Origin of the sequence: Micromonospora sp. MP36 (assembly GCF_008119785.1) — a bacterium.
Taxonomy (GTDB): Bacteria; Actinomycetota; Actinomycetes; order Mycobacteriales; family Micromonosporaceae; genus Micromonospora.
Genome location: NZ_VSFA01000004.1, coordinates 169015 through 263658, shown reverse-complemented (window position 1 = coordinate 263658; position 94644 = coordinate 169015). Strand labels below are relative to the sequence as shown.

Annotated in this window: 76 protein-coding genes and 1 pseudogene (1 of these 77 only partly in view); 46 read left to right on the top strand and 31 right to left on the bottom strand. The window is 72.8% G+C overall.

Annotation, left to right across the window (positions count from 1 at the left end; translation table 11 throughout):
* Positions 1–780, bottom strand: a 780-nt coding sequence (locus FXF52_RS07615; protein ID WP_148794791.1) for an RNA-guided endonuclease TnpB family protein, incomplete at its 3' end; no start/stop codon positions are given.
* 99 nt (positions 781–879) lie between these two features.
* Between FXF52_RS07615 and FXF52_RS07610 the strand changes: the two genes are divergently transcribed.
* On the top strand, positions 880–1359 hold the full coding sequence (locus tag FXF52_RS07610) for an SRPBCC family protein (RefSeq protein WP_148794789.1): 480 nt from the start codon (positions 880–882) through the stop codon (positions 1357–1359).
* 195 nt (positions 1360–1554) lie between these two features.
* Here FXF52_RS07610 and prfH read toward each other — a convergent pair whose 3' ends face one another.
* Positions 1555–2208, bottom strand: a complete 654-nt coding sequence (gene prfH / locus FXF52_RS07605) for a peptide chain release factor H (RefSeq protein ID WP_148794787.1) — start codon at positions 2206–2208, stop codon at positions 1555–1557.
* Positions 2205–3392 carry an RNA ligase RtcB family protein gene (locus FXF52_RS07600; protein ID WP_148794785.1) on the bottom strand — a complete coding sequence of 396 codons (1188 nt, stop codon included), beginning with the start codon at positions 3390–3392 and terminating at the stop codon, positions 2205–2207. The genes prfH and FXF52_RS07600 overlap by 4 nt, the downstream gene beginning before the upstream one ends.
* 197 nt (positions 3393–3589) lie before the next feature.
* Between FXF52_RS07600 and FXF52_RS07595 the strand changes: the two genes are divergently transcribed.
* From FXF52_RS07595 to FXF52_RS07585, 3 genes are all read left to right on the top strand, one after another.
* Positions 3590–4138 carry a DUF4240 domain-containing protein gene (locus tag FXF52_RS07595; protein WP_148794783.1) on the top strand — a complete coding sequence of 183 codons (549 nt, stop codon included), beginning with the start codon at positions 3590–3592 and terminating at the stop codon, positions 4136–4138.
* Positions 4139–4189: 51 nt separating this feature from the next.
* On the top strand, positions 4190–5158 hold the full coding sequence (locus FXF52_RS07590; protein ID WP_148794781.1) for a DUF4034 domain-containing protein: 969 nt from the start codon (positions 4190–4192) through the stop codon (positions 5156–5158).
* Positions 5159–5344: 186 nt separating this feature from the next.
* On the top strand, positions 5345–6406 hold the full coding sequence (locus FXF52_RS07585; RefSeq protein ID WP_187413370.1) for an aromatic acid exporter family protein: 1062 nt from the start codon (positions 5345–5347) through the stop codon (positions 6404–6406).
* Between the two features lie 57 nt (positions 6407–6463).
* Here the strand turns inward: FXF52_RS07585 and FXF52_RS07580 are convergent, their stop codons facing one another.
* Complete coding sequence (locus FXF52_RS07580; protein ID WP_148794828.1) at positions 6464–8095, bottom strand: dolichyl-phosphate-mannose--protein mannosyltransferase; 1632 nt, start codon at positions 8093–8095, stop codon at positions 6464–6466.
* Between the two features lie 173 nt (positions 8096–8268).
* On the opposite strand from FXF52_RS07580, the gene FXF52_RS07575 reads away from it, so the two are divergent.
* Positions 8269–8673, top strand: coding sequence for a Fur family transcriptional regulator (locus FXF52_RS07575; RefSeq protein ID WP_305069344.1), 405 nt, complete (start codon positions 8269–8271; stop codon positions 8671–8673).
* Between the two features lie 32 nt (positions 8674–8705).
* Positions 8706–10937 carry a catalase/peroxidase HPI gene (gene katG, locus FXF52_RS07570; RefSeq protein ID WP_148794775.1) on the top strand — a complete coding sequence of 744 codons (2232 nt, stop codon included), beginning with the start codon at positions 8706–8708 and terminating at the stop codon, positions 10935–10937.
* Between the two features lie 142 nt (positions 10938–11079).
* Here the strand turns inward: katG and FXF52_RS07565 are convergent, their stop codons facing one another.
* Positions 11080–12483, bottom strand: coding sequence for a sorbosone dehydrogenase family protein (locus tag FXF52_RS07565; RefSeq protein WP_187413369.1), 1404 nt, complete (start codon positions 12481–12483; stop codon positions 11080–11082).
* A 663-nt stretch (positions 12484–13146) separates the two neighbouring features.
* Between FXF52_RS07565 and FXF52_RS07560 the strand changes: the two genes are divergently transcribed.
* The 3 genes from FXF52_RS07560 (at position 13147) to FXF52_RS07550 (ending at position 15585) form a co-directional block, all read left to right on the top strand.
* Positions 13147–13719 (top strand): IS607 family transposase, encoded by a 573-nt coding sequence (locus tag FXF52_RS07560; protein ID WP_148794771.1) that lies wholly within the window; start codon positions 13147–13149, stop codon positions 13717–13719.
* Entirely contained in the window at positions 13716–15167 is a 1452-nt protein-coding gene (gene tnpB, locus FXF52_RS07555; protein ID WP_148794769.1) for an IS607 family element RNA-guided endonuclease TnpB, read from the top strand. Before FXF52_RS07560 ends, tnpB (FXF52_RS07555) begins: the two co-directional genes overlap by 4 nt.
* An 88-nt stretch (positions 15168–15255) precedes the next feature.
* Entirely contained in the window at positions 15256–15585 is a 330-nt protein-coding gene (locus FXF52_RS07550) for a nucleoside triphosphate pyrophosphohydrolase family protein (RefSeq protein ID WP_148794767.1), read from the top strand.
* 61 nt (positions 15586–15646) lie between these two features.
* Here FXF52_RS07550 and FXF52_RS07545 read toward each other — a convergent pair whose 3' ends face one another.
* From FXF52_RS07545 to FXF52_RS07520, 6 genes are all read right to left on the bottom strand, one after another.
* The gene (locus tag FXF52_RS07545) at positions 15647–16858 is read right to left on the bottom strand and encodes a sugar phosphate isomerase/epimerase (RefSeq protein WP_148794765.1); all 1212 of its coding nucleotides are present in this window, start codon (positions 16856–16858) and stop codon (positions 15647–15649) included.
* Positions 16859–16989: 131 nt separating this feature from the next.
* Positions 16990–20445, bottom strand: a complete 3456-nt coding sequence (locus FXF52_RS07540; RefSeq protein ID WP_148794763.1) for a ThuA domain-containing protein — start codon at positions 20443–20445, stop codon at positions 16990–16992.
* A gap of 532 nt (positions 20446–20977) precedes the next feature.
* Positions 20978–21925: a sugar phosphate isomerase/epimerase gene (locus tag FXF52_RS07535; protein ID WP_148794761.1), complete on the bottom strand. Its 948-nt coding sequence runs from the start codon at positions 21923–21925 to the stop codon at positions 20978–20980.
* 19 nt (positions 21926–21944) lie between these two features.
* Positions 21945–24056, bottom strand: coding sequence for a PQQ-dependent sugar dehydrogenase (locus FXF52_RS07530; protein ID WP_148794759.1), 2112 nt, complete (start codon positions 24054–24056; stop codon positions 21945–21947).
* 323 nt (positions 24057–24379) lie between these two features.
* Positions 24380–25699 (bottom strand): cytochrome P450, encoded by a 1320-nt coding sequence (locus FXF52_RS07525; RefSeq protein ID WP_148794757.1) that lies wholly within the window; start codon positions 25697–25699, stop codon positions 24380–24382.
* Complete coding sequence (locus tag FXF52_RS07520) at positions 25696–26481, bottom strand: alpha/beta fold hydrolase (RefSeq protein ID WP_148794755.1); 786 nt, start codon at positions 26479–26481, stop codon at positions 25696–25698. Before FXF52_RS07520 ends, FXF52_RS07525 begins: the two co-directional genes overlap by 4 nt.
* Before the next feature lie 259 nt (positions 26482–26740).
* Between FXF52_RS07520 and ggt the strand changes: the two genes are divergently transcribed.
* Complete coding sequence (gene ggt, locus FXF52_RS07515) at positions 26741–28543, top strand: gamma-glutamyltransferase (RefSeq protein ID WP_148794753.1); 1803 nt, start codon at positions 26741–26743, stop codon at positions 28541–28543.
* Positions 28544–28662: 119 nt separating this feature from the next.
* On the opposite strand, the gene FXF52_RS42915 is transcribed toward ggt, so the two are convergent.
* Positions 28663–28812, bottom strand: coding sequence for a hypothetical protein (locus FXF52_RS42915; protein WP_255471793.1), 150 nt, complete (start codon positions 28810–28812; stop codon positions 28663–28665).
* Positions 28813–28841: 29 nt separating this feature from the next.
* On the opposite strand from FXF52_RS42915, the gene FXF52_RS07505 reads away from it, so the two are divergent.
* Both FXF52_RS07505 and tnpB (FXF52_RS07500) read left to right on the top strand, forming a co-directional pair.
* Positions 28842–29414 carry an IS607 family transposase gene (locus FXF52_RS07505; RefSeq protein ID WP_148794751.1) on the top strand — a complete coding sequence of 191 codons (573 nt, stop codon included), beginning with the start codon at positions 28842–28844 and terminating at the stop codon, positions 29412–29414.
* Positions 29411–30862: an IS607 family element RNA-guided endonuclease TnpB gene (tnpB, locus tag FXF52_RS07500; RefSeq protein ID WP_148794750.1), complete on the top strand. Its 1452-nt coding sequence runs from the start codon at positions 29411–29413 to the stop codon at positions 30860–30862. The genes FXF52_RS07505 and tnpB (FXF52_RS07500) overlap by 4 nt, the downstream gene beginning before the upstream one ends.
* 49 nt (positions 30863–30911) lie before the next feature.
* Here the strand turns inward: tnpB (FXF52_RS07500) and FXF52_RS07495 are convergent, their stop codons facing one another.
* Entirely contained in the window at positions 30912–31127 is a 216-nt protein-coding gene (locus FXF52_RS07495) for a contact-dependent growth inhibition system immunity protein (protein ID WP_255471792.1), read from the bottom strand.
* Between the two features lie 124 nt (positions 31128–31251).
* On the opposite strand from FXF52_RS07495, the gene FXF52_RS07490 reads away from it, so the two are divergent.
* Positions 31252–32895: a glycoside hydrolase family 10 protein gene (locus FXF52_RS07490; protein WP_148794748.1), complete on the top strand. Its 1644-nt coding sequence runs from the start codon at positions 31252–31254 to the stop codon at positions 32893–32895.
* A 16-nt stretch (positions 32896–32911) separates the two neighbouring features.
* Here FXF52_RS07490 and FXF52_RS07485 read toward each other — a convergent pair whose 3' ends face one another.
* Positions 32912–34543 (bottom strand): hypothetical protein, encoded by a 1632-nt coding sequence (locus FXF52_RS07485; protein WP_148794746.1) that lies wholly within the window; start codon positions 34541–34543, stop codon positions 32912–32914.
* Positions 34544–34822: 279 nt separating this feature from the next.
* Here FXF52_RS07485 and FXF52_RS44000 point away from each other — a divergent pair.
* From FXF52_RS44000 to FXF52_RS07465, 3 genes and pseudogenes are all read left to right on the top strand, one after another.
* Positions 34823–35269, top strand: a pseudogene (locus FXF52_RS44000) (exo-alpha-sialidase); the annotation flags it as partial.
* 55 nt (positions 35270–35324) lie between these two features.
* A complete protein-coding gene (locus FXF52_RS42420; RefSeq protein WP_222870440.1) occupies positions 35325–36101 on the top strand; it encodes an exo-alpha-sialidase in 777 nt (258 codons plus the stop codon).
* 740 nt (positions 36102–36841) lie between these two features.
* Entirely contained in the window at positions 36842–37978 is a 1137-nt protein-coding gene (locus FXF52_RS07465; protein WP_148794741.1) for an RNA-guided endonuclease TnpB family protein, read from the top strand.
* 120 nt (positions 37979–38098) lie between these two features.
* Here FXF52_RS07465 and FXF52_RS07460 read toward each other — a convergent pair whose 3' ends face one another.
* Positions 38099–38911 (bottom strand): ABC transporter permease, encoded by an 813-nt coding sequence (locus FXF52_RS07460; protein ID WP_255471791.1) that lies wholly within the window; start codon positions 38909–38911, stop codon positions 38099–38101.
* Positions 38904–39755 carry an ABC-2 family transporter protein gene (locus FXF52_RS07455; RefSeq protein WP_148794739.1) on the bottom strand — a complete coding sequence of 284 codons (852 nt, stop codon included), beginning with the start codon at positions 39753–39755 and terminating at the stop codon, positions 38904–38906. Before FXF52_RS07455 ends, FXF52_RS07460 begins: the two co-directional genes overlap by 8 nt.
* A 161-nt stretch (positions 39756–39916) precedes the next feature.
* Between FXF52_RS07455 and FXF52_RS42910 the strand changes: the two genes are divergently transcribed.
* Both FXF52_RS42910 and FXF52_RS07445 read left to right on the top strand, forming a co-directional pair.
* Positions 39917–44647 (top strand): WG repeat-containing protein, encoded by a 4731-nt coding sequence (locus tag FXF52_RS42910; protein WP_255471789.1) that lies wholly within the window; start codon positions 39917–39919, stop codon positions 44645–44647.
* Between the two features lie 130 nt (positions 44648–44777).
* Complete coding sequence (locus FXF52_RS07445) at positions 44778–45776, top strand: aldo/keto reductase family protein (RefSeq protein WP_148794737.1); 999 nt, start codon at positions 44778–44780, stop codon at positions 45774–45776.
* Between the two features lie 103 nt (positions 45777–45879).
* On the opposite strand, the gene FXF52_RS07440 is transcribed toward FXF52_RS07445, so the two are convergent.
* Both FXF52_RS07440 and FXF52_RS07435 read right to left on the bottom strand, forming a co-directional pair.
* Positions 45880–46677 (bottom strand): site-2 protease family protein, encoded by a 798-nt coding sequence (locus FXF52_RS07440; RefSeq protein WP_148794735.1) that lies wholly within the window; start codon positions 46675–46677, stop codon positions 45880–45882.
* Positions 46674–46874 carry a hypothetical protein gene (locus FXF52_RS07435; protein ID WP_148794733.1) on the bottom strand — a complete coding sequence of 67 codons (201 nt, stop codon included), beginning with the start codon at positions 46872–46874 and terminating at the stop codon, positions 46674–46676. Before FXF52_RS07435 ends, FXF52_RS07440 begins: the two co-directional genes overlap by 4 nt.
* Before the next feature lie 147 nt (positions 46875–47021).
* On the opposite strand from FXF52_RS07435, the gene FXF52_RS42905 reads away from it, so the two are divergent.
* The 4 genes from FXF52_RS42905 (at position 47022) to FXF52_RS07415 (ending at position 53366) form a co-directional block, all read left to right on the top strand.
* On the top strand, positions 47022–49196 hold the full coding sequence (locus tag FXF52_RS42905; protein ID WP_255471788.1) for a serine/threonine-protein kinase: 2175 nt from the start codon (positions 47022–47024) through the stop codon (positions 49194–49196).
* An 83-nt stretch (positions 49197–49279) separates the two neighbouring features.
* Positions 49280–51247, top strand: a complete 1968-nt coding sequence (locus FXF52_RS07425; RefSeq protein ID WP_148794731.1) for a bifunctional adenosylcobinamide kinase/adenosylcobinamide-phosphate guanylyltransferase — start codon at positions 49280–49282, stop codon at positions 51245–51247.
* On the top strand, positions 51237–52010 hold the full coding sequence (locus FXF52_RS07420) for an adenosylcobinamide-GDP ribazoletransferase (RefSeq protein WP_148794729.1): 774 nt from the start codon (positions 51237–51239) through the stop codon (positions 52008–52010). Before FXF52_RS07425 ends, FXF52_RS07420 begins: the two co-directional genes overlap by 11 nt.
* A 63-nt stretch (positions 52011–52073) precedes the next feature.
* Positions 52074–53366, top strand: coding sequence for a DUF2314 domain-containing protein (locus FXF52_RS07415; RefSeq protein ID WP_148794727.1), 1293 nt, complete (start codon positions 52074–52076; stop codon positions 53364–53366).
* A gap of 143 nt (positions 53367–53509) precedes the next feature.
* Here FXF52_RS07415 and gcvT read toward each other — a convergent pair whose 3' ends face one another.
* Entirely contained in the window at positions 53510–54640 is a 1131-nt protein-coding gene (gene gcvT, locus FXF52_RS07410) for a glycine cleavage system aminomethyltransferase GcvT (RefSeq protein WP_148794725.1), read from the bottom strand.
* A 162-nt stretch (positions 54641–54802) separates the two neighbouring features.
* On the opposite strand from gcvT, the gene FXF52_RS07405 reads away from it, so the two are divergent.
* Positions 54803–56371: a leucyl aminopeptidase gene (locus tag FXF52_RS07405; RefSeq protein WP_148794723.1), complete on the top strand. Its 1569-nt coding sequence runs from the start codon at positions 54803–54805 to the stop codon at positions 56369–56371.
* 61 nt (positions 56372–56432) lie between these two features.
* On the opposite strand, the gene FXF52_RS07400 is transcribed toward FXF52_RS07405, so the two are convergent.
* Positions 56433–56762 (bottom strand): hypothetical protein, encoded by a 330-nt coding sequence (locus FXF52_RS07400; protein ID WP_148794721.1) that lies wholly within the window; start codon positions 56760–56762, stop codon positions 56433–56435.
* A 178-nt stretch (positions 56763–56940) separates the two neighbouring features.
* On the opposite strand from FXF52_RS07400, the gene lpdA reads away from it, so the two are divergent.
* From lpdA to FXF52_RS07355, 9 genes are all read left to right on the top strand, one after another.
* Positions 56941–58332 carry a dihydrolipoyl dehydrogenase gene (lpdA, locus tag FXF52_RS07395; RefSeq protein WP_148794719.1) on the top strand — a complete coding sequence of 464 codons (1392 nt, stop codon included), beginning with the start codon at positions 56941–56943 and terminating at the stop codon, positions 58330–58332.
* A gap of 67 nt (positions 58333–58399) precedes the next feature.
* Positions 58400–60211: a 2-oxoglutarate dehydrogenase, E2 component, dihydrolipoamide succinyltransferase gene (gene sucB, locus FXF52_RS07390; protein ID WP_148794717.1), complete on the top strand. Its 1812-nt coding sequence runs from the start codon at positions 58400–58402 to the stop codon at positions 60209–60211.
* Positions 60212–60337: 126 nt separating this feature from the next.
* Positions 60338–61669 (top strand): low temperature requirement protein A, encoded by a 1332-nt coding sequence (locus FXF52_RS07385; RefSeq protein WP_148794715.1) that lies wholly within the window; start codon positions 60338–60340, stop codon positions 61667–61669.
* A 109-nt stretch (positions 61670–61778) separates the two neighbouring features.
* On the top strand, positions 61779–62270 hold the full coding sequence (locus FXF52_RS07380; RefSeq protein ID WP_255471787.1) for a hemerythrin domain-containing protein: 492 nt from the start codon (positions 61779–61781) through the stop codon (positions 62268–62270).
* A 172-nt stretch (positions 62271–62442) separates the two neighbouring features.
* Positions 62443–63363, top strand: a complete 921-nt coding sequence (locus FXF52_RS07375) for an LLM class flavin-dependent oxidoreductase (RefSeq protein WP_148794713.1) — start codon at positions 62443–62445, stop codon at positions 63361–63363.
* A gap of 32 nt (positions 63364–63395) precedes the next feature.
* On the top strand, positions 63396–63587 hold the full coding sequence (locus FXF52_RS07370) for a hypothetical protein (RefSeq protein ID WP_148794711.1): 192 nt from the start codon (positions 63396–63398) through the stop codon (positions 63585–63587).
* Positions 63588–63879: 292 nt separating this feature from the next.
* The gene (locus FXF52_RS07365; RefSeq protein WP_148794709.1) at positions 63880–64656 is read left to right on the top strand and encodes an aminoglycoside adenylyltransferase domain-containing protein; all 777 of its coding nucleotides are present in this window, start codon (positions 63880–63882) and stop codon (positions 64654–64656) included.
* 92 nt (positions 64657–64748) lie between these two features.
* The gene (locus tag FXF52_RS07360) at positions 64749–65285 is read left to right on the top strand and encodes a VOC family protein (RefSeq protein ID WP_148794707.1); all 537 of its coding nucleotides are present in this window, start codon (positions 64749–64751) and stop codon (positions 65283–65285) included.
* Complete coding sequence (locus FXF52_RS07355; RefSeq protein ID WP_148794705.1) at positions 65278–66081, top strand: MerR family transcriptional regulator; 804 nt, start codon at positions 65278–65280, stop codon at positions 66079–66081. The genes FXF52_RS07360 and FXF52_RS07355 overlap by 8 nt, the downstream gene beginning before the upstream one ends.
* A gap of 71 nt (positions 66082–66152) precedes the next feature.
* Here the strand turns inward: FXF52_RS07355 and FXF52_RS07350 are convergent, their stop codons facing one another.
* Positions 66153–66392, bottom strand: coding sequence for a winged helix-turn-helix domain-containing protein (locus FXF52_RS07350; RefSeq protein ID WP_148794702.1), 240 nt, complete (start codon positions 66390–66392; stop codon positions 66153–66155).
* Between the two features lie 335 nt (positions 66393–66727).
* On the opposite strand from FXF52_RS07350, the gene FXF52_RS42900 reads away from it, so the two are divergent.
* The 5 genes from FXF52_RS42900 to FXF52_RS07330 all read left to right on the top strand — a co-directional run bounded on the left by FXF52_RS42900 (position 66728) and on the right by FXF52_RS07330 (position 69469).
* Positions 66728–66859 carry a hypothetical protein gene (locus tag FXF52_RS42900; RefSeq protein WP_255471786.1) on the top strand — a complete coding sequence of 44 codons (132 nt, stop codon included), beginning with the start codon at positions 66728–66730 and terminating at the stop codon, positions 66857–66859.
* A gap of 2 nt (positions 66860–66861) precedes the next feature.
* Positions 66862–67122 carry a hypothetical protein gene (locus FXF52_RS07345; protein WP_148794700.1) on the top strand — a complete coding sequence of 87 codons (261 nt, stop codon included), beginning with the start codon at positions 66862–66864 and terminating at the stop codon, positions 67120–67122.
* Positions 67123–67231: 109 nt separating this feature from the next.
* Positions 67232–67393, top strand: a complete 162-nt coding sequence (locus FXF52_RS42895; protein ID WP_255471785.1) for a hypothetical protein — start codon at positions 67232–67234, stop codon at positions 67391–67393.
* Between the two features lie 97 nt (positions 67394–67490).
* Positions 67491–68492: an aldo/keto reductase gene (locus FXF52_RS07335; protein WP_148794697.1), complete on the top strand. Its 1002-nt coding sequence runs from the start codon at positions 67491–67493 to the stop codon at positions 68490–68492.
* 77 nt (positions 68493–68569) lie between these two features.
* A complete protein-coding gene (locus tag FXF52_RS07330) occupies positions 68570–69469 on the top strand; it encodes a TIGR01777 family oxidoreductase (protein WP_148794695.1) in 900 nt (299 codons plus the stop codon).
* Positions 69470–69506: 37 nt separating this feature from the next.
* On the opposite strand, the gene FXF52_RS07325 is transcribed toward FXF52_RS07330, so the two are convergent.
* Positions 69507–70706, bottom strand: coding sequence for a PHB depolymerase family esterase (locus tag FXF52_RS07325; protein WP_148794693.1), 1200 nt, complete (start codon positions 70704–70706; stop codon positions 69507–69509).
* A 195-nt stretch (positions 70707–70901) separates the two neighbouring features.
* On the opposite strand from FXF52_RS07325, the gene FXF52_RS07320 reads away from it, so the two are divergent.
* From FXF52_RS07320 to nadE, 4 genes are read left to right on the top strand one after another with little or no spacing between them, the layout of a single operon-like run.
* Entirely contained in the window at positions 70902–72719 is a 1818-nt protein-coding gene (locus FXF52_RS07320) for a DUF2079 domain-containing protein (protein WP_148794692.1), read from the top strand.
* Between the two features lie 52 nt (positions 72720–72771).
* On the top strand, positions 72772–73419 hold the full coding sequence (lipB, locus tag FXF52_RS07315; protein ID WP_148794690.1) for a lipoyl(octanoyl) transferase LipB: 648 nt from the start codon (positions 72772–72774) through the stop codon (positions 73417–73419).
* 4 nt (positions 73420–73423) lie between these two features.
* Positions 73424–73816, top strand: a complete 393-nt coding sequence (locus tag FXF52_RS07310; RefSeq protein ID WP_148794688.1) for a VOC family protein — start codon at positions 73424–73426, stop codon at positions 73814–73816.
* A gap of 48 nt (positions 73817–73864) precedes the next feature.
* A complete protein-coding gene (gene nadE / locus FXF52_RS07305) occupies positions 73865–74740 on the top strand; it encodes an ammonia-dependent NAD(+) synthetase (RefSeq protein ID WP_305069342.1) in 876 nt (291 codons plus the stop codon).
* Here nadE and FXF52_RS07300 read toward each other — a convergent pair.
* Positions 74721–75737: an FUSC family protein gene (locus tag FXF52_RS07300; RefSeq protein WP_148794686.1), complete on the bottom strand. Its 1017-nt coding sequence runs from the start codon at positions 75735–75737 to the stop codon at positions 74721–74723. The genes nadE and FXF52_RS07300 overlap by 20 nt on opposite strands.
* Positions 75738–75827: 90 nt before the next feature.
* Complete coding sequence (gene aspS / locus FXF52_RS07295) at positions 75828–77114, bottom strand: aspartate--tRNA(Asn) ligase (RefSeq protein ID WP_148794684.1); 1287 nt, start codon at positions 77112–77114, stop codon at positions 75828–75830.
* Positions 77115–77468: 354 nt separating this feature from the next.
* On the opposite strand from aspS, the gene lipA reads away from it, so the two are divergent.
* Entirely contained in the window at positions 77469–78515 is a 1047-nt protein-coding gene (lipA, locus tag FXF52_RS07290; RefSeq protein WP_187413367.1) for a lipoyl synthase, read from the top strand.
* A gap of 124 nt (positions 78516–78639) precedes the next feature.
* Complete coding sequence (locus FXF52_RS42890; protein ID WP_255471784.1) at positions 78640–80619, top strand: DUF423 domain-containing protein; 1980 nt, start codon at positions 78640–78642, stop codon at positions 80617–80619.
* A 56-nt stretch (positions 80620–80675) separates the two neighbouring features.
* Here FXF52_RS42890 and FXF52_RS07275 read toward each other — a convergent pair whose 3' ends face one another.
* The 3 genes from FXF52_RS07275 to FXF52_RS41530 form a co-directional block, all read right to left on the bottom strand.
* A complete protein-coding gene (locus FXF52_RS07275; RefSeq protein WP_148794680.1) occupies positions 80676–81446 on the bottom strand; it encodes a hypothetical protein in 771 nt (256 codons plus the stop codon).
* Between the two features lie 109 nt (positions 81447–81555).
* Positions 81556–84537 carry a helix-turn-helix transcriptional regulator gene (locus tag FXF52_RS07270; protein WP_148794819.1) on the bottom strand — a complete coding sequence of 994 codons (2982 nt, stop codon included), beginning with the start codon at positions 84535–84537 and terminating at the stop codon, positions 81556–81558.
* Between the two features lie 239 nt (positions 84538–84776).
* Positions 84777–84947, bottom strand: coding sequence for a hypothetical protein (locus FXF52_RS41530; protein WP_187413366.1), 171 nt, complete (start codon positions 84945–84947; stop codon positions 84777–84779).
* A gap of 212 nt (positions 84948–85159) precedes the next feature.
* Between FXF52_RS41530 and FXF52_RS07265 the strand changes: the two genes are divergently transcribed.
* On the top strand, positions 85160–85849 hold the full coding sequence (locus FXF52_RS07265) for a DUF4191 domain-containing protein (RefSeq protein WP_148794678.1): 690 nt from the start codon (positions 85160–85162) through the stop codon (positions 85847–85849).
* Positions 85850–85915: 66 nt separating this feature from the next.
* Here FXF52_RS07265 and FXF52_RS07260 read toward each other — a convergent pair whose 3' ends face one another.
* Positions 85916–86314: an RDD family protein gene (locus FXF52_RS07260; RefSeq protein WP_187413365.1), complete on the bottom strand. Its 399-nt coding sequence runs from the start codon at positions 86312–86314 to the stop codon at positions 85916–85918.
* Between the two features lie 301 nt (positions 86315–86615).
* Here FXF52_RS07260 and glnA point away from each other — a divergent pair, with 301 nt between their 5' ends.
* On the top strand, positions 86616–88040 hold the full coding sequence (gene glnA, locus FXF52_RS07255) for a type I glutamate--ammonia ligase (protein WP_148794674.1): 1425 nt from the start codon (positions 86616–86618) through the stop codon (positions 88038–88040).
* 72 nt (positions 88041–88112) lie between these two features.
* Here glnA and mptB (FXF52_RS07250) read toward each other — a convergent pair whose 3' ends face one another.
* The gene (gene mptB, locus FXF52_RS07250) at positions 88113–89618 is read right to left on the bottom strand and encodes a polyprenol phosphomannose-dependent alpha 1,6 mannosyltransferase MptB (RefSeq protein ID WP_148794672.1); all 1506 of its coding nucleotides are present in this window, start codon (positions 89616–89618) and stop codon (positions 88113–88115) included.
* Positions 89619–89715: 97 nt separating this feature from the next.
* Positions 89716–91134, bottom strand: a complete 1419-nt coding sequence (gene mptB / locus FXF52_RS07245) for a polyprenol phosphomannose-dependent alpha 1,6 mannosyltransferase MptB (RefSeq protein ID WP_187413373.1) — start codon at positions 91132–91134, stop codon at positions 89716–89718.
* Positions 91135–91179: 45 nt separating this feature from the next.
* Here mptB (FXF52_RS07245) and FXF52_RS07240 point away from each other — a divergent pair, with 45 nt between their 5' ends.
* A complete protein-coding gene (locus tag FXF52_RS07240) occupies positions 91180–92760 on the top strand; it encodes a hypothetical protein (RefSeq protein WP_148794668.1) in 1581 nt (526 codons plus the stop codon).
* 271 nt (positions 92761–93031) lie between these two features.
* Here the strand turns inward: FXF52_RS07240 and FXF52_RS07235 are convergent, their stop codons facing one another.
* On the bottom strand, positions 93032–94644 hold the 3' portion of the coding sequence (locus FXF52_RS07235; RefSeq protein WP_148794666.1) for a bifunctional [glutamine synthetase] adenylyltransferase/[glutamine synthetase]-adenylyl-L-tyrosine phosphorylase. 1420 nt of this gene lie beyond the right edge of the window; only the last 1613 of its 3033 coding nucleotides appear in the window; its start codon lies beyond the right edge, outside the window; the stop codon is at positions 93032–93034.

The following is a 94644-nucleotide window of genomic DNA, read 5'->3' as shown; positions in this document are numbered from 1 at the left end:
CCGCCGGTCGGCGATCCGGGCATGGATCCGGGCCACCTTCAGCCGGGCCTTCGCCCGGTTCGCGGAACCGTCCTGTTTGCGGGCCAGGTTCCGCTGCGCCTTGGCCAGCTTCCGCCGGTCGGCCTGCCCGAACCGCGGGTTGGCCACCTTGCCCTGCTCATCGCTCACCCCGAGCATCGGACGCGACAGGGTGAGCAGACTGGTGATACCCGCATCCACCCCAACCACGGCCGCAACCGGCGGCAGCGGCTTCACCGCCGGGTCCTCCACCAGCAGGGACACGAACCAGCGGCCCGCAGCATCCCGAGACACCGTGACCGTCGACGGCTCCGCCCCCTCGGGCAGGGGCCGCGACCACACGATGTCCAGCGGGGTGGTCATCTTGGCCAACGTGAGCCGGCCGTCACGCCAACGGAACGCGGAGCGGGTGTACTCCGCCGACGCCCTGGATTTGCGCTTGGACTTGAACCTCGGGTGCCGGGCCCGCTTGTCCCAGAACGCCACGAACCCGGCCTGCAGATGCCGCAACGTCTGCTGCAAGGGCACCGAACTGACCTCGTTCAGGAACGCCAGCTCATCGGTGCGTTTCCACTCGGTCAGCCACGCCGACGACTGAACGTAGGTGGTGCGCTGCCGGTCGACCGCCCACGCGCGGGTCCGGGCTTCCAATGCCCGGTTGTAGACCAGACGCACGCACCCGAAGGTGCGGTTCAGCTGCTCTGCCTGTTCAGGAGTCGGGTAGAAGCGGTACTTGTACGCCCGCTTCACCACCTCACCCACACCTCACATTTTACCGTCCATGTACGACACTCATCCCAAGGGAAGGGGGCGGCGTTTCCTCCCGGCCCTGAACGGCCGGGTTTCCACGCCGCAAATCCGATGACCGTTCACATCACCAATCCCGAACTCGACCTCGTGCTGGAGCGCGCCGTCGACGTCGCGCCCGAGCTGGTCTGGAAGGCCTGGACCACGCCCGAACTGATCGTGCAGTGGTTCGCCCCCAGGCCCAGGACCACGGTGTCCTGCGAGCTCGATCTGCAGCCCGGCGGCAGGTTCAACACGGTCATGTGCTCGCCGGAGGGCGACGAGTATCCGAGCACCGGCTGCGTCCTGGTGGTCGAGGAGGGGTCGAGGTTCGTCTTCACCTCGGGTCTGGGCCCCGGGTTCCGCCCACAGTTGGTCGACGGCTTCGCGTTCACCGCCGTGATCAGCATCGAGCCCGACGGCGACGGCACGAGGTACACGGCGACCGCGATGCACGCCGACGCCTCGTCGACGAAGTCGCACGCGGACATGGGCTTCCACGAGGGCTGGGACGCGGCGCTGGACCAGTTGGTCGAGGTCGCGAAGTCGCTCTGACACCGCCGCGGTGGTGACCGGGCCAACTCGCCGTGGTCGGGCCGGACGCGGTGTGGCGCGCAGGCGCGGCCCGGGCGCGGGCCTTCCGCGCCGGGCCGCGTCCGGTCAGCCTGACCACGGTGTACGCCGATGCCGCTGCCGGACGATGGTCGCCGTGAACCGCTGCCGCGGTAGGCGTTGCCGGGTGGACCGGCATCATCGTCGCTGGCGCGTCCGGTGTGGTGGCGCTGTGGCCGTTGGTTCCGGGCGCTCAACCCGGGTGGGATTGCCGCGGATGAGTTCGTCGTGGATGCGCCACTGGTCGGTGGTGGCGGCGCGCCGGGCTGCCTCGTTGCCGTGCTCGATGCGCTGTCGTAGCAGTTGAATGGCGATGCGGCGGTTGAGGCTGAACTGTCGTTCGGTGTCGACCACGACGACGATGCCGGAGGGGCGGTGGGTCGCCCGTACCGCCGTGCTGGCCTTGTTCCGGTGCTGGCCGCCGGGGCCGCTGGTGCGGCAGGCGACGATCTCGACGTCCGTCTCGGTGAAGGTCGTGGCGGGGGTGTCGACCTGGCACGGTCGGGCGGTCACGTACCAGTTCTTCCGCCCGGTGCTCGCCGGGTAAGGGCTGGGGGCCTGCCAGCACAGGGTTCCGGTCCATGAGGCGGCGAAGGCCTCGGCGTCGGCGCCGAGGATGTGCACCATGACCGATCGATAGGTGTCGGGCCGATCACCGGGCACGGTCTGCACCCGGTGGATGGTCACCTCGTGCCGGTTGGCGTCAGCTTCCAGCCGGGAGAGCAGCCGAGCCAATGCCCAGGCGCACTCCTGCGGGCCGCGCCCGGCGGACAGGAGCAGGTGGACGCTCATGACCGGCCTCGCCTGCGGCGGTTGTCGCGGCGGTCCGGTCGGGCGGTGGATCCGATGTCGGGTGTCTTGTAGGTGACTAGGGGGATCGTGGTGGCGACGGGGGTGGCCAGGTTGTGGTCGACGAGGTCGCTGATCACCTGCTCGATGCGTTTGTAGGCCGTGGGTGCCTCCTCGAAGAGCAGTTGACGGTCGCCGCACACCACCAGCGAGCCGACCGGGGTGCGGCGCAGTTCCTCGACGGTGTGCTTGGCCCGGCCGCGGCGCAGGGCGTCGGCGCGGGACATCTTGCGGCCCGCGCCGTGGGCCACCGAGTGGTTGGCCTCCGGGCCGGCGTGGGCGGCCACGAGGTAGGACGGGGTGCCGCGCGTGCCGGCGATGAGCACGTCGCGGCCGTCGCCCGGGGCCGCGCCTTTGCGGTGCAGGTACCCGCCGTCGCGTATCTCGACCAGGTTGTGGCACTGGTCGACGATCGGCTCGGTGGGCTCGGCGCCCAGGGCGTGGGCGACCCGGGCGGCCAGCAGCCGCCGGTTGAGCGAACCCCAGCGTACGGCCTGGTCGTGCCTGGACAGGTAGGCGGCGGGGTTAGGGGCGGGGCCCGCGCCGTGGACCTCGGTGTGCGCCCGCAGGATCCGCTCGCCGAGCCCTCGGGAGCCGCTGTGGACCACGAGGACGAGGTCGCCGGCGTCGAGTCCGAGACGGCTCGCGTGGTCGGTGTCGAAGACGGTGCCGATCCGTGCCAGCTCGACGAAGTGGTTACCCCGACCGACGGTGCCGAGGCCGTCGACGTGGCCGGCCGGAATATCACCGTCCACGACGGTCCACGCGGGGTTGTCGGCATCCTGCTGCGGGTCCAGCGGGCGGTCGAGGTCGGGGAACCGGGCGGCGAGTTTCTCGGGTACGGGGCGTTTGAGCTTGATGGGGAACACGGCGATGCCGCACCCGATGTCGGAGCCCACCAGGAAGGGGTACAACACGGTCGACGCCATGGCGGCGCCGATGGGGGCGCCCTTGCCGGGATGCAGGTCGGGCATGGCGGCGACGTGGATCATGCCGTCGAGGGCGGCCACCTGGTGGCACTGCGCGATGGCATCGGACTCGATCCAGCTGGTGGGGGACGCGAACACGGTGAGGGTGGCCGGGGTGGACTGCGGCGCAACCTCCGGCCGGGAGGGGTGCTGAGACAAAGACGCTCGCTTCTCGCGGGAAGGTGTGGGCGGACGGCAGGACGGCACGGGTCGGTGCCGTGGAACCGGGGAGCAACGGGGCTGTCCGTCAGAACGTCATGGGACACACCATCCCGGACCCCGCCGGGCGCGGCAAGCGACTTTCGGTCGTGCGACGGGGCCGGTTGCATGTCGGTGGGCTCGGTTAACCTCCGCCGGTGACCGACACCGATCTCGCGGCTCTGCCGCGGTTGCCGACGCCCGAGGAAGAGAGCCGTTTCTGGGCGCTCGTGGAGGAGGCGTGGGCCCGGCTCGGTCCGGAGCCGGCGGTGCTGCGCCGCGCGCTGCTCGACCGGGATCCGGAGGACGACGAGCAGGACGAGCTGTACGCGATCGACCGGTGGCTCGACCCCTTCCTCGGGACCTTACGTGAGTTGTGCGCCGAGCTGTCGGGCCCGGAGCTGGTCGACCTCGACCGGGTCGTCGAGCGGAAGCTGTACGACATCGACCGCGCCGACATCCAGGAGGTCACGGACGGCTCCGACGACGGCTTCCTGTACGCCCGCGGTTTCATCGTGGCGATGGGCCGCGAGTTCTACGAGGCGGTCCGGGCGAATCCGGCGATGGCCGTGCTCGACGCCGACTGCGAGGGACTCTGCTACCTCTTCGCCCACCGCTACGAGGAGTGCTTCGGCGCGTGGCCCGAGACCCGTTCCGGCATCTCGCGGGAGTCGGTCAGCAATCCGGACGGGTGGCCCGAGGACTGACCATCCGGACGTCTAGGATCTGCGCCAAGATCACGGGGAAGGGGACCGGGCATGTGGCCATTCCGGCGCAGGGCGAAGCAGGCTGCCACCACGCTGTCGATCGACCCGGCCATGGGCGATCCGACGGCCGCCGCGCTGCGGGCGGCGTTGCAGCAGCGGGACTGGCACACCGCTCGGGATCTGCTCAGTCCGATCACCGACCCGGACGACCACGCGTACTACCTGGGGGTCACGGGAGACGTGTCCGGCGTGCAGGACTGGATCGGCGAGTGGATCGAGGCCGAGCCACGTTCGACCCTGCCGCTGCTGGTCCGCGGCGTGCACGCCGTCTACTGGGCGTGGGAGGCGCGGGGTGGCGCCCGGGCGTCGCAGACCAGGCAGGAGCAGTTCCGGGAGTTCCGGAAGCGGCTCACGCTCGCCGAGAACTGCCTCGACGAGGTGGCCGACCGGGACCCGGACGACACCACTGCCCGCACGTTCCTGGTCACGTCGGCCCGCGGCCGGCAGGTCGACCGGGACGAGGCACAACGACGCTTCGACGCGGTGACCGAACGGCATCCGTGGCACCGGATCGCCCACGAGCACATGCTGCAGTACCGGTGCCGGAAGTGGTTCGGCAGCCACGAGGAGATGTTCGAGTTCGCCCGGGGCGCGGCGGCGAACGCGCCCGCGGGCTCCACGCTGGGGCAGCTCGTCCCGGCCGCGCACCTGGAGATGTGGCTCGATCTTCCGGTGGGCGAGGATGCCGAGTACATCGGTGCGGCGGAGGTGGTGGCTGAGCTCAACGCCGCAGCCGATCATTCGGTACGGCATCCCGACTATCAGCGTCGACCGGGTTGGCCGGTGGTGCACAACCTGTTCGCGATGAGCTTCGCCATGGCCGGTGACTTCCCCTCGGCCGTCGAGCAGTTCGAGGTCATCGGTGACCTCGTGACGGAGTGGCCGTGGCAGTACCACTCGAGCGATGCGGTCGGCTCCTTCGTCGCGGCCCGGCAGCGGGTGCGCGGCGAGCACGGCTGAGCAGGCGGGCACAGGCAACTCGCCTTACTCTGCGTCGATACCGGGGCTCGACGTTATTTCCGGGCGGGGTGGGTAGGCCGTCGCATGGTTTCTCAGGGTGCCCGGGGGCCGGGCCGTCCGGCGCGGCGCCCTGCCCGTGTGTGGTCGCTGCACGCCGTACGGCAGTTCCTCGCCACCCGGCAGTTGGTGCCCATCGCGGTGATCTCCGTTCAAGCTGGGCTCGCCACGGCGGCTGCGTGGATCATCGCCACGGATTACCTTGGCCGCAACGCGCCGGTCTTCGCGCCCGCGGCCGCTCTGGCGACCATCGCCTCCGCAACCGGACAACGCACCAGACAGACCGTGGAACTGCTCATCGGGGTAGGGCTGGGCATCACGGTTTCCGACGCTGTGCTGTATCTCATCGGGAGCGGCGCGTGGCAGATCGCCATAGTCGTCTTCAGTTCCGTCGCGCTCGCCCTGTTGGTCGCTGGCCGCAGCGGGGCGCTGGTCAGTCAGGCCGGTGCCACCGCCACACTGTTCGCCACTCTCTCCGGGAATCAACGCAGTCTCGAGTTGCCCCGCATCATCGATGCCGCCGTGGGCGCGTCGGTCGGCTTCCTCGCCGTGGCGCTGCTCCTGCCCCTGGACCCGTTGCGTGGGGTCGAGCACGCCGCCAAGCCATTCTTCACCAACCTCGCCGCAGCCATTCACACCACCGCTCAGGCGCTGGCGGCCGGCGACCGGGATCTGGCCGTGCGAACGCTGGGCAGCTTCGACGGGGTCGCCGCCGACACCACCCGCCTTGACGAAGCTTTGCGGGCCGCCGGAGAAGTGGTGAGCATCGCGCCGTGGTGGCGCCACCGGCGCAGCCGCTACCAGCAGTACCGGGCGGCCGTCGACCAACTCCATGCCTTCGCCACCAACGTCCGGGTGATGGCCCGCCGGGTCGCCACGCTGCTCGAATATCACGAACCGGTCCCACCCTCGTTGCCGCAAGCCGTCCAGACCCTCGGCGACGCCCTTACGGACCTGCACCGCGAACGCGCCACCGCCAGGGCATCCGGCCGGACCCGGCAGACCGCTCTCGAAGCCGCACGGCTGGCCGGACAAGCCGAGAGGCACCAGGCAGCCCATGAGTTCGGGGAGACCGTCGTGCTGCAGATCCGCAGCGCCGCCAGCGACCTGCTTCGCGCCACCGGCGCCAGCCCCCAGGAGGCCAACCGTCTGGTCCGCGACGCAGCCACCGGTGAGCAGAACGGCCGGTAGGCTGCGGGCAACGGGTATCCGCGGGGCGTACCCGGCGCTGCCCGAGGCAAACCGGGTCTAGATCCAGCGGTTACCCAACCAGATTCGGGCAGCCCAGTCGGTGTATGGCAGAACTCTGCCGACGTAGATCGGGTAGAAGTACGCGAAGCAGGCCGCGACCAGTAGCACGTACGCTCCGGCGACGATCGCGCCGATCAGCCGTCGGTCCTGCCCGGACGGGGTGCCGTCGGCCGCAGCCGACGGGAGCGGGCGCGGGGTCATGATCATGCCGAGGACGTGGACGACGGCGAGGACCAGGAAGGGCTCTGCGGGGAGGGCGTAGAAGTAGAACATCGTCCGGTGGTCGGCGACGGCGAAGTAGAACCACGGCAGCAGGCCGGCGAGGACGCCGAGCCAGATGGCGCCGGCGCGCCAGTCCCGCCGCGCGATCCCGAACCAGGTCAGCGCGCCCAGCGCCGGGAGGAACGACCACCACAGCAGCGGCGTCCCCAACAGCAGGACCTCCCTGGCGGGGGCCGAGCCGGAGCATGGTGTGGGACACCACCAGTCGAACGCGACCGGGCGCCCGAGCAGCAGCCACTGCCACGGCCAGGACTGGTACGCATGCTTCTTCTCCAGCGTGGTGTGGAACTGCAGCGCCTCCACGTGGTAGTGCCAGAGGTTCTGCAGGGCGCCGACGACCGGCAACTCGGTGCCGCCGGTGTCGCGCAGCCAGTGCCGGAAGTGTCCCCCGTCGGTGAGCAACCACCCTGACCAGCTCGCGAGGTAGACCAGGAGGAGAAGCGCGCCGCCGAGTGCCACCCAGCCGACCTCTCTGACCAGAGCGTCCCGCCACGGTCGCGGTACGCCGGCGGAGCGGCGTGCCTGGATCGCCCAGTGGAGCATCAGCGCCGTGAAGACGAGCACGTACCAGATGCCGCTCCACTTGACCGCGCACGCGCAGCCGAGCAGGACGAAGGTGGCCAGGCGCCACCACGGCACCGTGAACGGCAGGCGGCCGGCCGGGCCTGGCGCGGCGGGGTCGAGGCCGGCTTCGAGTGCCGTCAGCCAGCGGCGCCGGTGGGCGTCGCGGTCGAGCAGCAGCGTGCCGAACGCGGCGAGGATGAAGAACATCAGGAAGATGTCGAGCAGCGCCACCCGGGACAGCACCAGGTGCATGCCGTCCAGCGCCATCAGCAGCCCCGCCGCGCAGCCCAGCACGGTGGACCGGAACATCCGCCGCGCCACGCGTACGAGGATCAGCACCGACAGGGTGCCGACGACGGCGGCCGAGATCCGCCAACCCGTCTCGTTGTAGCCGAACACCAGTTCGCCGAGCCCGATCATCCACTTACCGAGTGGCGGGTGGACGACGTACGCGGCGCTGTTGGTCTTCTCGTTCCACTCGAAGCCGCGTAGCAGCAGGTGGTGCGCCTCGGTGGCGTAGTAGAGCTCGTCGAAGATCTTGCCCTTTGGACTGTCCAGGTTGACCAGGCGCAGCACACCGGCGATGACGACGATCAGCGTGGTCGCCCACCACGAGGAGCGGTCGCCGCCCGCGTCGAACGGCGCGAGCCGACGCCGGACGGATTCCGGGACCTCGCGGCGGAGGTCACCGGGAGAACCGGTGCGGTTCGGCGCGCCGGTGGCGGCCCGTTCGGCCTCAGCCCGGAGCGCGGCAGAGATCCGGTACGTGTCAGCCGCCGCCATCATCGGGCAGATCGTAGGCCAACGAGTCCAACTGTCGCAGCAGCTCATCGGGGCGTGGGGCGACGGTGGGTGATCGGTCTTGGGCGCGGAGTGATGTTCCGCGTATATTCTTGACTCATTCCAGAAAACGGGCCAGACTGCGTGACGTGGTCACCAGCCTGGACTTCCAGCAGATGCTGCGCGGGGCCGCGTTGCGCGTGACCCGTCCCCGGGTGGCCGTGCTGAACGCGGTGCACGCGCACCCGCACGCCGACACGGACTCGATCATCGGCGCCGTGCGCCAGGATCTCCCCGGAGTGTCCCGCCAGGCCGTGTACGACGTGCTGCACGCGCTCACCGCCGTGAGGCTGGTGCGGCGCATCGAGCCCCCCGGCTCCGTGGCGCGCTACGAGTCGCGGGTCGGGGACAACCACCACCACGTCGTCTGCCGGTCGTGCGGTGTCATCGCCGACGTCGACTGCGCCGTCGGCGAGGCACCGTGCCTGACCGCGTCCGACGACAGCGGCTTCGTGATCGACGAGGCCGAGGTCGTCTACCGGGGCCTGTGCCCCGACTGTTCCACCGCCGGCAAGTCCTGATTCCCTTGATCCGCCACGACGGAAGGAAACCGATGTCCGAGAACCACGACGCCGTCGTCCACGACGCGGAGGCGGGCAGCGAGTCCCGCTGCCCGGTCGCGCACGGACGCGCCCCCCACCCGACCCAGGGCGGCGGCAACCGCGGCTGGTGGCCCAACCGGCTCAACCTGAAGATCCTCGCCAAGAACCCCGCCGTGGCCAACCCCCTCGGTGCGCAGTTCAACTACGCCGAGGCGTTCAAGTCCCTCGACCTCGCCGCCGTGAAGCGCGACATCGCGGAGGTCCTGACGACCTCGCAGGACTGGTGGCCGGCCGACTTCGGCCACTACGGCCCGTTCATGATCCGGATGGCGTGGCACAGCGCGGGCACCTACCGCATCAGCGACGGCCGCGGCGGCGCCGGTGCCGGGCAGCAGCGCTTCGCGCCGCTCAACAGCTGGCCGGACAACGGGAACCTCGACAAGGCTCGCCGCCTGCTGTGGCCGGTGAAGAAGAAGTACGGCCAGAGCCTGTCCTGGGCCGACCTGATGATCCTCGCCGGCAACGTGGCCCTGGAGTCGATGGGCTTCAAGACCTTCGGCTTCGCCGGTGGCCGCGAGGACGTCTGGGAGCCCGACGAGGACGTCTACTGGGGTCCGGAGACCACCTGGCTCGGTGACCAGCGCTACACCGGCGACCGGGACCTGGAGAACCCGCTCGCCGCGGTCCAGATGGGCCTCATCTACGTCAACCCGGAGGGCCCGAACGGCAACCCGGACCCGATCGCCGCGGCCCGCGACATCCGGGAGACGTGCCGCCGGATGGCGATGAACGACGAGGAAACGGTCGCCCTGATCGCCGGCGGTCACACCTTCGGCAAGACCCACGGTGCGGGCCCCGCCGACCACGTCGGCCCCGAGCCCGAGGGCGCCCCGCTGGAGGAGCAGGGCCTGGGCTGGAAGAACAGCTTCGGCACCGGCAAGGGCGCCGACACCATCACCAGCGGGATCGAGGTCACCTGGACCTACCACCCGACCCGGTGGGACAACGAGTTCTTCCACATCCTCTTCGCGTACGAGTGGGAACTGATGCAGTCGCCGGCCGGCGCGCACCAGTGGCGGCCCAAGAACGGCGCGGGCGCCGACATGGTGCCCGAGGCGCACGATCCGTCGAAGCGCCGCGAACCGCGGATGCTCACGAGCGACCTCGCGCTGCGGTTCGACCCGGTCTACGAGCAGATCTCGCGGCGCTTCCTGGCGAACCCGGCCGAGTTCGCGGACGCCTTCGCCCGGGCCTGGTTCAAGCTGACCCACCGCGACATGGGGCCGGTCGCGCGCTACCTCGGCCCGGAGGTCCCGACCGAGACGCTGCTGTGGCAGGACCCGCTGCCGCCGGTGACCCACGAGCTCGTCGACGCGGAGGACGTGGCCACCCTCAAGGGCCAGATCCTCGCCTCCGGCCTGACGGTCTCCCAGCTGGTCTCCACCGCGTGGGCGTCGGCGTCGACGTTCCGCGGCAGCGACAAGCGCGGCGGCGCCAACGGGGCGCGTATCCGCCTCGAGCCGCAGAACGGCTGGGAGGTCAACAACCCCGACGAGCTGGCGACGGTGCTGCACACCCTGGAGAAGATCCAGGAGGCGTTCAACACCGCCCAGACCGCCGGCAAGCAGATCTCCCTGGCCGACCTGATCGTGCTGGCCGGTGGGGTCGGCGTCGAGCAGGCCGCCCGGAACGCCGGCTACGCCGTCGAGGTTCCCTTCACGGCGGGGCGTACGGACGCGTCGCAGGAGCAGACCGACGTGGAGTCGTTCGCCGCGCTGGAGCCGACCGTGGACGGGTTCCGCAACTACCTCGGCAAGGGGCACCGCCTGCCGGCGGAGTTCCTGCTGGTCGACAAGGCGAACCTGCTGACCCTGAGCGCGCCTGAGATGACGGTCCTCGTCGGCGGTCTGCGCGTCCTGGGGGCGAACCACCAGCAGTCGCCGCTGGGTGTCTTCACCACGACCCCGGGGTCGCTGACGAACGATTTCTTCGTCAACCTGCTCGACCTGGGCACGGCGTGGCAGCCGACGTCCGAGGACGCGAACACCTTCGAGGGCCGTGACCTCGCCACGGGCCAGGTCAAGTGGACGGGCAGCCGGGTCGACCTCGTCTTCGGTTCGAACTCGGAGCTGCGTGCGCTCGCCGAGGTGTACGCGGGTGACGACGCGCGGGAGAAGTTCGTGCACGACTTCGTCGCCGCGTGGGTCAAGGTGATGAACCTCGACCGGTTCGACCTCGCCTGATCCGCACGTCCAGGCCGGTCCTGATGGGGCCGGCCTGGACGTCCAGGCGCCGCTCAGCGATGGCCGCGCGCAGTCGCTACGCGAGGGTGACCCGCTCGTCCGGTACGGCGGACAGGCGGGTCACCCCGTCGGGCTGATGTCGTCAGCGGCGGTGGATCGTGTAGACCGCGCCGTTGGTCAGCGAAAGGACGGACAGGTTGCCGTCCGGGCTGGTTTCGATGTCCGTGACAACGCCGAAGTCCCGGCCGATCAGGAGGCTTTCGCTTTCCGTGATCTCGTGTTTGGCGAGGTTGTCCGCGACCCGGTCGTCCAGGCGAGGGTCGTCGACGGCGATCTTCTGGCGGTTGCCGGTCAGGTTGAAGTGGAAGAGGTAGCCGCCGTTGAGGGCGCCCGTCGCGGCGCCCATGAACAGGTCGCCCTGGAACTGTGGCCCGAGCGCCCGGCTGTTGAGGAAGCCCATTCCGCCGGGGGCGACCTCCCACCTCCAGCTGAACTCGGGATCGCGGTAATGCGCCCCGGGCAGCATGAACAGCCTGTCGAGCGCCTCCTGTGGGCTGTCGGCGATGTTGCTCGGCGGCCAGCGTAGTTGCTGGAGGTTCTGCCCGCCGAACGTCGTCTCGATCTGTTTGAACTGGTCGACCCGCTGCACCGGCCCGGCGAGCTGGACCCAGCCGCCGTTCATGCCGGGCTCGAGCCGGTTGATCTCGCTGAAGCTGTCGTCACCGTTCTCCTGCATCCACACATTCCCGGTGGCGGGGTCGACCGCCATGCCGAATCCGTTGCGATGGCCGTACGAGAAGATCTTCTGTACGGTGGCGCCGACCTCGCCGCCCATGGCCGCGCCGGCACCGAAGAAGGGGTTGTCGGTCGGCGTGGTGCCGTCGTCATTGAGGCGCAGGACGACGCCGCTGAGGTGGGCGTTGTCCGGTGTCGGTCCGCCGAACTGGTCGTCCGGCACGGTCGGGCCCGGGCAGACGGCGGTGGGGCCGCAGGTGAGGTTCTGCAGTTGGCCACGCCGACCGAGGTCACCGGTGAAGGTGTACAGCTTCCCGTCGCGACCAAAGCTGATCACCCCGCCGTTGTGGTTGGCGCGTGCGGGCTGGCCGGCGTCCTCTTGACGGGCGCGGATGCGGATCAGGTTGCGGTCGAAGGTGAGTGTGCTGCCGTTCCACACGAACCGGTCGACCCGGTTGCCGAGCAGGGGAGTTTCGCTGAGGACGCTGGTGTCCGTGCCGGTCGTGCTCTCCGTCCAGTACAGGTAGACCCCGGGATTCGCCGGGAAGCCCGGGTGCAGGGCAATTCCGAGCAGGCCTCGCTCGGAGCCGGAATTGACGGCGAGGTCCAGTGGCGTGCCGGCGATGGCCCCGTTGACGACGCGCTGGACCCGCCCGGTCGTCTTCTCGAGCACGAACATGTCGTCGTCGCCGATGAATGCCAGCCCGGTGGGGCTGACCAACCCCGTGGCCGCCGTCCGCACCGCCAGCTTCGGGTCGAGCATCGTCGGGCCGCCCGGCTCGGCGTTCGCCGGGGCACCGACCGCGGTCATGGACAGTCCCGACGCGGCCAGGGCCAGCACCGCGGTGATCGCTCGCGTTCGGTGGCGGGCGCGCGTCGGTGACACACCGCAGCCAGGTGATCCGTTCGGTCCTTGCCGGGTCTCGCGGCGTGGGACGACGGTGCGGCGAGGTCGTACGTGCATGCCTGGTTCCCTTCTTCGGCCGAGTGGTGAAGCGTGTGCCGCGGACGGCGCCGGCGGTCGCGAAGCCCGACTGCCGCCGCGTGGTGCCGTTCGGTGCGCTGGCCCCCTCTGTCCAACGTCGGTGCAGGCGGGCCGTTATGTCGGACGAAACCGCTGGTGACGACCGTCCTTCGCGACCGCTGGTTCTGACAGGGCCCGAGGTCACACCGCTCACCGGCAGGCCGCCGGCGGAGCCGTGCCAGGACGTCGGGTCCCATCGGTAGGCACGCGTCCCGGGTGCCCCCGGTTCACTCTCGATCGAACAATTTCGACGGAGGTGGGTAGGGCGGTCAATGTGATGCGACCTGATGCGACGCGGCGGGCCAGGCAGATGATCGCGGCGTGGTGCTTCCTGCTGGCGGCTTTCTCGCAGGTCGTGGTAAGACCCGGCTGGTCGGGTGGGAGGGGGCTTACGGCTGTTCACTGTTTTATGGTTAAACATGGTCGTGTGTGGTCGTCTATTATGACGGTGTGAAGCTTTCGGAGTGGGCTCGGCGGCAGGGGGTGAGCTATCAGACCGCGTGGCGGTGGGTGAGGGACGGGAAGATGCCTGTCCCGGTCCGCCAGGCGCCTTCCGGGACGTGGATCGTGACGGAGCCCGTGAGCGTCGAGGGTCGCGTGGTCGCGTACTGCCGTGTCTCCTCGGCCGACGAGAAGGACGATCTGGATCGTCAGGCGATACGGGTTGTGGAAGGCGCCAACGCGCGGGGCCTCGCGGTGGGTGAGGTTGTCAAGGAGATCGGCTCTGGGCTCGACGGCGAGCGGCGCGAGCTGGATCGGATCCTGGCTGACCCGAGCGTTGCGGTGATCGTGGTCGAGCATCGGGGTCGGCTTGCCGGGTTCGGTGTCGAACAGTTGGAATCCGCGTTGTCCGCGACTGGGCGGCGTGTGGTTGTCCTGAGCTCGCAGGAGACCACCGGCGACCTGGTTCGGGACGTCACCGAGGTGCTGACCTCGTTGTGTGCCCGGCTGTACGGGCAGCGGGTGGCGAAGAACCGTGCGGCCCGGGCGGTGGCGGTGGCGACCGGTGAGGACGCCGGGTGAAGAAGTTCCAGCCGCGGCCGGGTTTCGTGGTGCAGGCCTACCGGTTCGCGCTTGATCCGGGCGCGGTGCAGGAGAAGGCGCTTCGGTCGCACTGCGGTGCGGCGCGGGCCGCCTACAACTGGGCCGTCGGCTGGGTTGTGGCGTCGTGGTGGCAACGGAAGGCGGAGGAGTCGTACGGCATCGCCGAAGAGGAACTGACGCCGTGGCGGCCGTGGTCGCTGCCGACGCTGCGGAAGGTGTTCAACGAGGTCAAGAAGACCGACCCACGTTTTGCTGGTTGGTGGGAGGAGAACTCCAAGGAGGCGTACAGCACGGGTCTGGCGAACGCGGCGGCGGCGTTCGACAACTACGCCAAGTCCAAGCAGGGCAAGCGTAAAGGCAAGCGCGTGGGCATGCCCCGGCGGAAGTCCAAGCACACCGCGCGGCTCGCCTGCCGGTTCACCACCGGCACGATCCGTGTCGAGGCGGACCGCCGCCACGTGACCCTGCCCCGGCTCGGCACGATCCGCACCCACGAATCCACCCGCAAGCTGCAACGCCGTATCGCGAACGGTAGCGCCCGCGTCCTGTCGGCCACCGTCAGGTTCGAGCGGGGCCGGTGGTTCTGCTCGTTGCAGGTCGAGGTCAGCAAGAACGCGCGTACCGCCGCCCGGCCCGGCGTTGTGGTAGGCGTGGATCTCGGCGTCAAGTGCCTCGCCGTGATGGCTGACTCGGCGGGTGAGGTCCGGTACGTGCCGAACCCGGCGCACTACGACGGCGCGCTCAAGCACCTCAAGCGGCTCTCTCGCCGGGTCTCCCGCCGTCAGGGTCCGGACCGGCGCGCCGGGCGCAAGCCGTCCAGGCGGTGGGCGATCGCCAACGCCGAACGTAACCGCGTGCACCACCGGGTGGCGAATCTGCGGCAGGACGGCCTGCACCAACTCACCACCGCCATCACCGCCGAGTACGCCACCGTCGTGGTCGAAGACCTCAACGTGGCCGGCATGCTCCGTAACCGCCGCCTGGCCCGCAAGATCGCCGACGCCGGGTTCGCTGAGGTCCGCCGCCAGATCACCTATAAGACCGGCTGGGTCGGCGGCGAAACCGTCGTCGCCAACCGCTGGTACCCGTCGTCCAAAACCTGCTCGAACTGCCGCGTGGTGAAAGCCAAACTGCCGCTGCACGTCCGAGTGTTCACCTGCGACGCCTGCGGCCTGGTCATCGACCGGGACGAGAACGCAGCCCGCAACCTCGCCGCCCTCGCGGCGGCCGTAACAACTGGTACCGGAGTGGCCGGAGACCAGGACGCGCAAGCGTCGAACCCGCGTGGAGCCGACCGCAAGACCCGCGCCACCACCCGCAGCCGCAAGGCCACGGGTGGGCGGGCAGGTGGCGCAATCCTGCCGCACCAGCGGCAGGAGGAAACGCGAGACCGTCATCAGGACCCCGAAGCTCTCACGCTTCGGTGACACCGTCACGGACCTTCCGAGTGGAAACACCCGGAATACTGATTCTCGACTAGAAGATCAGCAACGGTTCGCACCATACTGGTCCGCCATGGACCTGGACGAGTATCAGCGCGGCGCCCTCCGTACTGCCGCTCCCCGTGACAAGCCGAACGAGCTGCTCCATCTGGTGCTCGGGCTGGTCGGCGAATCGGGGGAGATCGCCGAGAAGTTCAAGAAGTGGGTCCGAGACCTCGACAGCGACGAGTCGCGGATCGACCGGGCCGACATCGCCAAGGAACTCGGTGACGTGCTCTGGTATGTGGCGGTGCTCGCTGACTACCTCGATCTGTCGCTGGACGACATCGCGGCGGCCAACCTGGCCAAGCTGGCCAGCCGCCAGGACCGGGGCGTGCTGAGTGGCAGCGGCGACAACCGCTGAGTCGTGACCGGACGGACGGCGTCGCCGGCCCGCGGGTCTCGCGGGCCGGCGAGGTCGTCCGTCAGTAGCGGAGCGCGCGGAGGTTGGCGTAGCTGTCGCAGGCGGACGAGACGCCGTCGGGGCGCGGGCTGTCGTTCTCGGTGAGGTAGTAGTCGACGCCGGCCATCTCGCTGTAGGCGAAGATGCGGGCGAAGTCGATGGTGCCCTCACCCACGTCGGCGAACGACCCGTTGGCGGCCATGTCCTTGACGTGGAACAGGGAGAACCGGCCCGGGTACTGCTTGATCAGGTCCACCGGATCGGCGCCGACGCTGGACGCCCAGTACAGGTCCAGCTCCATCGCCACCAGGTTCGGGTCGGTCTCGCGGACCAGCACGTCGTAGCCGCGTACGCCACCGTCCTGAGCGGTGAACTCGAACCCGTGGTTGTGGTAGGCGACCGTGATGCCGGCCTGCTTGAGCGTGGCGCCGACGGTGTTGAGGGTGGCCGCGACCTCGGCGTAGTCGTCGAGGTCCCAGGAGGCCGAGCCTGAGATCCGGACGTACCTGGCGCCGAAGGTCCGGGCGTTGGCGATGACGGCGTCGAGGTTGTTCCGGAGGTCGCCGAGGCCGATCCCGATGGATGGAGCCGAGAGCCCGGCGTCGGCCACCAGGGGCGCCAGTGCTGTGGCCGTCTTGCCGTAGAAGTTGTTCACCGCACCCGAGGGTTCCGCGTTGCGGTAGCCGCAGGCGGCGAGCGCGGCCAGGGTGGCTTCGGGCGCGGTCGGCATGGTGGCCCGCACCGTGTAGAGGACGAGGCCGATCCGGTCGTCGGGCACCGCGCGGGTCCCCGAGGCCGGCTGTGACGTGCCGATCTCGGAGTCGGCCGCCGCCCGTACGATGTTGCTGCTCTCCTCGGGCGTGAGGATGTCGGCCTGCCGGAGTGCGTTGGCGAGCCCGCTGACCGTACTGACGAAGCGGCCGTGGTTGGCGAACGGCGCGGCGGCCCAGACGGCGTCCATGATCGTGCATCCGTCGCCGAGGTCGCGGTTGGGTACGCCCGAGTCGGCGCGGTCCCGGCCGAAGAAGACCGTGGACGAGGTGGTGTAACCCCAGGGGCAGCGGTCCGTGGTGGTCTGTTCGGTGACTGGCGCGCTCGGGCCGTCGGTCGCTGTTTCGGCGGCCGCTGCCGGAGCCGGTGTGAACGGCAGGATGGCCGCGGCCAGCGATGCGGCGAGCAGGTGACGCACTCTTCTCGATCGGTGGTGGGGCGGGCGGGTGGAGCTGGCGTGCATGTCGTCTCCCAGATGGCTGAGGAATTCGGAATGGTCGGGTGGGTACGGCCAACGGGCCCGTGCGACAGAGGGCGGGTGGGCCGGTTCGGTGGTGGCGGGGTGCCGTCCCACCCCGCCACCGCTCCGGACGCTCAGCGCACCGTCACGACCACGCTCGAGGACATGGTCGCCCCGAGGCTGTCGGTGACGGTCAGCCGTGCGGTGTACGTGCCCTTGCGGGCGTAGGTGTGGCTGGTGGACGCGCCGTGCGCGACGGCGGCGTTGTCGCCGAAGTCCCACGCGTAGTCCGTGATGCTGCGCCCGGCCGCTGGCGAGGCTGTCCCGGTGAATGCCACCGCCAGTGGTGCGGTGCCGGTGGTGGGTGTCGCCGAGGCCGACACCGTGGCGTCGGTCTGTTCACGCACCCCGGCGCCGTTGAAGCGCAGCCAGTCCAGCGCCATCAGGTCGGGGGTGCCGCCCGTCTGGTTCGGGTTGACGAAGACCAGATAGAGCGTGCACGTCCGGCCCGGATCGGTCAGCTCGACGGTGGGTGAGACGAGGTTGTCCCAGCCGCCGGTGCCGGCGATGGTGGCCCGGCCGAGGAGCTCGCCGGTGGGAGAGTCGGCTCTGACTTCGATGTCGCCGCCGCTGCTGCCCGAGGCGACGCCGAGGGTGACCGAGTCGACGTTGCGGAGGTTGACCGGGCTGAACCTGATCCAGTCTCCGTTGTCGATGTCACCGATGCGCTTGCCGGCGCTCGCGGTCGCCCGGTCGATCACCTGGATGCCGCTCTGGCCGTCGAAGTGCTCGGCCTCCTTGCTCTTGGTCTGCAGCTCCACCCGGGTCGAGCCGACCAGTGCCGGTGCTCCGGCCGCCCCGCCGTCGGTGTATTGCGCGGTGAGCACGGTGTAGAGGTTCTGTCCCGGGCCGTGCCCGTCGCCGCCGTTGCTCTCGGTGACCGCGACGCCGGTGCATCCGACGTAGTTGTCCAGCGGGTGCGTGTGTGAGTCGTGGCCGAGCTGGGTCTGCACGACCACCTTGGCGCAGTCGATGCTGTTCTCCTCCGGGTCGGTGACCGTCACCGTGTACGGGATGCGGTCACCGAAGTCGAAGAAGGCCCCGTCGGGGACGCTGAGGGTCACCGTCGGGCGCGTGTTGCCGGCCGTGATCTCCTGTACGGCGACGGCGGTCTGCCCGTTGGTGGCGGTGACGGTGAGCCGGGCCGTGAAGCGCCCCGGCGTGCTGTAGGTGTGGCTGGGGTTGGCGGCGGTGGAGTCGACGCTGCCGTTGCCGTCGAAGTCCCAGGCGTACTGGACGGCGGTGCCGTCCGGCCCGCTGGTGCCGGCGCTGGAGAAGGCGACGGTCAGCGGCGCGGGTCCGCTGTCCTTGTCGACGGTCAGCTTGGCCACGGGGGGCCGGCTGTTGGCGACGTAGTCGATGCGGTAGATGCCCGCGCCCTCGTTGCTGCCGCCCCGGCCGCTGCCGCTGCCGGCGCCGAAGTCGATGACGTAGAGCGAGCCGTCCGGCCCGAACTCCGCCTCGAACGGCTGGATCCACGACATGTTGCCGAAGATCCCGTTGATGGACTGCAGGTCACCGACGTTGGTGGGGCCGAAGCGGGGATCGTTGAAGGTCTGGGCGGTGGAGTGGATCGACAGTGTCTTGAACCACCTGCGGGTCAGCTCGTAGACGATCCACTTGCCGTCGAAGTACTGGGGGAACTTGGTCAGCCGCTTGTTGGATGGGTCGTAGTCGTAGACCGGTCCGCTCATCGGGCCGCCGCCGCCCGTGCCGAGTTCGGGGAACTGCGGGGAGGCCGAGTAGGCGTACCAGACCAGGGCCGGCTTGGCCGCTGGGAGGTTGGTCAGGCCGGTGTTGTTGGGGGAGTCGTTGACCGGCGCGGCGCAGTCGAACTTCGGCCCGGAGGTGGAGGTGGCGAAGTCGTAGTCGTTGAACGGGGTGTTGTTGCCGATGCAGTAGGGCCAGCCGTAGTTGCCGGCGCTGGTGATCCGGTTGAACTCGACGGTCCCTTCGGGCCCGCGGTTCGGGTTGGCGGACCGGGCGTCGGGGCCGTAGTCGGCCACGAGCAGCGCGTTGGTCTTCGAGTCCACGGTGATGCGGAACGGGTTGCGCATGCCCATCGCGTAGATCTCGGGCTTGGTCCTGGCCGTGCCCGGGGCGAAGAGGTTGCCGTCCGGGATGGCGTACCCGCCGTTGGACAGGGGCTTGATCCGCAGGATCTTGCCGCGCAGGTCGTTGGTGTTGCCGGCGGTGCCCTGCGCGTCGTAGGCGCGGCGGCCGGCCCGCTCGTCGATGGGGTTGAAGCCGCTGGACTCGAACGGGTCGGTGTTGTCGCCGATGGCGGCGTACAGGTTGCCCTGCTTGTCCATCGTCAGCGAGCCGCCCATGTGCGAGTTGGCGCGCGCCTCACCGCGCCAGGTGGGGATCGTGAGCAGCCGCTTCTCCGAGTCGAGGCTGACGCTGTTGCCGTCGACGGTGAACCGGGACAGGTTCAGCTGCTTCTCCACCCGGTCGGACCAGAGCAGGTAGATCCAGTTGTTGTTCGTGCCGAAGTGCCGGTCCAGGGTCATGCCGAGCAGGCCGTCGGACTGACTGGTCTGCTCGGGCGTGTAGGCGAAGTCCAGGAGGGTGGTGACCGCGAGGCTGTCCTGGTTGACGACCTTCAGCGCGCCGGTGCGCTCGATGTAGAAGACGCGGCGGTCCGGTGCCACCGCCAGTTCGAACGGGTCGGAGAGGTCCTGGTTGACTAGGGGGATCCGCTCGAAGTTGTCGGTCCTGGTGGCGCCGCAGTCACCGGGGGCGGCGCCCGCCGCCCATTTGATGCCGCCGAGGAGGTGCTGGAGGAAGGCCGGCTCCTGGAACGACGAGGAGCTGTGCCCGCCGGCGGTGAACCAGGACCGACCGCCGTCGTAGTTCTGGCACCACGAGTAGGCGTGGTCGACGCCCTCGTCCAGCCCGGGGATGCCGTCGCGCACCTTGATCTGGGCGAGGGTGTGGACCTTGCCGGTGGGGTTGGTCCGCCAGTTGTACCACTCCTCGCTGCGCTCCCACAGCTCCGGGAGGTTCTTGGTGGACGGGTGGGCGTGGTCGAGGACCTTGATCCGGCCGGGGAAGGTGCCGCCGGTGCCGGAGAAGTCCGGGTGGTGGTCGAAGATGGCCCCCACCAGTCCCTCGTACCAGGTCCAGTCCCGCTCGCTCGCCGAGGCGGCGTGCAGGCCGACCCAACCGCCACCGTCGCGGATGAACTTCTGCAGCGCGGCCCGCTGGTCGGCGTTGAGCAGGTCGCCGGAGGCCGGGGTGGAGTTGGTGTTGTTGAACACGAGGGCGTCGAAGCGGGCGAGGTTGGCGTCGGTGAACGCGGCCGCGTCGGTGGTCGCCTCGACGGCGAAGCCGTGCTGGTCGCCGAGTTGTTGGATTGCGGCGACGCCGGCGGGGATGGAGTCGTGATAGAAGTTCGTGACCTTGGAGAAGACCAGTACCCGGAAATCGGTGCCGGTGCGGGATTCGGCGGCGGTCGCCGCCGTGCTCGGCAACACGAGTGCGACGGCCGCGAGCAGGGCGAAAAGTAGCGTGCGTTGGCGTCTCATACACGCGCTCCTCAACGGGGGACGGTGGTAGGAAAGCGCTTTCACATTTGCTTGCACCTTACGAGATCTATTTCGATGGGTCAATATTTCGACGGGACCCGTATTTTCGGGTGACGGCGTCTCGCCGAGAATCCAGGCTGCGGCGGCGCCAGCTGCGGCTGCTCGCTCCGAGGGCGGCTACTCAGCGCCACGACCTGCGCCGCCGCCCTGGTGGGCGGGCGCGGTCAGCTGACGCGGGGGCGGCGGATGCCGAGGGGACGGCGGGATGCTGGCGATACCCCCGACCATTTCGGCGGGGCCGCCCAACGGCGTGGAAAATATGCGATCGCCGGGGCCGTCGAGTTCCTTTTGCACAGTTGAATGCCCCCTCCGTCGAGGGAGCTGGCCGGGCCGATTATCTGCTCCGGTCGGCCACCTGAGTGGCCGCAATATCGTAGTAGGTGAACACCAGGGCCGGCAGTTCGGCAGCGCGGCAGAATGGCTGCTCCGCCCGCCGGCCCTGGTGTCCGTCAAGACTCCTTTCCGGGGTTCGTCAGAACCGAACGTTGCGCAGGTATCGGTAGCCGACCTCGGCCGTCCGCTGGGGCGTCACATCGGGGGTGTCGTTCTCGACGATGTACTCCTGCACCGAGTGAGCCCGGAAGATCCGGGCGAAATCGATCATCCCGGTGCCCAGGTCGGCCATGTCGCCGTCGGACGCGTGCCGGTCCTTGACGTGGTACTGCAGGACCCGCTGCGGCGCGGAGCGAATGACGTCCAGGGTGAAGCCCTCGGGGTCGGCCACGCCGTCGCCGGAGTTGATGCCGCCGGTGACGGCCCAGTAGATGTCGACCTCCAGGTGCACGAGCTTGGGGTCCAGCTCCGCGGTCAGCACGTCCCAGGGGCGCTTGCCACCACCGAGGTCGATGGTGAACTCGTGGGCGTGGTTGTGGTATCCGTAGCGCAGGCCGGCCTCGGCTGCCGCCGCGGCCTCGACATTCATCTGTTCCGCCCAGCGCTTCCAGTCGTCCGCGCGCTCGGAGTACAGGTACGGCACCACCAGGTAGGACTGGCCCAGCGTGACCGCGTTCTGGATCTTCTGGGCCAGGCCGGCGGCGTTGTCGCTGATCCCGTCGTGGCTGGAGCTGGCCTTGATGCCGATGCTGTCCAGGAACCGGCGCAGCTCGGCAGCGGTACGCCCGAAGTAGCCGAGGGCCAGCTCCACCTTCGGGTAGCCGATCCGGGCGAGGTGGGTGAGGGTCGCGTCGTAGCCCGGCGCGCCCCACAGCGCGTCGCGTACCGTCCACAGCTGGATGCTGATCAGGCCCGGTGGCACCTGCGACCGTCCGGTGGGGCGGGTGGTCGCCGCCGCAGCCGTCGCACCGATCCCCGTCGACGCCAACCCGACACCGGCGAGCGCCGCCAGCGACCCGCGCAGCAGGCTCCGCCGGTCCATGACGGACCGCCGCAGCGCGGCCTGCCCGTCGTATCCGTAACACATGGTGACTCCTTCAATGGGGTTACTTCGAGGGAACCAGGACGACCTCGTCCGATCCGGTCAGGGCGGGCAGCCCGCTGTCACCCGGGTCGGTGTAGGACGCCACGAACACGGCGGTCAGGTTGTCCTTCTCCGGGTCGTGGCCGGACGGCACCGTCGTCTGGATCGAGCCGGTGCAGCCGTTGGCGGTGGTCTGCGGGTGGCCGTGCGAGTCGTGGCCGAGGATGTACGTGACGCTGACCCGGGCGCAGTCCACCGGCTGATCGTCGGTCACCCGTACCTCGAACTGCACGGTGTCGCCGAACGTGAACGGCTGGCCCGCGACGGGCTTGACCAGCTCCACCACGGGTTCGGCGTTGCCGACCACGACCCGGACCGACGCGGCGGCCGAGAGCCCGCCGGGGTCGCTCACCTTGAGTGTGGCGTGGTAGAGGCCGTTCTTCTGGTACGTGAACGTCGGGTTCGCCACCCGCGAGTCGACCTTGCCGTCGTTGTCGAAGTCCCACGCGTACGACAGCCGGTCGCCGTCGTAGTCCGTGGTGCCCTCGCTGGAGAACGTGACCGTCAGCGGCGCGAGCCCGTTGGTGGGCGTGGCCGATGCCTGAGGCACCGGGGTGTGGTTGCCCTTCCAGCCGATGTAGTCGATCCGGGCCAGCTGCGCGTCCGGGTTCTCGCTGAAGAAACCGTCGCCGTACTCGAGCACGTAGAGCGCGCCGTCGGGACCGAACTCCAGGTCCATCGGGTTGTCGAAGGTGAACGAGGGCAGCACCGGCTCGATGCCGGTGAGGTCACGGCTGGCGTTCAGCCGGAAGCCCTTCACGTAGTCCCGCGTCCACTCGTGGAACAGCGGAACGCCGTCGTAGTAGGCAGGCCACGCCACCGGGGCGCGGCCCCGCGTGGTCGGGAAGGAGAAGTGGTACGCCGGCCCGGCCATCGGCCCGATGCCGCCGGTGCCCAGCTCCGGGAACTGCGCAGAGGCGCCGTAGCCGTACCAGACGTCCGGCTGCTGCACCGGCGGCAGGTCGCGCAGGCCGGTGTTGTGCGGCGACTCGTTGATCGGCGCGGAGCAGTTGAACGGTTGCCCGGACCGGCCGGTGGCGAAGTCGTAGTCCACGTACGGCAGCTGCGCGGTGGCGCAGTAGGGCCAGCCGTAGTTTGCGGCCTTGCGGACGGCGGCCCACTTGCCGTGCCCGGCCGGCCCGCGCAGCGGATCCGCTTCCCCCGCGTCGGGGGAGTAGTCGGCGACGTAGAGCTCGTCGGCCTGGCGGTCGAACTCGATCCGGAAGGGGTTGCGCAGGCCCATCAGGTAGATCTCGGGCCGGGTCTTAGGCGTGCCCGCCGGGAAGAGGTTCCCGTCGGGGATGGTGTATCCCCCGCCGTCACGCGGCTTGATGCGCAGGATCTTGCCGCGCAGGTCGTTGGTGTTGGCGGAGCTGCGCTGCGCGTCGTACGCCGGGTTGCGGCCGGCGCGCTCGTCGATGGGGGTGTAGCCGCCGGACTCGAACGGGTTGGTGTCGTCACCGGTGGACAGGTACAGGTTGCCCTTGGCGTCGAAGACGATGTCCCCGCCGACGTGGCAGCAGATGCCCCGGTCGACCGGTACGTCGAGGATCTGCTGCTCGGTGGACAGGTCCAGGGTGTCCTTGACCAACCGGAACCGGGAGAGCCGGATCGCGCCCTTGAACGGCGCGAAGTCCGCGGCCGTGCCCCAGGCCGGCGCGTCGCCCTCGTTGACGTTCGGGGTCGACGGGTCGTCAACCGGGGTGTTCATCGGCGGCGAGTAGTAGAGGTAGACCCAGTTGTTGCCGGCCTTGCCGAAGTTCGGATCGATCGCGACGTTCTGCAGGCCCTCCTCGTCGTGCCGGTAGACATCCAGCGTCGCGGCGAGGGTGTTGCGGCCCGAGGTGGGGTCGTGCAGCCAGACCTCGCCCGCTCGGGTCACGTGCAGCACCCGGCTGTCGGGCAGCACGGCGAGGTCCATCGGCTCGCCCGGGTGGTCGTTGAGGGTCACCTTCTGGAAGCTCGACTCGGGGGGCGCGCCCGTGGTGCCGGGCTCGGCCATCGAGACGGCTGGTGTGGTGACGAGGGCGGTTGCCGTCAGGCCCGCTACGGCGAGCGCGAGTCGTCTCTTCATCTGCCTCTCCTTCGGGTGAGGACTGGTCGGGGCAGGTCGGGGACGTACTGTTGTTCGTTCTCAGGGGACGGATCCGGGCGGTTGGGCAACGCTGCGCCGCCGGGCACGGCGTCGACCAGCGCTGCCCGCGGCGTACGCGGCCAGCTGCGCGGCCGGTCGGTTTACATCGACGAAACACGTGGTCGCGCGGCCGACGCTACAAAACTAATGTCGATATGTCCATAGCTTTCACCTGCCAGGCGTTGACTTTTGTCACGTCCGGACGAAAGTTGGTGTGGCTGTTGGGTTTTCCCGGCGAGCGGGGAGGTCGGGCGGGAGCCCGATCAGCGGCGCCGCCAGTGGATCGGCAGGCGCTTGACGCCGCGCTGGAAGTTCGAGCGCAGATAGGCGGGCGGGCCCGCGTACGTGATGCTGGCGGTGCGGGCCAGGAGGGCCTCGAACAGGGTGCGCAGCTGGCACCGGGCCAGGTGCGCGCCGAGACAGAAGTGCGGTCCGTGGCCGAAGACGAGGTGCGGGTTGGGGTGGCGGGTGAGGTCGAGCCGGTCGGCGTCGGCGAAGACGTGTTCGTCGCGGTTGGCCGACGCGAAGGAGACCACCACCTTGTCCCCGGCCCGCACCGGCACCCCGCCGACGGCGGTGTCCGTCGTGGCGGTGCGCCGGAACACCATCACCGGCGTCCACCAGCGCAGCAGTTCGTCGACGGCGGTGTCGAACAGAGCGGGGTCCTGGCGTAGCCGCTCCAGCTCCGCCGGGTGCTCCAGCAGGGCGATCATCGCGCCCGGCAGCCCGTTGCGGATCGTCTCGTTGCCGGCCACGGCGAACAGCCAGAACATGTTCTCGAACTCGTCCACCGAGAGCCGGTCGTCGCCCTGCTGCGCCAGCAGGATGGACATGACGTCCGGTCCCGGGTCGCGGCGCTTCGCCTCGGCCAGCAGGTGCGCGTACGCGTAGAGGTCGGCCATGCCGGCTCGGGTCCGTGGATCCGGCATCCGGCCGTCGGCGTCCGGGGCCGGTCGGTGCCGCAGCGCCTCGCGGGCCGCGGCGGTGCCGGCCCGCGGGTCGAACGCGGCCGACACCGCGTAGTCCGGATCCTGGAACCCGATCACCCGGTTCGACCAGTCGTACAGCAGCCAGCGGTCGGGCTCCGGCACCCCGAGCACGTCCGCGAGCGTGAGCAGCGGCAGGTCGGCGGCGAGATCACGGGCGAAGTCGCAGGTACCCTCGTCCGCGTCGCCCAGCACGCGCTCGACGAGCGCCGCCGCGTTCGCGCGGATCGACGCCTCCAGCGCGGCAACCGCCCGCGGGGTGAACGAGCGGGCGACCGGGCGGCGCAGCCGGCCGTGCTCCGGCGGGTCCATGTTGAGCATCATCCGCCGCACGTACCCGAGATCCTCCGGCTTGGCCGGGTCACGGATCTGGGTGGCGCCGAGCCAGGACGAGAAGAGCCGTGGCTGCTTGAGCACGTCCTGCACGTCGGCGTGCCGGAGCACCAGCCAGAAGCCCGGCCCGCCGGGCAGCCCGAGCAGCGGCGGCTCCTCGACCCACACCACCGGGCTGGCCGCGCGCAGCTCGGCGAGCAGGTCGTACGGGACGCCGTCGAGGTAGGTGCGGGGGTCGACCAGGGGCGCCGGATCGACGCTCACTGCCCGAGGAACTCCTCGAGCACCGTGGCCAACCGGACCGGCGTCTCGTACATGGCGTAGTGCCCGGCGTTCGCGAGCACCTCGAGGCGGGCGTTGGGGTAGTGGCGCAGCCAGGTCTCGCGCATCGTGTCGGCGCCCAGCGCCGGGTCGTGCTCGCCGACGACGGCGAGCGCCGGCACCGGGTTGCCCTTCACCTCGTCGGTGAAGTCGGTACGTGCCCAGGCGGTCAGGTATGCGCCGAACGCCTCCGGGTTGGAGTGATCGAGGGAGAACCGGACCAGCTCGTCCAGCCAGCGGCCGGACAGCCGGTTGCCGGTGGTGAGGTCGATGATGGCGCGCCGGTTGGCCGGGTTGGCGGCCGCACCGTCGAACAGCGCCCAGCCCCGCAGGTCGAAGGGCACCCCGCCGGCCGGGACCGGGCTGATGCCGACGAGGCGTTCCACCCGCCCGGGGGCGTCGGCGAGCACTCGCTGGGCAGCACTGCCGCCCATGGAGTGCCCGACCACGGAGAACGTGTCCCAGCTGAGGGAGTCGGCGAGGGCGAGGGCGTCGCGGGAGATCTCGGCGATCGTGTGCTCGCCCGCGACCGCCCTGCGCGCCCCGTACCCGCGGTAGTCCAGGAACGCCCAGGTGAAGCGTTCGGTGTCGATCAACTCCGGCAGCCAGCCCCAGCCCCGCGCGGACCCGAACCACCCGTGCAGGGCCAGCACCTTGCGGGGGCCGTGACCGAGGCTGATCGGACCAGCGTCGGAGTCACCGGTGCTGCTGTGGCTGATCGTCATGACGGCGACCCCTTCCGCGGTCGCAACGCCGCGACCGAGGTGAACGACCGGAGAGCCAGCAAGGCGGACGCTGGCGATGTGAAGCGACCGTAACCTGCGCGTGGACCGAACGGAAGAGCCGCCGACCGCCGGTCGGGCGGCACGGCTGCCGGGGGTGCGGCGGCCGAGCCGGAATTCGAAAAGTCGACATGTTCGGGTTGCCTACCGCCGGCCAGGAGAGTAGGCAGGAGGTCCACACACGCCGATCGCGGGAGCGCACGTGAGACCTCGGGCCATCCTCACCACGACCATCGCGCTGGGCACGCTGGTGGCCGGGACCGCAGTTCCCGCGCAGGCGAAGCCGGCCGACCCGCCCAAGGAGCCGGTGGCCGTCGGTTACGGCGGCGCCGTGTCCACGGTGGACGCCACGGCCACGGCCGTCGGGTTGGACGTGCTGCGGCGCGGGGGCAACGCGGTCGACGCGGCGGTCGCCGCCGCGGCGACCCTCGGCGTCACCGAACCGTTCTCGGCCGGCATCGGCGGCGGTGGCTTCTTCGTCTACTACGACGCGAAGCGGGGCCGGGTGCACACCATCGACGGCCGCGAGGCGGCGCCGGCGTCGATGACCGAGACCAGCTTCGTCAACCCGGCCACCGGGCAGCCGTACCGGTTCGACGAGGCCCGGATCAGCGGGCTGTCGGCCGGCGTGCCGGGCACGCTGCTCACCTGGCAGGACGCGCTGGACCGCTGGGGCACCCGGTCACTGGCGCAGATGCTCAAGCCCGCCGAGCGGGTCGCCGAGGACGGCTTCACCGTCGACGAGACCTTCGCCAGCCAGATCGCCGGGAACCAGGCCGCGTTCGGGCAGTTCAGCTCGACCAGCGCGCTGTACCTGCCCGGCGGCCAGCCGCCGGCGGTCGGCAGCACCTTCCGCAACCCGGACCTCGCCGAGACGTACCGGCTGATCGCCAAGCAGGGCACCGACGTGCTCTACCGGGGCGAGGTCGGCCGCGACGTGGTTGCCACCGTCCAGCACCCGCCGGTGGCGGCGCAGCCGGTCGGCTCGTGGCCGTACCCGATCCGCCCGGCCGGGATGACCTCCGCCGACCTCGCCGCCTACCGCACCCGCTTCCCCGAGCCCACCCGCTCGGACTACCGCGGCCTTGAGGTGTACGGCATGTCCGCCCCGTCGAGCGGCGGCACCGCGGTGGGGGAGGCGCTCAACATCCTCGAGCAGTTCGACCTGCGGTCGATGACCCCGGCGCAGGCGATGCACCACTACCTGGAGGCCAGCGCGCTGGCGTTCGCCGACCGCAACCGGTACGTCGGTGACCACACCCAGCCGAACGTGCTTCGCGAACTGCTCAGCGACGGGTTCGCCAAGGAACGGGCCTGCCAGATCGCCCCGTCGGCGGCGCTGCCCAAGCCGGTCGCACCCGGCGTCCCCGACGGCGCCTACGGCGGCTGCTCGGCGGCGGCGGTCGCCGACACCCGCGACGACCGCAAGAGCACCACCAACCTGACGGTGGCCGACCGGTGGGGCAACGTGGTGGAGTACACGCTGACCATCGAGGCGACCGGCGGCAACGGCATGGTCGTACCCGGTCGGGGATTCCTGCTCAACAACGAGCTCACCGACTTCAACTTCGCGCCGACCCAGGGCACCGCGCCCGACCCGAACCTGCCGGCGCCGGGCAAGCGCCCGCGCAGTTCCATGTCGCCCACCATCGTGCTGGCCGACGGGCGGCCGTTCCTGGCGGTCGGCACGCCCGGCGGCGCGACGATCATCACCACGGTCCTGCAGATGCTGGTCAACCGGATCGACCTGGGCATGACCCTGCCGGAGGCGCTGGCGGCACCACGGGCATCACAGCGCAACGGCGCCAGCACCCAGGCCGAGCCGGCCTTCATCACCGCGTACGCCGGCGGCCTGCCCCCGGGTCACGCCTTCTCACCCACCGAGGAGATCGGCGCCGCGACCGGTATCGAGTTCCTGAACGACGGCCGGATGGTCGCCGCGGCCGAGCCGGTCCGCCGGGGCGGTGGCGCGGCAGCGGTGGTCGGCCGCTGGGCGCGCCCCTGACGGGTACGGACCGGACCGGCTGTCAACGACCGAGAAACCGCAGGATCGCGTCGCGAAGCAGTCGGTCCGGGTCGCGCCGCCGAAGGTCAGGATCGGCGTACGGGGGTTTGGCGACGAACTCAGCCAGGACCGTTGCCAGTCGTTCCCGTTCCGCGCGTAGCTTCGACCATGCCGTCCGGTAGCCGCAGCACGTTGGCGAGCAGGTCGCCCGGGTAGTAGTCGCTCTCGGCCAGGGGCTGACGGCTGTTCGCCATTTTATAGTCAGACATGGTCATGTCTCGTCGCCTATCATGGCCGTGTGAAGCTTTCGGAGTGGGCTCGCCAGCAGGGGGTGAGCTATCAGACCGCCTGGCGATGGGTGAAGGACGGCAAGATGCCCGTCCCCGTCCGCCAGGCGCCCTCCGGAACGTGGATCGTGACCGAGCCCGCGAGCGCCGAAGGTCGCGTCGTCGCGTACTGCCGTGTCTCCTCGGCCGAACAGAAGGATGACCTGGACCGTCAGGCCATACGGGTTGTGGAAGGCGCCAACGCGCAGGGCCTCGCCGTTGGTGAGGTCGTCAAGGAGATCGGTTCCGGGCTCAATGGCAAGCGGCGCAAGCTGCACCGGGTCCTGGCTGACCCGACCGCTGCAGTGATCGTGGTCGAGCACCGGGGTCGGCTTGCCGGGTTCGGTGTCGAACAGTTGGAATCCGCGTTGTCCGCGACTGGGCGGCGTGTGGTTGTCCTGAGCTCACAGGAGACCACCGGCGACCTGGTTCGGGACGTCACCGAGGTGCTGACCTCGTTGTGTGCCCGGCTGTACGGGCAGCGGGTGGCGAAGAACCGTGCGGCCCGGGCGGTGGCGGTGGCGACCGGTGAGGACGCCGGGTGAAGAAGTTCCAGCCGCGGCCGGGTTTCGTGGTGCAGGCCTACCGGTTCGCGCTTGATCCGGGCGCGGTGCAGGAGAAGGCGCTTCGGTCGCACTGCGGTGCGGCGCGGGCCGCCTACAACTGGGCCGTCGGCTGGGTTGTGGCGTCGTGGTGGCAACGGAAGGCGGAGGAGTCGTACGGCATCGCCGAAGAGGAACTGACGCCGTGGCGGCCGTGGTCGCTGCCGACGCTGCGGAAGGTGTTCAACGAGGTCAAGAAGACCGACCCACGTTTTGCTGGTTGGTGGGAGGAGAACTCCAAGGAGGCGTACAGCACGGGTCTGGCGAACGCGGCGGCGGCGTTCGACAACTACGCCAAGTCCAAGCAGGGCAAGCGTAAAGGCAAGCGCGTGGGCATGCCCCGGCGGAAGTCCAAGCACACCGCGCGGCTCGCCTGCCGGTTCACCACCGGCACGATCCGTGTCGAGGCGGACCGCCGCCACGTGACCCTGCCCCGGCTCGGCACGATCCGCACCCACGAATCCACCCGCAAGCTGCAACGCCGTATCGCGAACGGTAGCGCCCGCGTCCTGTCGGCCACCGTCAGGTTCGAGCGGGGCCGGTGGTTCTGCTCGTTGCAGGTCGAGGTCAGCAAGAACGCGCGTACCGCCGCCCGGCCCGGCGTTGTGGTAGGCGTGGATCTCGGCGTCAAGTGCCTCGCCGTGATGGCTGACTCGGCGGGTGAGGTCCGGTACGTGCCGAACCCGGCGCACTACGACGGCGCGCTCAAGCACCTCAAGCGGCTCTCTCGCCGGGTCTCCCGCCGTCAGGGTCCGGACCGGCGCGCCGGGCGCAAGCCGTCCAGGCGGTGGGCGATCGCCAACGCCGAACGTAACCGCGTGCACCACCGGGTGGCGAATCTGCGGCAGGACGGCCTGCACCAACTCACCACCGCCATCACCGCCGAGTACGCCACCGTCGTGGTCGAAGACCTCAACGTGGCCGGCATGCTCCGTAACCGCCGCCTGGCCCGCAAGATCGCCGACGCCGGGTTCGCTGAGGTCCGCCGCCAGATCACCTATAAGACCGGCTGGGCCGGCGGCGAAACCGTCGTCGCCAACCGCTGGTACCCGTCGTCCAAAACCTGCTCGAACTGCCGCGTGGTGAAAGCCAAACTGCCGCTGCACGTCCGAGTCTTCACCTGCGACGCCTGCGGCCTGGTCATCGACCGGGACGAGAACGCAGCCCGCAACCTCGCCGCCCTCGCGGCGGCCGTAACAACTGGTACCGGAGTGGCCGGAGACCAGGACGCGCAAGCGTCGAACCCGCGTCGAGCCGACCGCAAGACCCGCGCCACCACCCGCAGCCGCAAGGCCACGGGTGAGCGGGCAGGTGGCGCAACCCTGCCGCACCAACGGCAGAAGGAAACGCGAGACCGTCATCAGGACACCCAAGCTCTCACGCTTCGGTGACACCGTCACGGACCTTCCGAGTGGAAACACCCGGAATACTGATACTCGACTAGAAGATCAGCAACGGATCGCGGAGCAGGACCTGCACCGCGATGGGCAGCAGAGCCGGCACGCCGATCTCCTGGCCGAGCATGATGCGCAGATCTTCGACCGTGAACCCGGCCAGCGGCTTGCGTTGTAGTTCCCAGCAACGCCTGACGAGGAACGAGGCGTCCGGACCGGGATCCGGCCACACATCGAACTCAAGCTGCTCGATGGTGGTCACGGCGGTCAGGTTAGTCAACCGGGGTGGCGCCGTAGCGGCAGGCGTCGGCGGGCTCGCCTTAGCTGGTCGTTAAGTAACGGCCCATTCGGTTCATCCGGCGGGCGGCGCCGGGCAGACTGGATCAATGCCCGCCGCCGGTCCGCTCACTCCCACGTCCCGCCGCCGTCGTACCCGCGCGCTCGTCGCCGTGGTCGCCGCGCTCGCCGTGGTGCTTGCGGTGGGCGCCTGGTCGCTGCGGGATCGGGTTGGCGGGGCACCGGTGGCGGGCGACGTGGCTGCCTTGGGTCCGGCGTCCGGCACGCCGGTCTGCGCGGGCCGGCCGGTCCGGGCTCCCCGGGAGTTGCGCGGCATGTGGATCACGACGGTGAACAACATCGACTGGCCGAGCCGGCGCGGGCTGCCCGCCGAGACGGTGCGGGCGGAGTTCCGGGGCTGGCTGGACCTGGCCGTGCGGCGCAACCACAACGCGGTGTTCGTGCACGTGCGGCCGAGCGGGGACGCGCTCTGGCCGTCCAGGTACGCGCCCTGGTCGGAGTGGCTGACCGGAAGCCGCGACGGCCGCGACCCGGGCTGGGACCCGATGGAGTTCATGGTCGCCGAGGCGCACGCCCGCAACCTGGAGTTCCACGCCTGGTTCAACCCCTACCGGGGTGGGCAGCCGGCCACGGTGGGCGGGCCGGGCCCGCGACTGGACCAGCTCGCCCCGACCCATCCGCTGCGCCAGCACCGCGACTGGGCGGTGACCTATCCCAGCGCCGACCGGCCCGGCAGCCGCCTCTACTTCAACCCCGGGATTCCGGAGGCACGCAAGTTCGTCGAGGACTCGATGCTGGAGGCGGTCCAGCGGTACGACGTCGACGGGGTGCACTTCGACGACTTCTTCTATCCATACCCGGAGGCCGGTCAGGACTTTCCCGACGGCGCGGCGTTCGCCCGCTACGGCCGGGGGTTCGCGGACAAGCACGCCTGGCGCCGGGACAACGTGAACACGCTGGTCCGGGAGATGAGCGAGCGGATCAAGGCGATCAAGCCGTGGGTGAAGTTCGGCATCAGCCCGTTCGGTATCTGGCGTAACAAGCGCACCGACCCGGCCGGCTCGGCGACGGCCGGCTTGCAGAGCTACGACGACATCTACGCGGACACCCGACTGTGGGTACGGGAGCAGTGGCTGGACTACGTCGTGCCGCAGCTCTACTGGCACATCGGGTTCGGCAAGGCCGACTACGCGAAGCTGCTGCCGTGGTGGGTGGCGACGGTGCGGGGTACCCGGGTGCAGCTCTACATCGGCCAGGCCGACTACCGGGTGGGCGAGCGCGGCGCCTGGCGTGACCCGGCCGAACTGGACCGCCAGCTCGCCCTCAACCGGCGGCACGGAGTGAGCGGAAGCGTGCACTTCAGCGCCAAGCAGGTGCGCGCAGACAAACTCGGGGCGGTCAGCCGGTACAGCGAGGCGCACTACGCCGGCCGGGCGCTGGTGCCCACGATGGCGCAGCTACCGGCAGCGCCACCGGCCGCGCCCGCGGTCACGGGCGTACGCCGTGCGGACGGCGGCGGGGTGGCGCTGACCTGGCGCGGGGACGGTGCGACGAGCTTCGCCGTCTACCGGGTGGACGGCGACGCGGCCCGGCTCGTCGGCACCGCCCGAGGTGACGGCTGGGTCGACCGCACCGCCCCGGCCGGCCCCTCCCTGTCCTACTGTGTGTCCGGGCTGGACCGCAGCGGGAACGAGGGCCGGCTGAGCGCGCCGATGTCGGTCGCCGCGAGGTAGAAGACCTGAGGATCTCTTACTTGGCGCAGAAGCGGGCCATGCTGAACGGCGGGCCGGGTGGCGCGGTGGGCCGCCATACCGGGTTCAGCTGGATCGCCAGGGCGGGGGCATGCCAGGCATCCCCCAGTTGCTGGAGCGGGCCGAACTCGCGGCGAGGGTGGTTGACGTTCGCGCCGGCGAGGAAGCTGATCAGCACGTCGTCGGTGCCCTTTCGGCCGATGATTCCCGCGTGGAAGGTCGGTACCTCGACCACCGGGATTTGGAGCTTCTGGCCGGGTGGGGCCTCGGCGGCGCTCACCGTCGGCAGGAAGGCGACAACACGTACGCCCGGGACCGGGCACAGGATCTGGTAGCGGTAGAAGGTCGCCCCGTCCAGCAGTGAGCGGACGAACGGCTCGTCGGGTGTGCTGGCAGCCCGGTTGCCGATGGTCGTCACCTTGAACATCACCCGCAGCAGCCACCCGGCGGCCAGCCCCCAGCCGGCATTGGCCTCCGGTGGGGGATAGTAGGTTCGCCCGGCGCGGACCAGCGGGCTGAACATCACCAGCGCCCGCACCGGAGAGTCAGGCCGGTCCCGCAGGTAGGTGCGGGCCACCATCACCCCCTCGCTCCGTGCGACCAGGGCGATCGGCCGTCCGGTCCGCCGGTGGAGCGTCTCGATCTGCGCGGCGAGCAGCTGTGAGCTGGATTCCAGCGACCGGTGAGTGGCGTCCGACCGGTACGGCATTGGACGGCCAGCTGAGTCCAGGCCGAGGTAGGAGAACCGCTCCAGGTTCGGATCCGCCGTGGGCCGGCCGTCGTACGCCGAGTCGTGCCCGTCGAGCACGATCACCGCGTAGGGCACCTGCGGCGGTAGCGGCTGGTTGAGAATCGGCGCCATGAGGGTGTTGGCCTGGTTGCGGGGCTGGGAGATCACCTGCGACGCCAGCGGAACGGCCAGGGCGAGCACCACGACGATCGGCACTACCGGCATCCGCGCCCAACGTACCCGCTGTTGCAGGACGGCCGCGCGCACCGTCTGCCGCCAGAGCAGACCGTTGAGCGCGCCGGCGGCGATGGTGACCAGCGGCGTCCACACCTCCGGAGTGCGCCACACCAGCCCGCCGAGAACGGTGATCACCACGAAGTCGAGCAGCGACCAGCCGACCAGTTCGATCGACGGCAGCCCGCGCCACCATCCCGGGCCCACCGACATCCGCTGCAGGAAGGGGGCGAGCAGCAGCATCGGAATCAGGGCGGAGAACAGGAACCAGGACAGCGAAACCACCGACGCGGCTATCGCGTAGGCGGCGTACGGCAGGACGAGGACCGCTCCGAACGCCGCTACCCCGACGTTGCGCAGGAGCAGCGCCCGGTACGCCGGCCGTGGGCTGCGCGCTGGCCAGGCCAGGCTGACTATCGTCGCGGACAGCAGCCCACGCAGCGCGATCAGACCCAGCAGCCCGGAGCCGAACATGAGCCAGGAGTTGTGGTAGACGAGCAGCCAGCGCATGTCGTGGTAGGAGTCGTACGGCCAGACCGCCGTACTCTGCGGCGCCAGCCCCTCGGCCGTGATGAACCCGACCAGCACCAGCACGAGGACCTCAGCCAGCGGGACCGCCGCGGCGATCCCGAGCAGCGCCAACAGCCGCCGGTGCGTTGGTGGCACGGGTCCTCCTCCGGTACATGCAGTTCTGCGCCGACTCTCCCGCGTTTGCACGTTGCATAGGGCTGAACGAGCAGATCGGTCATCCGTCGCCCCGGCCCGCCGTCGTTGCGGGGCGCCGCCGAACGCCAGCCGGCCCGTCGCCGGCCGCGGTATATCGGTCGGTGACGCGGACGCCGCCCGCCGGCTGGCCGAGGGCTTCACCTTCGCCACGGTCTCCTCGGACCTCGTACACCTGGAACGCGCGGCGGCCGACCACCTGCGCGCCGCGGCTGGTGCGCGGTGAGCGCCCCCGCCCCGCTGGCCACCGATTGGCTGGTGCGGGCCCGGCCCGACGGCCCCGGCGAGGCCTACCTGCCCACCCGGACAGTGCAGTCCCACGCGGCCAACCCGGCGGTGCTGCCCGACGGCGACCTGGGCTGCGTGTGGTTCGGCGGTACGCAGGAGGGGGTGGCCGACATCAGCGTCTGGTTCTCCCGCCTGCCGGCCGGCACCGACCGGTGGAGTGATCCGGTGCCGCTCAGCGACGACGCCACCCGCTCGGAGCAGAATCCGGTGCTGTTCGCCGCGCCCACCGGCGAGCTGTGGCTGCTACACACCGCGCAGCACGCCGGAGACCAGGACACCGCGGTGGTCCGCGCCCGCGTCTCGCCCGACTCGGGCCGCACCTGGGGGCCGGTGCGGGACCTGCTGTCCTCCCCGCACGGCGGCATCTTCGTGCGGCAGCCCCCGGTCGTCCTGCCGCCGACGGATCGGTGTCAGAGACTGGACGATCGCCGCCGGCGTGGCGGCGATCCTGCTGGTCACCGGGCTATCCGGACAGCACTCCGCCACCAACCTCGACCTGCTCGGCTTCGCCTGCCCGCGGCTCGCCGGCCGGGCGTGGAGCGGGGAGCACGACACGAGCAGCGTGTGGTTCTCCGACGACGGCGGCGGCAGCTGGCGGGAGGCGCCGGTGCCGGCATCGACCGGACGAGTCCACATGAACATCGTGCCGCGGCCCGACGGGAGCCTCACGGCGTACTTCCGCAGCCGCTGGGCCGACCACGTGTACCGAAGCACCTCGCCGGACGGGATCACCTGGGAACCGCCGCGCCCCACCAGCCTGCCGAACAACAACTCCTCCATCCAGGCGGTCGCGTTGCCCGGCGGCCTGACCGCCGTGGCCTTCAACGACAGCAGTCGCCGCGACGCGGTCGCCCGGCGGGTCTCCCTCTACGACGAGATCGACGGACAGGGAATCGTCGCTGATGCCGTACCGCAGGTGCGATCGGCCGGGGACGGTGACGATGATCGGACCGCCTTCTGGGGCGCGCCCCGCGCACCCCTGGCCCTCGCCGTGTCCGCCGACGACGGGTCGACCTGGCCGCGGCGCCGACTGCTGGCCGACGGCGACGGGTACGCCCTGTCGAACAACTCCCGCGACGGGATCAACCGGGAGCTGAGCTACCCGTCGCTGCTGGTGGACGGCGCGGGTGACCTGCACGTCGCGTTCACCCACCACCGGCGGGCGATCCGTTACCTGCGGGCCCCGGCCCAACTGGTCGGGAGCGACGCTTAGGGGCGGTTCGGGCACATATCTCCGCCAGGGTCCTAGAGTCGCGGGTGTAGCAGGGGCGCTGCTGGCTACATCGGCGTGATGGGGGAGCCCGAGGGCGAGCGACGACGCGGCGCCGACCGTCGGCCGGAAAGCCAGATCGGGCGAACCGGCGGACCGGCGGCACATGGCGGTATCCGCGACCCCTGGCGGCGTCTCGGCCGGGTGGCGGCGTCGCTGGCTGATCCCGAGCGGAGCGCGCCCAGGGCCGCGGTGCGCGCCGCGATCGTGCTGCCCGGTCTGTTCGCGGTCGGGCAGTACGTGGTGGCAAACCAGTCGTTCGCCCCCCGCGGCGGGACAGATTCCGATGCGGGTGGCCGGTTGGCTGTTCGCCGGCCTCGCCGCGACCCTCGCCGGCCTGCTGCTGCCCCGCGCCGGGCCGGTGGCGCTGACCCGGCGCGGCCTGCCGCACGACAGCGGACTTGATCGATGCGATGGCGCGCAATCCGAACGATCCGCGCCTCAGCCGGTTCCAGAAGGTGGTCGACGCGGCTCGCGACCGGTAGGCAACCACGGCGAGCCGGACGATCGGCTCGCGGCGGCGGCTGCGCGGGTACGCCGAGCTCATCGGCGACCTGCAGTTGATCGTGGGCGTCGCCAGTCATCGGATTTGCGGCGTGGAAAGCCGGCCGTTCAGGGCCGGGAGGAAACGCCGCCCCCTTCCCTTGGGATGAGTGTCGTACATGGACGGTAACTTGTGAGGCGTGGGTGAGGTGGTGAAGCGGGCGTACAAGTACCGCTTCTATCCATCTCCTGAGCAGGCCGAGCTGTTGAACCGGACGTTCGGGTGTGTGCGTCTGGTGTACAACCGGGCGTTGGAGGCCCGGACCCGGGCGTGGGCCGTCGACCGTCAGCGCACCACGTATGTGCAGTCGTCGGGGTGGCTGACGGAGTGGAAACGCACCGATGAGCTGGCGTTCCTGAACGAGGTGTCGTCGGTGCCGTTGCAGCAGACGTTGCGGCATCTGCAGGCCGGGTTCGTGGCGTTCTGGGACAAGCGGTCCCGGTACCCGCGCTTCAAGTCCAAACGCAAATCCAGGGCGTCGGCGGAGTTCACCCGTTCCGCGTTTCGGTGGCGTGACGGCCGGCTCACCCTGGCCAAGATGACCAGCCCGCTGAACATCGTGTGGTCCCGGCCCCTGCCCGAAGGGGCGGAACCCTCCACGGTCACCGTCTCGCGGGACGCCGCCGGCCGCTGGTTCGTGTCCATCCTGGTGGAGGACCCGACGGTGAAGCCGCTGCCGTCCGCCGCGGCGGAGGTGGGTGTGGATGCGGGTATCACCAGTCTGCTCACCCTGTCCCGTCCGATGCCCGGGGTGAGCGATGAGCGGGGCAAGGTGGCCAATCCGCGGTTCGGGCAGGCCGACCGGCGCAAGCTGGCCAAGGCGCAGCGGAACCTGTCCCGCAAACAGAAGGACTCCGCGAACCGGGCGAAGGCCCGACTGAAGGTGGCCCGGATTCACGCCCGGATCGCCGACCGGCGTCGGGACCATTTGCACCAGCTGACCACTCGACTCGTCCGTGAGACCCAAACGGTCGCGATCGAAGACCTCAGCGTGCGCAACATGCTCCGCAACCGGCGTCTGGCCCGCGTCATCTCCGACGCGGCCTGGGGTCAGTTCCGCAGCATGCTGGAGTACAAAGCCCAGTGGTATGGGCGTGAGGTGATCCCCGTCAACCGGTGGCTGCCCACGTCCAAAACCTGCTCGACCTGTGGTCGGATCAACACCACCCTCACCCTCAACGAGCGTGTCTGGACGTGCCCGGGCTGCGCAGCCGAGCACGACCGGGACATCAACGCTGCGCGCAACATCCTCGCCGCCGGGCTGGCGGAGAGGTAAAACGCCTGCGGAGCTGACAGAAGACCTCAAGGGAAAATCCTCCCGGAAAGGCAGCCGGCGATGAAACAGGAAACCTCACGGGTGACCGTGAGAATCCCGACCTCCAGGGCCGGGAGGATGTCAAGACCCCGTACTCCGGTAGTGGCGGATCCCGACGCGCCAGGCCAGGGTGGCGATCGCTGCGGCGACCAGCGCGACGCCCGGCGCGGCCCAGCCGACCCAGGCCGGCAGGCCGAGCGGGTCGGCCCGGCCGAGCAGCGCCAGCGCCGGGTGGTAGCTGACGAAGGCGAACCCCATCCCGTACGCGAAGAGCGCGCGGAACCAGCCGCCGTAGACGGTGATCGGGTACGAGGTGAAGTCGCGCCCGCCGTAGGTGACCGAGTTGGCCAGCTCGCCCGAGTCGACCCAGTAGAACGACACGGTGGCCGTGGTGACGAAGACCGCGCCGAAGAAGACCACGGCGGCCAACGGGGCGACCACCGCCAACGCCGCCCGCCCCGGCGTCCACTGGATACCGGCCGAGGCGAGCGCCACCACCAGCACGGCCAGCCCGAAGACCGCCCGTGACACCTTGCGCAGCGGCAGGTCCATCAGCAGCAGTTGGGGCAGCGCGGCCAGCGGACGGACCAGTACGGCGTCGAAGAGGCCGGTGCGGACGTACCGGGGCAGCCGCTCGATGTTGCCGACCAGCAGGTCCGCGGTGGCGAACGCGAACGACGACTGGCCGACGATCACCAGCGTCTCGCGGAGCGTGAAGCCGCCCAGCTCGCGGGTGACCCCGAAGAGAACCAGCACGGTGACCACGTCGAACACGGTCGCCCCGACGTTGCCGACCAGGTCCACCACGAACGACGTCCGGTACGCGGCCTGCGACCGGGCCTGCGCGCCGAGCAGCGCGCGGTACGCCTGCACCACCTGCCGCTGTTCACCCACCCTGCACCACCATCCGGCGCTCGGCCAGGCGCTGCACCAGGCGACACAGGGCGAGTAGCGCGACGGCCCAACCCAGCTGCACCCCGACGAGGCCGACCTGCATCGGCGCCGGATCCCGCTCGACCAGCACGTCGAGCGGGATCTGGAGCAGGCTCGGGAACGGGGTGCCGTACCGCAGCGTGGCCTCCAGCCAGCCGGGCAGGAAGCCGAGCGGGAAGTAGAGGCCGGCGAGCACGCCGGAACAGAGCGTCCAGAGGATCAGCGGACCCCGGACGTCCTGCAACCAGTACGCGGTGGCGTTGACCAGGTAACGGCAGCCGAAGCAGACCACCACGGCGAGCAGCACGGAGAGCGCGAACAGTGGCAGGGTGGCCCAGCGGCGCGGCAGGTACACGTCGAAGAAGAGCAGACCGATCAGCACCGGCGGCAGCAGCCGGGACAGCGAGGCGAACCCGGCGCGGCCCAGGTCGGTGGCGAGGTAGCTGGTCACCGGGTGGACCGGGCGGAGCAGGTCGGCGGCGATCTCCCCGGTCCGGATCCGGTCGGCCAGCTCGGTCCAGCCCCAGATCGCTACCACCGCCAGCAGCCCCTGGCCGGCCCAGACGAAGGTGGCGAGCTGGGTCCGGTCGTAGCCGGCGACCTGGCCCGCCGCGCCGGCCGCCGCGAGGAAGATGTAGTAGCGGAGGAAGCCGAAGACGCTGTTGGTGACCACGCCTGCCACGGCGGCCTGACGGTAGGTGGCGTGACGCCGAAACCCAGATCCCACTATGGCGCTGAATGTCCGAAACCATCGGGTAACGTTTGAGTCCGTGGGCGGTGCCACAGTGGCGGTGACAGAGCCCACGCCGCTACCCTCCTTCCGCAGCCACGACGTGCCGGACCGGGCGACTCTACCGGCGCGTCGGGCGCCCAGCGCGACAATTTCCAACGAGGTGACATCGCCGTGAGCGAGCGACGCGAGCCGGCCCCGGGGCCGCGCCGCGCGGGCGGCGAGAGGATCTCCCGATGAGCGGCTGGGACCGCTGGCGCGAGCCGGCCGAGCCGTCCTGGGCCGCTGAACCCACCCACGAGTGGCGGCCGCAGTTCCCGGGGCAGCGCTACCCCGGTGACATCGGCGTCGAGTACCTGACCCCACCCGCGCCACGCGGCCGGGCCGTCGTCGGCCGGGCCGAGGTGCCGGTCAGCCCCGCGCGGGCCGAGGACCCGTACCCGGTCAGCCCGGCGGGCCCCGACGAGCGGCGCGGCGCGTACCCGGTGAGCCCGGCCCCGGCGGACCGCCCCGGCGGCCGCCCGCCGGACCGGGACCAGCGACCCGGCGGCCACCCGGTGAGCCCGGCCGGTCCCGACGAGCGGCGCGGCGCGTACCCGGTGAGCCCGGCCGGTCCGGACGAGCGGCGCGGGGGCTACCCGGGACCGCGCGGTCCGGGCGAGGGGCGCGGGTACCCGGACGGGCGCGGCGCGGAGGAGCCGCAGCCGGACGGGCGGCGGCCCTGGGCGGACCAGCGCGCGCCCGGCGACGGATCCCGGCGCGGCCCCGCCCCGCAGCCGGGCGAGCGGTACGACCCGCACGAGCGGACGCCGGAGCGTGCCCCGGGCCGGTCGGACGACCGGTACGACCAGCGCTGGGTACGCCCCGAGCCGGGACGGCGGCCGCCGGAGGCGCACCGGCCGGTCTCCCCCGCTCCCGAACCCGGCTGGCTCCCGGAGCCCGATGAGTTCCCGCACCGCCCTCAGCCGCGACCGCCCTGGTCCGAGCAGCGCCGAGGCACGGCGGACGGGCGGCCCGCCGCCGCCCCGCCCGGCCCGGTGGATCGGCGGCAGCCGGCCTACGACGGACCGGCCGACCGCCGGGAGCGCGGCTTCGAGCGCCCGGCGGACCGGCGCGACCCCGGTTTCGAGCCGCCCGCCGACGGGCGTGGGCACGGCTTCGAAGGCCGGGGCGAGCGGCGCGAGTCCGACGTCGGGCGCCGCAACCCCAGCTTCGGACAACCGGCGGACCGGCGCGATCCGGGCTTCGACGGCCCGCGCCGCCAGCCGGACCCGCGCCGGGAGGCCGCCGCGCGGGCCGAGACGTACCGCGACGCGCCGGTTGCGCCGGACGGTCCGCGCCGACCCGTGGATCCGTACCGCCCGGAGCCCGGCCGGTACGGCGAACCGCGTCCCGCCGCCTTCGGCCCCGGCGACCGGTGGGACGGCCAGCGTCCGCCGGGCGCCCCCGCGCGCCCGCACGCCGAGGAGTGGCCGGTCGTCGAGCGGCGGCCCCGGACCGAGCCGGCCGCGTACCGGCCCGACGAGCGGCACCGCCCACCGACCGCCCCCGACCGGCCTCGCCCGGACGGACCGCCGCCGCGCCCGGGCGAGGAGACGCGGTACGACGGTCGCCGTCCCAATCCGGCCGCCCCCCGGTACGACGGTCCGCGCCCCGATCCGGCCACACCCCGGTACGACGGTCCCCGTCCAGAACCGGTCGGCCCCCGGTACGACCGTCCCCGTCCGGAACCGGTCGGCCCCCACGCCGAGGACGGGCCGGCGTTCCGCCGGCACCCGGAGCCGCGGCAGGGCCGCCCGGCGGAGCCCGGTCCGGCCCGCCCCGGCGACGGCTGGCGTCCACCGGCCGAGCCGGCCGCCCGTACCCGTCCGGACGACGTGCGGGAACGACCGACGGCGGCACCGGCTCGCCCGGACGAGCCGCGGGACCGGCCCACCCCGCCGGAACCGCCGCAGGCCATGTCGCCCGCCCCGGCGCTGTCGCCCGCCGAGGCTCCGGTCTCCAGCGCGCCCGGTGGCACTCCGGCCGCCGGCCCGACCGCCCCGCCCGGCGACGCAGCGGCACGTCCGCCCACACCCGGGTCGGCGCCAGCTGTCTCCCCGGCGTCCCCACCGGGTGGGCCCGGCACCGCTACGCCTCCGACTGCCGACCTGCCCCCATCGGCCGACGTGGTCGCGCAACCGGCGCCGACCGCCGGTCCGTCCGGACAGCCGGCACCCACCGCGGCTCCTCGGCCGGGTGCCTTGGTGTCTGCGCCGCCGACGGGCGGGGTGGCCCCGACGCCCGCCACGGTGGCGGCCGAGATGCCCCCGGGGCCCGCCCCGGTGGAGACCGGCGGCCGCCCCGAGGCGACGGGGCCGGCCCGGTCGGACCACGACGCGGCGAGCGCACCCGCCACCGGCCGGCCGGTCGAGGAGGCGGACGGCTGGTTCCGGCCGAGCCACCCCGTACCGCCCCCGGCCGCCCCGGTGGGCGAGGCTCCCCCGGCGCGCCCAGACGCACCCGAGCCCGTACCTCCGGCCCGGCAGGTCGAGCCGGAGGCCGCACGGCCGGTCAGCGGGCCGGTGGCGCCGGCCCAGGCGGTCGACCCACAGGCCGCGCGGCCGGTCAGCGCGCCGGTGCCGCCCCCGCCCTCGACCCGCGCCAACCCGGCCGACGTCGACTCGACGCCGGACGGGCCCGCCGGCGAGTCCGTCCTGCCGGACCACTCCCCCGCCTCGGCCCAGCCCCCCGCCGGCCCGGTGCCGCCCGACGACCGGGTGCCGCCGGACGACCGGGTGCCGCTGGACGACCCGGTGCCGGCCGCCGCCCGCCCCGCCCCGGAGGCGTCCGCGCCGGCCGAGTCCGGAGCCCCCGCCGCCTCCGCGCCGCCCGAGTTCACGGCCCCTGCCGCCGCGTCGTCCACGCCGGAACCAACGGCTCCCGAGGACGCCCCGGAGCCGGTCGCCGCCTCGCCCGCGTCGGCACCACTCGCGCCGGATGCTCCCGCTCAGCCCCGGTCGGGGAGCCCCACGCCGTCCCCGGCCGCCGGCGCTGCCGCCCGGGCCGGTGCGGAAAGCCCCGCGCCCTCGGTGCGGCCCGGGTCAGGCCCGCCCGCCGAGTGGGGCCCGCCGCCGGTGTCGGCGCCGCCGGCCCAGGTGTCCGCGCCCCCCGCGTGGGCACCTCCGGCCGAGGCGCCCACGCCAGCGGCGCCGCCCGTCTCCGCACCACCGGCTCAGATCTCCGCGCCGCCGGCCCAGGTGTCCGCACCACCGGCCCAGGTGCCCGCGCCACCGGCCCAGTCCTCCGCGCCGCCGGCCCAGATCTCCGCGCCGCTGGCGCAGGCCTCCACACCGCCAGCACAGGTGCCCGCACCACCGGCCCAGGTGTCCGCGCCGCCAGCCCAGACCTCCGCCCCGCCGGCCCAGTCCTCCGCGCCACCGGCCCAGGTATCCGCCCCGCCAGCACAGGTGCCTGCACCACCGGCCCAGGCCTCCGCGCCACCGGCACAGGTCTCGGCACCACCGGCCCAGATCTCCGCGCCACCGGCACAGGCCTCCGCGCCACCGGCGCAGGCCGCCACACCGCCAGCACAGGTATCCGCACCTCCGGCGCAGGTCGCCGTCGAGGCGGCGGCGGAGCAGCCGGTGGCGGAGAGCGAACGGCGGGAGGTACGTCCGGCGGACCCGGAGCAGGCGCTGGCCGCCTTCCGGTGGCGGCTGCACCCGGAGACGCTCCGCGAGGAGGCTCCCGATCCGGAGGCGCTGCGCGAGGTCCGGGAGGGACTCACCACGAAGCTCGGCAGCGCGCTGGACAACCGCAGCCGGGCCCGGTTGCTGAGCCTGCGCTCGGTGGCGTCCCGGATCCTCGGCGAACTGGAGGACGCCGTCGCCGACGCCCGGCTCGCCCTCACGTACGCGGAGGCCACCGGCGAGTTGCGGCGGACCGCGCTGGCCCGCGCGCGGCTGGCCGAGGTGCTGCGCTGGCGGGGCGAGCACGCGGAGGCCGACCGGCTCTTCGCCGAGGCCAACTCGCCGGAGCTGCCCGACCGGCTGCGCGCGGCGCTGCACGAGCACGCCGGCCGGTCCTGCTACGACCAGGGCCGGCTGACCGAGGCGTGCCTGCACTTCGAGCGGGCCCTGGACCTGCGCCAGGACGAGGACACCGAGCTGAATGCGCGTACCGCGGTGGCCCTGGACGCGGTCACCGCGCGGGCCGCGACCGACGGCTTCGGGCCGAAGCCGCGCACCCGGGAGGCGCTCCTGGGCCGCGAGCGGTACCCGGTGCCGACCTTCGACGAGGAGCAGCAGCTCTGGGGGTACGCGGACGACGAGGGCGAGCTAGTGGTCGAGCACCGGTACGCCGAGGTGCAGCCGTTCCACGAGGGCGTGGCCTGGGTACGCCGCCCGGAGGCGTCCCGCTGGGCGCTGATCGACACCGCAGGCGCGGCGCTGATCGAGGCGAACAACGGCTACCGGGCGGTGACCTCCTTCTCCGAGGGGCTGGCCTGGGTGTCGATGGACGGCAAGAGCAGATGGATGGCGGTCGACCCGACCAACATCGTGAAGATCCCGCCGGGGTTCGAGGACGTCCGGCCGTTCCGGGGCGGGCTGGCGGCGGTCCGGCAGAACGGCGGCTGGGGCGCGGTGGACCGGACCGGCCAGGTCGTCGTGCCGACCCGCTACCACGGCTTCACCACCGCGCTGGCCGACGGCCGGCAGGTGGACGGCTTCACCGAGGAGGGTTTGGCCGTGGTGGAGTTGGCCGGTCGCCGGGGGGTGGTGGACCGCAGCGGCCGGGTGCTGGTCGCGCCGGCGTACCCGGCGCTGGTCGTGCACCCGGTCGCCTTCCTGGTCGGGGACGCCTCGGGCCGCTGGGGCGCGCTGGACCGCCGGGGCGAGCCGCTGATCGACCCGGTGCACCCCGGACGCGCGGCGGTGATCGCCGAGATCGACCGGCTGCTCGCCGACACCACCCCGGTGCTCTGACCCCGGCAGCGGTGCGGCTGGGCTGAGGAGGAGTGGCCGGCCGCCCGTACGCGGGACGCCCTCGCTGAGCATCGTCACACCCGCGTCGTGCCTCGCGGTGACCATGATCCGGCGGGTCTAGGGTCGAGGTATGGAATTCCGACACCTAGGCCGCTCGGGCCTGATGGTCAGCGAGATCTCGTACGGCAACTGGATCACCCACGGTTCGCAGGTCGAGGAGCAGGCCGCGGCCGCCTGTGTGCGGGCCGCCCTGGACACCGGCATCACCACCTTCGACACCGCCGACGTGTACGCCGGCACCCGGGCCGAGGAGGTGCTCGGCCGCGCGCTGAAGGGCGAGCGTCGCGAGGGGCTGGAGATCTTCACCAAGGTCTTCTGGCCGACCGGTCCGGGGCGCAACGACCGCGGGCTGTCCCGCAAGCACATCATGGAGTCGATCAACGGCTCGCTGCGCCGCCTGCAGACCGACTACGTGGACCTCTACCAGGCCCACCGCTACGACTACAGCACGCCGCTGGAGGAGACGATGGAGGCGTTCGCCGACGTCGTGCACTCCGGCAAGGCGCACTACATCGGCGTCTCGGAGTGGAAGGCGTCGCAGATCCGCGAGGCCCACCAGCTCGCCCGCGAGCTGCGCATCCCGCTGGTCTCCAGCCAGCCGCAGTACTCGATGCTGTGGCGGGTCATCGAGACCGAGGTGATCCCCACCTGCGAGGAGCTGGGCGTCGGCCAGATCGTCTGGTCGCCGATGGCCCAGGGCGTGCTGTCCGGCAAGTACCTGCCGGGCCAGCCGGCGCCGGCCGGTTCCCGGGCCACCGACGAGAAGTCCGGTGCCGGGTTCATCGCCAAGTGGCTCGACGACGAGGTGCTCACCCGGGTGCAGCGGCTCAAGCCGCTGGCCGAGCAGGCCGGGCTGACCATGCCGCAGCTCGCCGTCGCCTGGGTGCTGCAGAACCCGAACGTCTCCTCGGCGATCGTCGGGGCGTCCCGGCCGGAGCAGGTGCACGACAACGTCAAGGCGGCGGGCGTGAAGCTCGACGCCGACCTGCTCAAGGCGATCGACGAGATCGTCGAGCCGATCACCGAGCGGGACCCGGCGAAGACCGAGAGCCCGGCGCAGCGCCCGTGACGCTCTCCCCGGGCCGGCGCGGCCGCCGCGCCGGCCCGGGCCCCTTCCCGGGTACGCCGAGGCATGGGCGCCCCGCCGCTGCGCGGCGGCTCCCGCCGCCCGGTCAGCCCCGCCAGAAGCGGATCAGCTCGAACCCGAGGGCATAGAGGTGGGGCGGCAGCCCGAGGAAGTCCGCCACGCCGAAGACCGCGCCGAAGAACCAGCCGTTGATCCGCGGGCTCCACAGCAGCGCGAACAGCAGGATGAAGCCGTACGGGGCGAACAGGTCGTACATCCGGCGGTACTGCGGGCTGAGCCACGGCTGGATCATGTTGCCGCCGTCCAGCCCGGGCACCGGCAGCAGGTTGAGCACGCTGGCGGTGAGCTGGAGGAACGCCAGCAGGCCCACCCCGGCCCAGAACGGCAGCGGGCCGACGGTGCCGTACCCGAGCCACAGCGCCGCCAGCAGGACCAGGGTGAACAGCACGTTGATGGCCGGGCCGGCCAGGCTGACCAGGCTGTGTCGCAGCCGGCCGGGGATGGCGTGCCGGTCCACCCAGACCGCGCCGCCGGGCAGGCCGATGCCGCCGAGCAGCACCACCAGCACCGGCAGCACGATCGACAGCAACGGGTGGGTGTACTTCAGCGGGTTGAGCGTCAGGTAGCCCCGGTGGGCGATGTCCCGGTCCCCGCTCCGGTACGCGACCACCGCGTGGCCGTACTCGTGCAGGCAGAGCGAGACCAGCCAGCCCGAGACCACGAAGAGGAAGACGTTGAACCGGACGTTGCCGTAACCGTTCCAGGTCATCACGCCGCTGGTCACGAAGAGCGCGACCAGGGCGAGGAAGATCGCGCTGGGCCGGAACGCCGCGCGGGGCACCCCGAGCACCAGCGGTTCGCCCGGGCGGTCGTAGCCCATCATTCGGCGGGGGGCAGCAGGCTCATCCGGTACTCCACCCGGTCGTCCTCGACGAGCGCGACGGAGGTGACGCCGGACGCCGCGAGCTCCCGCCAGGTCTGGCCGATCCACGACTCGGCGTCCGCCTGGCTGCCGAACGACTCGGTCGGCCCGTCGGCCGACTCGCCGTTCGCGCCCTCGTACCGCCAGCTCCACGCCATGCCGCGTCTCCCCTCGCCGCCGTCGTCCCTGGGTCGGAACCCCCGCAAGCGTAGTCGGCCGGACGGGCAACGGCTCCGGGGCACCACGTGCCGGACGCGGCCCCCGCTGGATCATGCCGGGTACCGGCCGGCCGGTACGGTGGCGCGGTGCTCACTGAAGGAGTCGTGCTCAGCGACCGCTACCGGCTGAACGAACGCATCGCGACCGGCGGCATGGGGGCCGTCTGGAAGTGCACGGACACCCTGCTGGGCCGCGAGGTCGCGGTGAAGGTGCTGCTGCCGTCGCTGGTCGCCGACCCCGAGTTCACCACCCGCTTCCAGGCCGAGGCCCGGATGCTGGCCGCGCTGCGGCACCCCGGCATCGTGCAGGTGCACGACGCCGGCTCCGCCACCCTCGCCGACGGCAGCCGGGTCAGCTACCTGGTGATGGAGTACGTCGACGGCGAGCCGCTGGTGACCTGGATCCGCCGGGCCGGCCGGCTCGACCCGGCGTCCACCATGTCGGTGGTGGCGCAGGCCGCCCACGCGCTGCACGCCGCCCACCTCGCCGGGATCGTGCACCGGGACGTCAAACCCGGAAACCTGCTGGTCAAGCGGGACGGCACGGTGGTGCTGGTCGACTTCGGCATCGCCCGGGCCAACACCATGGCGGGGATCACCGCCGCGCACATGGTGCTCGGCACCGCCTCGTACATGTCGCCGGAGCAGGCCACCGGCCAGGCCGTCTCGGCCGCCACCGACGTGTACGCGCTCGGCGCGGTCGCCTACTACTGCCTGGCCGGCCGGCCGCCCTTCGACGGCGACAACCCGCTCCAGGTGGCGCTGCGGCACGCCCAGGACGAGCCGGCGCCGCTGCCGGCGGGCACGCCCCCGGCGGTGGTGGAGGTGGTCCGCCGGGCGCTGGCGAAGCGCCCCGGCGACCGGTACCCGACCGGGGCCGCCCTGGCCGAGGCCGCCCAGGACGCCCGGGACGCCACGATGGCCAGGATGGCCGTCCCGCCCCGCCCGCCGTGGGCGGTGGCCGGCCCGGCCGTGCCGGGGCCCGCCGTGCTCCCGACGCCGGACGCCACGGCCGGTCCCGCCGCCACCCCGGGCCTCGCCGGGGGTACGCCATCGGGCGGCCACGCCCACGCCGGGTCCCCCACCGGTCCTGGCCCGGTGCCCGGTGCCACCGCCGGCCCAGCCGACGCGGACAGCGCCCGCCCCAGTCCCGCGTCCGGTGCCGGAACCGCCGCCCCGACCTTCGCCCCGGATGCCGCCGGCCCGGAACGTTCCGGCCCGGTCGCGGGAGTCGGCCCGGCCCAGCCCGGCCCGGTCGCCGGGGTCGGCCCGGCCGCCGGCGTCTCCCCGGGGCCGGGACAGCCCGGCCCGGCCGGGGGTATCAGCTGGGCCGCCGGTGCCGCCCCCGGCACGGGGGCCGGTTCCGGCGGCCCGTCCGGGCCGCCCGCCCACCCCACCTCCGGCCGGCCCGGTGGTGCCGGGCCCGCGGGTCCGCCCCCGGCCGGCCCCGCCTGGTCGATCGGGGTCGCACAACCCGGTCCGCGCCCCGGCGGGTACGGCCCGGAGCAGGACCGACACGCCGGCTCGGGCGTACCGCCGACGCTGGAGGAGCCGACGGGGCGCCGGGGGCGGGGACGGATCCTCGCCCTGGCCGGGGCAGCCGGCGTCGTCCTCGTCGCGCTGGCGACCACCGTGGCGGTGGCGGCGCTGCGCTCCGGTGACGAGGACCCACCGGCGGGCGGCCCGACCGCACTGACCGGCGAGTCGGCGCTCGCCGATCCCGGGCAGTCGGAGGTGCCGGCCACCGGGGAGGCGTCCGCGTCCGCGGCGAGCCCCACCGGTCGGCCGAGCCGGTCGCCCTCGGCCGGTCCGAGTCACGCCGCGCCGGGTGCCGCCACCCCGTCGGCCGGCGCCTCGGCTGGACCGGCCGCCGGCGGCACCGGGGCACCGAGGCCGACGAGCACGACGACCGCTCCGCAGAAGCCCAACCCGTACACCGCCGGCCAGGCGTGCGGCAGCGGCTACCAGGTGATCGACTCGGCGACGCTGACCGCGGGCGGCGTCCGCAAGGGTCGGGTCTACCTGCTCTACAACACGTCCAGCGGGGCCAACTGCGTGGTCACGCTCAAGGACACCGACGTCGGCCGGGCGACCGCGGTGTCGGCGTACCTGGAGGTGCAGGGGAAGGCCCGCGAGACCGACAGCGGGGCGTTCGAGTACTACGCCGGGCCGGTCCGGGCAGGCGCCGCGAAGGCCTGCGTGAAGTGGGGCGGGTCGGTGGGCGGGGCCAGCTACGGCAGTCCCTTCGAACACTGCGGCTGACGCCGCCCGGCGCCGGGGGCGGCACTTGGGAACCCGCCCGGGCCGGCAGGCGGTGACCGGCCGGCCGGCCGTAAGGTACGGGCATGTCCGTTGACGGGTGGAACACACTCCTGGTGCTCGGCGGTATCCGGTCCGGCAAGTCTGAGTTCGCGGAATCGCTGGTCGCCGACGCGCCCACGGTCCGCTACGTGGCCACCGCCCCCGAGGGGGATCCGGAGGACACCGAGTGGGCGACCCGCCTGGCGGCGCACCGGGCCCGCCGGCCGGGGAGCTGGACCACCGAGGAGACCGCCGCGGACCCGGGCCGGCTGGCCGAGGTGATCGCGGCGGCCGGGCCGAACGAGACGCTGCTCGTGGACGACCTGGGCGGCTGGGTGACCGTGCTGCTCGACCCGGCCCACCAGCCCGCCGACGACTCCGCCACCATCGCCGAGCTGGCCGCGGCGGTCCGGGCCAGCGCCGCCCGGCTGGTGCTGGTCAGCCCGGAGGTGGGGCTCTCCCTGGTGCCGACCACCCCGCTGGGCCGGGCGTTCACCGACGCGCTCGGCACGACCAACCGGGCGGTCGCCGACGCCTGCGACGCCGTGGTGCTGGTGGTGGCCGGTCAGGCCGCGTGGCTGAAGCCGGCCGGCGCGCCGTACGCCGCCGTCCCGGCGCAGATCGGCCCCGGCCAGGCGGGTGCCCCCGCCGCGCCGGGCGTCGCGCCGGACGAGGCGCTGCCCGAGGTGCTCACCCCGGCCGCGCCGCCCACGCCGGCCCCCGCGCCGGTGGCGGAGCAGGCTGCCTGGGCCGCCCCCACCATGGCGCTGCCGATGGTCGCCACCGGCCTGGCCATCCAGCCCGGCATGGAACTGCCGATGCCCGACGAGTACGCGGGCCCGCAGGCGGTCGACCGGCTCGCCACCCTGGACCTGCCCGGCGCCGGGCTGGGCGTGCTGGACCGGGTTGTCAGCTTCGCCGCCGCCACCCAGGGCACCCCGACCCCCGCGCCGTGGAGCTCGGTGCGCGTACTGCTGCTGCACGGTGACCACGCCGGTGGCGCGTCGGCCGGGGTGGCGCCCGACGAATCGGCCCGCCGCGCCCGGCAGGCCCGGGCCGGCCAGGGGGCGCTCGCCCGGCTGGCGGCCGAGAGCGGGGCCGGCCTCCAGGTGGTCGAGGCGCCCGCCTCCGCCGCCATGGAGGACGGGCCGGCGCTCTCCGCCGAGCAGGTCGAGTCGGCCCTGCGCTACGGCTGGCGGCTGGCCGAGCAGGCCGCCGACGCGGGCGTACAGCTGCTGGTGCTGGCGGCGTGCGGCGCCGGCACCGAGGCGGCGGCCGCGGCGGTGCTGGCGGCGACGGCCGGCGCGGAGCCCCCGGCGGTGCTGGGCCGGGTGGTGAACGAGCACGGCCTGATCGACGACGCGGCCTGGATGGTCCGCTGCGCGGCGGTGCGGGACGCCCTGCACCGCACCCGCCGCAGCCCGCGCGACGCCAAGGACGTACTGGCCGAGCTGGGCGGGGGCGACATCGCGGTGGCCACCGGCGTGCTGCTCGGGGCGACCGCCCGGCGGATGCCGGTGCTGCTGGACGGCCCGGTCGGCGTGGCCGCCGGCCTGGTCAGCCGCGACCTGGCCGGGCAGGCCCGGCACTGGTGCCTGCTGCCCGACCACGGCGGGCAGCCCGCCGTCCGGCTCGCCGCCGACGTGCTCGGCCTGACCCCGCTGGTGGACCTGCGGCTCAACCTCGGCGAGGGAGCGACGGCACTGGCCACCCTGCCGCTGCTGCGCTCGGTGCTGGCGCTCGCCGCCGGCCTGCCGGTGCACCCGTCGCTGCGCGGCGAGGGCGACGAGGAGTTCACCGAGCCGGAGCCGGCGGGCCCCGGGCCCACCACCACCGAGCCGGAGCCTCTGACGCCCGCCACCGAGCCGGAGTTCGCCGAGCCGGAGCCGGCCGGCCCGGGGCCGACCACGGTCGAGCCGGAGCCGGCCGGGCCGGGACCCGGCCGGCCCGCGACCGCCGAGCCGGATGAGCCGGTCGCGGTGTCGGAGTCCCCCGACCGGCGTGCCGACTGAGTCCCGGTTCGCCGACGGGATCCGGCTGGCGGTCACCACCTTCACCACGCTGCCGGTGCGCAGCGGCCGGGTCGACCGGGCCGCGGCGGGCACTGCGATGGCGCTCGCCCCGGCGGTCGGTGCCCTGCTCGGCGCGCTCCTCGCGGCGGTGCTGCTGCTCACCGCCGCCCTCGCTCCCCCGCTGGTCGCCGCCGCGGTCACCGTCGGGCTCGGCGCGCTGCTCACCCGCGGCCTGCACCTGGACGGGCTGGCCGACACCGTGGACGCGCTGGGGTCGTACCGGCGGGGCGCGGCGGCGCTGGAGATCATGAAGAAGCCGGACGTGGGCCCGTTCGGGGTGGTCGCGCTGGTGGTCGTACTGCTGCTGCAGGCGGCGGTGCTCGCGGAGCTGGCCGGGCGGTCGTGGCCGGCGGCGCTCGCCGCGGTGTCCGCCGCCACGGCCGCCGGCCGGCTCGGGGTGGGCCTGGCCTGCCGGCGCGGGGTGCCGGCCGCCCGGCCGGAGGGCCTGGGCGCGCTGGTGGCCGGCACGGTGGGGCCGGTCGCCCTGGTGGCCGGCGCGGTCGCCGTCGCGCTGCTGGCCGTGCCGGCGGTGCCGGGCCGCCCGTGGCAGGGGCCGCTCGCCGTCGTCGCGGCGCTCGCCGTCGCGGCCGGGCTCCTCGCGCACGTGGTACGCCGGCTCGGCGGGATCACCGGCGACGTGCTCGGGGCCACCGTGGAGATCGTCACCACGCTGGCCTACCTGGGACTGGTGCTGTCCGGCTGAGCGTCACCCGTCCGGGCGGGTAGCGTTCGAGGACGAGGCACCGGCACGGTCGAGGGGGACGACATGCTCATCACGGACGACTTCCTGCCCGTACCGGTGCCGGAGTCGCTGGACGCGACCTACCTGGTGCCCATCGCCGGGCTGCCGAAGGTCAGCCCGAAGACGGCGGTGGCGGGTCTGGCGGGGCGGCTCGCCGAGCCGGTGCACGGGCTGGCGCGGCAGATGCTGGACAGCCCGCTGATGAGCGTCGACACCCGTACGATCGGCGAGTTCCCCGAGCTGCCGCCGGACCTGCTCACCGCGTTCGGCGCCACCGAGGCCCAGCTGGCCCGGCTGGCCGCCGCCACGCACCTGGTGGTGGTGCAGGCCGAATACCGGCCGGGCTGGCCGCCGGCGCACGAGTGGGCGGCCCGGGCGGTGGCCGCGGCGATCGCCGAGACGGTCGACGGGGACGTGGTGGACGTCTTCGGTCTCCAGTTCCTCGACCCGGCCGCCGCGCTGCGCTCGCTCCCCGACGAGCAGGGCCGGATCCGGCTGGTCGACTGGGTGCTGGTGCCGTACTCGTCGGACGCCGACGGGCTCTGGTTCACCACCAAGGGGCTGCGCCGGTTCGGGCTGCTGGAGCTGCAGACCCAGGGGGTGCCGGACCATCTGACCCGGGCCTGGGGCGCGGTGATGACCGGCGCCGCCCGGCGGCTGCTGCGGGACTGGACCGAGGGGCTGGCCGGCGAGGAGGTGCCCGCGTTCGTGCAGCTCCCGGTACTGGCCACGGTGACCGGGCACGACATCGCGGTGGCGTACGGCAATCCGGAGCAGCACGGCGCGACGGCGCCGGTGCTGCTGCGGCTGGAGCTGGACCCGGCGACCGACCCGGACGCCGACTCGTTCCTCAGCCTCAACCCGCCGCCCGGGCACCCCGGCCCGGCCGGCCGCTACTTCGCCGCCGCCTGCGCCACCCTGTTCAACGGCATCCAGCCGGACGTCCGGTACGCCCGGCCGGGCGACGCGATGAGCCGGGCGATCGCCACCGCGCGTGCCGGCCTGGGCGACATCCGGGCCCGGTTCCTCGCCGGTCAGCTGCCCGCCGAGGCCCAGCTCGTGGTCAAGTACGGCCTGCCCGGCGACGAGGGCCCCGAGTTCGTCTGGGCCGGGGTGACGTCCTGGGACAGCCCCGAGCGGATCGTCGGCGCCAGCGCCAGCGACGCCGCCACCGACCCCACCGTCCGGATCGGCGCCCCGGTCGTGGTGGAGGCGACGGATGTCGTCGACTGGGCCCTGCTCGACGCCACCGGCGTCATCGAAGGCGGCTGGACCCAAGCCGTCCTGGACGCCGGCGAACCCCCCACCCCCGACTGACCACGCTCTCGCCACCCTGCACTGCCGCGCGCCCCGCCCCGGCCCGGCCCAGCCCGGCCCAGCCCGGCCCGGTTGATCATGAAGTTGTTGCCGTCGACTACGGCGTGTCGGGACAACAACTTCATGATCGCCGTGAGCGGGGGCTAGCGGACCGAGGGCTTGACGAAGGGGGGGCGGGTGAGGCGCAGTTGGGCGCGGCGGCCGCGGATGTCGACGTCGACGATCTCGCCGTCGGCGAGCTTGGGCTCGGTGTCGATCAGGGCCAGCGCGATGCCCTGCTTCTTGGTCGGGCTGAACGTGCCGCTGGTGATGGTGCCGACCCGGGTGTCGCCGGCGTACACGGCCATCCCCGGGCGCGGGATGGCCCGGTCGACCGCCTCCAGCCCGCGCAGCGTACGCCGGGGGCCGGCCGCCTTCTCGGCGAGCAGCACGTCCCGGCCCCAGAAGGCCGGCTTGTCCCAGCCCACCGCCCAGCCGGAGCGGGCCTGCACCGGGGTGATCTCCAGCGAGAGGTCCTGCCCGTGCAGCGGGTACCCCATCTCGGTGCGCAGGGTGTCCCGCGCGGCCAGCCCGCAGGCCCGCAGTTCGTACGCCGCCCCGGCGGCGAACAGCGCGTCCCAGACGGCCAGCGCGTGCTCGGCCGGGATCACCAGCTCGTAGCCGAGCTCGCCGGTGTAGCCGGTGCGGCACACGGTCAGCCCGAGACCGTCCAGGGTCGCGGTGGAGAAGCTCATGTAGTCGTGCTCGGTGGGCAGGCCCAGCGCGGCCAGCAGGTCCGCCGAGCGCGGCCCCTGCACCGCGAGGACCGCGTACGCCTCGTGCTCGTCGGAGATGGCCAGCCCGGCCGGCGCGGCGGCGCGCAGGCGGCGGACCACCTCGGCGGTGTTCGCCGCGTTCGGCACCAGGAAGACGTGGTCGTCGGCGTGCAGGTAGGCGATGATGTCGTCCACCACGCCGCCGGTCGCCTCGTCGCAGCACAGGGTGTACTGCGCCTTGCCGGGGCTGATCCGGCCGAGGTCGTTGGTGAGGCAGGCGTTGACGAAGTCCGCGGCGCCCGGCCCGGTGATCCGCGCCTTGCCGAGGTGCGAGACGTCGAAGACACCCACCCCGGTACGCACCGCGGTGTGCTCCTTGAGCACGCCGCCACCGGCGTACTCCAGCGGCATCTCCCAGCCCCCGAAGGGGGCGAACTTGGCGCCGGCGGCAGTGTGCCGCTCGTGCAGCGGGGAACGGCGCAGCCGGGTCGCGGCGGCGTCGGAGGTCACCTCGGTCATGGGTGGCAACTTACCGCCCGCTGAACGCCTGGTTAGCATCGGCGGGACCCGTCGGAGGCCCATCGGCGGGACAGCCACGCGTCCGGCGGGTAGGTTGCGCCGGAGACCTTCATCGCCGGTACGCGACCACGCGGCCGGCCCGGCCCGCCCGGAGTAGCTTCAGTGACATCGCCCCGCACCACCCTCAGCCTGGTCGACACCGACCCCGCCGAACTCGCCGTCGACGCGATCGTGATCGGCGTGCACAGCCAGACCGCAGAGCAGGGTTCCGGCTCACCCGCCGGCACCCTGCTGCTGGCCAGCGGCGCGGAGAGCATCGCCGCCGCGTTCGACGGCAAGCTGACCGAGACGCTGGCACTGCTCGGTGCCACCGGCGGCCCCGGTGAGGTGATCAAGCTGGCCACGCTGGGCACGATCACCGCCCCGGTCGTCACCGCCGTCGGCCTCGGCCCCGAGCCGTCCGGCGCGGCCCCGGCCCCGGAGACGCTGCGCCGGGCCGCCGGCGCGGCGGTCCGCGCCCTGGCCGGCGCGCCGCGCGTGGCGCTGGCCCTGCCGCTGCCCGACGACGCCGACGCCCCGGCCGCGCTGCGCGCGGTCGCCGAGGGTGCGCTGCTCGGCGGCTACCGGTTCGCCGGCTACAAGACCAAGCCGCAGCCGGGCCGGCGCGAGCCGGTGGCCGACGTGCTGATCGCGGTGCCGGACGCCGCCGACGCGACCGCGCAGGCGGAGGTCGTCCGCGCCCAGGCGGTCGCCGGCGCGGTGCGGACCAGCCGGGACTGGGTCAACACCGCCCCGAACGAGCTGCGCCCGCCGGCGTTCGCCGAGGCCGTGGCCGCCGCCGCCCGGGAGGCCGGGCTCGGTGTCGAGGTGCTCGACGAGGCGGCGCTGAAGTCCGGCGGGTACGGCGGCATCCTCGCCGTCGGGCAGGGCTCGGAGGCCCCGCCGCGGCTGGTCAAGCTGACCTACACCCCGGCCGGTGGCGGCAACGGCAAGCGGGTGGCGCTGGTCGGCAAGGGCATCACCTTCGACACCGGCGGCATCTCGATCAAGCCGGCCCAGGGCATGTGGGAGATGAAGTCCGACATGGCCGGCGCGGCGGCCGTCGGCGCGGCCATGCTGGCGGTCGCGGCGCTCAAGCCGTCCGTGGCGGTCACCGGCTACCTGCCGATGGCGGAGAACATGCCGTCGGGCACCAGCTACCGGCCGGGCGACGTGATCACCATGTACAGCGGCAAGAAGGTGGAGGTGCTCAACACCGACGCCGAGGGCCGGATGATCCTCGCCGACGGCATCGCCCGGGCCTGCGAGGACGGCGCCGACTACCTGTTCGAGACCTCGACGCTGACCGGCGGCCAGGTGATCGCGCTGGGCAAGAAGATCGCCGGCGTGATGGGCACCCCCGAGCTGTGCGAGCGGGTGAAGGCGGCCGGTGAGGCCACCGGCGAGCCGGCCTGGCCGATGCCGCTGCCGGACGACGTGCGCAAGGGCATGGACTCCGACGTCGCTGACATCTCGCAGGTCAACGCGGGCATGGACCGGGCCGGCCACATGCTCCAGGGTGGCGTCTTCCTGCGCGAGTTCGTCACCGAGGACGTGGCCTGGGCGCACATCGACATCGCCGGCCCCGGCTACCACTCGGGCGAGGCGACCGGCTACTGGACCAAGGGCGGCACCGGCGTCCCGGTCCGCACCCTGGTCCACCTGGTCGAGGACGTCGCCGCCAACGGCTGACGCCGTCCACCGCGACGACGGGGCGCTCCCTACCCGGGGGCGCCCCGTCCGCTTGTCCGGCTCAGAAGAGCTCGGGGCGGCGCTTGCGGCGTTCGTTGTAGTCGCGCATGCGCTGCGGGTAGCCCATCAGCCGGACGTCGTAGATCGGGATGGCGAGCTTGTGGGCGAAGCGGCGTGCCTCCTCCGGGGTGCCGACCCGCCGCCGGGTCCACTCGCCGTCGTCGGCGATCAGCATGACGGTGGTCTCGGTGACCGTGGTCCGTGGCTCCAGATACGCCTCGACCCCGCGTCGGGTGCGGACGAAGCTCTCAAGGTGGTCCAGATCGGCGCGCTCGGCGACCCGGTCGCGACTCACCGCGCCCGTCCGCTTACGTCGTCGGAACAGCCCCACCGCACCCACTCCTCCCCCGTACATCATCGAAGACGGTGCCAAGCGTACGTGGCGGGGACGTGTCGTTGGGCACCTCACTACGCGCTTCGTCGGCGGTGGTGACAAGATGACCGAGGTGGGGTGTGCCTGTTACTCCACCGTAACCCCCGATGCAGTGACGCGAACTGGGAGTTGGAACGTGAGCGAGCCGAACGACGCAACCTTCGACATCGTGATCCTCGGAGGTGGTAGCGGCGGCTACGCGACCGCGCTGCGCGCCGCCCAGCTGAACCTGTCCGTCGCCCTCATCGAGAAGGGCAAGCTCGGGGGCACCTGCCTGCACAACGGCTGCATCCCGACCAAGGCGCTGCTGCACGCCGCCGAGATCGCCGACCAGACCCGCGAGTCGGAGCAGTTCGGCGTCAAGGCCGAACTGGTGGGCATCGACATGGCCGCGGTCAACTCGTACAAGGACGGCGTGATCTCCCGGCTCTACAAGGGCCTCCAGGGCCTGGTGGGCGGCGCGAAGAACATCACCTTCGTGGCGGGCGCCGGCAAGCTGGTCGCGCCGAACACCGTGGAGGTCGACGGCAAGCGCTACACCGGCCGCAACGTCGTCCTGGCCTCCGGGTCGTACGCGAAGAGCCTGCCCGGCCTGGAGGTCGACGGCGAGCGGATCATCACCAGCGACCACGCCCTGGTCCTGGACCGGGTCCCGGCCTCGGCGATCGTGCTGGGCGGCGGCGTGATCGGCGTCGAGTTCGCCAGCGTGTGGAAGTCCTTCGGGGTGGACGTGACCATCGTCGAGGCGCTGCCCCGCCTGGTCGCCGCCGAGGACGAGGAGTCGTCGAAGGCGCTGGAGCGGGCCTTCCGCAAGCGGAAGATCAACTTCAAGGTCGGCAAGCCGTTCGAGAAGGTCGAGAAGACCGAGAACGGCGTCAAGCTGACCATCCAGGGCGGCGAGACCGTCGAGGCCGAGCTGCTGCTGGTCGCCGTCGGTCGCGGCCCGAACACGGCCAACCTCGGCTACGAGGAGCAGGGCGTCAAGATGGACCGCGGCTACGTGCTGACCGACGAGCGGCTGCGCACCAGCGTGCCGAACGTCTACGCGGTCGGCGACATCGTGCCGGGCCTGCAGCTCGCGCACCGCGGCTTCCAGCAGGGCATCTTCGTCGCCGAGGAGATCGCCGGCCAGACCCCGGCCGTGATCGACGAGGCCGGCATCCCGCGGGTCACCTACTGCGACCCGGAGCTGGCGTCGGTCGGCCTGACCGAGGCGAAGGCCAAGGAGCAGTACGGCGCCGACAAGGTCAAGACCTACAACTACCCGCTGGGTGGCAACGGCAAGAGCCAGATCCTCAAGACCACCGGCCACGTGAAGCTGGTCCGGGTCGAGGACGGCCCGGTGGTCGGCGTGCACATGGTCGGCGCCCGGGTCGGCGAGCTGATCGGTGAGGCGCAGCTCATCTACAACTGGGAGGCGTACCCGGCCGAGGTGGCGCAGCTCGTGCACGCCCACCCGACGCAGAACGAGGCCCTGGGCGAGGCGCACCTGGCCCTCGCCGGCAAGCCGCTGCACGCGCACAACTGACCACGACAACCGCGGCGTCCGGCGACGGGCGATGATCCCACCAGGGGAATGAAGGAGTCTGGAGAACATGCCGGTATCGGTCACCATGCCCCGGCTCGGCGAGAGCGTCACCGAGGGCACCGTCACCCGCTGGCTCAAGCAGGAGGGCGACACCGTCGAGGTCGACGAGCCGCTGCTTGAGGTGTCCACCGACAAGGTGGACACCGAGATCCCGTCGCCCGCGGCGGGCGTGCTGAGCCGGATCGTGGTCGGCGAGGACGAGACCGCCGAGGTCGGCAGCGAGCTGGCGGTCATCGCCGGCGAGGGCGAGCAGGTCGGCGGGGCGGTCGCGCCGCAGGCGGCCCCGGCCGAGGAGGCCGAGGAGGCCGCCGCCGCGCCCCAGGCCGAGGCGGAGCAGCCGGCCGTCGAGCAGCCGGCGGCCCAGGCGGCCCCGGCGCCGTCGGGCGCGGGCACCCCGGTCAAGATGCCGGCCCTCGGCGAGAGCGTCACCGAGGGTACGGTCACCCGCTGGCTCAAGCAGGTCGGCGACAGCGTCGAGGTGGACGAGCCGCTGCTGGAGGTGTCCACCGACAAGGTCGACACGGAGATCCCCTCGCCGGTCGCCGGCACGCTGCTGGAGATCAAGGTCGCCGAGGACGAGACCGCCGACGTCGGCGCCGACCTGGCGATCATCGGTGCGGCCGGTGCCGCCCCGGCCCCGGCCCAGCCGGCGCCGAAGCCCGAGGCCAAGCCCGAGCCGAAGCCGGAGCCGAAGGTCGAGGCCGCCCCGGCGCCCAAGGCCGAGGAGCCGACCCCGGGCGTGTCGTACAACCAGCCGGCGCCGGAGGCGGAGACCGCCGCCCAGCCGATGCGGGCCGAGCAGGCAGCGCAGCCGGCCGCGCCGGCCCCCACCCCGCAGCGTCCGACCGCCCCCGTGCAGGGCGGCGGCGAAGAGGCCGCCGGCTACGTGACGCCGCTGGTGCGCAAGCTGGCCGCCGAGCACGGGGTGAACCTGTCCTCGGTCAACGGCACCGGCGTCGGCGGGCGGATCCGCAAGCAGGACGTCCTGGAGGCGGCCGAGAAGGCGAAGGCCGCCAAGGCTGTCCCGGCCGCGCAGCCGGCCGCCGCCGCGGCGCCGGCCCCGGCCAAGCCGGCCGCGAAGCCGCAGCCGAGCGCGAAGCGGGGCACCACCGAGAAGCTGCCCCGGATCCGGGCGGCCATCGCCAAGCGGATGCAGCAGTCGCTGCACGAGATGGCGCAGCTCACCACGGTGATCGAGGTGGACGTCACCAAGATCGCCAAGCTGCGGGCCCAGGCGAAGGACTCCTTCCAGCAGCGGCACGGCGTGAAGCTGTCCTTCCTGCCGTTCTTCGCCCTGGCGGCGGTCGAGGCGCTGCAGACCTACCCGATCGTCAACGCCCGGATGGACCTTGAGGCCGGGACCATCACCTACCCGGACGCGGAGCACCTCGGCATCGCCGTGGACACCGAGCGGGGCCTGCTGGTGCCGGTCATCCACAACGCCGGCGACCTCAACCTGGGCGGGATCGCCAAGCGGGTCGCCGACCTGGCCGAGCGCACCCGGACCAACAAGATCAGCCCGGACGAGATCGCCGGGGCGACCTTCACGCTGACCAACACCGGCAGCCGGGGCGCCCTCTTCGACACCCCGATCGTGCCGTCGCCGCAGTCGGCGATGCTCGGCACGGGTGCCGTGGTGAAGCGCCCGGTCGTGGTCAACGACCCGGAGCTGGGCGAGGTCGTGGCGGTCCGCTCGATGGTCTACCTGGCCCTGTCGTACGACCACCGGCTGATCGACGGCGCGGACGCGGCCCGCTTCCTCGTCGCGGTCAAGGAGCGGCTGGAGGCCGGCAACTTCGAGGCCGAGCTGGGGCTCTGACGCCCTGACGACACGCAAGGGGGCGCGCGGCACACGCCGCGCGCCCCCTTCGTCGTGTCCGGGCCGGCCGCGCAGGGTGGCCGGAATCCGGCCCGCTGCCGGCCGCCCGCTTGACAGACTCGGTCGGTGAGCGGCTTCGGGTGGCGGCGGCGCCTCGGGCCCGCGGTGCCGGTGGCCCCCGCGGCCCGGGTGGACCGGTTCGAGATCTTCTTCGACCTGGTCTTCGTCTTCTCGTTCTTCATCATCACCCGGTCCACCGCGCGGGATGTCAGCGGCGGGGCGCTGCTGCACGCCCTGCTGGTCCTCGCCGTGCTGTGGTGGTCGTGGGTGGTGCACAGCGTGGTCGCCACCCGGGTCCGGCTCGGCGAGGGCTTCGTGCCGGTGCTGATGACGGTCGGCATGGCGGCACTGTTCACCTTCGCCCTGTCGCTGCCGCAGGCGTTCCACGACGTGCGGGGCAACGCCGCCGGGCCGGTCGTGGCGGCGGTCAGCTACATCGTGGTTCGCCTGGTGCACCTGCTGCTGCTCCGGCACGCGGTGCGGGACAGACCGGACGAACTCCGGCAGATGAGGCGATTCGCCCCGGAGCTGGTGGGCAGCACCCTGCTGCTGCTCGCCGCCGCGCTGATCCCCCCGGCCATGCACGGCTCCTCCTGGGCGCCGCTCGTCCGGGACGGGCTGTGGGCCCTGGTCGTGCTGCTCCAGTACACAACCGGCCAACTCGTGGGTTCCTGGGTCTGGGGCATCGCCTCGGCCGAGCACTGGACCGAACGGTACGACCTGATCCTGATCATCGCGCTGGGCGAGTCGGTCATCTCGGTCGGCGTCGGGAGCAACCTGATCGGGCAGCCACCCACCCTGCCGGCGGTGGGGGCGGCGGTGCTCAGCATCTTCTTCACCGCCGCCCTCTGGTGGGCGCACTACGACATGGTCGGGCCGGCCGCCCGGATCGCCCTGCACTCGGCACAGGGCAAACCCCGGCTCACCATGGCCCGGGACGCGTACGCGTACTGCTACCTGCCGATGATCGCCGGGATCATCCTGTTCGCGCTCGGCGCCGAGCAGATCGTCCACCAGATCACCAGTCCGACGATCTCCGACTGGGCGCCGGCCCGCGGCTCGGCCGAGCCGCTGCTCTTCGGTGGGGTGTTCCTGTACCTCCTCGGCGACATGCTGTTCCAACTGCGGACCCTGCACACCCTGAGCTGGACCCGGGTGGTCACCCTCGGGCTGCTTGCCATCTGCCCCCCGCTGGTCGACCAACTGCCGGCGCTGGGAACCCTGGGGCTGCTGACCGTGATTTGTGTCGGCATGGTGGCCGCCGAGGTGGTGATCTTCGACGAGGGCCGGCGGGCGCTGCGCCGACTGGTTTTCGAGGAACGGACCGCCCACGAGGCGCACGAGGCCGCCTACCGGGCCCGCTGGCACGAGCCGAACGAACCGGACGAGGGCGAGTGACCCGGGGCGGTGGACGGCGTCCGGTTCGCGTAGGGTGCAGCCCAGCGTCGCGGTGCACCCGGCCCGAAGGCCGCCGTGGGCATGGAGGCGCGGGACAGCAGGGGACCATGTGCACCCATCCCACTCACCGGCCGGACGGCTGACCGCCCTCGGCACCCAGTTGATCGAGATCCACCACTGGCTCCGCGAAGAGCTTGCCCGGCTCCGCGCGAGCCTCGACTCCCCCGGCGGCGCCGGCACCGGCCTGTCCCGCGAGCTACGGGCCCACTGCGTCGGCTTCTGCGCGGCGCTGGACCGGCACCACACCGGCGAGGACGCCGGCGCGTTCCGCCTCCTGGCCGAGCAGGTGCCCGAGCTGCGACCCGTCCTCGCCCAACTGAGCGAGGACCACCGGGTGGTGGCGGACCTGCTGCGCCAGGTCGACGCGCTGCTCGCCGGGACGGACGACGGCCCGGCGGTCCGCGCCGAGCTGGACGGCCTGGCCGCGCTGCTGGAGTCGCATTTCACCTACGAGGAACGGAAACTGGTCGCCGCGCTGGACGCGGTGACCGGCGGTACGGCCGAAGAACTGTTCGGCATGGACGTCCCCGATGGGGCGTAAATCGCATCGGCACCGCCGTGTTCCACTTCTCGCCGCTGCGCTCGGCCCCATGAGTTGAGCAGCGCCAAGATCCGCCTCCACGGATGAGGGCGGCGGACGGCGCATTCGCCTGTCGGCAGAATCGGCGGCTCCGAACTGGCCAGCGCGCCCGCCACCGCACCATGCTGGGCCGATGGTGACCTTCTCCATCCAGGCCCGACCGACCGACGCCGCGAGCTGGCTCGACCTGGCCCGCCGGGCCGAGGCGGCCGGCTTCGACGCCCTGTTCGCCGCCGACCACCCGGGGCACGGCGCGTCGCCGTTCGTGGCGCTCGCCGCCGCGGCGGCGGTGACCTCGACGCTCGGCCTCGGCTCGTACGTCTCCAACGCCGGGGTCCGCGAGCCGATCCTGCTCGCCACCGACGTGGCCACCCTCGACGTGGTCTCCGGCGGGCGGGCCCGGCTCGGCGTCGGCGCCGGCCACACCCCGGCCGAGTGGCGGGCCGTCGGCCGGGAGCGCCCCGACGTGCCCGGCCGGGTCCGCCGCTGCATCGCGGTCGCCGAGGCCGTGCGCGACCTGCTGGCCGGCAAGGAGGTCACCGTGGACACGCCGGAGCTGGTCGCCCACGCCGCCCGGCTCACCGAGCTCAAGCCCGTGCAGGACCGGGTCCCGCTCACCATCGGTACGGGCAACTCGACGCTGCTGCGCTGGGCCGGCGCGCACGCCGACGTGGTGGGCCTGATCGGTGCCGGCCGTACCCTGCCCGACGGGCACACGCACGAGGTGCGATGGCGGGCCGACCAGATCGAGGCCCAGCTCGCCCACGTGGCGACCGGCGCCGCCGGCCGCGACGCGCCGCCCGTGCTGGAGGCGCTGGTCCAGCAGGTCACCGTGACCGACGACGCCGAGGCCGCCGCCGCGCGGTTCGCCGAGCACGCCAACCTCATCACCGCCGAGCTGCTCGCCACGCCGTTCGTGCTGATCGGCACGGCCGAGGAGATCGTCGCGGCGGTCGCGCACCACCGGCGCCGCTGGGGGATCACCCGCTTCGTGGTACGCGCCGACGCCGTCGACGCCCTGGCCCCACTCCTCCCCCGCCTGGCGGCGCTATAGCACTTCGTAGCGCACCACGGCAGACTGCCACTGTGGCCGAGCATGCCGACCGAGACCTCCCGCAGCGCGCGCGAAACGACTCCAATGCCTTCACGCGAGGCGCGAAGCGCGACCGGGCCGAGGTCATGGCAGCTTTCGCCAGATCGCCAGTCCTGGACGAAGCCCGGCTACGGAGTGACCTCGACGCGGCGATTGGACAGGACCTCCTCGACCGTGAATGGTGATGCCATCCGACATCGAGGCGACCTTGGAGCAGACGCCAGCGGGAAGGGGCCGCACCTAGGCCGAAGGGCGCCGACCTTGTCCATAGCCGCTACAGACCTGATGGCGTAAACGATTCATGAGCCGCCCCCGAGCACGAGGCGCGCACCCTCCGCTGGCCGCTGCGCCTTGCTTTCGCTGCTCACCTGCCTCAAGGCAACACCTCGATCAACTCCACCTCCCCGATGTGGTGGTATCCCTTCGCCCGGACGCCGCCAGATTGGCGTTCTGGCGTCGCTGAGGTAGGAATACGGGGTGGTACTCACCGACGACGGTCCCGCACGGGCCGCGGCTGAAGAGCTGGCCCGGGCCGTCGTGGACATCGTGGGCGGGGCGGTCCGATCGGTGATCCTGCACGGATCGCTGGCGGCGAGCGGCTTCCGTTCCGGTCGCAGCGACATCGACCTGCTCGTCGTCGTCGACGGCGGACTCTCCGACCCGCAACTCGACGCCCTGGTGGACCGGGTTCGCCAGGCCGACCTCGGCAGCTCGGCCGGCATCGACCTGCACGTGGTGACCGCCGAGGTGGCCGGCGCGCCGACGCCGACACCACCGCTGGAGCTGCACGTCGGCCGGTACGACGGCTCGTCCGTCGGGTTCGAGGTCGACCGCCGGGTGCCCGCCGCCCCCGACCTGCCGGCCGAACTGTCGATGGCGCGCGCCGACGGGCACGCCCTCCGCGGCGCTCCGCCACGCGAGGTGCTCGCGCCGGTGCCCGACGAGTGGGTCCACGAGCGCGGCCGGTACTGGCTGACTACCTGGCGGTCGCGCACTGACGATGCGGAAGACGCCGCACTCATGGTCCTCACGGCCTGCCGGATCTGGCGCTTCGCGGTCGAGGGCCGGCACTGCGCCAAGGCCGAGGCCGCCGGGTGGGCACTCGACTGCGACCCGTCGCTGACTGCGGTCCGGCAGGCGCTTCATCAGTACGAGGTGGATCCAGCAGCGGCGATCGACGAGGCGGGCATCGCCCAGGTGCTAGACACCGTGCTGGGCGAAACCGCCCGGCACGGTGAACACGCCCTCGGTTAGAAGCTGAGGCCCTTGGTCGCATCGTTGGGGTAGGGCGAGATTCACGGGCCCGGCTTGACTCTCACGTTGCGTGAGGCTGGAGGGTGGGGTGCATGAGTGACTACTACGACGCGTTTGAGATGAGTCCCGTGCCCGCTCCCGGCCCGGATGCGGTTCCGCCGGAGCCGTTCCGTGGCATCTATGGAATGCCCGCGTTCGTGACGATCCCCACGAGCGACATGGCGGCGTCGGTGGACTTCTGGATTCGTGGGCTCGGGTTCTTCGAGCTGTTCAGCATCCCCGGCAGGCTTGTGCATCTGCGCCGGTGGGCGTTCCAGGACGTACTCCTCGTCTCGGCGGAGAGCGTTCCGGAGCAGGCACCAGCGATGAGCTTCAGTTTCGCGTGCGTGCTCAGCCAGGTCGATTCCGTTGTCGAGGCCTGTCGTGCGGTGCGCCCGAACTCGGTCGATGGCCCCCGGGATACTCCCTGGAACACCCGCGATGTGGAGGTGATCACCCCCGAGAACGCACGGATCGTGTTCACTGCGGCGAAGCCCTTTGATCCGGCCAGTCAGGAGGCGCGGAACCTTGAAGCCATCGGGATCACCCCACCGGGCGCCGGTCGCGGCAACAACGAGGAGCATGCCTGATGCCACTGACGCCGATGGCCTGACCGTCGGTCAGGTCTCGGCGCGGCTGGGCGTGACAGTCCGCGCGTTGCATCACTGGGATGAGATCAGTCTGGCGCGACCGTCGCTGCGCACGGCTGCCGGATACCGCCGCTACACCGCTGGTGATCTGGAACGCCTACACCGCATCGTCGTCTACCGTGAGATCGGTCTCGGCCTGGACAGGATTCGGGCCATCTTGGACGACTCGGCCGCAGACGTGCCCGGCGCATTGCGCGCGCAGCGCGCCCAGGTTGCTGAACGGATCGACCGCCTCCAGCAGCTCAGCGCCGGACTGGATCGGATGATCGACGCCCACGAGCGCGGCCTGCTGCTGACCGTCGAGCAGCAGGCCGCGATCTTCGGCCCCGAGTGGAACCCGGACTGGCCCGCCCAAGCCCGCCAGCGCTACGGAAACACGACGCAATGGCGGCAGTACGCCGAGCGCTCAGCCTCTCGCGGTCCGCAGGAATGGCAGGCCATCGCCGACACCGTTGCCGGCTTCGACCGCGCCCTCGGGGATGCGATGGACGCCGGCGTCACACCTGGTAGCCCAGAAGCGAATCAACTCGTCGAGTGGCACCGCGACGTTTTTGCGTCGTACTTTCCCCTCACCAGGCAGATGCAGGTCTGTCTCGGCCGCATGTTTGAGGCCGATCCGGCATGGGCTGCCCACTACGACGGCATCCGCGCCGGCCTTGCCACGTGGTTCCGCCGAATCATCGACGCCAGCGCGCGCGCCCACGGCATCGACCCCGACACCGCGACCTGGCAGTAGAGCACGGGCGGTCCAGTTCCTGCGGGGCCACCCGGGTGAACCACAGGGTCATGCCCATGAATCCACCGCTCTCAGCTGTCGGGCGCGTTCGGCAACTGCTCGGCGACGAACACGCCGACGCCGTGCACACCCTCCACCCAGCCCTGCGTCTGAAGCACGAGAATCGCCTGTCGCACGACGGTTTGCGACACGCGGTGCTCTTCCTTGAGCTGCGCGGTCGATGGCAGCTTCTCCCCCGGCGCAAGCTCACCCGACTCGATCCGCTCACGGAGGTAGTCGGCAAGCTGCGCCCACTTCGCCTTGGCGGGCATTCACACTCCCAGGTCTGCACCGCCATTCGACCATGAACTACCAGCCACAACAAGTAAGGCGAAGTTCGTCCTTGCTTTGCACAACATGCTGTGCAAAGCTCTCGATGACCGGCTCCCAGGTCTGCAACCACGAGCTGGTCACCCCGTAGGACCACCCGGCCGGTTACTCCCCCGGTAGTCGGCCGGGTGCCACCCCCTGCCCGCGACCAGGTGTCGGCGGGTCCGTTAGCAGGCCCGGGGCGGGTGCCGGGCTCCGGCCGACCATGCGCGCGCACGGCCGACCCCGCCCGTCTCGGTGCCGCATTTGGCGAGAGAGGCGGAGCAGCGTGCGGTCAGTGGTCGACGAACCGGTGGACGCGATGGAGAAGGTGCTCGGCGAGTTGCCGATGCCATGGGTGGTCACGGTGGCGGACGTTCGGCTCGCCATTCGGGCGGTGCTGGTCCGCGTACCCGATGGAAGGTGTTGACGATGTGGCCACGACGGAACGCGGCGCCGGTGCCGCTCGCGCCCCGGCACCGACGGACCTGGCGGCGCGGGCGGCGCTGGTGCTCGTGCGGCCTGCGCTGGACCGCCTGCCCGGACCGGCACGCGCCGATTCCCACCGAGCCGCCGGCACCGCCGCCGAACAGCCGGTGGTGGGACGAGGCGACCCGGGCGAACCCGCAGGTCGGGCGGGCCGGCTGGCTGACCCCGGCGCAGACCTGGCGGGCCAACGGCGGCCGGTGGTGAGCAAGGCGCACCTGCCGATCGGCCGCTGTGGCTCTGCCGGGTCTGCGCCGCGCCCTGGCCGTGCGCGATCGCCCGGCTCACCCTGCTCCGCGAGTACGTCGACGACCGGGTGTCGCTGCTGGTCTACCTGGGCGGGATGCTGCACGACGCGGCCGGCGAGCTGCACCTCCTGCACCCGCAGGACGGGCCGGAGCCGAGCCAGCTCTACGCCCGCTTCCTCGGCTGGGCAGTTGGCTCTCGCCGCGATCCATTCACGTCATCAAGTTCGTAGCGGCCGAACAGTTCACTCCGCCTTCGTCAGGAGGGACGACGGGAGGTGCAACGCATTCCTTGACCTCGAGAGCGCTCGAAGTCGAACACTGGACCGCATGACGATGACACGGACACTCGGCCGCAGCGGGATCGAGGTCAGCGCGGTCGGCATGGGGTGCTGGGCGATCGGCGGGCCACTGTGGGGCGACGGCGGGCAGCCGTTCGGCTGGGGCGAGGTCGACGACGACGAGTCGGTCCGCACCATCCACCGGGCGCTCGACCTGGGCGTGACCCTCTTCGACACGGCCAGCAACTACGGGGCCGGCCACAGCGAGCGGATCCTCGGCCGCGCCCTCGCCGGACGGCGCGACCGCGCCGTGATCGCCACCAAGTTCGGCAACCGCTCCGACGAGACCACTCGGCGGTGGACCGGCACCGACGCCAGCCCGGCGCACGCGGTGGCCAGCCTGGACGAGTCACTGCGCCGGCTCGGCACCGACCACGTCGACCTCTACCAGTTGCACATCAACGACCTGCCGGCGTCCGCCGCGCTCGACCTGATCGACACCCTGGAGGGCCTGGTCACCCAGGGCAAGATCCGGGCGTACGGCTGGAGCACCGACAACCCGTCGTCGGCCGAAGCCTTCGCCGAGGCGGGACCGCACTGCGCCGCAATTCAGCACGACGAGTCGGTGCTCCACGACAACCCCGACATGCTGGCGGTCTGCGACGCGCTCGACCTGGCCAGCCTCAACCGGGGCCCGCTCGCGATGGGTCTGCTCACCGGCTCCACTCGGGCCGTGGGCCGGGACGACGTGCGCGGGGTGGCCCCGGAGTGGCTGGTCTGGTTCACCGACGGCCGCCCGGCGCCGGTGTGGTCCGCCCGGGTCGCGCAGATCCGGGAGGCGCTGACCGCAGACGGCCGTACCCTCGCCCAGGGCGCGCTGGGCTGGTTGCTGGCCCGCAGCCCGCGGACGGTGCCCATTCCGGGTTGCCGGACGGTGGCCCAGGCGGAGGAGAACTTCGCGACGCTGGCGCTCGGCCCGCTGCCCGCCGACGCGTTCGCCGAGGTGGAGCGGCACCTGGCCGACCTGCGCACGGCGGCCGCCGCACGCTGACTGCGGGCGGCGGGACCGGCGAGTGACGCATCTCGCTCAACGCATCCGGCGCCGGGTCCGTAGCCGAAGATATGAGCATGCGGATCCTCATGGCCGGGGTGTCCGGCTTCCTCGGCACCCGACTGGTCGACCGGCTGACGGCGGACGGACACCAGATCACCCGCCTGGTCCGCCGCCCGCCGCGCAGGCCGGACGAGCGGCAGTGGGATCCGTCCGCCGCGCAACTCGACCCGACGGTGGTCGCCGCCGCCGACGCGGTGGTCAACCTGGCCGGCGCCGGGGTGGGCGACAAGCGCTGGAACGAGGACTACAAGCGGCTGATCCGGTCCAGCCGGGTGGACACCACCACCACGCTGGCCATCACCATCGCCGGCCTGGCCGCCGCCGACCGGCCCGCGACAATGCTGAACGCGTCGGCGGTCGGCTGGTACGGCAACACCGGCGACCGGGTGGTGGAGGAGGACTCCCCCGCCGGCGAGGGCTTCCTGGCCGACGTCTGTCGGGTCTGGGAGGCCGCGACCCGGCCGGCCGAGGACGCCGGCGTACGGGTGGTGCGGCTGCGCACCGGCCTGCCGCTGCACCGCGACGGCGGCATGCTCAAACCGCAACTGCTGCCGTTCCGGCTCGGCGTCGGCGGGAAGCTGGGCAGCGGCCGGCAGTGGCTGCCCTGGATCTCGCTGCAGGACTGGCTGGACGCGGTGGCCTTCCTGCTGGCCCGCGACGACGTCGCCGGCCCGGTCAACGTGGTGGGCCCCAACCCGGTCACCAACGCCGATTTCGCCCGGGAGCTGGCCCGCCAGCTGCACCGGCCGGCGATCATGCCGGTCCCCGCGCTGGCCCTGAAGATCGCCCTGGGCGGCTTCGCCCACGAGGCCCTCACCAGCGCCCGGGTGCTGCCCGCCGTCCTCCCCCGGGCCGGCTTCACCTGGACGCACCCCCACCTGCCCGCCGCCCTGCACGCCGCCCTCACCGAGTGAGCCGGCGAGGGCAGCGGCACGGGGGTGGGCACTCAGGTCAGCAGCCGATGACCCAGTAGTTGGGGCCGGTCTGCTTGAGGGTGGTCGTGTAGAAGGTGTTGTAGAGGCCCATCCGCTGGTTGCTGCCCAGGGCGTACGCGTAGCCGCCGGACTGGTACGCCCGGCCGGCGCTCACGTGCGCGTAGTTGCTCGCGGTGACGCAGACCGGCGACGCCGTCGGGGTGGGCGACGGGGACGCCGTCGGTGTCGGGCTGGGCGTCACCCCGCCGTCGAGGCCGAAGAAGAGCGCGTCCCGGTACGTCGAGCAGATGGTGTCCAGGAAGTACGCGGCGGCGGTCCCGCACTGGTCGGTGGCCGACCCCGGGTCGACCGGCGTGCCGTGGCCCATCCCGGAGACCCGGTAGAGCCGGACCTGGTCGCTGCCGTACACCTCCAGGTTGGTGTCGGCGGGCAGGGTGGCGGTGCTGGTCGGGGTCTGCGACACCCCGAGCACGTTGGTCCACTGGTCCCGGGACTCGACGGCGTTCGCCACCGCGACCGTGTAGTCGCCGGTCCCGTGCCAGATCGCCACCCGCGGCCGCTTCCCGGCGTATCCGGGGTAGGCGTTGCGGACCAGGTCACCCCACTGGGCCGGGGTCTTGTCGACGCCCGGGTTCATGCAGGAGTACGCGCTGGTGCTGCTGGTGGCGCAGCGGTAGGGCAGGCCGGCGATCACGGAGCCGGCGGCGAAGACGTCCGGGTAGGTGGCGAGCATGACCCCGCTCATCGCCCCGCCGGCGGACAGGCCGCTCACGTACACCCGGGCGGCGTCGGTGCCGTAGTTCGCCTTCGCGTAGTCGACCATCTGCTTGATCGACAGGGCCTCGCCCTGGCCGCGCGCGGTGTCCCCGGTCTCGAACCAGTTGAAGCAGGTACTGGAGTTGTTGGCGGACGGCTGCTGCGGCACGATCAGCGCGAACTTCCACAGGTCGGCGTACTTCTGCCAGCCGGAGTTGGCGAAGTAGCCGGCGTTCTGGGTGCAGCCGTGCAGCAGCACCACGGCCGGCGCGTTGGCCGGCAGGCCGTCCGGGCGGTACGCGTACATGGCGAGGTTGCCCGGGTTGGAGCCGAAGCCGGTGACCTGGGTGAGCGTGGCGGCCTGGGCGGGGAGGGCGGCGGTGAGCGCTGCCGCGGCGGCCAGCACGATCCCGGCCGCCGCCCCGGCGAGGCGGGTGAGGATGGATGAGGAGCGGCGCACGGCGACCTCCCGACGGCGGATTGTGAACTGAGTCACGCTGAAGTTGCCGAGACGCTACGTCCGGGTTTCCCGGCCCGACATGGCCACCGCTCACACATTCACCGAGATCGAAGTGTGCCGCCGGGGACGGCGGAAGCGGTCCCGAGGTTTCGTGTCTGACCGGCGTGTCCAGATCCGGTTGGTAACGTCCGCTGCGTGCCGACCTCCCCGTCCCCGGTCACCGACCGGTCGCCCGCGCCCGCCACCCGGACCTGGCGCGCCGACCTGGTCGTGGTGCTCGCCGCGGTGGCCCTGGCGTTCTGGGTGACCAGCGGCATGTGGCGGGACCCGAACACCCGGGCCATCACCGTCAACTCCAGCGACCAGGCACTCTTCGAGTGGCTGCTGGCCTTCGGCGGGCACACCGTCACCCACGGGGAGAACCCGTTCTTCACCGACCTGATCAACGTCCCCGACGGGGTCAACCTCGCGGTCAACACCTCGATCACCGTGTACGCGGTGCTCTTCGCGCCGCTGACCTACCTGATCGGACCGCCCGCGACGTTCCTGGTGATCCTCACCCTCAACCTCGCCGCCACCGGGGTGGCCTGGTACTGGCTGCTCAGCCGGCACCTGGTGGGCAGCCAGCTGGCCGCCGCCGTGGGCGCGCTCTTCATCGCCTACTGCCCGGCGATGGTGTCGCACGCCAACGCGCACCTGAACTGGACCGCCGGGTGGCTGGTGCCGCTGCTGGTCTGGGGCGTGTTCCGGCTCCGCCGCCCCGGCCGGGCGGTCCGCGGCGGGATCGTGCTCGGCCTGCTGGTGGCGGTCGCCTTCTCGATCGCCGCCGAGGGGCTCTTCTTCACCGCCCTGGCCCTCGCCCTCTTCCTGCTGGTGTGGGCGCTGCACCCGGCCCGCCGGGCCGAGGCCCGCGCCGCGCTGCCCCGCTTCGCGGCCGGGCTCGGGGTGACCGCGCTGGTGGCCGGGGCGCTGCTGGCGTACCCGCTGTGGCTGCACTTCGCCGGGCCGCAGCGCTTCCACGGCACCGGCTTCGACCCGCTCATCCACTCCGAGGACATCGCCGCGTACGGGTCGTACCCGCGCCGGTCCCTGGCCGGCTGGGCCGGCCTGGGCACCTCGCTGGCGCCAAACCCCACCGAGGAGAACTCGTTCTTCGGCATCCCGCTGCTGCTGCTCGCGGTCGCCTGCTTCGCCTTTCTCTGGCGGCGCGCCGCCCGGACGTTCCGGGCCACCCTCACCGCGCTCGGCGTCACCGCGGTGGTCTTCGCGGTGCTCTCCTGGGGGCCGACGGCCAAGTGGAACGGCCACCGGACCGGTCAACTCCTCCCGTTCGGGGTGCTGGACAACCTGCCGGTGATCAACGCGGCGCTGCCCTCCCGGCTGGCACTGGTGGTCGCGCCGGTGATCGGGCTGCTGCTGGCGTACACGGTCGACCGGCTCCGCGCCCGGCCGGCCCGGCACCGCGCCACGTCGGCGGCCTGGGCGCTCGGCTTCGCCGTCGCGCTGGTGCCGCTGCTGCCCACCCCGCTGCTGACCAGCGTGCGGGAGCCGGTCCCGAGCTTCATCACCAGCGGCACCTGGCAGCGGTACGTCTCCCCCGGCGGGGTGCTCACCCCGCTGCCGCTGACCATCGACGTCACCCCGGACGGCCAGCGCTGGCAGGCGTACGCCCTGGCGCACGGGCAGGGCGAGTTCCGCATCCCGGCCGGCTTCTTCCTCGGCCCCGGCGGGCCCGGCGGCCGGGGACGGATCGGGCCGGTGCCGCGCACCTTCGACTCGCTGATGGACCAGGCCGGGCGGACCGGGCTCGTGCCGATCATCACCGAGGGCAGCATCCGGCAGTCCCAGGCCGACCTGCGCTACTGGCACGTCGAGACGGTGATCATGGTCGACCGGGTGCACGGCGCCAAGTACGACGTCGACGAGGAGGCGGTACGCCGCACCGCCACCGCCCTGCTCGGCCCGCCGCAGCGGGTGGACGACGTCTGGGTGTGGCGGGTCCCGCCGGCCTGACGCGACGAGCGTCACGGCGCTCACCGAAGGGTGTCGGGATTAGGCTGGGCGGGTGAGCGTGACAACTTCCGGGCTGACCCCCGTCCGTGCCGGTGTGCTCGACTACCAGGCCGCCTGGGACGAGCAGCGCCGGCTGCACGAGGCCGTGGTGGCCGGCGAGCAGGGCGACACCGTGCTGCTGCTGGAGCACCCCAGCGTCTACACCGCGGGCAAGCGGACCGAGCCGTGGGACCGGCCGATGGACGGCACCCCGGTGATCGACGTGGACCGCGGCGGCAAGATCACCTGGCACGGGCCGGGGCAGCTGGTCGGCTACCCGATCATCAAGCTGCCCGACCCGGTGGACGTGGTGGCGTACGTCCGGCGCACCGAGCAGATGCTGATCGACGTCTGCGCCGAGTTCGGGCTGACCGCCGGCCGGGTCGAGGGGCGCAGCGGCGTCTGGGTGCCCGAGGACGACCGTGGCCCGGCCCGCAAGGTGGCCGCGATCGGCATCCGGGTGGCCCGGGGCGTGACCCTGCACGGCTTCTCGATCAACTGCGACTGCGACCTGACGTACTACGACCGAATCGTGCCCTGCGGCATCCGGGACGCCGGGACCACCTCGCTCACCGCAGAGCTGGGCCGCCCGGTCACCGTCGCCGACATGCTCCCGGTGGTCGAGCGCCACCTGCCGACCCTGGTCCGGGTCGAGGGCTGACCGGGTGCGGATCGATCTCGTCACCCTGGTCGTCGCGGAGTACGACCCGGCGATCATCTTCTTCACCGAGGTGCTCGGCTTCGAGCTGGTCGAGGACAAGCCGTCGCTGACCAACGACGGCCGGCCGAAGCGCTGGGTGGTGGTCCGCCCGCCCGGCGGCGGGACCGGGCTGCTGCTGGCCCGCGCCGACGGCGAGCGGCAGGAAGCCGTGGTCGGCGACCAGACCGCCGGTCGGGTCGGCTTCTTCCTCCAGGTCGACGACTTCGACGCCACCTACCGTCGGATGCGCGAGGCGAAGGTGGAGTTCGTCAAGCCGCCCCGCACCGAGCCCTACGGCCGGGTCGCGGTCTTCCGCGACCTGGAGGGCAACCCCTGGGACCTCCTCGGCCCCGCCTGAACTCGGCCCCCGCCTGAACTCGCCCCGCTTGACCTGGAAAGGACCCCGTTGACCGACCTGATGCCGACCCAGCAGCGCATCGCCGACGAACTCCAGGTGGCGTCGGGCTTCGACGCCGCCGCGGAGATCGAGCGACGCGTCGTCTTCCTCGCCGACCGCCTGATCGACACGGGGCTGACGGCGCTGGTCCTCGGCATCAGCGGCGGGGTGGACTCCACCACCGCCGGGCGGCTCTGCCAGCTGGCCGTCGAGCGGGCCCGCGACGCTGGGCACCCGGCGGTCTTCGTGGCGATGCGCCTGCCGTACGGGGTGCAGGCCGACGAGCACCACGCCCAGGCGGCGCTGGCGTTCATCCGGCCCGACCGGGTGCTCACGGTCGACGTCAAGCCGGCCAGCGACGCCGCCCTGGACGCGCTGGTGGCGGGCGGGCTCACCTTCACCGACGCCGCCCAGCAGGACTTCGTGCACGGCAACGTCAAGGCCCGGCAGCGCATGATCGCCCAGTACGCGGTGGCCGGGGCGATGGGCGGCCTGGTCGTCGGCACCGATCACGCGGCCGAGGCGGTCACCGGCTTCTTCACCAAGCACGGCGACGGGGCGGCGGACGTGGTGCCGCTGACCGGGCTGACCAAGCGCCGGGTCCGCGCGCTCGCCCGGGCGCTCGGCGCCCCGGCCGAACTGGTCGGCAAGGCGCCCACCGCCGACCTGGAGAGCCTGGCCCCGGGCAAGCTCGACGAGGACGCGCTCGGCCTGACGTACGAGCAGATCGACGACTACCTGGAGGGCCGGCCGGTCCCGGCGGAGGTGGCGGAGGCGCTGGTGGCCCGCTACCGGGCCACCGAGCACAAGCGCGGCCTCCCGATCGCGCCCCCGCAGCCGGTGGGCCGGGAGGCGGACGACCGGGTCACCGCCCAGCAGGGCTGATCCGCCTGCGCAACCACGGTTCGCCGAGCACGATCAGGCCGCCGATGGCGGCGCCGATCGCCGTCTCCACGCCTCGGTCGAAGAGCAGCTGCCCGGTCGGCCGGGCCACTGCGAGCTGCCCCATCAGCAGCGCCATCGGGGTGATGAACAGCAGCGCCAGGCCGTAGTTGCGGCCGACCAGCAGCTCGGTGACGATCTGCAGCGCCGCCACCACGAGCACGGTGGCGTACGCGGACAGGTGCGGCGCCAGCAGCAGCGCGCTGGTCAGCAGCCCGAGCAGCGTGCCGAGGATCCGGTGCGCGGCCCGGACGAGCTGGGCGGTGACGCCCTGGACGCTCAGCGGGGCGACCGCCGCCACCATCGCCCAGTACGGGTGGCCGATCCCGACGGCGGTCGCCGTGCCGCCGGCCAGCAGCACGGCGAGGGCGTAGCGCACCGGCGCCCACGTCCACACGTGCGCCAGCCGGACCGGCCGGCTCCGCTGCCGCCGCAGGAGGCTGCCCACGTTCCCGACCAGCAGCGCGAACAGGCTGCTCAGCCCGGCCACGGCCGCCGCGACCGGCACATCCGAGACCCGGTGTGGGACCGAGGCGACCGCACCGAACGCGAACACGAGGAACAGGGGCCCCGGCGGGTGCCAGTCCTGCGCGGCGGCGAGCACCGCACCGAGCGCCGTGACGGCCGCGGTGACCGGCACCGCGGTCCACGCCCGCGACTCCAGCGACCCGACCAGCACCCCGAGGACGATCGCCCCGGTGAGCGTCGCCCCGGCGCTCGCCTGCATCGCCGCCCGGGACAGGTGCACGTGGTTTCGCCCGTACAGCGAGGTGAACGCCCCGAAGACCGCGTACACCGACCAGCCGGGGTGGCCGAGCGCGAGCACCGTCAGCAGCGGGACCAGCACGCTGATCCCGGCGCGCAGCGCGACCCGGTGGGCGCCCCGGGCCGGGCGGACGTGCAGCACGCCCCGCAACGTCGCCCGTACGTGGTCACCCATCCCGCTCCTCCGCCTGTCCGTCCTTCATACCGGCTGGACAGGAGGGGCCCCTTGTTAACAGACGGGTGTTAACAAGGGGCCATCCTTTCCTCACGGGGTGAGCCGGTGCAGGTCGCGGGGGAAGGCGGTCACCTCCCGGACGTTCGCCGCGCCGGTCAGCCGGGCCACGAAACGTTCCAGGCCGATCGCGAATCCGCCGTGCGGCGGCATGCCGTGCCGGAACGCGTCCACGTAGCCGGCGTACGGCTCGACCGGCTCGCCCCGGGCGGCGAGGGCGGCCAGGTAGTCCTCGTACCGGTGCAGCCGCTGCCCGCCGGTGACCAGCTCCATGCCCCGGAACAGCAGGTCGAAGCCGTTGGAGTAGGCCGGCCGGGCCGGGTCCGGATGGGTGTAGAAGGGCCGCTTCGCCATCGGGTAACCGGTGACGAAGAGGAAGTCCGAGCCGTGCTCCCGGCGGGCCCACTCCCCCAGCGCCCGCTCGTGCGCCGGGGCGAGGTCCGGCTCGTCGGCCGGCGCCCCGGCGATCGCCAGCGCCTCGGTGAAGTGCACGGCGGGGATCTCGGCCGGCACCTCGGGCGCCGCCACCCCGAGCGCGGCGAGCGCACCGCCGGCCCGGTCGGCGACCGCCCCCAGCATCCCGGCGAGGGTGTCCCGCAGCACCGCCATCACGTCCCGGTGGTCGGCGACGAAGCCCAGCTCGACGTCGAGCGAGGTGTACTGGGCCAGGTGCCGGACGGTGTCGTGCGGCTCGGCCCGGAACACCGGGCCCACCTCGTACACCCGCTCGAAGACGCCGACCATGAGCTGCTTGTAGAACTGCGGCGACTGGGCCAGGTAGGCGGGCCGGCCGAACCAGTCCAGCGCGAACACGTTCGCCCCGCTCTCGGTGGACGAGGCGACCACCTTCGGGGTGTGGATCTCCACGAAGCCGCGGGCGTCGAGGGCGGCCCGGAAGCCGGCCACCGCCGCCGCCGAGATCCGCAGCGCCGCGGAGCGGGTCGGGTGGCGCAGCGCGGTCGGCGCGTGGTCCAGCTGGGTGGGCAGGGTGGCGGTGAGCACCGGCCGGTACAGGTCGAACGGCGGCGGCACGGCGGGCGGGCCGAGCGGCCGTACCGTCGGCGCGGCGAGCTCGACCCCGGCGGGGGCCGTGGCGTTCGCGGCCACCGTGCCGACGACCTCGACGACGGTCTCCTCGGTGAGCTTCTCGACGGCGGCGCGCACGGCCGGGTCGGTGACCACCACCTGGGCGAGACCCGTGGCGTCGCGCACGATCAGGAAGGCCACCGACTTGAGCAGCCGGCGGCGGTGCACCCAGCCGGCGATCCGGACGGACTCGCCGACATGGTGGGTGAGCTGGGCGGAAAGGATGCGTTGCACGGCGGTTACCTCCTCGATCAATCGCAACGCGATCCCCGGGAGGTGTGGGCGAGTGGGATCCTCGCGGTGCCACCACACCTTCGCCCCCGCCGGAGCGGGAGCCTCGTTCGTCGCCTTTTCACCGGGGCCAGCCGGGCGGGTTCTACTGGGCGCAGGCGCCGTTCTTCCCGCAGCTCGGGAGGGTCTTCACGCGCCGGCGCCAGACCGCCTTCCAGCAACCGGCGGCTCTCTGCGCTGGCGGGTCGGCGCGCTACTCGGCTCCGTCGCAGCTTTGCCCGGCAGGCTAGCACTCTTCGGCGGCCCGTATGACGACGCTTTTCCGCCTTCGGTGTCCGGTGTCACAACATCTGCGGCGTGACGCCCGTCGCCCGAGGTCCATCGACGACCGCCGTCGGGCGTACGCTCGGCCTTGTGACGATCGAGCACTCCGCGCCGACGACTGAGCAGGCCGCGCGTACCGCAACCGTCGCCCCCGAGGGGCGGCGCATGCTGCGGATCGAGGCGCGCAACGCCGAGACGCCGATCGAGCGCAAGCCGCCGTGGATCAAGGTCAAGGCCAAGATGGGGCCGGAGTACACCCAGCTGCGCGGGCTGGTCTCGCGCGAGGGGCTGCACACCGTCTGCCAGGAGGCCGGCTGTCCCAACATCTACGAGTGCTGGGAGGACCGGGAGGCGACCTTCCTCATCGGTGGCGACCAGTGCACCCGGCGCTGCGACTTCTGCCAGATCGACACCGGCAAGCCGGCCGAGTTCGACGCCGACGAGCCGCGCCGGGTCGCCGAGTCGGTGGCCGCGATGGGCCTGCGCTACGCGACCATCACCGGCGTCGCTCGCGACGACCTGCCCGACGGCGGCGCCTGGCTCTACGCCGAGACGGTCCGGCAGATCCACGCCCTTCAGTCCGGGTGCGGCGTCGAGCTGCTGATCCCCGACTTCAACGCGGTGCCGGAGCAGCTCGCCGAGGTCTTCGGGTCGCGGCCCGAGGTGCTGGCGCACAACGTGGAGACCGTGCCGCGGATCTTCAAGCGGATCCGGCCGGCGTTCCGCTACGAGCGCTCCCTCGACGTGATCCGCCAGGCTCGCGCCGCCGGCCTGGTCACCAAGAGCAACCTGATCCTCGGCATGGGCGAGGAGCGGGCCGAGGTGTCCCAGGCGCTGCGCGACCTGCACGAGGCCGGCTGCGAGCTGATCACCATCACGCAGTACCTGCGCCCCTCCCCCCGGCACCACCCGGTCACCCGCTGGGTCAAGCCGGAGGAGTTCGTCGAGCTGCGCGAGGAGGCCGAGGAGATCGGCTTCGCCGGCGTGATGAGCGGTCCGCTGGTCCGTTCGTCGTACCGGGCCGGGCGGCTCTACCAGCAGGCGCTCGCCGCCCGCGAGGGAGTCCCCGCCGCCGGCTGAGGCCGGCTGCGGCCCTGGCCTCGTGCTGAGGCCAGGCCGGGTCGCCGGCCGCGCCCTGAGGCCGGCCAGGCCGCCGGCCGCGTCACCCGCCGCCGGCCGCCGCCCGGATGCCATGATCGCAGGCATGACCGCCGGGGTACGCCAGGAGCCACGCGAGGCCGCTTGCCCGCGTACGCCCTGGCGGCACCGGCTGCCGGTGCTGCTCGCCCTGCTCGTCGGGGTGGCCGGGGTCGGCTACCGGCTGGCGCTGCTGCTCGCCGACGCCCCACCCACCAACAGCGACGAGGCGACGATGGGGCTGGCCGCCCTGCACATCGCCCGCGGGCAGGACTTCCCGGTCTGGTTCTACGGGCAGGCGTACATGGGGACGCTGGAGGCGTACCTGGCCGCGCCGCTGGTCGCCCTCGCCGGGCCGTCGGTGCTCGTGCTGCGGCTGCCCACCCTCGCGCTGTACGCGCTCTTCCTCGCCCTGTCCTGGCGGCTCACCCGCCGGCTCCGCGGGGACCGCTGGTTCGCCCTGCTGGTCGTCGGCTTCCTCGCGCTCGGCTCGGACCGGGTGATCAAGAACCAGCTCATCGCCGGGGGTGGCTACCCCGAACTGAACCCGGCCGGGGTGGCGCTCGCCCTGCTCACCGTGGGGCTGTGCGCCGGCGCCTCGGGGCGATGCGCCGGCGGGTCGGGGCGATGCGCCAGCGGGCCGGGGCGATGCGCCGGCGGGTCGGGGCGATGCGCCGGCGGGTCGGGGCGGCCGACGTCCAGCCGCGCCGCGCCCCCGGGCCCCGGCGAACGCGCCGTCGACGCCGATCCCAGCCGGCTGCGGGCCGGGGCGCGACTGCTCCGGTGGGCGGCCTGGGGGCTGGTGTCCGGGCTGATGCTCTGGGTCGACCCGCTGCTGCTGCCGTACGTCCTCGGGACCGGCGCGGTGCTGGTGGCCCGACGGCGGCGGGAACTGGCCGGCCGGGCGGGGCTGGTGGTGGTCACCGCGCTGCTGCTCGGCGCGGCGCCGATGCTGCTGGACAGCCTCCGGCACGGCCGCAACCCGCTCGCCGCGGTCCTGGCCGCCGGCGGCGGGGACGCGGCGGCGGGCTGGGGCGAGCGGCTGTACGGCGGCCTGGTGCTCGGGCCGCCGCTGGGCATGGGTTTCTGCTCGCCGAGCCACTGCGCCGGCTGGCAGCTCTGGTGGGCCGTCGCGTTCCCGCTTCTGCTGCTGCTCGCGGCACTGGCCGCCTGGCGCACCCTCCGCACTCGGTCACCGGGTGGTCTCCCCGACGACGCAGGAACTGGTACGCCTGCGGGCGGGGCGGCCGGAGAGCTTGGACACGTACCGTTCGGACAGGACGGAAAGTGTCCAAGATCCGGCCAGCTCACGGGCGGGGACGACCGGTGGGTGTCGGCGGCGGTGCGGCTGGCGCTGCTGGCCGGGGCGGCGGCGGTGCTGCTCGCGTACACGGTGAGCAGCGCGGCCGGGCAGACCCCGGTGGAGAGCGCCCGCTACCTCTCCTGCCTGGCGGTCGCCACGCCTGCCCTGCTCTGGCCGCTGTGGCAGCTCCCTTTTCCACGCCAGGTCGGCGATCTGGCGGTGTCCGGGTCGGCCGGACACCACCACCTCGCCGATGTGGAGTTGATCAGCGCCGAGCCGGCGGGCGAACGTGGGCCGGCGGAGGGCGGAAGGCGGGTCCGGGTGGCGGCCCTGGCGGCGGTCGCCGTGCTGGCCGCGACCCTCGGCACGGCGGGGGTCGCCACCGCCGGGTCGATCGCCAGGGTGCCGGCCGTCCACGCCGAGGCCGATCGGCACCGCGCGCTCGTCGACACCCTCGGCGAGCTGGGCGTACGGCACGTGCGCGGCGGCTACTGGACCTGCAACCGGCTCACCTTCGCCACCGGCGAGGACGTGGTCTGCGCGGTGGTCGACGACGAGCTGCGCCCCGGCTTCGACCGGCTGCCCGCGTACCGCCGGGCGGTGGCGGCCGATCCGGGCGCGGCCTGGGTCGCGCCGGTCGGCTCGCCGCTGGCCGCCCGGCTCGACCAGCGGCTCGGCCCCGACTCGGGCGCGCTCGACGTGGTCACCGTCGCCGGCTGGCGGGTTTACCTACCCCGCCCGTGACGTTCCTCAGCACCTTCCGTGGCAACGCTGCGTGCCCTGCGAGCAGACCCGGGCCGTCACTTGTCGTAGTAGAAGTCGGCGGCCTCCCCGGCCTTTGCCGGCGCCTTGATCTTCAGCGGTTTCCCGTGCCCACTCATCGTGGTGGTCAGGGTCAGCTTCGGGCCCTCGCTGGGAGTGAGTTCCACCTTGATCGAGGTGACCCAACCCCGGTCGTCCGTCGTGATGGTGAACGGCGACAGCGGCATGCCGAGCGAGACGATGCTCGGTGCGCCCACCGGAAGGAACGACTTGGCCTCGTCCTCTCGCGGATCGAAGCGGCCGGTGTAGGTGTGCGGGCCGGCCCGGTACGCCGAGGTGATCGACGAGGTGAACGCCTTCAGGCCGGTCGGGTCGCCCCAGTCGAAGCGCAGGAAGGGATCATCCCGCCGCACCCGCTTCAGGTCGACGTGCACCCAGTTCTTGTCGTCGGACGGCCGTACGTAGCTGTCGGTGCCGATCACGATCCGGCTGCCCGCCGAGGGGTACTTTCCGCCGGTCACCGCGATCGTCGACTGGAACCGCCGGGCCGTCGGGTCGAAGGCACCGGTGCCCGTGATCTTCTGCTTCTCGGGCAGGTCGCCGCGCACGGCGTACCGGTGGGAGACGTCCTGCGATCGCTGCAACGCCGCCACCAACTCGGCCCGGCTGTCGGGCGTCGGGGTTGGCGCGGCAGTGCTGGCCTGGGCCGTCATCCCGGCCGGGGTGGGCTCCGGCGACGCGGTGCATCCCGCCGTGAGGAGCAGGATGCCGGCCAGACCCGCCGTGAACCGGGCCCTACGGTGTGTCATGGTGTGCTCCCCCGTGCTAGCCGACCGGAGGCCGGGACGAAGGCACGATAGCGAACTCGGCCCACGCGGGACGCCCCGCAAATCTGCGGGCGCCCGTTCTCAGGTGGGCTCAGGAGGAGGCGCTGGGCGGGCGCGGCTCGGGCGCGCTCGCGGTCAGCAGGCCGAGGCGGTGGGCCAGCGCGGCCGCCTCCACCCGGTTGCTCACATGCAGTTTGGCGATGATCCGGGACACGTGGACGCTGGCCGTCTTCGGCGAGATGAAGAGCTGCTCGGCGATACGGCTGTTGCTGTGCCCCTCGGCGACCAGCCGCAGCACCTCCTGCTCGCGGCTGGTGAGCAGCTCCGGGCCGGGACGGCCGCCGCCGCGCAGCCCGACCCGGCGGGCCAGCACGGCGGCCTGCTCGCCCAGCGGCGTGGCGCCGAGCCGGGCGGCGATGTCGCCGGCCTCGCGTACCGCGGCGGCGACCGTGTCCCGCTCGCCGGCCGCGGCGGCCGCCTCGGCCAGGCCGAGCAGCGCCCGGCCCAGCGGGTACGGCTGCCCGACCGCCCGCCACTCCGCCACCGTCGCGCGCCAGGCCAGCAGCCCCGCCGTGCCACCGCCAGCACCAGCACCAGCACCAGCACCAGCACCAGCACCAGCACCAGCACCAGCACCAGTCAGGATCGCGGTGACCTGGGCGGCGTGCGCCCGTTCCGCCGGGTAGCGGACGGGCAGGGCGGCGGCCACGGTGGACACCTCCCCGGCCAGGGCGGCGTCGCCGGCCAGCGCGGCGGCCCGGGCCACCGCGCTGAGCACCGGCCACCCCTCCCGGGGCAGGTCGACCAGGCGCTCGTCGGCCAGGGCCGCCCGGCTCGCCTCGACCGCCGCGGTCTTGTCGTCGGCCGCCAGGGCAGCCTCGATCCGCAGCTCGCGCAGCGGCAGCCGGTGGCTCGGCCAGAGGTACGGCCGGGCCAGGAAGGCCAGCGCTCGCCCGACCAGCTCGTCGGCGGTGGGGTGAGCCCGGGCCAGCCGCAGCCCGGCGCGGAGCTGGAGCCAGTGCAGCCCGGAGACACCGGGCGGGTCGATCCGGGCCGCCTCGGCGCAGGCCGCGTCGGCCTCGTCCCAGCGGCCCAGGGCGATCAGCGCCTCGGCCCGGTTCGAGAGTAGGTAGGCCCCGATGGAGCGGCTGATCCCGACCCGGCGCGCCTCGGCCACCCCGGCCACGGCCACCTCGGCCGATTCCTCGTAGCTGCCCAGCTCGTACAGCACGTCGGAGAGGTAGACCAGGGCGCTGACCAGCGCCGGCGCGTTGTCGGTCGCCCTGGCCCGGGCCTCCGCCTGGCGCAGCTCGGCCAGCCCGAGGTCGGGCGTCTGGTCGGTGCGACGGAGCATGGCGATCCGGGTGGGCAGCAGGACCAGATCCGCGCCGACGGCCTCGGCACCGGCCATTGCCTCGGCCGCCACCGAGGCGGCCTGTTCCGGATCGACCTTCATCAGGTGTGCCGCGATGTCGGCGAGCAGACCCACCCGCTCCGGCCCGTCCGGCACTCCAACCGCCAACCGGTACGCCTCACCCAGCTCGGCCGCACCGTCGCTCTTGCCGAGCAGCGCCAGCAGCCGGCCACGCTGGTCGAGCAGTCGGGCCGCGCGCAGCGGCTCGGCGTCGGCGTCCACCTCGGCCAGCGCGGCCCGGGTGAGGGTGAGGGCCCGGCTGAGGTCGCCGGCCGTGGTGGCCGCGGCGAGGGTCTCCTCCAGCACCCGCAGGTGGTCCATGCCGAGCCGGTCGGCGGCGTCGGGCACCAGCTCCCACAGTTCGAGGACCCGTTCCAGCAGCCGGCTCTGCTCGGCGTACGCGTAGCGGTCGGCGGCGGCGCAGGCGGCGACGCGGGCGGTGACCAGGGCGCGCGGGTGGTCGTGCGCCGCGTACCAGTGGTGGGCGATCTCGGCCGGGGCGCGACCGGCGGCCACCAGGTGCGGCTGCGCCTCGATCGCGGCGGCGTACCGGGCGTGCAGCCGGGCGTGCTCGCCGGGGAGCAGTTCGTCGTGGACCGCCTCGCGCACCAGGGCGTGCCGGAACTCGTAGTCGCCGTCCGGGTCGGCCACCACGAGCTGGGCGGCCACGGCGGCGCGCAGCGCGTCCTCCAGCTCGGGCTCGGGCAGGCCGGCGACCTCGGCGAGCAGCTGGTGGGCGAAGCGGGTGCCGCCGGCGGCGGCGATCCGCAGCACCCGCTGGGCCGGCTCGGGCAGCCGGTCCACCCGGGCCAGCAGCAGATCGCGCAGGGTCTCCGGCAGCACCGCGCAGCCGACCGGGTCGCCGGCGGCGGCCAGCTCCTCGATGAAGAACGGGTTGCCCTGGGTACGCCGGTGCACGTCGTTGACGGCCCGCGGGGGCGGCTCGGTGCCGAGCAGGTCGGCCAGGATGGCGGCGGTGCCGTCCCGGTCGAGTCGGCTCACCTCGACCCGGTCCACCCCGCGCGCCCGGTCCAGCTCGGCGAGGAACGGCCGCAGCGGGTGGCCGCGGTGCAGCTCGTCGGTGCGGAAGGTGCAGACCAGCAGCAGGCGGGTGGCGCGGGCGGCCCGGACCAGGAAGGCGATCAGGTCCCGGGTGGACCGGTCGGCCCAGTGCAGGTCCTCGATCACCAGCACCAGCGGCCGTTCCTCGGCGATCCGCTGGAACAGGTCGGCGACCAGGTCGAACAGGTAGCCGCGCGGGGTGTCGGAGACGGGCAGGCCGGTGGGCGCGGCGCCGCCGGCCGGCACCCGGGCCAGCTCGGGCAGCAGCCGGGCGAACTCCGCCTCGTACCCGGCGAAGGCGGCCGGGCCGTCGCGGCGCAGCACCTCGCGCAGCGTGGCGGCGAACGGCGCGAAGGGCAGGCCGGCCTCGCCCAGTTCCAGGCACTGGCCGATCAGCACCCGCGCCCCGGCGGCGCCGGCCTGGGCGCCGAACTCCTCGAGCAGCCGGGTCTTGCCCACACCGGCCTCGCCACCGACCAGGACGGTGCTGGGCTCCCCCACCCGGGCCCGGCCGAACGCGTCGCGCAGCCCGGTCAGCTCCGGCTGACGGCCGACGAGGACGGTGCTGGTGGCGCGTGCGGTCACGGCATCGAGCATGCCACGGCGCGCGCCGACACCCACCCGGCCGACCGGCCGGTCTGGGCGGTTGCCCGCAGGTCCGGCCGCCCCCGTGTCGGCCGGACCGGTGCCGCCCGGCGTTCCCCCGTCCGGGTCCCGGGTGGCGGCCGGCCCGGGTGCGGTCGGCACCGGGCCGGCCGGGGACGTCGCCGGGCCGGGCGTGGCGGTCGCGCCCCGGCCGGGGGCGGTCGCCGGGACGGCCGGCGCGGCGAGCGTGGTCACCGGCGGCCGTCGACGGTACGGGCGGCCTGGTGCCGGCGGCTCAGCCAGCTGCGCGGGTGGCGGCGGGGCAGCGACCGGGCGAGCCGGTCGCGGGCCGCGTCGGCCTGGAGCTCGGCGGCGTGGCTGCGGTGGATGGTGAGCAGAAGCTCTGCGTCGTTGCCGAACATCTCGGTTTCCCCTGTCGTGCGATGTCGTTTCGCTGTCGACACCGACTTTTCGCGCGAAGGTGCCCCCGGGGCATGGGGTCGCCGCCTGATCTTCCGCACCGCCCCCTCCTTACCGGGCCGCCTCAGGGGGCGTACGGCGGCGTAAGGTACTCAGCCGCGCCAGAGCCGGCCGGGCAGCAACGGCGGGTGCGGGGCCCACTAGACTCTGCGGCATGGCAAAGCCCCAGGAGAAGGTCTCGTTCGGCCAGCGGCTGAAGCAGATCGGGATGGTGTTCCGGTTCACCGCCAAGCAGGACCGGTGGTTCATGCCGCTGGTCGCCGCGGCGGTGCTGATCCCGCTCGCGCTCACCGTGGTCGCGGTCATTCTCTACGGCTGGCTCTGGCTGCCGATCGGCATCCTGTTCGCCCTGCTCGCCGTGCTGATCGTGCTCAACCTGCGGTCCAACACGGCGATGATGAGCGCCGCCGAGGGGCAGCCCGGCGCGGCGGCGCAGATCATGGAGAGCATGCGGGGCGACTGGCGGGTCACCCCGGCCGTCAGCTCCACCACCCAGATGGACATGGTCCACCTGGTGCTCGGCCGCCCCGGGGTGATCCTGCTGGCCGAGGGCAACCCGCAGCGCGTCCGCGGCCTGCTGGGCCAGGAGAAGCGCCGGCTGGCCAAGGTGATCGGCACCGCGCCGCTGCACGACTACGTGATCGGCCAGGGTGAGGACGAGCTGCCGATCCGCAAGCTGCGCACCACCCTGATGCGGCTGCCCCGCACCCTCTCCCCCAAGGACGTCAACGCCCTCGACAAGCGGCTCAAGGCGCTCACCGCCCGCCCGCAGATGCCCAAGGGCGCGATCCCCAAGAACATGCGGCCGCCGCGCGGCGCGTTCCGCCAGACCCGGGGTCGCTGACCCCCGTCGTACGCGAGAAGGAGCCGGACCCGCACGGGCCGGCTCCTTTCTCGTCGGGGCCCCGGATCAGCGGGGGGCGTTGACGATCACCGAGCCGGTGAGGCGGTCGTGCAGCCCGCGGCGGTGCTCGTCCATGATCACGGCGGGTACCACGAGGGCGAGCAGCACGCCGCGGAGCAGGGCCCGGAGCAGCCCGATCCGGCCGCCGTCGGCCCAGCCCAGGCAGCGGATCTTCGTGACGTACATGCCCGGGGTCTGAGCGAAGAGGCCGAGGAACAGGGCGTACTCCAGGACCAGCACCAGGACCGGGGCCCAAGGGTGCTGGACCGGGCCCCCGAAGAGGTTGGAGATCAGCAGGCAGAGCACCCAGTCGACGACCAGCGCGCCGAAGCGGCGGCCGAGGCTCGGGGGCGTGAAGGTCGGGTCCGCGGCGGGCGGCACCGGCGCGGCGGCGGTATCGGTCACAGCGGTCAAGGGTAGCCAGGTGCCGGGTCCGGGCCGGGATGGGCGCGGTGACCAGGGGTGTCGGTCACTGCCCGGGTACGCCGGTTCGGCGCGGAGTGACGAATCGGACCAAAGCCAACAATTAGCGGCACACCATTACAGCGAGTATCGTCCGAACGGAGACCTACCGGCACCTGAGCGGCCGAGATGACGCTCCGCGAGGGACGTAACACGGCGGAAACAGAGGAGACACGGCCGGGCAACTCCACGGCCATACCGTCGCCAGAAGCCAGCCACCGGAGTGGACCTGCCAGGAGGACGTGTGTTCGCCAATCCCGAGGAACTCCTGCGATACCTCAAGAACGAGGACGTGAAGTTCGTCGACGTACGTTTCTGTGACCTGCCCGGCGTGATGCAGCACTTCAACCTGCCGGTCGAGTCCGTCGACGACGCGCTCTTCACCGACGGCCTCGCGTTCGACGGTTCGTCGATCCGTGGCTTCCAGGCGATCCACGAGTCGGACATGCTCCTGCTCCCGGACGTCGCGACCGCCTTCATCGACCCGTTCCGCGCGCAGAAGACCCTCGCGCTGAACTTCTTCATCCACGACCCGTTCACCCGGGAGGCGTACAGCCGGGACCCGCGGAACGTGGCGAAGAAGGCCGAGGCGTACCTGGCGGCCAGCGGCATCGCCGACACCGCCTACTTCGGCGCCGAGGCGGAGTTCTACATCTTCGACTCGATCCGCCACGAGACCTCCGCGCACCGGTCGTTCTACTACATCGACTCCATCGAGGGCGCCTGGAACAGCGGCCGCGAGGAGGAGGGTGGCAACCGCGGCTACAAGACCGCGTACAAGGGCGGTTACTTCCCGGTGCCGCCGGTCGACCACTTCGCCGACCTGCGCGACAAGATCGTCCGCCGCCTGGTCGACAACGGCTTCGTCGTGGAGCGGTCGCACCACGAGGTGGGCACCGCCGGCCAGTCGGAGATCAACTACAAGTTCTCCACCCTGCTGCACGCCGCCGACCAGCTCCAGCTCTTCAAGTACATCGTGAAGAACGAGGTCTGGGCCAACGGCAGGACCGCCACCTTCATGCCGAAGCCGCTCTTCGGTGACAACGGCTCCGGCATGCACACCCACCAGAGCCTCTGGCTGAACGGCGAGCCGCTGTTCTACGACGAGACCGGCTACGCCGGCCTGTCCGACACCGCCCGCTGGTACATCGGCGGCCTGCTGCACCACGCGCCGTCGCTACTGGCCTTCACCAACCCGACGGTCAACTCCTACCGCCGCCTGGTGCCGGGCTTCGAGGCGCCGGTCAACCTGGTCTACTCGCAGCGCAACCGCTCCGCCTGCACCCGCATCCCGGTCACCGGCAGCAACCCCAAGGCGAAGCGGGTCGAGTTCCGGGTGCCGGACCCGTCCAGCAACCCGTACCTGGCCTTCTCGGCGATGATGATGGCCGGCCTGGACGGCATCAAGAACAAGATCGAGCCGCCGGCGCCGATCGACAAGGACCTGTACGACCTGCCGCCGGAGGAGTGGGGCGACGTCAAGCAGGTGCCGGGCTCGCTGCCGGAGGTACTCGACGCGCTCGAGGCCGACCACGACTACCTGCTCGACGGCGGCGTCTTCACGCCGGACCTGATCTCCACCTGGGTGGCGTGGAAGCGGGCCAACGAGGTCGACCCGGTGCGCCTGCGCCCGACCCCGCACGAGTTCGCCATGTACTTCGACTGCTGAACCGACGCTCCGTCAGCACCGGCCGGGCCGGCTCCGCGACCGCGGGGCCGGCCCGGCCGTCTGCGTACGCCCTCAGCCCGGCCGCCGGCCCCGGAGCGCGCGGACGCCGCGGACCGCCAGCAGCACGATCAGGGCGGTCATCAGGATCGCGCCCGGCGCCTTGGTGAACCGGGCCAGGTTGGCGCCGTCCGGCAGGGTGAGCCAGGAGGCCACGGCGCAGGGCGCCACGAACCAGACGGTCCGGGCCAGCGACCGGGTCACCACCGCGAGCAGCGCCAGCGGCCAGGTCGCGTACCAGGGGTGGAAGACCGGGGCGAGCAGGACCGTGGCGGCCAGCGCCAGACCCGCCCCGAGCAGCGCCACCCGGGGCCGGGCGGCGGCCAGCCGGACCGCCCGCTGCGGGACGTCGTTGAGCTGGCGCAGCCCCATCCACGCCCGCCACCAGAGCGCCACCAGCAGCACCGCGAGCAGCGCCAGCGCGACGGTCCGGACCACCGGCACCGCGTGCGGCTCCTGCCCGAACAGGCCGCCCGCGTAGTCGACCACGAAACCCACCGCGGTCGGCGGCGAGGTCCACTGCTTCGAGTCGCCGCTGTGCGCGAGGCCGCCCACCCAGCCCAGGCCCAGCCCGGCGGCCAGGGAGGTGACCAGCAGCGCCGCCAGCACGCCGCCGGCCAGCCAGCCGGCGTCGCGCAGCAGCGCGCGCCACGTGTAGCGGCCCAGCACCGCGGCGAGCGCGGCGAACGGGAGCACCACCACCGCGACCGCCTTCACCGACACGGCCAGCCCGAGCAGCACCCCGGCCACCACCAGCGCCCGCGGCTTGCCGGGCCGGCGGACCAGCACCAGCAGGCCGAACAGGAGCAGCCCGAGCCCGAGCGCGTCGTTGTGCGCACCGGCCACCAGGTGCACCCCGACCAGCGGGCAGGCCAGCGCCAGCCAGGCCGCCCGCCGGGTCGGTACGCCCACCGCGCGGGCCAGGCCGGGCAGGCAGAGCGCGGCCAGCAGCACCCCGGCCACCGCGATCACCCGCAGCAGCACGATCGCCCCGACCAGGCCGCCCCCGAGCAGCACCGCCAGGCCGGCCAGCAGCACGAAAAACGGCCCGTACGGTGCCGGGGTGGCCCGCCAGATCGGGGTCACCGTGTCGGTCCACGGGCACCCGGCCGCCGCCACCCCGACCCGGTACGGGTCGGCTCCGTGCGTCCACGACCAGCCCTGGCAGGCGTACGAGTAGACGTCCCGGCTGCCCATCGGCGGCGCGGCCAGCAGCGGCAGCACCCAGAGCCCGGCGGTCAGGTACGCCCACCGGGTCGACGGGGCGCCCCAGCGCAGCGACCACCAGGCGCCGACCAGCAGTGCCGTGCCGACCAACCAGCAGCCGAGGGTCCACGGCCCGTGGCTGGCCTGCCACAGGCCGGGGAGGGTGGTGCGCAGCGGGCCGCCGGGCAGCGCGCCGCCCAGCCAGCCGGCGACGGTGAGCAGCACCGCACCGGCGAGCCCGGCGTACCGAGCGACGGCGGCGGCGACGGGCCGGACCGGTCCGTCGGGCACCGCGCCGGGCTCACTCACCGGCATTCTCCTCAGTCTGCGGGTCGACGGCTTCAGGTCGCGGCGCGGCCTTAGACCGGCCGTCATTCGGTCCGGAGCACCGCCTAGCGGCGCGGAGGCCGAATTATGGCCGCAGCCGAGCTGAAGGCGTCGTAGGCGCCCGATCCGCCCGGGCCGACCGTATCAACCGGACGGCCACCACGATCACGAACAGCGTCATCAGGGGGGCACCCGGCATCTTGGTGTACCGGGGTAAACCGGTGCCGTCGGCCAGCACAAGGAAAGACGACACCAGGGCGACCATCGCGAACCAGGCGGTCCGTCGGGCCGTCGCGGCGAGAACGGCCAGGGGCCAGGTCCAGTACCAGGGATGGAAGAGCGGAGACAGCGCGACCGTCGCGACCAGCGCCAGCCCGGCGTGCCAGAACGGGTCCCGGCGGCGGAACGCCCGGAACCACAGCCAGATCAGCAGCGCCCCGAGCACCAGCACGGCGAGCCCTCGGGTGACCGGCAGCGCGTCGATGTGTGCGCCGAACAGCGACGCCAGGTAGCCGACGGTCTGCCCCACCGCGGTCGGCGGCGAGGTCCAGGCGACCACGAGGCCGCCCTGCTCCAGCCCACTGATGAACCCGAGACCCAGGCCCGCGGCCAGGGTCGCCGCGACCATCGCGGCCAGCGCCCCGCCGACCACCCACCCGCCGTGGCGGACCAGCGCGCGGATCCGGTACGCCCCGACGATGGCGGCCAGCGCCGCGAACGGCACCACGACCAGCGCGGTGACCTTGATCGCACCGGCCAGCCCGAGCAGCACGCCGCCCGCCAGCAACGGCAACGGGCGGCCCGGCCGGGCGGCCACCACGGCCAGCCCGGCGGCGAGCAGGCCCACCATGATCGCGTCGTTGTGCGCGCCGGAGATCAGGTGCACGGGCACCAGCGGGCCGGCCAGCGCCAGCCAGAGCGCCCGCTGCGGCGGCACCCCGCAGCGGCGGGCCAGCACCGGCAGGGACCAGGCGGTCAGCGCCACCCCGGCCACGGCGAGCACCCGGAACAGCGCGACGCTGGCGGTGAGCGACCCGGCGGCGGTCACCAGCGCCCCGGAGATCATCACGAACAGCGGCCCGTACGGGGCCGGGGTGTCCCGCCAGATGTACGAGATGGTGTCCAGCCACGGGCAGGGCAGGGCGGAGACGCCCTGTTCGTACGGGTTGATCCCGGCGGCGTAGCTGGCCCCCTGGCAGGCGTACGCGTACGCGTCCCGGCTGCCCAGCGGCGGCGTGATCAGCATCGGCAGCAGCCAGAGCCCGACCGTGACGAGCACCCAGCGAGTCGACGGCACCCGGTCGCGGAGCGACCACCAGGCCCAGCCCAGCAGCGCTGTGCCGGCCAGCCAGGTGCCAATGATCAACGGCCCGTGCGGGCCCTGCCAGATGCTGACGGGGGTGGGGCGCAGGTCGCCGTGCGGCAGCGCGCCGCCGAAGAAGGCGGCCACGGCGAGCAGCACCGAGCCGACCAGCCCGATCCAGCGGGAGAGGTGGTGAGGCACGTCGGACATGCTGCCAGTACGGTGGGTCGCGATCGGGAGGTGGGCATGCGGGGCGGTCGGGTGGTGGCGGTGTCCGCCGCGTCCGCGCTCGTCCTGGGTGTGCTGTACGTCACCTTTCCCCCGCTCGGCTCGGACCTGTCGGCGCAGGTGGCCCGCGCCGGCTTCTTCGCCACCCACGGGCCGGCGCTGGTCGACCTGCACTGGTACGGCGGCGTCCACCCGTGGGGCTACAGCCTGATCTCGCCCCCGCTGATGGCCCTGCTCGGGGTACGCCCCACCGGGGCGGTCGCGCTGCTCGCCGCGGCGACCGCGTTCGCCGCGCTGCTGGTCCGGACCGGGGCGCCCCGGCCCCTGCTGGGCAGCCTGGTCGGGGTGCTCACCATCGCCGGCAACCTGGTCTCCGGCCGGGTGACGTACGCCCTCGGGGTCGCCGTCGGCCTGGCCGCGCTGCTCACCCTCACCCTGCCGGCCGGCCGACGCCCCGGGTGGCCGCGCGGCGTGCTGGCCGGCCTCGCGGCCCTGCTCGCCTCGGCGGCGAGCCCGGTGGCCGGACTCTTCGTCGGCCTGGCCGGCGTCGCGCTGCTGCTCACCCGCCGGTACGCCGACGGCCTGCTGCTGGCCGTCCCGGCCGCCGTGCCGCTGGCGGTGACCGGGCTGCTCTTCAGCGAGGGCGGCTGGATGAACATCAGCCGCACGGACACCCTGCACGCGGTGGTCAGCAGCCTGCTGGTGGCCGCGCTGGTGGCGTACCGGCCGGTGCGGGTGGGCGCGCTGCTGTCGGCGGCCGGGGTGCTGGCCGCGGCGTTGCTGCACACCCCGGTCGGGTTGAACGCCACCCGGCTGATGGTGATGTTCGCGCTGCCCGTGCTGGCGGCCACCGCCCGGCTGCCCGGGTGGCTGACAGGCCGCCTGCCGAACTGGCTCGCGCGGCGGCGGGTGGCCGGCGGAGTCGCGCTGGCCGCGCTAATCGCGGCCGTCTGCTGGTGGCAGCCGCCCGTGGTCGCCGCCGACCTGCGCGCGGACGATCCCACCGCCGATCCGGCGTACTTCGCGCCGCTGCGGGCGGAGCTGGCCCGGCGTGGCCTGGCCGGCCGGGTGGAGGTGCCGCCGACCCGCAACTACTGGGAGGCGGCCCACCTGGGCGAGGTGCCGCTGGCCCGGGGCTGGCTGCGCCAGGCCGACATCGCCCGCAACCCGCTCTTCTTCACCACCGTCCCGGGCGCCGCCGGCACTGGCGTCCCGCTCACCCCGGCGAGCTACCAGGCCTGGCTGGCCGACAACGCCGTCCAGTACGTCGCCGTCCCCGACGCCGAGCTGTCCTGGGTGGGCCGCCCGGAGGCCGAGCTGATCGACGGCGGTCTGCCGTACCTCACCGTGGTCTGGTCGGACGCGCACTGGCGGCTGTACGCCGTGGCCGACCCCACCCCGCTGGTGGGCGCCCCCGGCGAGCTCGTCCGGCAGGACGCGGCCACGGTGACCTTCCGCGTGCCGGGCCCCGGCCGGGTGCCGGTCCGAATCCGGCACGACCGCTGGCTGACCGTCACCGGGGGCGCGGCGCTCACCGCCGACGGCGAGTGGACGGCGGTGACCGTGCCGCGCGCCGGCACCTACACCCTCGGCAGCTGACCTGGCCCCCGCGCTGCTGGCCGCACCCGGCGATGGCCGCCTGCCCGCGTGCCGCCAGGTGGGTCGCCGGCCGCTACAAACTTGATGACGTGAACGACTCACCTCGATCGCACCGCTCCGGCGACGGGCCTCCGCGATCCATTTACGTCATCAAGTTCGTAGGCGGGTGAAGGGTCGGCCGGCGCCTGCGGGCTTGCCGTGGGGACGCCTGTGGAGCTGATGTCGCAAACGACTCAGCGCCCGGCCACCGACGGCCCGCAGCCCCTGGCCGTCAGACCGGGGTGTCCAGCACCCGTTGCATGGCCGCGCGGGAGCGGCGGCCGGTGCGCAGGTACTCGTCGAGGAACTCGCCGGGGTCGTCCCGGCCGAGCAGGCGTACCACCCCCGCCAGCTCGACCCCGTGCCGCGGGAGCTGGTCCCCGGCCCGGCCGCGGACCAGCATCAGCGCGTTGCGGACCTGCGCCGCGAGCGTCCAGCCGGCGGCCATCTCCGCCGCGTCGTCGGGGTCGACCAGCCCGGCGTCCCGGGCGGCGGCGAGGGCGTCGAGGGTACGGGTGTCGCGCAGCGCGGGCAGCCGGCCGGCGTGCCGGAGCTGGAGCAGCTGCACGGCCCACTCGACGTCGGCGAGGCCGCCCCGGCCCAGTTTGGTGTGGGTGGCCGGGTCGGCGCCCCGGGGCAGCCGCTCGGTCTCCACCCGGGCCTTGATCCGGCGAATCTCCACCACCTGTTCGCGGGTCAGCCCGTCGGCCGGGTACCGGACCGGGTCGATCATCGCCTCGAACTCGGCGCCCAGATCCGCGTCGCCGCACACGAACCGGGCCCGCAGCAGCGCCTGCGCCTCCCACACCTTCGACCAGCGGGCGTAGTACTGGGCGTACGCGGCGAGGCTGCGGACCAGCGGACCCTGCCGGCCCTCGGGGCGCAGGTCGGCGTCGACGCCGAGCGGCGGGTCGGGGGCCGGCGCGGAGAGCAGCCGACGCAGCTCCTCGGCGATGGCGTGGGCGGCGCCGCTGGCCGCGCCCTCGTCCAGCCCCGGGGGCGGATCGTAGACGAAGAGCACGTCGGCGTCGGAGAGGTAGTTCGACTCGTACCCGCCGAGCCGGCCCATGCCGATCACCGCGAAGCGCAGCCCGGGCGGCGCCGGCTGCGCGGCCCGGGCGGCCCGCAGCGCGGCGGCCAGGGTGGCGTCGGTCACGTCGGCGAGCGCGGTGCCGACCGCCCGGACGTCGGCGAGGGTGGGCGCCCCGTCCGGGCGTGCGCCGGCCTCGGCGGCACGCGCCGGGCGCGGGGTGAGCACGCCGGCCCGGCTGAGCACATCGGCGCAGGCGAGCCGGAGCAACTCCCGGCGGCGCAGCGCGCGCACCGCCCGGGCGGCCTCGACCGGGTCGTCGTGCCGCCCGGCCGCCGCGGCGAAGCCCTCGCCGAGCACCTCCCGGGGCCGTGGGGTCAGCTCGGTGTCCTCGGCCAGCAGCCGCAGCGCCTCCGGCTCGCGAGCCAGCAGGTCGGCGGCGTACCGGGAGGAGGAGAGCACCCGGGCCAGGCGGCGGGCCACCGGCCCCTCGTCGCGCAGCAGCCGCAGGTACCAGGGCGTGCTGCCGAGCTTGTCGGAGACCTGCCGGTAGTTGAGCAGACCGCGGTCCGGCTCCGGCGCGTCGGCGAACTCGCTGAGCAACACCGGCAGCAGGGTGCGCTGGATGGCGGCGGTGCGACTCACCCCGCCGGTGAGGGCCTCGAGGTGGCGCAGCGCCCCGGCCGGGTCGGCGAACCCGAGGATCTCCAGCCGGTGCCGGGCCGCCTCGGGGGTCAGCCGCAGCCCGTCGGCCGGCACCCGGGCCACCGACTCCAGCAGCGGCCGGTACAGCAGCTTCGCGTGCAGCCGGCGTA

Bases quoted from the DNA above. Each gene is read 5' to 3' on its own strand.
- FXF52_RS07610 (WP_148794789.1), top strand. From the start codon at position 880: ATGACCGTTCACATCACCAATCCCGAACTCGACCTCGTGCTGGAGCGC.
- prfH (WP_148794787.1), bottom strand. From the start codon at position 2,208: ATGAGCGTCCACCTGCTCCTGTCCGCCGGGCGCGGCCCGCAGGAGTGC.
- FXF52_RS07590 (WP_148794781.1), top strand. From the start codon at position 4,190: ATGTGGCCATTCCGGCGCAGGGCGAAGCAGGCTGCCACCACGCTGTCG.
- FXF52_RS07580 (WP_148794828.1), bottom strand. From the start codon at position 8,095: ATGGCGGCGGCTGACACGTACCGGATCTCTGCCGCGCTCCGGGCTGAG.
- FXF52_RS07575 (WP_305069344.1), top strand. From the start codon at position 8,269: ATGCTGCGCGGGGCCGCGTTGCGCGTGACCCGTCCCCGGGTGGCCGTG.
- katG (WP_148794775.1), top strand. From the start codon at position 8,706: ATGTCCGAGAACCACGACGCCGTCGTCCACGACGCGGAGGCGGGCAGC.
- FXF52_RS07565 (WP_187413369.1), bottom strand. From the start codon at position 12,483: ATGACCGCGGTCGGTGCCCCGGCGAACGCCGAGCCGGGCGGCCCGACG.
- FXF52_RS07550 (WP_148794767.1), top strand. From the start codon at position 15,256: ATGGACCTGGACGAGTATCAGCGCGGCGCCCTCCGTACTGCCGCTCCC.
- FXF52_RS07545 (WP_148794765.1), bottom strand. From the start codon at position 16,858: ATGCACGCCAGCTCCACCCGCCCGCCCCACCACCGATCGAGAAGAGTG.
- FXF52_RS07540 (WP_148794763.1), bottom strand. From the start codon at position 20,445: ATGAGACGCCAACGCACGCTACTTTTCGCCCTGCTCGCGGCCGTCGCA.
- FXF52_RS07535 (WP_148794761.1), bottom strand. From the start codon at position 21,925: ATGTGTTACGGATACGACGGGCAGGCCGCGCTGCGGCGGTCCGTCATG.
- FXF52_RS07530 (WP_148794759.1), bottom strand. From the start codon at position 24,056: ATGAAGAGACGACTCGCGCTCGCCGTAGCGGGCCTGACGGCAACCGCC.
- FXF52_RS07520 (WP_148794755.1), bottom strand. From the start codon at position 26,481: ATGACGATCAGCCACAGCAGCACCGGTGACTCCGACGCTGGTCCGATC.
- FXF52_RS42915 (WP_255471793.1), bottom strand. From the start codon at position 28,812: ATGTCTGACTATAAAATGGCGAACAGCCGTCAGCCCCTGGCCGAGAGC.
- FXF52_RS07490 (WP_148794748.1), top strand. From the start codon at position 31,252: ATGCCCGCCGCCGGTCCGCTCACTCCCACGTCCCGCCGCCGTCGTACC.
- FXF52_RS42910 (WP_255471789.1), top strand. From the start codon at position 39,917: ATGAGCGGCTGGGACCGCTGGCGCGAGCCGGCCGAGCCGTCCTGGGCC.
- FXF52_RS07445 (WP_148794737.1), top strand. From the start codon at position 44,778: ATGGAATTCCGACACCTAGGCCGCTCGGGCCTGATGGTCAGCGAGATC.
- FXF52_RS07440 (WP_148794735.1), bottom strand. From the start codon at position 46,677: ATGATGGGCTACGACCGCCCGGGCGAACCGCTGGTGCTCGGGGTGCCC.
- FXF52_RS07435 (WP_148794733.1), bottom strand. From the start codon at position 46,874: ATGGCGTGGAGCTGGCGGTACGAGGGCGCGAACGGCGAGTCGGCCGAC.
- FXF52_RS07425 (WP_148794731.1), top strand. From the start codon at position 49,280: ATGTCCGTTGACGGGTGGAACACACTCCTGGTGCTCGGCGGTATCCGG.
- FXF52_RS07415 (WP_148794727.1), top strand. From the start codon at position 52,074: ATGCTCATCACGGACGACTTCCTGCCCGTACCGGTGCCGGAGTCGCTG.
- gcvT (WP_148794725.1), bottom strand. From the start codon at position 54,640: ATGACCGAGGTGACCTCCGACGCCGCCGCGACCCGGCTGCGCCGTTCC.
- sucB (WP_148794717.1), top strand. From the start codon at position 58,400: ATGCCGGTATCGGTCACCATGCCCCGGCTCGGCGAGAGCGTCACCGAG.
- FXF52_RS07375 (WP_148794713.1), top strand. From the start codon at position 62,443: ATGGTGACCTTCTCCATCCAGGCCCGACCGACCGACGCCGCGAGCTGG.
- FXF52_RS07360 (WP_148794707.1), top strand. From the start codon at position 64,749: ATGAGTGACTACTACGACGCGTTTGAGATGAGTCCCGTGCCCGCTCCC.
- FXF52_RS07355 (WP_148794705.1), top strand. From the start codon at position 65,278: ATGCCTGATGCCACTGACGCCGATGGCCTGACCGTCGGTCAGGTCTCG.
- FXF52_RS07350 (WP_148794702.1), bottom strand. From the start codon at position 66,392: ATGCCCGCCAAGGCGAAGTGGGCGCAGCTTGCCGACTACCTCCGTGAG.
- FXF52_RS07345 (WP_148794700.1), top strand. From the start codon at position 66,862: ATGTGGCCACGACGGAACGCGGCGCCGGTGCCGCTCGCGCCCCGGCAC.
- FXF52_RS07335 (WP_148794697.1), top strand. From the start codon at position 67,491: ATGACGATGACACGGACACTCGGCCGCAGCGGGATCGAGGTCAGCGCG.
- FXF52_RS07330 (WP_148794695.1), top strand. From the start codon at position 68,570: ATGCGGATCCTCATGGCCGGGGTGTCCGGCTTCCTCGGCACCCGACTG.
- FXF52_RS07300 (WP_148794686.1), bottom strand. From the start codon at position 75,737: ATGGGTGACCACGTACGGGCGACGTTGCGGGGCGTGCTGCACGTCCGC.
- FXF52_RS42890 (WP_255471784.1), top strand. From the start codon at position 78,640: ATGACCGCCGGGGTACGCCAGGAGCCACGCGAGGCCGCTTGCCCGCGT.
- FXF52_RS07275 (WP_148794680.1), bottom strand. From the start codon at position 81,446: ATGACACACCGTAGGGCCCGGTTCACGGCGGGTCTGGCCGGCATCCTG.
- FXF52_RS07270 (WP_148794819.1), bottom strand. From the start codon at position 84,537: ATGCTCGATGCCGTGACCGCACGCGCCACCAGCACCGTCCTCGTCGGC.
- FXF52_RS41530 (WP_187413366.1), bottom strand. From the start codon at position 84,947: ATGTTCGGCAACGACGCAGAGCTTCTGCTCACCATCCACCGCAGCCAC.
- FXF52_RS07265 (WP_148794678.1), top strand. From the start codon at position 85,160: ATGGCAAAGCCCCAGGAGAAGGTCTCGTTCGGCCAGCGGCTGAAGCAG.
- mptB (WP_148794672.1), bottom strand. From the start codon at position 89,618: ATGCCGGTGAGTGAGCCCGGCGCGGTGCCCGACGGACCGGTCCGGCCC.
- FXF52_RS07240 (WP_148794668.1), top strand. From the start codon at position 91,180: ATGCGGGGCGGTCGGGTGGTGGCGGTGTCCGCCGCGTCCGCGCTCGTC.